Annotated in this window: 106 protein-coding genes, 2 tRNA genes and 1 other RNA gene (1 of these 109 running past the window's edge); 66 read left to right on the top strand and 43 right to left on the bottom strand. The window is 72.4% G+C overall.

Annotated features, from left to right (window positions below):
• Window positions 1-198 precede the first annotated feature (198 nt).
• Genes AC3EU2_RS05435 through AC3EU2_RS05425 form a run of 3 tightly spaced genes read left to right on the top strand, consistent with a single transcriptional unit; the run spans window position 199 to window position 6445 of the window.
• A complete protein-coding gene (locus tag AC3EU2_RS05435) occupies window positions 199-1830 on the top strand; it encodes an NAD(P)-binding protein (RefSeq protein ID WP_488178699.1) in 1632 nt (543 codons plus the stop codon).
• A gap of 2 nt (window positions 1831-1832) precedes the next feature.
• Window positions 1833-5420 carry a pyruvate:ferredoxin (flavodoxin) oxidoreductase gene (gene nifJ, locus AC3EU2_RS05430; protein ID WP_488178698.1) on the top strand — a complete coding sequence of 1196 codons (3588 nt, stop codon included), beginning with the start codon at window positions 1833-1835 and terminating at the stop codon, window positions 5418-5420.
• Window positions 5417-6445, top strand: a complete 1029-nt coding sequence (locus AC3EU2_RS05425; RefSeq protein WP_488178697.1) for a dihydroorotate dehydrogenase-like protein — start codon at window positions 5417-5419, stop codon at window positions 6443-6445. Before nifJ ends, AC3EU2_RS05425 begins: the two co-directional genes overlap by 4 nt.
• 3 nt (window positions 6446-6448) lie before the next feature.
• Here AC3EU2_RS05425 and AC3EU2_RS05420 read toward each other — a convergent pair whose 3' ends face one another.
• On the bottom strand, window positions 6449-8359 hold the full coding sequence (locus AC3EU2_RS05420) for a propionyl-CoA synthetase (RefSeq protein WP_488178696.1): 1911 nt from the start codon (window positions 8357-8359) through the stop codon (window positions 6449-6451).
• Window positions 8360-8482: 123 nt separating this feature from the next.
• Here AC3EU2_RS05420 and AC3EU2_RS05415 point away from each other — a divergent pair.
• From AC3EU2_RS05415 to ffs, 11 genes are all read left to right on the top strand, one after another.
• Window positions 8483-8570: transfer RNA gene (locus AC3EU2_RS05415), tRNA-Ser, on the top strand.
• 285 nt (window positions 8571-8855) lie between these two features.
• Window positions 8856-10661: a glycoside hydrolase family 3 protein gene (locus AC3EU2_RS05410; RefSeq protein ID WP_488178695.1), complete on the top strand. Its 1806-nt coding sequence runs from the start codon at window positions 8856-8858 to the stop codon at window positions 10659-10661.
• A gap of 85 nt (window positions 10662-10746) precedes the next feature.
• Window positions 10747-12072, top strand: coding sequence for an exo-beta-N-acetylmuramidase NamZ family protein (locus AC3EU2_RS05405; RefSeq protein WP_488178694.1), 1326 nt, complete (start codon window positions 10747-10749; stop codon window positions 12070-12072).
• Entirely contained in the window at window positions 12069-13793 is a 1725-nt protein-coding gene (locus AC3EU2_RS05400) for a serine hydrolase domain-containing protein (protein WP_488178693.1), read from the top strand. Before AC3EU2_RS05405 ends, AC3EU2_RS05400 begins: the two co-directional genes overlap by 4 nt.
• A 9-nt stretch (window positions 13794-13802) precedes the next feature.
• Window positions 13803-14687: a MurR/RpiR family transcriptional regulator gene (locus AC3EU2_RS05395; RefSeq protein WP_488178692.1), complete on the top strand. Its 885-nt coding sequence runs from the start codon at window positions 13803-13805 to the stop codon at window positions 14685-14687.
• Window positions 14688-14735: 48 nt separating this feature from the next.
• Entirely contained in the window at window positions 14736-15677 is a 942-nt protein-coding gene (locus AC3EU2_RS05390; protein ID WP_488178691.1) for an N-acetylmuramic acid 6-phosphate etherase, read from the top strand.
• Window positions 15674-16975 (top strand): extracellular solute-binding protein, encoded by a 1302-nt coding sequence (locus AC3EU2_RS05385; RefSeq protein ID WP_488178690.1) that lies wholly within the window; start codon window positions 15674-15676, stop codon window positions 16973-16975. The genes AC3EU2_RS05390 and AC3EU2_RS05385 overlap by 4 nt, the downstream gene beginning before the upstream one ends.
• 43 nt (window positions 16976-17018) lie before the next feature.
• The gene (locus tag AC3EU2_RS05380; protein WP_488178689.1) at window positions 17019-17918 is read left to right on the top strand and encodes a carbohydrate ABC transporter permease; all 900 of its coding nucleotides are present in this window, start codon (window positions 17019-17021) and stop codon (window positions 17916-17918) included.
• Window positions 17915-18832 carry a carbohydrate ABC transporter permease gene (locus tag AC3EU2_RS05375; protein ID WP_488178688.1) on the top strand — a complete coding sequence of 306 codons (918 nt, stop codon included), beginning with the start codon at window positions 17915-17917 and terminating at the stop codon, window positions 18830-18832. Before AC3EU2_RS05380 ends, AC3EU2_RS05375 begins: the two co-directional genes overlap by 4 nt.
• A 13-nt stretch (window positions 18833-18845) precedes the next feature.
• Window positions 18846-19784 carry a BadF/BadG/BcrA/BcrD ATPase family protein gene (locus AC3EU2_RS05370; protein ID WP_488178687.1) on the top strand — a complete coding sequence of 313 codons (939 nt, stop codon included), beginning with the start codon at window positions 18846-18848 and terminating at the stop codon, window positions 19782-19784.
• 205 nt (window positions 19785-19989) lie between these two features.
• Window positions 19990-20086, top strand: an RNA gene (gene ffs, locus AC3EU2_RS05365) — signal recognition particle sRNA small type.
• 34 nt (window positions 20087-20120) lie between these two features.
• On the opposite strand, the gene AC3EU2_RS05360 is transcribed toward ffs, so the two are convergent.
• On the bottom strand, window positions 20121-20831 hold the full coding sequence (locus tag AC3EU2_RS05360; protein WP_488178686.1) for a DsbA family oxidoreductase: 711 nt from the start codon (window positions 20829-20831) through the stop codon (window positions 20121-20123).
• 109 nt (window positions 20832-20940) lie between these two features.
• Window positions 20941-22026, bottom strand: coding sequence for a helix-turn-helix transcriptional regulator (locus AC3EU2_RS05355; protein ID WP_488178685.1), 1086 nt, complete (start codon window positions 22024-22026; stop codon window positions 20941-20943).
• A 211-nt stretch (window positions 22027-22237) separates the two neighbouring features.
• Here AC3EU2_RS05355 and AC3EU2_RS05350 point away from each other — a divergent pair, with 211 nt between their 5' ends.
• Complete coding sequence (locus AC3EU2_RS05350) at window positions 22238-23335, top strand: ScyD/ScyE family protein (protein WP_488178684.1); 1098 nt, start codon at window positions 22238-22240, stop codon at window positions 23333-23335.
• A 100-nt stretch (window positions 23336-23435) separates the two neighbouring features.
• Here AC3EU2_RS05350 and AC3EU2_RS05345 read toward each other — a convergent pair whose 3' ends face one another.
• Window positions 23436-24830, bottom strand: a complete 1395-nt coding sequence (locus tag AC3EU2_RS05345; protein ID WP_488178683.1) for a hypothetical protein — start codon at window positions 24828-24830, stop codon at window positions 23436-23438.
• 22 nt (window positions 24831-24852) lie between these two features.
• A complete protein-coding gene (locus AC3EU2_RS05340; protein ID WP_488178682.1) occupies window positions 24853-25488 on the bottom strand; it encodes an ABC transporter ATP-binding protein in 636 nt (211 codons plus the stop codon).
• Window positions 25489-25569: 81 nt separating this feature from the next.
• On the opposite strand from AC3EU2_RS05340, the gene AC3EU2_RS05335 reads away from it, so the two are divergent.
• From AC3EU2_RS05335 to AC3EU2_RS05320, 4 genes are read left to right on the top strand one after another with little or no spacing between them, the layout of a single operon-like run.
• Window positions 25570-28008 (top strand): DNA polymerase III subunit gamma and tau, encoded by a 2439-nt coding sequence (locus tag AC3EU2_RS05335; protein WP_488178681.1) that lies wholly within the window; start codon window positions 25570-25572, stop codon window positions 28006-28008.
• The gene (locus tag AC3EU2_RS05330) at window positions 28005-28688 is read left to right on the top strand and encodes a lysophospholipid acyltransferase family protein (RefSeq protein ID WP_488178680.1); all 684 of its coding nucleotides are present in this window, start codon (window positions 28005-28007) and stop codon (window positions 28686-28688) included. Before AC3EU2_RS05335 ends, AC3EU2_RS05330 begins: the two co-directional genes overlap by 4 nt.
• A 48-nt stretch (window positions 28689-28736) precedes the next feature.
• Complete coding sequence (gene recR, locus AC3EU2_RS05325) at window positions 28737-29336, top strand: recombination mediator RecR (protein WP_488178679.1); 600 nt, start codon at window positions 28737-28739, stop codon at window positions 29334-29336.
• Entirely contained in the window at window positions 29329-29907 is a 579-nt protein-coding gene (locus AC3EU2_RS05320) for a DUF5063 domain-containing protein (protein WP_488178678.1), read from the top strand. Before recR ends, AC3EU2_RS05320 begins: the two co-directional genes overlap by 8 nt.
• A gap of 24 nt (window positions 29908-29931) precedes the next feature.
• Here AC3EU2_RS05320 and AC3EU2_RS05315 read toward each other — a convergent pair whose 3' ends face one another.
• Both AC3EU2_RS05315 and AC3EU2_RS05310 read right to left on the bottom strand, forming a co-directional pair.
• Window positions 29932-31077, bottom strand: coding sequence for an ABC transporter permease (locus AC3EU2_RS05315; protein WP_488178677.1), 1146 nt, complete (start codon window positions 31075-31077; stop codon window positions 29932-29934).
• Window positions 31074-32045 (bottom strand): ABC transporter ATP-binding protein, encoded by a 972-nt coding sequence (locus tag AC3EU2_RS05310; RefSeq protein ID WP_488178676.1) that lies wholly within the window; start codon window positions 32043-32045, stop codon window positions 31074-31076. Before AC3EU2_RS05310 ends, AC3EU2_RS05315 begins: the two co-directional genes overlap by 4 nt.
• A 108-nt stretch (window positions 32046-32153) precedes the next feature.
• Here AC3EU2_RS05310 and AC3EU2_RS05305 point away from each other — a divergent pair, with 108 nt between their 5' ends.
• The 5 genes from AC3EU2_RS05305 (at window position 32154) to AC3EU2_RS05285 (ending at window position 38185) form a co-directional block, all read left to right on the top strand.
• A complete protein-coding gene (locus AC3EU2_RS05305) occupies window positions 32154-33428 on the top strand; it encodes an aspartate kinase (RefSeq protein ID WP_488178675.1) in 1275 nt (424 codons plus the stop codon).
• A gap of 19 nt (window positions 33429-33447) precedes the next feature.
• Window positions 33448-34515, top strand: a complete 1068-nt coding sequence (locus AC3EU2_RS05300; RefSeq protein WP_488178674.1) for an aspartate-semialdehyde dehydrogenase — start codon at window positions 33448-33450, stop codon at window positions 34513-34515.
• Between the two features lie 126 nt (window positions 34516-34641).
• Window positions 34642-35694 carry a LytR C-terminal domain-containing protein gene (locus AC3EU2_RS05295; protein WP_488178673.1) on the top strand — a complete coding sequence of 351 codons (1053 nt, stop codon included), beginning with the start codon at window positions 34642-34644 and terminating at the stop codon, window positions 35692-35694.
• Between the two features lie 118 nt (window positions 35695-35812).
• Window positions 35813-37012 carry a pyrophosphate--fructose-6-phosphate 1-phosphotransferase gene (locus tag AC3EU2_RS05290; RefSeq protein ID WP_488178672.1) on the top strand — a complete coding sequence of 400 codons (1200 nt, stop codon included), beginning with the start codon at window positions 35813-35815 and terminating at the stop codon, window positions 37010-37012.
• A gap of 156 nt (window positions 37013-37168) precedes the next feature.
• On the top strand, window positions 37169-38185 hold the full coding sequence (locus AC3EU2_RS05285) for a hypothetical protein (RefSeq protein ID WP_488178671.1): 1017 nt from the start codon (window positions 37169-37171) through the stop codon (window positions 38183-38185).
• 27 nt (window positions 38186-38212) lie between these two features.
• Here AC3EU2_RS05285 and AC3EU2_RS05280 read toward each other — a convergent pair whose 3' ends face one another.
• The 3 genes from AC3EU2_RS05280 to AC3EU2_RS05270 all read right to left on the bottom strand — a co-directional run bounded on the left by AC3EU2_RS05280 (window position 38213) and on the right by AC3EU2_RS05270 (window position 40600).
• Window positions 38213-39058: an SDR family NAD(P)-dependent oxidoreductase gene (locus AC3EU2_RS05280; protein ID WP_488178670.1), complete on the bottom strand. Its 846-nt coding sequence runs from the start codon at window positions 39056-39058 to the stop codon at window positions 38213-38215.
• A 71-nt stretch (window positions 39059-39129) separates the two neighbouring features.
• On the bottom strand, window positions 39130-39924 hold the full coding sequence (locus tag AC3EU2_RS05275; protein ID WP_488178669.1) for a sulfite exporter TauE/SafE family protein: 795 nt from the start codon (window positions 39922-39924) through the stop codon (window positions 39130-39132).
• A gap of 4 nt (window positions 39925-39928) precedes the next feature.
• Entirely contained in the window at window positions 39929-40600 is a 672-nt protein-coding gene (locus AC3EU2_RS05270; protein WP_488178668.1) for a FadR/GntR family transcriptional regulator, read from the bottom strand.
• Window positions 40601-40707: 107 nt separating this feature from the next.
• Between AC3EU2_RS05270 and AC3EU2_RS05265 the strand changes: the two genes are divergently transcribed.
• Genes AC3EU2_RS05265 through AC3EU2_RS05255 form a run of 3 tightly spaced genes read left to right on the top strand, consistent with a single transcriptional unit; the run spans window position 40708 to window position 44767 of the window.
• Window positions 40708-42069, top strand: coding sequence for an SLC13 family permease (locus tag AC3EU2_RS05265; RefSeq protein WP_488178667.1), 1362 nt, complete (start codon window positions 40708-40710; stop codon window positions 42067-42069).
• On the top strand, window positions 42060-43256 hold the full coding sequence (locus AC3EU2_RS05260) for a CaiB/BaiF CoA transferase family protein (protein WP_488179443.1): 1197 nt from the start codon (window positions 42060-42062) through the stop codon (window positions 43254-43256). The genes AC3EU2_RS05265 and AC3EU2_RS05260 overlap by 10 nt, the downstream gene beginning before the upstream one ends.
• Window positions 43253-44767, top strand: a complete 1515-nt coding sequence (locus tag AC3EU2_RS05255; protein WP_488178666.1) for a carboxyl transferase domain-containing protein — start codon at window positions 43253-43255, stop codon at window positions 44765-44767. Before AC3EU2_RS05260 ends, AC3EU2_RS05255 begins: the two co-directional genes overlap by 4 nt.
• Before the next feature lie 54 nt (window positions 44768-44821).
• Here AC3EU2_RS05255 and AC3EU2_RS05250 read toward each other — a convergent pair.
• A tRNA-Pro gene (locus tag AC3EU2_RS05250) sits at window positions 44822-44898 on the bottom strand.
• A 94-nt stretch (window positions 44899-44992) separates the two neighbouring features.
• Here AC3EU2_RS05250 and AC3EU2_RS05245 point away from each other — a divergent pair.
• Window positions 44993-45997 (top strand): hypothetical protein, encoded by a 1005-nt coding sequence (locus AC3EU2_RS05245; protein WP_488178665.1) that lies wholly within the window; start codon window positions 44993-44995, stop codon window positions 45995-45997.
• Here AC3EU2_RS05245 and AC3EU2_RS05240 read toward each other — a convergent pair.
• Complete coding sequence (locus AC3EU2_RS05240) at window positions 45978-46913, bottom strand: metallophosphoesterase (protein ID WP_488178664.1); 936 nt, start codon at window positions 46911-46913, stop codon at window positions 45978-45980. The genes AC3EU2_RS05245 and AC3EU2_RS05240 overlap by 20 nt on opposite strands.
• Window positions 46914-46955: 42 nt before the next feature.
• Between AC3EU2_RS05240 and AC3EU2_RS05235 the strand changes: the two genes are divergently transcribed.
• Window positions 46956-47417: a GatB/YqeY domain-containing protein gene (locus tag AC3EU2_RS05235; RefSeq protein ID WP_488178663.1), complete on the top strand. Its 462-nt coding sequence runs from the start codon at window positions 46956-46958 to the stop codon at window positions 47415-47417.
• Window positions 47418-47426: 9 nt separating this feature from the next.
• On the opposite strand, the gene AC3EU2_RS05230 is transcribed toward AC3EU2_RS05235, so the two are convergent.
• Window positions 47427-49880, bottom strand: a complete 2454-nt coding sequence (locus AC3EU2_RS05230) for a transglycosylase domain-containing protein (RefSeq protein WP_488178662.1) — start codon at window positions 49878-49880, stop codon at window positions 47427-47429.
• A gap of 209 nt (window positions 49881-50089) precedes the next feature.
• Between AC3EU2_RS05230 and AC3EU2_RS05225 the strand changes: the two genes are divergently transcribed.
• Window positions 50090-50404: a WhiB family transcriptional regulator gene (locus AC3EU2_RS05225; RefSeq protein ID WP_488178661.1), complete on the top strand. Its 315-nt coding sequence runs from the start codon at window positions 50090-50092 to the stop codon at window positions 50402-50404.
• Window positions 50405-50476: 72 nt separating this feature from the next.
• On the opposite strand, the gene bagB is transcribed toward AC3EU2_RS05225, so the two are convergent.
• Entirely contained in the window at window positions 50477-51637 is a 1161-nt protein-coding gene (gene bagB, locus AC3EU2_RS05220) for an ATPase BagB (RefSeq protein ID WP_488178660.1), read from the bottom strand.
• Window positions 51637-52650, bottom strand: coding sequence for an ATPase BagA (bagA, locus tag AC3EU2_RS05215; RefSeq protein WP_488178659.1), 1014 nt, complete (start codon window positions 52648-52650; stop codon window positions 51637-51639). Before bagA ends, bagB begins: the two co-directional genes overlap by 1 nt.
• Window positions 52651-52742: 92 nt before the next feature.
• Between bagA and AC3EU2_RS05210 the strand changes: the two genes are divergently transcribed.
• Genes AC3EU2_RS05210 through AC3EU2_RS05190 form a run of 5 tightly spaced genes read left to right on the top strand, consistent with a single transcriptional unit; the run spans window position 52743 to window position 54877 of the window.
• The gene (locus AC3EU2_RS05210) at window positions 52743-52952 is read left to right on the top strand and encodes a helix-turn-helix domain-containing protein (protein ID WP_488178658.1); all 210 of its coding nucleotides are present in this window, start codon (window positions 52743-52745) and stop codon (window positions 52950-52952) included.
• Between the two features lie 6 nt (window positions 52953-52958).
• The gene (locus AC3EU2_RS05205; protein WP_488178657.1) at window positions 52959-53507 is read left to right on the top strand and encodes a hypothetical protein; all 549 of its coding nucleotides are present in this window, start codon (window positions 52959-52961) and stop codon (window positions 53505-53507) included.
• Between the two features lie 27 nt (window positions 53508-53534).
• Entirely contained in the window at window positions 53535-53693 is a 159-nt protein-coding gene (gene sp36, locus AC3EU2_RS05200) for a Sp36 family protein (protein WP_156996655.1), read from the top strand.
• Window positions 53694-53695: 2 nt separating this feature from the next.
• On the top strand, window positions 53696-54169 hold the full coding sequence (locus tag AC3EU2_RS05195; protein ID WP_488178656.1) for a RidA family protein: 474 nt from the start codon (window positions 53696-53698) through the stop codon (window positions 54167-54169).
• Window positions 54170-54178: 9 nt separating this feature from the next.
• Complete coding sequence (locus AC3EU2_RS05190; RefSeq protein WP_488178655.1) at window positions 54179-54877, top strand: NUDIX hydrolase; 699 nt, start codon at window positions 54179-54181, stop codon at window positions 54875-54877.
• Window positions 54878-54986: 109 nt separating this feature from the next.
• On the opposite strand, the gene AC3EU2_RS05185 is transcribed toward AC3EU2_RS05190, so the two are convergent.
• Entirely contained in the window at window positions 54987-55877 is an 891-nt protein-coding gene (locus AC3EU2_RS05185) for a DUF559 domain-containing protein (RefSeq protein ID WP_488178654.1), read from the bottom strand.
• Between the two features lie 177 nt (window positions 55878-56054).
• Here AC3EU2_RS05185 and AC3EU2_RS05180 point away from each other — a divergent pair, with 177 nt between their 5' ends.
• Window positions 56055-56852: an MBL fold metallo-hydrolase gene (locus AC3EU2_RS05180; RefSeq protein ID WP_488178653.1), complete on the top strand. Its 798-nt coding sequence runs from the start codon at window positions 56055-56057 to the stop codon at window positions 56850-56852.
• 12 nt (window positions 56853-56864) lie between these two features.
• On the opposite strand, the gene AC3EU2_RS05175 is transcribed toward AC3EU2_RS05180, so the two are convergent.
• Window positions 56865-57542 (bottom strand): Crp/Fnr family transcriptional regulator, encoded by a 678-nt coding sequence (locus tag AC3EU2_RS05175; protein WP_488178652.1) that lies wholly within the window; start codon window positions 57540-57542, stop codon window positions 56865-56867.
• An 80-nt stretch (window positions 57543-57622) separates the two neighbouring features.
• On the opposite strand from AC3EU2_RS05175, the gene nth reads away from it, so the two are divergent.
• Entirely contained in the window at window positions 57623-58408 is a 786-nt protein-coding gene (gene nth, locus AC3EU2_RS05170; RefSeq protein ID WP_488178651.1) for an endonuclease III, read from the top strand.
• Window positions 58405-59070: an NUDIX hydrolase gene (locus AC3EU2_RS05165; protein WP_488178650.1), complete on the top strand. Its 666-nt coding sequence runs from the start codon at window positions 58405-58407 to the stop codon at window positions 59068-59070. The genes nth and AC3EU2_RS05165 overlap by 4 nt, the downstream gene beginning before the upstream one ends.
• Before the next feature lie 240 nt (window positions 59071-59310).
• On the opposite strand, the gene AC3EU2_RS05160 is transcribed toward AC3EU2_RS05165, so the two are convergent.
• The 5 genes from AC3EU2_RS05160 to AC3EU2_RS05140 all read right to left on the bottom strand — a co-directional run bounded on the left by AC3EU2_RS05160 (window position 59311) and on the right by AC3EU2_RS05140 (window position 65201).
• Complete coding sequence (locus AC3EU2_RS05160) at window positions 59311-59697, bottom strand: phage holin family protein (protein ID WP_488178649.1); 387 nt, start codon at window positions 59695-59697, stop codon at window positions 59311-59313.
• Window positions 59698-59746: 49 nt separating this feature from the next.
• Complete coding sequence (gene nhaA, locus AC3EU2_RS05155; RefSeq protein ID WP_488178648.1) at window positions 59747-61105, bottom strand: Na+/H+ antiporter NhaA; 1359 nt, start codon at window positions 61103-61105, stop codon at window positions 59747-59749.
• Window positions 61106-61300: 195 nt separating this feature from the next.
• Window positions 61301-63280, bottom strand: a complete 1980-nt coding sequence (gene acs, locus AC3EU2_RS05150; protein WP_488178647.1) for an acetate--CoA ligase — start codon at window positions 63278-63280, stop codon at window positions 61301-61303.
• 197 nt (window positions 63281-63477) lie between these two features.
• The gene (locus tag AC3EU2_RS05145) at window positions 63478-64221 is read right to left on the bottom strand and encodes an ABC transporter permease (protein WP_488178646.1); all 744 of its coding nucleotides are present in this window, start codon (window positions 64219-64221) and stop codon (window positions 63478-63480) included.
• Window positions 64218-65201 carry an ABC transporter ATP-binding protein gene (locus AC3EU2_RS05140; RefSeq protein WP_488178645.1) on the bottom strand — a complete coding sequence of 328 codons (984 nt, stop codon included), beginning with the start codon at window positions 65199-65201 and terminating at the stop codon, window positions 64218-64220. The genes AC3EU2_RS05145 and AC3EU2_RS05140 overlap by 4 nt, the downstream gene beginning before the upstream one ends.
• 157 nt (window positions 65202-65358) lie before the next feature.
• Here AC3EU2_RS05140 and AC3EU2_RS05135 point away from each other — a divergent pair, with 157 nt between their 5' ends.
• Window positions 65359-65853 (top strand): nuclear transport factor 2 family protein, encoded by a 495-nt coding sequence (locus tag AC3EU2_RS05135; protein WP_488178644.1) that lies wholly within the window; start codon window positions 65359-65361, stop codon window positions 65851-65853.
• A gap of 149 nt (window positions 65854-66002) precedes the next feature.
• On the top strand, window positions 66003-66893 hold the full coding sequence (locus AC3EU2_RS05130; RefSeq protein WP_488178643.1) for a phenylalanine 4-monooxygenase: 891 nt from the start codon (window positions 66003-66005) through the stop codon (window positions 66891-66893).
• Window positions 66894-66976: 83 nt separating this feature from the next.
• Here the strand turns inward: AC3EU2_RS05130 and AC3EU2_RS05125 are convergent, their stop codons facing one another.
• The 3 genes from AC3EU2_RS05125 to AC3EU2_RS05115 form a co-directional block, all read right to left on the bottom strand.
• The gene (locus AC3EU2_RS05125; protein ID WP_488178642.1) at window positions 66977-67513 is read right to left on the bottom strand and encodes an AMIN-like domain-containing (lipo)protein; all 537 of its coding nucleotides are present in this window, start codon (window positions 67511-67513) and stop codon (window positions 66977-66979) included.
• Window positions 67514-67708: 195 nt separating this feature from the next.
• The gene (locus AC3EU2_RS05120; protein ID WP_488178641.1) at window positions 67709-69352 is read right to left on the bottom strand and encodes a solute symporter family protein; all 1644 of its coding nucleotides are present in this window, start codon (window positions 69350-69352) and stop codon (window positions 67709-67711) included.
• Between the two features lie 3 nt (window positions 69353-69355).
• Window positions 69356-69697, bottom strand: coding sequence for a DUF485 domain-containing protein (locus AC3EU2_RS05115; RefSeq protein WP_488178640.1), 342 nt, complete (start codon window positions 69695-69697; stop codon window positions 69356-69358).
• Window positions 69698-69849: 152 nt separating this feature from the next.
• Between AC3EU2_RS05115 and AC3EU2_RS05110 the strand changes: the two genes are divergently transcribed.
• Window positions 69850-70425 (top strand): GNAT family N-acetyltransferase, encoded by a 576-nt coding sequence (locus tag AC3EU2_RS05110; protein WP_488178639.1) that lies wholly within the window; start codon window positions 69850-69852, stop codon window positions 70423-70425.
• Between the two features lie 21 nt (window positions 70426-70446).
• Here the strand turns inward: AC3EU2_RS05110 and AC3EU2_RS05105 are convergent, their stop codons facing one another.
• A complete protein-coding gene (locus AC3EU2_RS05105; protein ID WP_488178638.1) occupies window positions 70447-70971 on the bottom strand; it encodes a TetR/AcrR family transcriptional regulator in 525 nt (174 codons plus the stop codon).
• Complete coding sequence (locus tag AC3EU2_RS05100; protein WP_488178637.1) at window positions 70968-71486, bottom strand: SRPBCC family protein; 519 nt, start codon at window positions 71484-71486, stop codon at window positions 70968-70970. Before AC3EU2_RS05100 ends, AC3EU2_RS05105 begins: the two co-directional genes overlap by 4 nt.
• 131 nt (window positions 71487-71617) lie before the next feature.
• On the opposite strand from AC3EU2_RS05100, the gene tdh reads away from it, so the two are divergent.
• Window positions 71618-72658 carry an L-threonine 3-dehydrogenase gene (gene tdh, locus AC3EU2_RS05095; RefSeq protein WP_488178636.1) on the top strand — a complete coding sequence of 347 codons (1041 nt, stop codon included), beginning with the start codon at window positions 71618-71620 and terminating at the stop codon, window positions 72656-72658.
• A 27-nt stretch (window positions 72659-72685) separates the two neighbouring features.
• On the opposite strand, the gene AC3EU2_RS05090 is transcribed toward tdh, so the two are convergent.
• Complete coding sequence (locus tag AC3EU2_RS05090; RefSeq protein ID WP_488178635.1) at window positions 72686-73993, bottom strand: hypothetical protein; 1308 nt, start codon at window positions 73991-73993, stop codon at window positions 72686-72688.
• A complete protein-coding gene (locus AC3EU2_RS05085; RefSeq protein WP_488178634.1) occupies window positions 73990-74505 on the bottom strand; it encodes a SigE family RNA polymerase sigma factor in 516 nt (171 codons plus the stop codon). The genes AC3EU2_RS05090 and AC3EU2_RS05085 overlap by 4 nt, the downstream gene beginning before the upstream one ends.
• 157 nt (window positions 74506-74662) lie before the next feature.
• On the opposite strand from AC3EU2_RS05085, the gene AC3EU2_RS05080 reads away from it, so the two are divergent.
• Complete coding sequence (locus AC3EU2_RS05080; RefSeq protein ID WP_488178633.1) at window positions 74663-75865, top strand: glycine C-acetyltransferase; 1203 nt, start codon at window positions 74663-74665, stop codon at window positions 75863-75865.
• A 72-nt stretch (window positions 75866-75937) separates the two neighbouring features.
• Here the strand turns inward: AC3EU2_RS05080 and AC3EU2_RS05075 are convergent, their stop codons facing one another.
• From AC3EU2_RS05075 to AC3EU2_RS05050, 6 genes are all read right to left on the bottom strand, one after another.
• Window positions 75938-76426: a heme-degrading domain-containing protein gene (locus AC3EU2_RS05075; RefSeq protein WP_488178632.1), complete on the bottom strand. Its 489-nt coding sequence runs from the start codon at window positions 76424-76426 to the stop codon at window positions 75938-75940.
• Window positions 76427-76527: 101 nt separating this feature from the next.
• A complete protein-coding gene (locus tag AC3EU2_RS05070) occupies window positions 76528-77013 on the bottom strand; it encodes an Hcp family type VI secretion system effector (RefSeq protein ID WP_488178631.1) in 486 nt (161 codons plus the stop codon).
• A gap of 111 nt (window positions 77014-77124) precedes the next feature.
• On the bottom strand, window positions 77125-78657 hold the full coding sequence (locus AC3EU2_RS05065) for a sodium/solute symporter (RefSeq protein WP_488178630.1): 1533 nt from the start codon (window positions 78655-78657) through the stop codon (window positions 77125-77127).
• On the bottom strand, window positions 78654-79046 hold the full coding sequence (locus AC3EU2_RS05060) for a DUF485 domain-containing protein (protein WP_488178629.1): 393 nt from the start codon (window positions 79044-79046) through the stop codon (window positions 78654-78656). The genes AC3EU2_RS05065 and AC3EU2_RS05060 overlap by 4 nt, the downstream gene beginning before the upstream one ends.
• 2 nt (window positions 79047-79048) lie before the next feature.
• Entirely contained in the window at window positions 79049-79858 is an 810-nt protein-coding gene (locus tag AC3EU2_RS05055; RefSeq protein ID WP_488178628.1) for a LytR/AlgR family response regulator transcription factor, read from the bottom strand.
• Between the two features lie 33 nt (window positions 79859-79891).
• Complete coding sequence (locus AC3EU2_RS05050; protein ID WP_488178627.1) at window positions 79892-81085, bottom strand: sensor histidine kinase; 1194 nt, start codon at window positions 81083-81085, stop codon at window positions 79892-79894.
• A 92-nt stretch (window positions 81086-81177) separates the two neighbouring features.
• Between AC3EU2_RS05050 and AC3EU2_RS05045 the strand changes: the two genes are divergently transcribed.
• From AC3EU2_RS05045 to AC3EU2_RS05020, 6 genes are all read left to right on the top strand, one after another.
• Complete coding sequence (locus tag AC3EU2_RS05045; RefSeq protein ID WP_488178626.1) at window positions 81178-81987, top strand: thioesterase family protein; 810 nt, start codon at window positions 81178-81180, stop codon at window positions 81985-81987.
• A gap of 11 nt (window positions 81988-81998) precedes the next feature.
• Window positions 81999-82853 carry a Fic family protein gene (locus tag AC3EU2_RS05040; protein WP_488178625.1) on the top strand — a complete coding sequence of 285 codons (855 nt, stop codon included), beginning with the start codon at window positions 81999-82001 and terminating at the stop codon, window positions 82851-82853.
• Between the two features lie 541 nt (window positions 82854-83394).
• Window positions 83395-84105, top strand: coding sequence for a CpaE-like family protein (locus tag AC3EU2_RS05035; RefSeq protein ID WP_488178624.1), 711 nt, complete (start codon window positions 83395-83397; stop codon window positions 84103-84105).
• A complete protein-coding gene (locus tag AC3EU2_RS05030; RefSeq protein ID WP_488178623.1) occupies window positions 84102-85343 on the top strand; it encodes a TadA family conjugal transfer-associated ATPase in 1242 nt (413 codons plus the stop codon). The genes AC3EU2_RS05035 and AC3EU2_RS05030 overlap by 4 nt, the downstream gene beginning before the upstream one ends.
• Complete coding sequence (locus AC3EU2_RS05025; RefSeq protein ID WP_488178622.1) at window positions 85343-86086, top strand: hypothetical protein; 744 nt, start codon at window positions 85343-85345, stop codon at window positions 86084-86086. The genes AC3EU2_RS05030 and AC3EU2_RS05025 overlap by 1 nt, the downstream gene beginning before the upstream one ends.
• Entirely contained in the window at window positions 86086-86691 is a 606-nt protein-coding gene (locus tag AC3EU2_RS05020; protein WP_488179442.1) for a type II secretion system F family protein, read from the top strand. The genes AC3EU2_RS05025 and AC3EU2_RS05020 overlap by 1 nt, the downstream gene beginning before the upstream one ends.
• 210 nt (window positions 86692-86901) lie before the next feature.
• Here the strand turns inward: AC3EU2_RS05020 and AC3EU2_RS05015 are convergent, their stop codons facing one another.
• Entirely contained in the window at window positions 86902-87348 is a 447-nt protein-coding gene (locus tag AC3EU2_RS05015; protein ID WP_488178621.1) for a hypothetical protein, read from the bottom strand.
• Here AC3EU2_RS05015 and AC3EU2_RS05010 point away from each other — a divergent pair.
• The 4 genes from AC3EU2_RS05010 (at window position 87347) to AC3EU2_RS04995 (ending at window position 88936) form a co-directional block, all read left to right on the top strand.
• Window positions 87347-87781 carry a class F sortase gene (locus AC3EU2_RS05010; RefSeq protein WP_488178620.1) on the top strand — a complete coding sequence of 145 codons (435 nt, stop codon included), beginning with the start codon at window positions 87347-87349 and terminating at the stop codon, window positions 87779-87781. The two genes, AC3EU2_RS05015 and AC3EU2_RS05010, sit on opposite strands and share 2 nt — an antisense overlap.
• Window positions 87782-87918: 137 nt before the next feature.
• A complete protein-coding gene (locus AC3EU2_RS05005; protein ID WP_488178619.1) occupies window positions 87919-88113 on the top strand; it encodes a DUF4244 domain-containing protein in 195 nt (64 codons plus the stop codon).
• A 71-nt stretch (window positions 88114-88184) separates the two neighbouring features.
• Window positions 88185-88514, top strand: coding sequence for a TadE family type IV pilus minor pilin (locus tag AC3EU2_RS05000; protein WP_488178618.1), 330 nt, complete (start codon window positions 88185-88187; stop codon window positions 88512-88514).
• Complete coding sequence (locus AC3EU2_RS04995; RefSeq protein WP_488178617.1) at window positions 88511-88936, top strand: Rv3654c family TadE-like protein; 426 nt, start codon at window positions 88511-88513, stop codon at window positions 88934-88936. The genes AC3EU2_RS05000 and AC3EU2_RS04995 overlap by 4 nt, the downstream gene beginning before the upstream one ends.
• A 172-nt stretch (window positions 88937-89108) precedes the next feature.
• On the opposite strand, the gene AC3EU2_RS04990 is transcribed toward AC3EU2_RS04995, so the two are convergent.
• Both AC3EU2_RS04990 and AC3EU2_RS04985 read right to left on the bottom strand, forming a co-directional pair.
• Complete coding sequence (locus tag AC3EU2_RS04990; protein WP_488178616.1) at window positions 89109-89585, bottom strand: hypothetical protein; 477 nt, start codon at window positions 89583-89585, stop codon at window positions 89109-89111.
• Window positions 89586-89642: 57 nt separating this feature from the next.
• Complete coding sequence (locus AC3EU2_RS04985) at window positions 89643-91934, bottom strand: DEAD/DEAH box helicase (RefSeq protein ID WP_488178615.1); 2292 nt, start codon at window positions 91932-91934, stop codon at window positions 89643-89645.
• Between the two features lie 110 nt (window positions 91935-92044).
• Here AC3EU2_RS04985 and AC3EU2_RS04980 point away from each other — a divergent pair, with 110 nt between their 5' ends.
• From AC3EU2_RS04980 to AC3EU2_RS04925, 12 genes are all read left to right on the top strand, one after another.
• Window positions 92045-92416, top strand: a complete 372-nt coding sequence (locus AC3EU2_RS04980) for an STAS domain-containing protein (protein ID WP_488178614.1) — start codon at window positions 92045-92047, stop codon at window positions 92414-92416.
• Window positions 92417-92576: 160 nt separating this feature from the next.
• A complete protein-coding gene (locus tag AC3EU2_RS04975) occupies window positions 92577-95030 on the top strand; it encodes a sodium-translocating pyrophosphatase (RefSeq protein ID WP_488178613.1) in 2454 nt (817 codons plus the stop codon).
• A 131-nt stretch (window positions 95031-95161) separates the two neighbouring features.
• Window positions 95162-95872, top strand: coding sequence for an AIM24 family protein (locus AC3EU2_RS04970; protein ID WP_488178612.1), 711 nt, complete (start codon window positions 95162-95164; stop codon window positions 95870-95872).
• A gap of 3 nt (window positions 95873-95875) precedes the next feature.
• Window positions 95876-97471: a DUF7059 domain-containing protein gene (locus AC3EU2_RS04965; protein WP_488178611.1), complete on the top strand. Its 1596-nt coding sequence runs from the start codon at window positions 95876-95878 to the stop codon at window positions 97469-97471.
• 6 nt (window positions 97472-97477) lie between these two features.
• Window positions 97478-97996 (top strand): CHRD domain-containing protein, encoded by a 519-nt coding sequence (locus AC3EU2_RS04960; RefSeq protein WP_488178610.1) that lies wholly within the window; start codon window positions 97478-97480, stop codon window positions 97994-97996.
• 114 nt (window positions 97997-98110) lie between these two features.
• Window positions 98111-98317, top strand: a complete 207-nt coding sequence (locus AC3EU2_RS04955; protein WP_488178609.1) for a hypothetical protein — start codon at window positions 98111-98113, stop codon at window positions 98315-98317.
• Window positions 98318-98363: 46 nt separating this feature from the next.
• Window positions 98364-99041, top strand: coding sequence for a TetR/AcrR family transcriptional regulator (locus tag AC3EU2_RS04950; RefSeq protein WP_488178608.1), 678 nt, complete (start codon window positions 98364-98366; stop codon window positions 99039-99041).
• The gene (locus tag AC3EU2_RS04945) at window positions 99035-100771 is read left to right on the top strand and encodes an ABC transporter ATP-binding protein (RefSeq protein WP_488178607.1); all 1737 of its coding nucleotides are present in this window, start codon (window positions 99035-99037) and stop codon (window positions 100769-100771) included. Before AC3EU2_RS04950 ends, AC3EU2_RS04945 begins: the two co-directional genes overlap by 7 nt.
• Window positions 100768-102762, top strand: coding sequence for an ABC transporter ATP-binding protein (locus AC3EU2_RS04940; protein ID WP_488178606.1), 1995 nt, complete (start codon window positions 100768-100770; stop codon window positions 102760-102762). The genes AC3EU2_RS04945 and AC3EU2_RS04940 overlap by 4 nt, the downstream gene beginning before the upstream one ends.
• 333 nt (window positions 102763-103095) lie before the next feature.
• Window positions 103096-103578, top strand: a complete 483-nt coding sequence (locus AC3EU2_RS04935) for a MarR family winged helix-turn-helix transcriptional regulator (protein WP_488179441.1) — start codon at window positions 103096-103098, stop codon at window positions 103576-103578.
• A 104-nt stretch (window positions 103579-103682) separates the two neighbouring features.
• A complete protein-coding gene (locus AC3EU2_RS04930) occupies window positions 103683-105446 on the top strand; it encodes a sodium:solute symporter family protein (RefSeq protein WP_488178605.1) in 1764 nt (587 codons plus the stop codon).
• 12 nt (window positions 105447-105458) lie between these two features.
• On the top strand, window positions 105459-105749 hold the full coding sequence (locus AC3EU2_RS04925; protein WP_488178604.1) for a hypothetical protein: 291 nt from the start codon (window positions 105459-105461) through the stop codon (window positions 105747-105749).
• A gap of 73 nt (window positions 105750-105822) precedes the next feature.
• Here AC3EU2_RS04925 and AC3EU2_RS04920 read toward each other — a convergent pair whose 3' ends face one another.
• From AC3EU2_RS04920 to AC3EU2_RS04900, 5 genes are all read right to left on the bottom strand, one after another.
• A complete protein-coding gene (locus AC3EU2_RS04920) occupies window positions 105823-106611 on the bottom strand; it encodes a dioxygenase family protein (RefSeq protein ID WP_488178603.1) in 789 nt (262 codons plus the stop codon).
• Between the two features lie 40 nt (window positions 106612-106651).
• Window positions 106652-107638, bottom strand: coding sequence for an NHL repeat-containing protein (locus tag AC3EU2_RS04915; RefSeq protein WP_488178602.1), 987 nt, complete (start codon window positions 107636-107638; stop codon window positions 106652-106654).
• A 93-nt stretch (window positions 107639-107731) separates the two neighbouring features.
• Complete coding sequence (locus AC3EU2_RS04910; RefSeq protein ID WP_488178601.1) at window positions 107732-109717, bottom strand: diacylglycerol kinase family protein; 1986 nt, start codon at window positions 109715-109717, stop codon at window positions 107732-107734.
• On the bottom strand, window positions 109704-110390 hold the full coding sequence (locus AC3EU2_RS04905; protein WP_488178600.1) for a response regulator transcription factor: 687 nt from the start codon (window positions 110388-110390) through the stop codon (window positions 109704-109706). The genes AC3EU2_RS04910 and AC3EU2_RS04905 overlap by 14 nt, the downstream gene beginning before the upstream one ends.
• Window positions 110369-111550, bottom strand: coding sequence for a sensor histidine kinase (locus AC3EU2_RS04900; RefSeq protein WP_488178599.1), 1182 nt, complete (start codon window positions 111548-111550; stop codon window positions 110369-110371). Before AC3EU2_RS04900 ends, AC3EU2_RS04905 begins: the two co-directional genes overlap by 22 nt.
• Before the next feature lie 160 nt (window positions 111551-111710).
• Here AC3EU2_RS04900 and AC3EU2_RS04895 point away from each other — a divergent pair, with 160 nt between their 5' ends.
• A protein-coding gene (locus AC3EU2_RS04895) for an ABC transporter ATP-binding protein (protein ID WP_488178598.1) crosses the window boundary here: on the top strand, window positions 111711-112539 show its 5' portion. Its footprint extends 68 nt past the window's final position; the window shows 829 of its 897 coding nt (coding positions 1-829); the start codon lies at window positions 111711-111713; its stop codon lies beyond the right edge, outside the window.

The raw sequence follows: 112539 nt of genomic DNA, 5'->3' as shown, positions 1-112539 counted from the left end.
GACCGCGGGGTTCACCCCGCAGGTGCCGACTCCCAGGCTCGCCCACCCTGGTGCCGCACCTGCTCACCGCGAAGACGGCGGACCTCACCCGTGCGGGATTGCCCGGACACCCTCCGGCGTCGGTCGCGCGCAACTAGGATCGAGGTGTCGAACCGCAGCCCGTCCGGTCGCCACCGCACCGGGCACGAGGAGGCCTCCGTGGCCGGAGCAGAGCGTGACCTCACCCCCCCGGCGCCGCTGGGACTGGGTCGGACGCGGTCCGGGCCGGTCCGGCAGCAGCGTCCCGTCTATGTCGACCTGCTTCCGCCGTGCAACGTCGGCTGCCCCGCGGGCGAGAACATCCAGGCGTGGCTCGCCCTCGTCAAGGCCGGGCGCGAGGAGGAGGCCTGGCAACAGCTGACCGCCGACAACCCGCTGCCGGCGGTCCACGGCCGCGTCTGCTACCACCCCTGTGAGGCGGCCTGCAACCGGGTGGAGCTCGACGGCGCCGTCTCGATCCACGGCGTCGAACGACACCTCGGAGACCTCGCGATCGAGCGCGGCTGGACGTTCGTCCCGCCCGTCGTCCGCAGCGGGCGCCGGGTCCTCGTCGTCGGGTCGGGCCCGAGCGGGCTCTCCGCGGCGTACCACCTCGCCCGGCTCGGCCACACGGTCGTCGTGCGCGACAGCGGTGCGGAACCGGGCGGGATGATGCGCTACGGGATCCCCAGCTACCGGCTGCCGCGGGCCGTGCTCGACGCCGAGATCGACCGGATCCGCGCCCTCGGGGTGACCTTCGAGCAGGACCACCGGGTCGAGGACCTCGAGGCCGAGCGTCGTGGGGGCGCGTTCGACGCCGTCTTCGTCGCCATCGGTGCGCACCTCTCGACCCGGGTCGACATCCCGAACCAGGACGCCGCGCGGGTCCTCGACGCCGTGACCTTCCTGCGCGACGCGGCCGGCGGCACCGGCTCCCCGATGACCGGTCGGGTCGCCGTCTACGGGGGAGGGAACACGGCGATGGACGCCGCCCGCGTCGCCCGCCGGCTCGGCGCGGACGACACCGTCATCGTCTACCGCCGCACGCGCGAGCAGATGCCGGCCCACGAGTCCGAGGCGCAGGACGCCGAGGAGGAGGGCATCCGGATCAGCTGGCTGCGCACCATCGCCTCGATGGGCGAGGGGGACCTGACGGTCGAGGTCCAGGAGCTCGACGAGCACGGGAAGCCGCACGGGACAGGGGAGTTCGAGACCCTCGCTGCCGACACCGTGATCCTCGCACTCGGGCAGGAGAGCGACACCGGCTTCCTGCGCGGCGTCCCGGGCATCGAGTTCCAGCGCGACACCCTCAGGGTCGACAAGGGCACCCTCGAGACGGGCGCACCCGGGGTCTTCGCGGGTGGCGACGCCGTGCCCAGCCAGCGCACGGTGACCGTGGGAGTCGGACACGGCAAGCGGGCGGCGCGCTCCATCGACGCGTGGCTGCGCGGTGGCCGGCACGAGGACCCGCCCAAGCACCCGCACGCGACCTTCGACAAGCTCAACCTCTGGTACTTCGGCGCCCACGGCCGGCGTGAGGAGGTCGAGCTGGCCCCGCAGGCCCGCTCGCAGACCTTCGACGAGGTCGTCCACGGGCTGTCACCGGAGGAGGCCGCCTTCGAGGCGGGGCGGTGCCTGTCGTGCGGCAACTGCTTCGAGTGCGACGGCTGCCTCGCGGCCTGTCCCGAGGACGCGGTCATCAAGCTCGGCGAGGGACTGCGCTACGAGTTCGACCTCGGTCGGTGCACCGGGTGCAGTGCGTGCTACCGCCAGTGCCCGGTCCACGCCATCGAGATGATCCCGGAGAGCTGACCATGCGCGTGACGATCGACGGCAACCAGGCGGCGGTCGACGTCGCCTACCGGCTGGGCGAGCTGTGCGCGATCTACCCGATCACGCCCTCGTCGACCATGGCCGAGCTCGCCGACGAGTGGGCCAGCCACGGGCGCACCAACGTCTGGGGGTCGGTCCCCACCGTCATCGAGATGCAGAGCGAGGGCGGCGCGGCCGGCGCGATGCACGGCGCCCTCCAGGGCGGCGCGCTGAGCACGACGTTCACCGCCTCGCAGGGACTGCTCCTCATGATCCCCAACATGTACAAGATCGCGGGGGAGCTGACGTCCACGGTCTTTCACGTGGCGGCGAGGTCCCTCGCGGCGCAGGGGCTGTCGATCTTCGGTGACCACTCCGACGTCATGGCGGTGCGGCAGACGGGTTTCGCGCTCCTGTCGTCGGCGTCGGTCCAGGAGGCCCACGACTTCGCGCTCGTGGCGCAGGCCGCGACGCTGCGGACCAGGGTGCCGTTCATCCACTTCTTCGACGGCTTCCGCACCTCGCACGAGCTCAACACGGTCGAGCTCATCGACGACGAGGTGCTGCGCGCCGTCGTGCCCGAGCACCTCGTCCGCGAGCACCGTGCTCGGGCCCTCACGCCCGAGCACCCGTTCGTTCGCGGCACGGCACAGAACCCCGACGTGTACTTCCAGGCGCGCGAGACGGTCAACCCCTACTACGCCCGGACGGCCGGGGTCGTCCAGGACGTCATGGACGAGGTCGCGGCCCACACGGGTCGCGCCTACGGCGTCGTCGAGTACGCCGGCCACCCGGAGGCCGACCGGGTCGTCGTCGTCATGGGGTCCGCGGCAGAGACGGTGCGCGAGACCGTCGCGCACCTCGTCGCGGGCGGGGAGCGCGTCGGAGTCCTCGTGCTGCGGCTCTACCGGCCCTTCCCAGCGGCGGAGCTGCTGGCGGCCCTGCCCGGGAGCGTCCGCCAGGTCGCCGTCCTGGACCGCACCAAGGAGCCGGGCTCCAACGGGGAGCCGCTCTACCTCGACGTCGTGTCCTGCCTCGCCGAGGCCCACGAGCGCGGCGACCGGGCCACGGTCCCGCGGGTCATCGGGGGCCGCTACGGGCTCTCCTCGAAGGAGCTCACGCCGGGGATGGTGGCCGGGATCTTCGCCGAGCTCGCGCTCGCCGAGCCCCGCCGCCGGTTCACCCTCGGCATCACCGACGACGTCGGCGGCACGAGCCTGCCCTACGACCCCGACCTCGACATCGAGGACCCGCAGACGCTGCGCGCCGTCTTCTACGGGCTCGGCTCCGACGGCACGGTCGGTGCCAACAAGAACACGATCAAGATCCTCGGGGCCGACCCGGACGTGCACGCCCAGGCGTACTTCGTCTACGACTCCAAGAAGTCCGGTGGGCTCACCGTCTCCCACCTCCGGTTCGGGCCGCACCCCATCCACGCCCCCTACCTCGTGAGCCGGGCGGGGTTCGTCGGCTGCCACCACCTCGGCCTGCTCGACACCGTCGACGTGCTCGCCCGGGCGCGTGAGGGCGCCACCCTCCTGCTCAACGCGCCACAGCGACCCGAGGACGTCTGGGACGCGATCCCGGGCCCGGTCCAGCAGCAGATCCTCGACAAGCGGCTCCGTCTGTATGCCGTCGACGCCACCACGGTGGCCCGTCTCGCCGGGCTTCCCGGCCGGACCAACACCGTCCTCCAGACGTGCTTCTTCGCGATCTCCGGCGTGCTGCCGGCGGACGAGGCGGTCGCCCGGGTCAAGGCCGCCATCCGCACGACCTACGGGCGACGCGGCGCCGAGGTCGTGCGTCGCAACGAGGCCGCCGTCGACGCCACGCTCGCGGCCCTGCACGAGATCCCCGTGCCGTCCGCGCGGACGTCGACGCGGGACCTGCCCGACGTCGTCCCGCCCGACGCACCCGACTTCGTCCGCCGCGTGACCGCCGAGATGATGGCCGGGCGCGGTGACGCCCTCCCGGTGAGCGCGCTCCCGGTCGACGGTACGTTCCCGAGCGGCACCACGGCATACGAGAAGCGTCGGATCTCCGACGTCGTCGCCGAGTGGGACCCCGACACGTGCATCCAGTGCGGCACGTGCAGCTTCGTCTGCCCGCACAGCGTCATCCGCTCGCGGTTCTACGACGGCGCCGCGCTCGACGGGGCGCCGGACGGGTTCCGGTCGGCGCCGCTCACCGCCGTCGGCCTGCCGGAGTCCCGCTACACCCTCCAGGTCTACGTCGAGGACTGCACCGGCTGCGGCCTGTGCGTCGAGGCGTGCCCGGTGAGCCCGCTGTCGATCCCCGGCATGCCGGGTGAGCCCGAGCGCAAGGCGATCAACCTCGCCCCGCTCGAGCCCCTGCTCGCACCGGAGCGCGAGAACATCGCCTTCTTCGAGAGCCTCCCGGTCAACGACCGCGCGCGCGTCGACTTCGGCACGGTCCGGGGGACCCAGTTCCTCCAGCCGCTGTTCGAGTTCTCCGGGGCCTGCGCGGGATGCGGCGAGACGCCCTACCTCAAGGTGCTCACCCAGCTCTTCGGTGAGCGGCTCACCGTGGCCAACGCGACGGGGTGCTCGTCGATCTACGGCGGGAACCTCCCGACGACGCCGTGGACGAAGAACGCCCAGGGGCGGGGGCCGGCCTGGTCGAACTCGCTCTTCGAGGACAACGCCGAGTTCGGTCTCGGGCTGCGGCTCGCCGCCGACCTGCACACCCGGCTGGCCCGGGAGCGCCTCGCCCAGCTGAGGGACGAGGTCGGCGCCGAGCTCGCCGACGCGATCCTCGGTGCGGGTCAGGTGCGTGAGTTCGAGCTGACGGCCCAACGGGAGCGGGTGGCGGAGCTGCTGCACCGCCTCGACGGCCTCTCCGGCCCGCTCGTCGACGACCTGCGCAGCGTTGCGGACCACCTCCTGCGCCGGACCGTGTGGATCGTCGGGGGTGACGGCTGGGCCTACGACATCGGGTCCGGCGGGCTCGACCACGTGCTCGCGAGCGGCCGGAACGTCAACGTCCTCGTCCTCGACACCGAGGTCTACTCCAACACCGGTGGGCAGTCCTCCAAGGCGACGCCGATCGGCGCGGTGGCCAAGTTCGCGGCCGCCGGCAAGGCGGTCGCGAAGAAGGACCTCGCGCTCCAGGCCATCGCCTACGGCAACGTCTACGTCGCCCGGGTCGCGATGGGCGCAGACCCGCACCAGACGCTGACGGCGTTCCGGGAGGCGGAGGCCTATCAAGGGCCCTCGCTCGTCATCGCCTACAGCCACTGCATCGCCCACGGCATCGAGATGAGCAAGGGCCTCGACCAGCAGTACCGCGCCGTGGCCTCGGGGCACTGGCCGCTCGTGCGCTACGACCCGGCCGTGCGGGCGGTCGGGGGCAACCCGTTCCAGCTCGACTCGCCCCGCCCCCGCATCCCGCTCGAGGACTACGTCTACAACGAGCTGCGCTACCGGATGCTGCGCGACTCCGACCCCGCCGAGGCCGAGCGCCTGCTCCACCTGGCGCAGGAGGCGGTCGACCTGCGGTGGCAGACCTACGAGGAGATGGCGACGCGCGGCGCCGACCGCTTCGTCGCCGACCTGAGGAGGGCGCCGTGACGGACCTGTCGACGAGCTACCTCGGGCTGGCGCTGCGCAGCCCGCTCGTCGCGAGTGCGTCCCCGCTGTCGCAGCGGGTCGACGGGGTGCGGGCCCTGGCCGACTCGGGCGTGGGCGCCGTCGTCATGTACTCGCTCTTCGAGGAGGAGGTCCACCGGCAGCAGCTCCACGACCTCATGGTGAGCGAGACGCACGAGAACGTGTTCGGGGAGGCGCTCTCGTACTTCCCCTCCGCAGCGAACGCCGACACCGGCGGCGCGACGCGCTACCTGAGGCTCCTCGAGCAGTCGGCCGCGGCGGTCGAGGTTCCCGTCATCGCCAGCCTCAACGGCAGCACACCGGGCGGCTGGGAGGGCTTCGCGCGGTCGATGCAGGACGCGGGCGCCGCGGCCATCGAGCTCAACGTCTACCTCGTCCCCGGCGACCCGCACACGAGCGGGCGCGACGTGGAGGACCGGCACGTCGAGATCCTCCAGCAGGTGAGGGCGGCCGTGTCCGTGCCCGTGGCGGTCAAGCTCAGCCCGCACTTCAGCTCCACCGGCGAGATGGCGCTGCGGCTGGACCGGGCGGGGGCGGACGGGCTCGTGCTCTTCAACCGCTTCCTCCAGCCGGACGTCGACGCGGAGGCGCTCGTGGTCACGACCGGTGTCACCCTGTCGACGCCGGGCGAGGCCCGGTTGCCGCGCACGTGGATCGCCATCCTGCGCGGCCACGTCACCGCCTCGCTCGCAGCGACGACCGGCGTCGACCAGCCCGAGGACGTCGCTGCCTACCTCCTCGCCGGCGCCGACGTCGTCATGTCGGCCTCGGCCCTGCTGCGGCACGGGGTGGGGCACGCGGCGGTGCTCCTCGACGGTCTCGAGGACTGGATGCGCCGCAAGGGGTTCGACAGCCTCGACGAGGTCCGGGGGCGGCTGGCGGTCCCGGTGGGCGTGGACCAGGGCGCGTACGAGCGGGCGGGGTACGTCGCGGCCCTGGCGAAGGCGCGCCGGACCTACGGCGACCCGGTCGCGTCGCGGTCCTGAGGGTCAGCCGCCGGGGCGCAGCACCGAGGCCAGCCGGTCGAGCACCGACGCGTCCTCGATCGTCGCCGGCACGGTCGGCTCCTTGCCGTCGGCGATCTCGCGCATCGTGCGACGCAGGATCTTGCCGGAGCGCGTCTTCGGCAGCCCCGCGACGATGTCGACCTGTCGCAGTGCCGCGACCGCACCCACCTCGTCGCGGACCCGCTTGACGAGCTCGGCGCGGATCCGCTCGCCCGCCTCGCCCTCGGCGTCGACGCCGCCCTTGAGGACGACGAAGCCGCGGGGAAGCTGGCCCTTGAGCTCGTCGGCGACACCGATGACGGCGCACTCCGCGACGTCGGGGTGCCCGGCGAGCGCGGCCTCCATCGACCCCGTGGACAGGCGGTGCCCGGCGACGTTGAGGACGTCGTCGGTCCGGCCCATGACGTAGAGGTAGCCGTCCTCGTCCATGAAGCCGCCGTCGCCGGTGAGGTAGTAGCCGGGGAACGCCGACAGGTAGCCGGCGACGTAGCGCTCGTCGTCGCCCCAGAGGGTCGGCAGCGTCCCGGGCGGCATCGGCAGCCGGAGGCAGATCGCGCCCTCCTGGCCCGCCGCCACGGGCGACCCGGTCTCGTCGAGGATCTCGACGGCATACCCGGGGACCGGGACCGAGGGAGAGCCCGCCTTGATCGGCATCGGTTCGAGGCCGCGCAGGTTCGCCGCGATCGGCCACCCCGTCTCGGTCTGCCACCAGTTGTCGACGACGGGGACGCCGAGCATGGTCGAGGCCCACTCGTAGGTGTCCGGGTCGAGCCGCTCGCCCGCGAGGAAGACGGTCTCGAGCGAGGAGATGTCGTACTGGCGGAGCAGCTCACCGTCGGGGTCGTCCCGCTTGATCGCGCGGTAGGCCGTGGGGGCGGTGAACATGGCCCGCACCCCGTGCTCGGCGATGACCCGCCAGAAGGCGCCGGCGTCGGGGGTCCCGACCGGTTTGCCCTCGTAGAGGACGGTGGTGGCACCCGTGAGCAGGGGCGCATAGACGATGTAGGAGTGGCCGACGACCCAGCCGACGTCGCTCGCGGTGAACCACACGTCGCCGGGGTCGATCCCGTAGATGTGGTCCATCGACCACCGGAGCGCGACCGCGTGTCCGCCGTTGTCGCGGACGATGCCCTTGGGCCGGCCGGTGGTGCCGGAGGTGTAGAGGATGTAGAGCGGGTCGGTCGCGGCGACCTCGACGCAGTCGGCCGGCTCGGCGTCGGAGACGAGCTCCTCCCAGTCCATCTCCTCCCAGTCGGTGTCCCGCTCGCCCACCGCGGCACGGGCCTGCTCGCGCTGGAGGACGATCACCGACTCGGGCTTGTGGCTGCTGCGGTCGAGCGCCGCGTCGAGCATCGGCTTGTACTCGACGACCCGGTTGGGCTCGATCCCGCAGCTCGCGGCGAGGACGACCTTGGGCTGGGCGTCCTCGATCCGGGCCGCCAGCTCGGCCGGCGCGAACCCGCCGAACACGACGGAGTGGACGGCGCCGAGCCGCGCGCAGGCGAGCATCGCGACGACGGCCTCGGGCACCATCGGCATGTAGACGACGACCCGGTCGCCCTTCTCGACCCCGAGGCTCGCCAACGCACCGGCGAACGTGGAGACGCGAGCCAGCAGGTCGGCATACGTGAGGGTCTGCTTCGTGCCGGTCACGGGACTGTCGTGGATGAGCGCGGGCTGGTCGCCGCGGCCGTCGCGCACGTGCCGGTCGAGGGCGTTGAAGCAGGTGTTGAGCGTGGCTCCCGTGAACCAGCGGTAGAGCGGCGGGTTCGCGTCGTCGAGGATCGTGCTCGGTGGGGTGATCCACTCGATCCGCTCGGCCGCACGCCGCCAGAACGTGTCCGGGTGCTCGATCGACTCGCGGTACGCCGCCTCGTATCCCTGGGTCGTCATGACGCCATCGTGGCGCGGTTCGGGCAGCCGTGGGGCGGGTTGCGACGAACGGTCGGCCGAACGGCGGCGGTGGTGCGGCGAGCGGATTTCGTGGCGCATCGGCGCTCGGGTAGCCTCCGCGGTGGAGGATTCGCATAGTGGCCTAGTGCGCGCGCTTGGAAAGCGCGTTGGGTTAACACCCTCAGGGGTTCGAATCCCCTATCCTCCGCCACGCCGGATCGACAGGGCCCCGACCACGCGTCGGGGCCCTCTCGCGTGCTCGGGGCGCGCGTGACGGTCCATGTCGTTCCCGCAGCGTCATGCCGCCCCGGCGCCAGGCCCGGGCGGGAACGACGTGGACGAGCGGGAGCGACCCGACGCATCGGCGCATGCGGGTGCGCCCCGGTGACTCGTGCGTAGCGGTTGCGGACGCCCTCGACTGTGGCTAAGTTCCAACACAAAGCCCTGTTGCGTGAATTGTTCACATCGCCGTGAGCGCCGATGAATCGGAGATGCCATGCCCCGTCCGTCCGTCACCCGCCGCACCGCGATCGCCTCGGCCGTCGCCGCGACCCTCGCCGCAGGGGCCGTGCCCCTGACGACCGCCGACGCCGCGGCCCCGGCCGGCCCGAAGGGATGGGTCCAGTCGACCCTCGTCCGCATGACGACGGAGGAGAAGGTCGGCCAGCTGTTCGTCCAGCAGGTCTACGGACAGGATGCGACCACCCCCGACGCCCGCAACCTCCCGCTCTACGGCGTCGCGACGCCGGCCGAGGTCGTCCAGAAGTACCACCTCGGCGGTGTCATCTACTTCGCCTGGACCGACTCGGTGAAGAACCCGCAGCAGATCGCCGGCCTGTCGAACGGCCTCCAACGGGCGGCCCTCGCCCAGGACTCCAAGGTCGACATCCCGCTCGGCATCTCGATCGACCAGGAGCAGGGGGTCGTCACCCGCATCGGCCCGCCCGCCACCCAGTTCCCCGGTTCGATGGCGCTCGGCGCCGGCCGGTCCGCCGAGGACGCCCACACCGCGGCCGCGATCACCGGCAAGGAGCTGCGGGCCATGGGCGTCAACACGAACTTCGCGCCCGTCGCCGACGTCAACGTCAACCCGCTCAACCCCGTCATCGGCACCCGGTCCTTCTCGTCCGACCCGGCGCTCGCCGCGGACCTCGTGGCGGCGCAGGTCGCCGGCTACCAGGAGGACGGCCGGGTCTCGGCCAGCGCCAAGCACTTCCCCGGGCACGGCGACACCGCGACCGACAGCCACGTGGCGTTCCCGGTCATCACCCACACCCGCGAGCAGTGGGAGCAGCTGGACGCCCCGCCGTTCAAGGCCGCCATCGCGCGGGGCATCGACATGATCATGACCGCCCACCTCGCCTTCCCGGCCCTCGACGACTCCGGCAACCCGGCGACCCTGAGCAAGCCGATCCTCACGGACCTGCTGCGCGGCGAGCTCGGCTACCAGGGCGTCATCGTCACCGACGCCCTCGAGATGCAGGGCGTGCGCGAGCTCTACGGCGACGCCGAGGTCGCGGTGCGCGCCCTCGAGGCGGGCGTCGACCAGCTCCTCATGACGCCGGCCATGGACGAGGCGTACGCCGCGGTTCTCGCCGCGGTCGAGAGCGGCCGGATCAGCGCGGCCGACCTGGACGCCAAGGTCCGCCGCGTCCTCGAGCTCAAGATCCGGCGCGGCATCGTCGCCGACCACCTCGTCGACCCCGCCGCGACCGGCTCGCTCGTCGGCACCGCCGACCATCTCGCCACCGCCGACGCCGTCACCAACCGCACGAGCACCCTCGTGGCCAACGACGACGGTGTGCTCCCGATGGCCGTGGGCGGCAAGGAGGTCCTCGTCACCGGCTACGGCGTGACGACCACCCAGATCCTCGCCGACGGTCTCACCGCGTCGGGCGCGACGACGACGGTCCACCAGACCGGCACCTCGCCCACCGATGCTCAGGTCGCCTCGGCCGTCGCGGCCGCGCAGGGCAAGGACGCGGTCGTCGTCACGACGATGAAGGCCTGGGACACCACGACGACCGACAAGAGGGCAGGTCAGCAGAAGCTCGTCAAGGCGCTGCAGGACACCGGGATCCCCGTCGTCGTCGTCGCCACGCGTGACCCGTACGACATCGCCTCCCTGCCCGGCACGGCCACCTACCTCGCCACGTACTCCTACAGCCCGGTCGCCATCCGGGCTGCAGCCCGCGTCATCACCGGCGAGGTCGCCCCGACCGGGAAGCTCCCGGTCGACCTCCCCGTCCTGGGTGCGCCGGGCACCGTCCTCTTCCCGTTCGGCCACGGCCTGACCTTCTGACCCAGACCCCCCACGCCGGCCTCGTGTGCCCCAGCGCGACCCCTGGTTCGCGCTGGAGCACACAAGGCGAGATCGGAGACCAACGATGACCACCCCGAACCGTCGACAGCTCCTCACCGGGGGCGCCGGGCTCGCCGGCGCCGCGCTGGGGATGGGTGCGACGCCCGCGCAGGCCGGCCCGCCGGCACACGCCACGTCGTCGAACGACCCCGCGCGGAAGGTGACGCCCGGCGCCGACGTCGCCGCCGCGTCCGGCTGGGCGGTCCTCGCGAGCCGCAAGGTCGGCGTCATCACCAACCCGACCGGGATCCTGCTCAACCTGCGCACGATCGTCGACGAGATGCACGACTCCGGCGCCGTGGACATCCGTGGCGTCTTCGGCCCGGAGCACGGCTTCCGCGGCACTGCCCAGGCCGGCGAGGCCGAGGACACGAGCGTGGACCCCCGCACCGGCATCACCGTCTACGACGCCTACGGTGCCAACACCGCGAAGTTCGCGTCGATGATCCGCGCGGCGGGCGTCGACACCGTCGTCTTCGACATCCAGGACGTCGGTGCGCGGTTCTACACCTACATCTGGACGATGTACACGGCGATGAAGGCCTGCGTCGAGACCGGCGCCGCGCTCGTCGTGCTCGACCGCCCGAACCCCATCGGCGGCCGGGCGTACGGCCCGATGATGCGGCCGGAGTGGACCTCGGGTGTCGGCGCCGAGGCGATCGTCCAGGCACACGGCATGACGGTCGGCGAGCTCGCCCGCCACCTCGACGCCGAGATCCTGCCGACCGACACCGGCGGCACGCGCCTCTCGGAGCTCGTCGTCGTCGAGGTCAAGGGCTGGCGCCGCGACGTGACGTATGCCGGCACGGGCCTTCCATGGGTCATGCCCAGCCCGAACATGCCGACTCCCGACACCGCGCTCGTCTACCCGGGTACCGGGATGTTCGAGGGCACGAACCTCTCGGAGGGGCGTGGCACCACCCGGCCGTTCGAGCTCGTCGGCGCGCCCTACGTCGACCACCGGTGGGCCGAGCGGCTCGCCGACCGTGGCGTCAAGGGCGTGGGGTTCCGGGAGGCCTGCTTCACCCCGACCTTCAACAAGCACGTCGGCAAGGTCTGCGGCGGGGCGCAGGTCCACATCGTCGACCCGTCCGCGATCGACCCGCTGCGGGTCGGCGTCGAGATGCTCGTCGCCGCCCGGTCGATCTACCCCGACTTCCAGTGGCGCTACGACTCCTACGACCCGGCGCGCCCGTACTGGATCGACAAGCTCACCGGCTCGACCCGACTGCGCGAGCAGATCACCGCGGGCGCCGACGCCGACACGGTCCTCGGTGCGTGGCAGCAGGAGCTGGCGGCGTTCGAGGCCCAGCGCCAGCCCTACCTCATCTACCCGGGCCCGGCCCGATGAGCCTCAGCCGCCGGGCCGTCCTCGGGGGCGGGATCGCCGCCGGGGCGGCGTTCCTCCTCCCGGGTGCTGCGAGGGCGGACGGCACCGACCGGCCCTTCACCGGGTTCGCCCCACCGTCGACCCTGCTCCGCGAGGGGACCCCCATGTCCGTCGGGCTCGACGCCGCGCCGATCGAGGCCGCCAAGGAGCAGGTCCGCAGCCACCAGGTCGCCGCCCCCGGTGGGCGCCCGCTCTACCCGGGGCACGTCGGCCTCATGGCCCACGACGGCGTCGTCGTCGCGACCCAGGTCGACGGCTTCGCGCTGCGCTACCGGACCGCGACCGAGGAGCTGCCGCGCAGCGAGTGGGTCCCGATGCGTCGCGACACGATCTTCGACCTGGCCTCGGTCTCCAAGCTCTTCACCTCGATCGCCGTCGTCCAGCTCGTCGAGGAGGGGCGGGTCGAGCTGGAGGCGGCGGTCGCGGCCTACCTGCCCGAGTTCGCCGCGGCGGGCAAGGAGTCGGTGACGATCCGGCACCTGCTCACCCACACGAGCGGCTTCACCTCGTGGCTGCCCCTCTACAGCCGTTACCCGGACCGGGCCTCGCGCATCACCGCCGTGATGAACCAGCCGCTGACCAACCCGGTCGGCACCGTCTACCTCTACAGCGACCTCAACCTCATCACGCTCGGCGTCCTCGTCGAGCGGTTGCGAGGCCAGTCCCTGGACGAGGTCGTCGACGCGCGGCTCACCCGGCCGCTGGGGATGACGGACACCGGCTACAACCCCACCGCGACGACCCGCACGGCGGCCACCGAGTACCAGGTGGTCCCCGCCCGCGGGATGGTCCGCGGCGAGGTGCACGACGAGAACGCGTGGTCGCTCGGCGGGGTCGCCGGGCACGCCGGGGTCTTCTCCACCGTCGACGACCTGGCCGTCCTGGCCCAGGCGCTCCTCAACGGTGGCACCTACCGCGGGGTGCGAGTCCTCGACCGCAAGAGCGTCACGCTGCTCATCACCAACTTCACGCAGGCCCTCCCCGGTGACGACCACGGGCTCGGCTTCGAGCTGAACCAGACCTGGTACATGGACGCCCTCAGCGGGCCGAGGACGGCCGGCCACACCGGCTACACCGGGACCTCGATCGTCATCGACTTCGACTCCCACTCGTTCGCCATCCTGCTGACCAACCGCGTGCACCCCTCACGGTCGTGGGGCAGCATCAACGTCGCCCGGCAGGAGTGGGCCCGCGGGCTCGGTCTGGCCCTGCCGATCACCCCGCGCGGCAGCCACGTGGCGTGGGAGACCGCGCCGATGCACGCGAGCACCGCGGACCTCTCGGTGCCGCTGGCCGTCCCGTCGACGGGCGCCCGGCTCGGGTTCGACCTCGTCGCCGAGACCGAGGAGTCCGACGTCCTGCGGGTCGAGACCTCGACCGACGGCTCGACGTGGTCGCTCGTCCCGCTCGTCATCCGCCATCCCGGCGACACCCGGACGGGCGAGGAGGGCGGCACGGTCAGCGGGACACCCGGTGAGCGGCGCTGGGCCCAGGTGCGAGCCGACCTCCCCGCCGGGCAACAGGTGCTGCGCTGGCGCCTCACGACCGACGCCACCACCCTCGGTCGCGGCGTCTCGGTGAGCCGGGTCCGCGTCGTCGGCCAGGGCGGTGTCGTCCTCGACGGCGATGCGTCGCCCGACACATTCAGCGCTTCGGGCTGGACCCTGCGGCGAAGGTCGTAGTTTTGGTGCATGGCATCTCCGACCGACCTGACCGACGTGGCTGACGCACCCCTTCTCGTCCGGCTGCGGGGCATGAGGCCCTCGCTCACCCCGGCCGAGGAGCGGGTCGCCACCAAGGTCCTCGCGGACGCGCGGCGCGCCTCCGACCTCACGATCACCGAGCTCGCCCACGCGGCCGCGACGTCGGAGACGACGGTGCTGCGCTTCTGCAAGCGGCTCGGCCTCAAGGGCTACCCGCAGCTGCGGCTCGCGCTCGCGGCCGAGTCCGCGATGCCCCGTGAGCAGCGGATGGCCGGCAGCGACATCAGCGCCAACGACACCATCGACGACATCATCGACAAGGTCGCGGCCGTCGACTCGAGCGCCGTCGAGGAGACCGCGCAGCAGCTCGACCGGGCCGCGCTCAAGGCCGCAGCCGACGCCGTCGCGCGAGCGACCCGGGTCGACGTCTACGGGATCGGTGCCAGCGCGATCGTCGGGACCGATCTCCAGCAGAAGCTGCACCGGATCGGCGTCATCTCGTTCGCGTGGAACGACCCCCACATCGCCCTGACCAGCGCGACCCTGCTGACCCGGCACGACGTCGCCATCGGCATCTCCCACTCCGGCGCGACGTCGGAGACGATCGAGTCGCTGGCGGTCGCCCGCGGGCGCGGGGCCACGACGGTCGCCGTGACCAACTTCCCGCTGTCCCCGCTGGCGACCGCGGCGGACATCGTCCTCACGACGGCGGCCCGCGAGACCTCGCTGCGCTCGGGCGCCACGGCGAGCCGGATCGCGGCGCTGACGGTCGTCGACTGCCTCTACATCGCCGTCGCGCAGCGTGACCTGCCCCGGGCGCGCAAGGCCGTCGCGGACAGCCGCCGGGCCGTCGCGGGACACCACGTCTCGTGATTCATTCACATTGTTGACGGTTCGGACGTTAGAAACTAACCTCGACGGATGGCCAACGACGTCCGGGTGAGCGCGCCCACCGAAGACCGCCATCCCGGCACGGTCGGGATCGACACCGCGTCGACGCTCGAGATCCTCATGTTCATGAACGACGCCGACAGCACCGTCGCCGGCGCCGTCGCCGAGGTCCTGCCCGAGCTGGCGCGGCTCGTCGACCACAGCGTGAGCGCGATCCGCGCCGGGGGGCGCGTGCACTACTTCGGCGCCGGCACGTCCGGGCGCCTCGCCGTCCTCGACGCCGCCGAGCTCCTCCCCACGTTCAACGCGCCGGACGGCCTCTTCGTCGCCCACCACGCGGGTGGGGCGCCGGCGCTCCTGCGCGCGGTCGAGAACGTCGAGGACGACGTCGAGCAGGGGGCCCGGGACGCGAGCGGCGTGACCCGCCTCGACGTCGTCATCGGCCTCACGGCGTCCGGCCGCACCCCGTACGTCCGGGGCGCACTCGACTGCGCGCGGGAGATCGGCGCGCGCACCGCCCTCGTGACGGCCAACCCGGGAGCCGAGCTCGCGGCATACGCCGACCACCTCGTCGTCGCGGACACCGGCGCGGAGGTGCTCACCGGCTCGACCCGCCTCAAGGCCGGCACCGCCCAGAAGCTCATCCTCAACTCGTTCTCGACCGCCGTGATGATCCGGCTCGGTCGCACCTGGTCCAACCTCATGGTCGACGTCGTCGCGACCAACGCCAAGCTGCGCGGTCGCGTCGTCCGGATCCTGCAGGAGGCCAGCGGCGCCAGCGAGGGCGAGGCCCGGGCCACGCTCGACGCCGCCGGGGGCCAGCTCAAGCCGGCCCTGCTCTCCCTCCTCGGCGGCGTCGGCGTCGACGCCGCGGTCGCCGCCCTGCGCGCCCACGACGACTCCGTCGCGGCCGCGCTCCTCCAGCTCACCACCACCTCCAGCCAGCCCGTGTCGACAGGAGAGACGTCATGACCCCTCGAACCCTCCGCTCCACCCTCACCCTCATCGCCTTCACCGGTGTGCTCGCCGTCGGCGCGTGTGCGCCCTCGAACGACACCGACACGTCGGGATCCGGCGGAGGTGACGGGAAGAAGACCACCCTCACGGTCTGGTCGTGGCGCGTCGAGGACGAGGCGGCGTACAACAAGATCTTCGACGCCTACGAGGCCAAGCACGAGGGCGTCACCGTCGAGTTCAAGCCGTTCAAGGCGACCGAGTACAACAAGATCCTCGCGACCGGCCTCGCCGGCTCGGACGGCCCCGACGTCCCGCAGGTCCGCTCCTACGGCCAGGTCGAGCCGACCATCGCCTCCAAGTCGCTCGTGCCGCTCGACGGCAAGGTCGACCTCTCGGGCTGGGACGAGAACGTCGTCAACTCGGCGAAGTCCAAGGCCGACGGCAAGCTCTACTCGGTGCCGCTGGCCCGCCAGACGGTCCAGATGTTCTACAACAAGGCTCTGTTCGCCAAGAACGGCATCGACGAGGCGCCTGCCACCTGGGCCGACTTCACCGCTGCGGGCGACAAGTTGCTCGCCGGTGACGTCACGCCGATCGCCGTCGGCGCCAAGGACGACTGGACGCTGCCGATCGTGCACGAGGTCCTCGCGGCCCCGCGGTTCGGTGGTGCGGCCTTCCAGAAGGAGGTCCTGAGCGGCCAGACGTCGTTCACCGACCCGAACTTCGTCGCCTCGATCGACGTCTTCACGCAGCTGGCCAAGTACTTCCCCAAGAACGTCACGGGTGTCGCGGTCACCGACGCGCAGACCCTGTTCTCGGCCGAGAAGGCCGCGATGTTCCCCGGCGGCTCGTTCGACATGGCCGTCCTCAAGAAGGCCAACCCCGGCATCGACCTGGGCGTCTTCGAGGTCCCGGCCCCGACCGGCTCGCCCGAGGACAAGGCCACGACCCCCGGCTGGGCCGACGGCAACTTCGCGGTCAACGCCAAGTCGCCCCACCAGGAGGCCGCACTCGAGCTCGTCAAGTGGATGTCGACCAAGGAGTTCGGCCAGATGGTCGCCGACGAGGTCAAGCAGATCTCGGCCGTCCCCGGCGTCACCTACAACGACCCGCTGCTCAAGCAGATGGCCGACAGCTACGAGAAGTCGCCCTCGCCCTACCTGCTGCTCACCGACTTCCGCTACGGCTCCCCGTCGGGCACGGACCTCATGGGCAAGGGCGTGCAGCAGCTGCTCCTCGGTTCCAAGACGGCAGCCCAGGTGGCGGCCGACATCGACGCCGGGGTGAAGACCTGGTTCAAGCCCACCCCGTGACCGGGGTGGATTCCGGGCCGCAGGCCGTGGTGGACTCGCCGTCGTGAAGACCCGCACCGGACTGGCCTTCCTCGCGCCCGCCCTGATCCTCTTTGGCGTGTTCGTCCTCTACCCGATGTTGACGGCGTTCTCCTACGCCTTCTACGAGTGGCAGGGGACGAGCCGCCAGGGGTTCGCCGGGCTGTCGAACTTCTCGGCGCTCGTCAACCGCGCGCCGTTCAAGACCGACCTGCCCAAGGCGCTGCTCCACAACGTCCTGTTCTTCCTCGGCACGATGCTCGTCCAGAACACCATCGGGCTCACGGTGGCGACGCTGCTGCACCGCCGGGCCCGCACTCGGCGGATGCTGCAGACGCTCTACGCGATGCCCTACCTCGTGAGCCCGATCGTCATCGGCTACCTCTGGACGCTGCTGCTCTCGCCGACCTTCGGGCCGGTCAACCAGCTGCTCACGAAGGTCGGCCTCGAGCAGTTCGCGCTGCCGTGGCTGGGCGACCCCAAGACCGCGCTCTGGGTCGTCATCCTCGTCTCGGTCTGGCAGTGGGTCGGCTTCCCGGTGCTGCTCTACGGCGCGGCGCTCGGCGGCGTGCCCGAGGAGCTCACCGAGGCGGCCCGCGTCGACGGCGCCTCGCACGGCCAGGTGTTCCGCCGGATCACCTTCCCGCTCCTCGTCCCCGCCATCGGCACGGTGTCCGTGCTGACCTTCATCTTCGCGATGGAGGCGTTCGCCCTGCCGTTCGCGTTCGGTGGGTCGACGGGCAACCCCGCCGGGTCGACCGACTTCGTCTCGCTGCTCTTCTACCGCTCGGCCTTCGACTCCGGCGCGGTCGACGCGATCGGCACCTCGTCGGCCCTCGCGACGGTCCTCTTCCTCATCATCTTCGGTGGGGCGATGGCCGCGACCAAGGTCCTGCGCCGGCACGAGAGGCGGATGGCCTCATGACGACCACCCTCACCTCCGCCGACGCCGCACCCGCGGACGCCGCGTCGACCGGCACGAGCCACCGGCGCACGCGACGGCGGCGTGGCCAGGGCGCCAACGACCCCGTCGGTGGCGCGGGCGCGAGCATCCTGCTCTGGGGCTACGCCGTCCTCGCCCTGGCACCGCTCGTCATCATGGTGCTCAACTCGTTCCGCACCAACGCCGACTTCATCACCAACCCGCTGGGCCTGCCCACGTCACCGACCGTCGCGGCCTACCAGGAGGCGTGGACGGTCGGCAGCTTCGGGACCTACTTCGTCAACTCGCTCACGGTGACGGCCGGCGCGGTGGCGATCTCGACCGCGGTCTCGACGATGGCGGCATACGGTCTGGCGCGCGGCCGCGCGCGGATCTTCCGGTGGCTGGAGTCGCTGTTCCTCTCCGGCCTCATGCTGCCGATCCACCTCGCGATCCTGCCGGTGTTCTTCCTCTTCGACGGTTTCGGCCTCATCGACAGCCGGCTCGGCCTGGCGCTCATGTATGCCGCGGCGGGCGTGCCGTTCTCGATCTTCGTCCTCACGACGTTCTTCCGGCAGCTGCCCGAGGAGCTCGAGGAGGCCGCGGTGCTCGACGGCGCCAACGCGTGGCAGACGTTCTGGCGGATCATGGTGCCGATGGTGCGCCCGGCCCTGGCGACGGTGGCGGTGTTTCGGTTCGTCCCGATCTGGAACGACTTCCTCTACCCGCTCGTGCTGCTGCGCTCGGAGTCCAAGTACACGCTGCCCGTCGGCCTGACGAACTTCTTCGGCGAGAACGCAACGAACTACTCGGCGCTCTTCGCGGGGCTGGTCATCACGACCATCCCGCTCATCGTGCTCTTCCTGTTCGCGACCAAGCAGATCGTCGCGGGTTTGACCGCCGGCATGTCGAAGTGATCGGCTCGCGCCCATGAGCGCGGTCGTCGGTGTGGACGTGGGCGGGTCCGGCCTCCGCCTCCAGTGGTCGTATGCCGGCCAGCCCGGCCCCGTGCTCTCCGCACCCGGCGCTCGGATCGGGTCGGGCGGGATCGACGTGCCCGCGCTCGCCGCGGACGCGGCCCGGCTGCTCGACGAGGGCGGGGTCACCGAGGTGGCGGCCGTCTGCTGGTCGCAGCGGGGGCTGCTCTTCCTCTCAGACCCGCGTGAGGTGGTGCAGGTCGTCTCGACGACGCTGCACGCCGAGCGGACCGCCGTGGTGAGCGACGCCGTCGCCTCCCTCGTGGGTGCCGTCGGTGGGGTCCGGCCGGGTGCGGTGGTCGCGGCCGGCACGGGGGCGGTGGCGTTCGGGTCCGACTTCGGCTCGGCGGACACCTCGGTGTGGCGGCTCGTCGACGGGTGGGGGCACGTGCTCGGCGACCGCGGGTCGGCCGCGTGGGTGGGGCTGCTCGGGCTGCAGGCGGGGCTGCGACATCACGACGGGCTGCCGAACGGCTCGGAGCGCCTCCTCACCGCGGGGGTGTCGGCGTTCGGCGCCACGTCGCACTGGCCGCGTCGCGTCATGACCGGCGGGGACGCGCCGGAGCAGCTGTCCTCCTTCGCGCCGGCGGTCGTGGCGGCCGCCGAGGCCGGCGAGCCGGTGGCGGCGCGGATCTGCCGGGAGGCGGGGGAGGCGCTCGCCGAGTCCCTGCTGTCGGCCGCGGCGGGGATCGACTCGCCGACGCTCGTCGCGACCGGTGGACTGCTCAACGCGGAGCCGGTGCGCTCCGCCCTCGAGTCGGTGCTCGCGGCGACCGGCGTCGAGCTGACGGCGTCGCACGGAGGCGCCCTCGACGGGGCCCTGTACCTGGCCACGCTGCTTGCCGAGACGGGCACGGTCCCGCGCCACCCGGCATACGTCCACCTCGGCTGAGGGCGCGACGGCGGATTCCGCGCGCCCCACGTCCTCGCGCCGCGCTGTGCAGTGCTGCGCCCCGCCGCAGCACTGCACAGCGTGGGCGGCACATGTTCGGGTGAGGGGTGTGCGCTGCTGCGCTGTGCCGCAGCACTGCACAGCACCGGGCGGGGAGGAGCGCGGGACCGGATTGGCCTCGCCGCAGGGCCGGGTTAGACTTTGGACCGGCACCCCGCGTGGTGGTACCTCACCGAACTCCCCCAGGGCAGGAATGCAGCAAGGGCAGGCGAGCTCTTCCAGGTACGCGGGGTGTCTTCATGTTCGCGCAGTCCGGCTCACGAGCCGGTGTTCCGGTCAGGCCCCGCAGGCGCAGCCGCCCGCGCACCCGCCACAGCCGCCACCGCGGGCCTCGGGCGCGGTGCCCCGGTCCTCCCACGTGAGCTCGAGGGCGCGCAGCAGGCCGTCGACGGGCTGGGCGCCGGTGACGGCGAACTTCTGGTCGAGCACGAAGGTCGGCACGGCCGTGATGCCGATCTGGTTGGCGGTCGCCTCGTCCTCACGCACGTCGTAGCCGTAGGCGTCCGAGCCGAGCGTCTCGCGCACGTCCTTCTCGCCGAGGCCGCCCTCGACGGCGAGCCGGACGAGGGTGTCGGTGTCGCCGATCGCGGCGCCCTCGGAGTACCAGCCACGCATGACCCGGTCGGTCACGGGCTTCTCGAGCCCCCGGGCCCGGGCGAGGTGGATGACGCGGTGGGCGTCGAAGGAGTTGCCACCCACGACCTGGTCCCACCGGAAGTCGAGGCCGACCGCGGCGGCATCGGCGGCCATGGCCTCGTGCTGGGCCACCATCTCCTCGCGGGAGCGGCCGTACTTCTCGGCGATGCGGTCGACGTTGGAGCCGTCGACGACGGACGGCGCGGACCGGTCGAGCTGGTAGCTGTGCCAGGTCACCTCGACCTCACGCTCCTCGTCACCGGCCAGGAACTCCTCCACGGCGAGCTCGAGGCGTCGGCGCCCCACGTGGCAGAAGGGGCAGACCAGGTCGGACCAGACGTCGATACGCATGGCCTCGACGATACGTGGGAGGACCGACGACCCCAGTAGTCGGACTCCTTGGACGGGAGCCTCTGCAGCCCGAGGACCGCAGGGCCAGAGGACCAGGACTCGCGGCGCGTCAGTTCGGGACGGCTCCGAGCCGGTCACCGAGGGCGAGTGCGGTCAGCTCTCGCCGGCTGTGGACCCCGGCCTTCGCGAAGATGGCCTTGAGGTGACCCTGGACGGTGTGGCTGCTCATGTGCAGCTCCTCGGCCACGGCCTTGGTGTCGGCACCACGCACGACGAGCGCGAGGACATCGCGCTCCCGCCGCGTCATGTCGAGTGCGTCGATGAACATGGGCAGCAGCTCGCGCGGCCGTGACTCGGTCACGGTGACGCCGACGAGGTCGGTCTCGCCAGACCGCAGCAGGGTGGCGTGGATCGTGCACCACCGCCCGTCGGTGAGGCGCACTCGAGTCGTGGGGTGGTGCGACCCCCCCGTCGCCTGTGTCACCGCGGCCGCCGCGGTGAGCGAGACGAGCAGCCGGCCGGTCACCTCCTCCGAGCCGAAGCGGAGCGAGTCGAGACCTTCGGCAACATCAGGTGAGGCGAGGACCACGTTGCCGGACCCGTCGAGGACGAGCATGGTCGCGGGGGACTGGCCCCTGGGGGTGGCCCCCTCCGCCCACAGCTCCAGCACACCCAGCCGCACGGCGTGAGCGAAGGACGGGCAGAGGGTCCGGACAAGCTCGACCTCCCAGGGCTCGAAGTGACCGACGCGACGATGGAGGAAGACCGCGCCCCAGACGTTCTGACCGTCGGTCGCGAGTCCTCGCAGCTCGTCGGTGCAGCCGAGGATCGGGGACATCAGCTCGCGCATCCGCGGCGAGCGGGTGACGTCGCCACCGGTGAGGTCGTGCACGCCGATGGCGAGGCGTCCGGTGTCCACCATGGCAAGGATCGAGGTGGGGTCGTGATGCCCGTACTCAAGCTGCGCCCAGAGGCGGTCGTGCTCGGCCGACCCGATCGCCGTACCCCCCCGCAGGTAGACGCCGGTCGGCATGAGCGACGCAGGATCCACCGTGTTGAGCGTCCAACCGTCGTGCGGCACGGCACGCTGCAAGGAGCGCAGGGCCTCCTCGGCGAACGTCTGCAGGCCCATGTCGGCCCGTGCGAGGACGCTCACGTCAGCGACGACGCGATCGCGCAGGACCTCCCACTCCACCGGTCTGCACCTCCTCGACGGGCGTTGCACGGCCCCCCCACATTGTGGGGGGAGGGCGTATGCCGTATGGGCGGAATTGCAACAAACCGCAGTTCTGGGATGGGCAAGGTCGGCTCCGCTCCACCAGCCTTCAAGGGTCGGGTCCCTTCGCCGACGGTCCTCCGGTGTACGTGAGCCGGCCGCCGGCACAACCTCGAGGAGCGTCCATTTCATGAACTCCCTACGCGCTGCGCTCGCAGCCGCTGCCGCGGCTGCCTCGGTCGTCGCCCTGGCCCCCTCCACGGCCGCCACTCCCCACGACGGGCACCCGGGATGGGTCTCCACGATCGACGACACCGTGCTGGCACCGTTCCAGCTGGCTGTTGACGGCTCTGACGTCTACGCCTCCGACGGATTCCTCGGCACCCTGACGAAGTACTCCGGCAACGGGAGGAAGACGGTGCTCGCGACGGTCGAGGGCGGCGAGATCGCCGGCGTCGACGTCGTCCAGCGTGGCCGGACCTTCGCCTACACGAGCACGTCCGCAGACGGCCGCAGCCTGCTGACGATCCGGTCCGCCGGCAAGCAGGACGTCGTTGCCGACCTCGGCGAGTACGAGTCGCGTCGCAACCCCGACCAGCACGTGACCTACGGCGTCATCGCCGGCGGCAACCCGTGCGCGAACGCGTTCTTCGCCGAGATCTCAGGCGGCCCGGCCACCTACCAGGGCATCGTGGAGTCGCACCCGTATGCCGTCGCCGCACTGCCCAACGGGGCTTGGGCCGTCGCGGACGCGGCGGGCAACTCGATCCTGCGTGTCGACCAGAAGGGGCGGATCTCCACCATCGCCGTCGCACCGCGTCGCGAGCTCCGCATCACCGCGAACATCGCGTCGGCCGCCGGCCTCCCCCCATGCACGGTGGGCGTGACCTACGCCTTCGAGAACGTGCCCACCGACGTCGAGGTCGGACCCAGGGGTGCTCTCCTGTACAGCTCGCTGCCGGGAGGACCGGAGGACCCCAGCCTCGGTGCCCGGGGGTCGGTCTTCAGGATCGGCCACCACGGGACCTCGTCGCCAGTGGCGACGGGCTTCCTCGGGGCGACGAACCTCGCGGTGTCCGGTGACACCATCTATGTGACCGAGCTGTTCGCCGGCAAGGTGACGGCCGTTCGCGGACAGAAGCGGTGGACCGCACACTCGATCGAGCGTCCCCTCGCCGTCGAGACGAACGGCAAGGCGCTCTACATCGGGCAGATGGCCGACATCGACTTCGAGACCGGTGAGCCGCTGGCTCCTGGCTCGATCATCAAGGTCGGCCTGCGCCGCTGAACGTCGGCGCGAGCCGTGCCGGTGCCTCCCTCCCGTGGGGGCACCGGCACCTCGCGTTGACCATGGCGGTGCCGACGAGGGCCGGACCTGGTTTGCGGCCTCAGACCTCCCGGTGCGACATCGACTCCCGGTCCACCCGCCGCAGCCCGGCGTAGACGATGCTCGCGCCGGCCACCCACGTCGCGATGACGTGCAGCCCCGACGTGGGCCACTGGACGGCGCCCCAGACCATCCCGCCGACGAGGAGGGTGCACAGGATGAGCGGGGAGGAGTACCAGATCGCGACCGTCTGCGGTGACGGGACCGTGCTGAACGTGGTCGGGGGGCGACCGCGGTATGCCGCGAGGAGACTTCCGCCGCCGAGCACCACCGTGGTCATGACGCACCACGGCAGGACCTCGCCGACGGTCGACCCGACGGCGAGGGCGGTGACGGACCCGGCCAGCGTCGTGCCGACGAGGTGGGTGAGCCCCGGGACGACGAGGTGGGTGGCGGCGGCCCGCACCGGCGGCATCCCGAACAGGGCCGGCGTCCCGACGGTGTCGGCCTCGAGCCGCAGGCCCTCGGCCAGGGCGCCGAAGCCGACGTAGCCGATGATCGCGGCGACGAAGCCGACGAGCGGGGGGACGGCGCTGGAGCCGAGGGTGGCGCCGAGCGTCACGCCGCCCAGCACCGTGAGGACGAGCCCGACGACGGCCGCTCCGGGGGCGCGCCGCAGGCCGAGGACGTCGCGCGCCACGAGGGTCGCGACCGGTCCGCGTCGGCGCAGTCGCAGGGCACGACCCCGGGTGATGGGGCGTGCCGCCTCGAGCCGGACGGCGCGGAGGTCTCCCGCCTGGACCCCGCCGACGATCCGGTTCGACCGGGCCGCCTGCGTGCGCAGCTCGGGCAGGCCCATCCGTCGCACCTCGGCGGACGGGGCGCCGAACCGGGACGACGACCCGGGGCCGGGCGCGCGACGCAGTGGTGGGGAGAGCCTCGACTGGCCGAGCAGCCACGTCGCGCCTCCGACCAGGCCGACCGCGAGGCCGACGGCGACGGCGACGGGGACGAACCACCACGACGCCGCCCGCGCTCCGAGGAACGCGGCGCCGACGAGGAGGCCGGACAGCCCGCCGGCGAAGAGGACCGCGAAGAGCGAGTAGCCGAACCACGGCCGCAGCGCCACCCAGCGGTCCAACGACGACGCGACGACGTGGTCGACCCACGGCACCGGCGCCACGACCGGTCCGCGGACCCGCCCGGCCTCACGTCCCAGAAGGGCGACCGCGGCCGTGACCGCGACGACGCCGAGGACCGCCCACGGCGACCGTAGGGCCGAGCCCATCGCCTCCCGGTCGGCGGCGAGGACCAGGGCGCGAAGGACGGGGAAGCCGTAGAGCCCCACGAGGATCACGGCGACGTAGGCGGCATACGCGACCTCCTTGCGCGCCGGGTTGCCGGAGGGTCCGTGGAGGACGTGCCGGGTGTCGGCGAGGCGCTCCTGGTCGCTCACGGCGCTGACGCTCACACGGGCCTCAGTCGGTCGCGCCGACGAGGTCGACCACCCGGTCGGCGACGCGGTCGGTGACCACGGGGTCGTGGCAGGCCAGCACGACGGTCGTGCCGGCGTCGCGCCGGGCGGCGAGGATCTCCGCGACGAGCGCCCGCTTCGCGGTGTCGAGACGCTGCTCCGGCTCGTCGAGCACGAGGACCTCGGACGGGCGGAAGAAAGTGAGGGCCAGGCGGAACAGCTGGGTCTGGCCGGACGACAGCTCGTGCGGGAACCGCTCACCGAGGCCCCCCAGCCCGAGCTGGGTGAGGGCTGCGGCGACCCGGTCGTCGCAGCTGTCGGCGTCGCCGGCCCACGTGGCGTCGAGCAGCACGAGGTGGTCGCGCAGCGTCAGGTCGCGGTAGGTCGCCGGTGCGCCGACGAGCGCGGCGACGGCCGCGCGCACCGCCGGGTCGCGCTCGTCGGCGGTCGCGTCGCCGACGGTCGCGGTCCCGGTCGTGGGCGGGAGCGCGCCGATGAGGATGCGCAGCAGGGTCGTCTTGCCGGAGCCGTTCGGACCGCGCAGGACCAGGCAGGTGCCGCTCTCCGCCGCGACGGACACGGGGGCGAGCAGGGTCGCCGGCCCCACCACCTTCGACACGTCGTCCCCGCGCACGTCCATGGCGGTGAGGCTAGCGACCGCGTCCACAGGCCGGTGCAGGCGGCATGCCGGGTGTCCTCGCGGGCGACTAGGTTGGGCCCCGTGAGCACCGCCCTGTACCGCCGCTACCGCCCCGAGACGTTCGCCGACGTCATCGGCCAGGAGCACGTCACCGAGCCGCTCATGCAGGCGCTGCGCACCGGCCGGGTCAACCACGCCTACCTCTTCAGCGGTCCCCGCGGGTGCGGCAAGACGACGAGCGCCCGCATCCTCGCGCGCTGCCTCAACTGCGAGCAGGGCCCGACGGCGACGCCGTGCGGCGAGTGCGACTCGTGCGTGGCGCTGGCCCGCGGCGGCGCCGGCACGGTCGACGTCATCGAGATCGACGCGGCGAGCCACGGTGGTGTCGACGACGCCCGTGACCTGCGCGAACGCGCGTCCTACGGCCCGGCCCAGAGCCGCTACAAGATCTACATCATCGACGAGGCGCACATGGTGACGCCGCAGGGCTTCAACGCGCTGCTCAAGATCGTCGAGGAGCCGCCGGAGCACGTGAAGTTCGTCTTCGCGACGACCGAGCCCGAGAAGGTCATCGGGACGATCCGCTCGCGCACCCACCACTACCCGTTCCGGCTCGTCCCCCCCGGCCAGCTCACCGACTACATGGAGCGCCTCTGCGTCGCCGAGGAGGTGGCCGTCGCGCCGGGCGTGCTCTCCTTCGTCGTCCGCGCCGGCGGGGGGTCGGTGCGGGACTCGCTCTCCGTGCTCGACCAGCTCATCGCCGGTTCCGGTGACGAGGGCCTGACCTACGAGTCGGCGGCGTCGCTGCTCGGCTTCACCGACAGCGAGCTCCTCGACGCGACGATCGACGCCTTCGGTGCGGGCGACGGCGTCGGCGCGTTCTCGTCGATCGAGCGCGTCATCGAGACCGGGCTCGACCCCCGCCGCTTCATCGAGGACCTCCTCGAGCGCCTGCGTGACCTCATCGTCGTCGCCGCCGTCCCCGACGGCGCCTCGGCCGTGCTGCGGGCGCTCCCGCCCGATCAGCTCGAGCGGATGCGCCAGCAGGCGGCCGCGTTCGGCTCCGGCGCGCTCTCGCGGGCCGCCGACATCGTCAACGCCGGGCTGTCCGAGATGACCGGTGCGACCGCGCCCCGCCTCCAGCTCGAGCTCATCGCCGCGCGCCTGCTGCTTCCCGGCGCCGCGGGCGAGAGCGGGTATGCCGCCCGCCTCGACCGTCTCGAACGTCGCCTCGACGTCGGCGGGGTTCCCTCCGGGGCGGCTGCCGCAGCTTCTGTGGCGCCCTCGGCCCGGGCCGCTCCCCAGCTCCGGTCGGCGCCGGTCGCCCCTGCGGCCCCGGTGCCGTCGGCGTCCCAGGCGCCGCAGGTATCCCAGGCGCCGTCGGTGCCCGTGCAGCCGGTCGGGACCCGGGATCCGGCACCCGTCGTACGGGACCAGCCGGCCGCCCCGACCCCCCAGTCCCCCGAGACCGGCCCGCCGGCAGCCCCGGCCCCACGGCAGGAGCGTGCTCCCGACCCGTCGGAGCCGCCGCTCGACGAGCCGCCCGAGCTGGACGAGCCGTACGACCACGGGCCCCGGTTCGTCGAGCCGGAGCGGCCTCGCCCGACGCCGTCCCAGCCGCAGCCGCAGCCGCAGCCGCCGTCGGCGGCACCGGCGAGCCCCACCGAGGGCCGGCCGGCGCAGCAGCCGGCGGCGAGCGCCGCCCCCGCCGCGCCCGTCGCCTCCGTCGCCCCCGAGCCCGTTGCCCCCGCCGCTCCGGCTCCACGTCCGGGCGGCCTCGACACCGCGGCGATCCGCCGGTCCTGGCCCGACGTCCTCGCCAAGGTCTTCGAGCTGCGGCGCACGACGTGGACCTTCGTCTCGGAGCACGCGCAGGTGCTCGACTACGACGGCGAGCGGCTCCTTCTCGGCATCGCCACGACCGGATTGGCCAACACCTTCCGCCGCGGCCCGCACGCGACCTATGTCCAGCAGGCGCTCATCGACGTCCTCGGCATCGACGCCCGGGTCGAGGGGGTGCCCGCCGACGGCTCCTCGCTCGGCGGACCCGCCGGCGTCCAGACGATCGACCCCAACCGCCCCGCCCCGACCCGCGAGCCGGCCACCCCGCCCTCGAGCGCGCCGCCGAGCCAGCGACCCTCCGGCGCCGGCCAGGCCCCGCGCCCCCAGGGCGATCCGGACCGGGACGGCGAGCCGGGTCGCGGAGGCGAGCAGGCGGCATACGTCCCGAGCCAGCCGCCCACGACGCAGGCCGAGTGGGGCAGTAGCGGCGGCGGGCCCACCGCCCCTGCCTGGGCGACGGCCGAGACCACCGGGCCGACCGAGCCGACCGAGCCGACGAGCCCGTTCGCGCGCGCCAAGGTGGCCGTCGCGGCCGAGCGCGACCCGGATGAGACGCCGGTCGCCGACGACTCCGCGATCAGCGAGGATGATGAGGACATCGAGGGCTTGGGCGAGATCGGTGTCCCCGTCGTCGAACGTGTCCTCGGCGGGAAGGTCATCCACGAAGAGGACGCATGAGCACCTACTACTGGGTCGGGCGCACCCTCACGATGTCGCTCGCCCACGCGGTGTGGCGGCCGACGATCCTCGACAAGGGCAACGTCCCCAGGGAGGGTGGCGTCCTCCTCGCGAGCAACCACCTCTCGTTCATCGACAGCTTCGCCATCCCGGTGGCCGCCCCGCGCAAGGTCTCGTTCCTCGCCAAGCAGGAGTACTTCACCGGCACCGGCGTCCGGGGGCGCCTCGTCCGCGGCTTCATGGAGGCCGGCGACGCGATCCCGCTCGACCGTGACGACTCGCGCGGCGCCCACGAGTCGCTCGACCTCGCGCTCGAGGTGCTGCGCGCCGGCAAGGCCTTCGGCGTCTATCCCGAGGGCACCCGCTCGCGTGACGGCCGCCTCTACCGTGGCCGGACCGGGGTCGCGTTCCTCGCCCTCACCGCCGGGGTGCCCGTCGTGCCCGTGGGCCTCATCGGCACCGACAAGGTCCAGCCCGTCGGGGCGCGTGGCCTGCGGCTCGCGGACGTCACCGTCGCCTTCGGGACCCCGATCCAGCCGTCGGCGTATGCCGGCCTGCCCGCCGGCCGCGCCCGTCGCCAGCTCACCGACGACGTCATGGACGCGATCGCGGCGCTGACCGGTCAGGAGCGCGCCGACACCTACAACGAACGCCCGCCGAGCGCCGACCCCGACGACTGACCCCGGCCGTCACGCGCCACCATCCCTCCGGTGGCCTAGGCTCGGGGTGTGTACGAAGGCGCAGTGCAGGACCTCATCGACGAACTCGGCCGACTCCCGGGCGTCGGTCCCAAGAGCGCCCAGCGCATCGCCTTCCACCTGCTCCAGTCCGACGCCGTGGACGTGCAGCGCCTCACCGACGCGCTCACCCAGGTCAAGGTCAAGGTCCGCTTCTGCACGATCTGCTTCAACATCGCCGAGTCCGAGCTGTGCCGCATCTGTGCCGACAGCCGCCGCGACCTCAGCAGCATCTGCGTCGTCGAGGAGCCCAAGGACGTCGTCGCCATCGAGCGCACCCGGGAGTTCCGCGGGCGCTACCACGTGCTCGGCGGCGCGATCAGCCCCATCGACGGCATCGGACCGGACGACCTCACCTTCCGTGAGCTCATGGCCCGGCTCGCGAGCAGCGAGGTGACCGAGGTCATCATCGCGACCGACCCCAACCTCGAGGGCGAGGCGACCGCGAGCTACCTCGCCCGCTTCCTCAAGGGCATGAACATCCGCGTCACCCGGCTCGCGTCGGGCCTGCCCGTCGGCGGCGACCTCGAGTACGCCGACGAGGTCACGCTCGGCCGCGCGTTCGAGGGGAGGAGGCTGCTCGATGCCTGACCAGGAGACCGCCGACCGGCTCTCGGACCTGCGCGCGCTCGCGGACGACTCGGCCGACGAGTCGCGCACCTACCTCGCGACGGTCACCGACATCGCGTCCGGCGCCAACCCTTCCGCGGCCCTGCCGCTCAGCCTGCTGGCGCTCTCGCAGGTCCTCGTCATGGGAGCCCGGCTCGGTGCGATCGAGGACGTCGTCCCGGAGGACCGCTACGAGGTGGACCCCGGGCCGGACGTCGAGCTGGACCCGTTGCGCGAGAGCCTCACCAACCTCTTCGAGGGCCTCGACGACTACGCCGACGTCGTCGACCCCGTGACCGACCCCGAGCTCACGAGGGGCTCGCTCGCCAACGACCTCACCGTCGTCGCGTCGGCGCTTGCCCACGGCCTGCGCCACCATGAGGAGGGCCGGGTGCTCGAGGCGCTGTGGTGGTGGCAGTTCAGCTACCTCTCCGACTGGGGCGAGCGCGCGGCGAGCGCGCTGCGCGTCATCCAGGCGCTGCTGGCGCACATCCGGCTCGACGCCGACGCGGACGCCGTCGCCGAGGCCGAGTTCGACGCGCTCCACCCCTGACCCCTGAGGAGGGCGGGCGGCCGGTCAGGCGATGCGGGTGCCGCTCGGCAGCCGCCGCACCGGCGTCCGCACCCGGCGCTCGGCGACGAGGACCGAGCCCACGCCCAGGGCGACGAGGAAGCCGAGCCCCCACGGCCAGACGGCGTTCTCGTCCCGCCGCTCCCGGTCCGCCACGTCACGCTGCCGCTGCGTGTCCTCGGCCTCCGCCTCGGTGCGCGCGATGACGTCGCCGCACTCGTCGACCACCGCGTCGAGGTCGCCGGCGCCGTGGCGGGCGTCGCGGCTGCCGTCGCTGATCCAGCGCATCGGCGTGAAGCCGCCACCGAAGGTGCTGCTCTCGCTGGTCCGGGACGGCGCGGCGTCGGCGACGACGACGAACGGGTTGAGGGCGAGCAGGGGCCACAGCCGCTCGGTGTGCGCGACGGACTGCCGCCGGGTGAAGGTCGTGCAGTCGTCCTCGGTGGGCTCGGGGATGAACCCCTCGCTCGGCAGGCCCGGCTGGGGCTCGTCGAGCGGCGGCGTGACCTCCGAGTTCCAGTAGCTGTCCGGCACGCCGCGCACGGTCACCGTGACCTCCTCGGTCATGATCACCGCGGCGAGGAGGAAGGCGATGAGCGTCCCGACGACCAGCGTCGCGAGGCTGAGGTAGGTCAGGACGGCCGAGGCCACCGGTCGCGCCGTGAGGCTCGAGAACATCAGCCCCACCGCCGCGACGACCGCGAGCACGACCGTGAGGACGAGCAGCGAGAGCAGGATCCGCCCGAACCCGATGCCTCCAGCGGCCCAGGCCCACGCGAGGAAGGGCAGCGCGGTCGCGAGGAAGCACATCGCGACGAGCCAGGACGCGAGGAGCTTGCCGAGCACGAGCTCCCACGAGGTCACCAGCGTCGTCTGCATCGTCGCGAGGACGCCGTGCTCGCGGTCACCGTTGACGGTGGTCGCGGTGAGGCTCGGCACGATGAGCATCCCGAGCATGAGGACGAAGAACGTCGTCACGTCGTAGAGCGAGGGACCGGACGCGACGTCGGTGGTGCGCACCGCCCACCACGCGGCGAACGTCACGAGGCCGATGACGACGACCCAGGCCCCGAGCACGACCGGCCACCGCGAGGTCCGGACCCGCTGGACGAGCTCGAGCCGGGCGACCGTCCACAAGCGCTTCCGGCTCATCGTCGTTCCTCCGTCGCGGCGAGGTAGGCGGCTTCCATCGCCCCGTGCACGGGTGCGTATGCCGTGACCCGGGCGCCGCTCCCGGCGAGCCCGGCGAGCAGCTCGGCGGCCTCGTCGTCACCGGCGAGGTCGACGTCGACCGTCGTCCCGGCCGCCCGCCACGCCACTGCGGCCGCGTCGAGCGCCTCGACGAGCCGCGTCCGGTCCTGGGCGGTGATCCGCCACGTGCGCAGGGCGCGGGGCGCGCCGTCGACGGCCTGCGTCTCGATGGTGCGGCCGCCGGCGACGATGACGGCCCGGTCGGCCATCTCCTGGAGCTCGGTGAGGATGTGGCTGGAGACGAGCACCGTCGTCCCCGCGGCCGCGAGCGAGCGCAGCAGGTCCCGCAGCTCGATCCGGCTGCGCGGGTCGAGGCCGGACGCCGGCTCGTCGAGGATGAGCGTCGTGGGCCGGTGCAGGAGCGCCCGGGCCATCCCGAGCCGCTGCTTCTGTCCGCGCGAGAGGACCCGGGCACGCCGGTCCGCGAGGTCGCCGAGGTGGACCTGCGCCAGCACCTCCTCGGTGCGCGCCCTCGCCTGCGCCGCGGGGAGGTCGTATGCCGCGCCGATCGTGTGCAGCACCTCGCGCACCGTGAGCGCGTCCCAGGTCCCGAAGCCGTCGGGCATCCAGCCGATCCGGCGCCGGACCGCTCGCGGGTCGGTGACCGGGTCGATGCCGTCGATGGTGATCGTCCCCCCGTCCGGGACGAGCAGGGTGGCGAGCATGAGCATGAGCGTCGTCTTGCCGGCACCGTTGGGTCCGATGAGGGCCGTGACCTCACCTGGCCGGGCGAACAGGGAGATGTCGTCGACGGCGACGACGTCGCCGAAGGCCCGCCGCACCCCGCTGACGACGATGCCTGCCGCACCGGCGGCGGGTCCGCCCGCGGGTCCTTCGCCGGGGTGCACACCCGCGTCATCGGAGCTCATGACGTGAATGTAGGGCCCCGACCGGCATACGGGCGTGGGTTCGGGTGCGGGTCGCTCGTTAGACTCGGCGCCGTCCACCTGCTCGCGACCCACCGCATGGGAGTCCTCGTGCCGATCGTCGTCCAGAAGTACGGCGGCTCCTCGCTCGCCGATGCCGAGAGCATCAAGCGGGTGGCGCGCCGGATCGCCGAGACCCGCAAGGGCGGCAACGACGTCGTCGTCGCCGTGTCGGCGATGGGGGACACCACCGACGAGCTCCTCGACCTGGCCCAGGGCGTCAGCCCGCTCCCGCCGCCGCGTGAGCTCGACATGCTCCTCACCGCGGGTGAGCGGATCAGCATGGCGCTCGTCGCGATGGCCATCCACGACCTGGGGCTGACCGCGCGTTCGTTCACGGGCAGCCAGGCCGGCGTCATCACCGACGGCGTCCACGGGCGGGCCAAGATCATCGACGTCACCCCCGGCCGGATCACCGGCGCCCTCGACGACGGGCACGTCGTCATCGTCGCCGGGTTCCAGGGCGTGAGCCAGACGACCAAGGAGATCACCACCCTGGGTCGCGGCGGCACCGACACCACCGCCGTCGCCCTGGCCGCCGCGCTCGGCGCCGAGGTCTGCGAGATCTACACCGACGTCGACGGCGTCTTCACCGCCGACCCTCGCATCGTGCCGGCCGCCCGCAAGCTGTCCCGCATCTCCGCCGAGGAGATGCTCGAGCTCGCCGCGAGCGGCTCCAAGGTCCTGCACCTGCGCAGCGTCGAGTACGCGCGCCGCTACGACATCCCCATCCATGTCCGGTCCTCCTTCACGCCGAAGGAGGGCACGATCGTCTCGGACCACCCCGGTCCCGAAGGAGAAGCCGTGGAAGCCCCGATCATCGCCGGAGTCGCTCACGACCTCAGCGAGGCCAAGATCACCGTCGTCGGTGTGCCCGACCAGACGGGCAAGGCCGCGCAGATCTTCCATGCCGTCGCCGTCGCCGAGATCAACATCGACATGATCGTCCAGAACGTCTCCGCCACCGAGACCGGCCTGACCGACATCTCCTTCACCCTGCCCAAGACCGACGGGCAGCGCGGGATGCAGGCGCTGCAGGCGATCCAGGCGCAGGTCGGCTTCGCCGGGCTCCAGTACGACGACCAGATCGGCAAGCTCTCCCTCGTCGGCGCGGGCATGCGCTCGAACCCCGGCGTCTCCGCGACCTTCTTCCGGGCGCTCGCCGACGCCGGCGTCAACATCGAGATGATCTCGACGTCCGAGATCCGCATCTCCGTCGTCACCCGCAGCGAGCTGCTCGACGAGGCCGTCCGGGCGGTGCACACCGCCTTCGGTCTGGACTCGGAGGACGGCGAGGCCGTCGTCCACGCCGGCACGGGCCGCTGAGGGGCCGGGGCTGGCTCGGATGACCGTCTCCACGCTCGGACCCACCCTCGCCATCGTCGGGGCGACCGGTGCCGTCGGCACCGTCATGCGCGACGTCCTGCCCGTCAGCCGCCACCGCTGGGGGCAGGTGCGCCTCGCGGCCGGAGCCGAGGACGTCGGCTCCGTGTACCGGGTGGCCGACGAGGAGCTCACCATCGAGGCCCTGACCCCGGAGTTCTTCGACGGGGTCGACGTCGCCGTCGTCGACATCCCGCCGGAGATCTCGGCCGGCTGGGCCGGTGTCGCGGTCGAGCGCGGCGCCGTGGTCGTCGACAACAGCCCGACGTTCCGCCGGGACCCGCTCGTGCCGCTCGTCGTTCCGGAGATCAACCCGGAGGCGGTGAGCGACCGCCCCAAGGGCATCATCGCGAGCCCCGGGGCCACGGTCATGACGATGATCGACGTGCTCGCCGTCCTCCACGCGCAGTGGGAGCTCACCGAGCTCGTCGTCACGAGCTTCCAGGCGGCGTCCGGCATGGGCCGGGCGGGGATGGCCAGGCTGCACGACGAGATCGCGGTGGTCGGGGGCAAGCGCCACCTCGGCATGAGGCCCGGTGACGTGCGGCGCGCCATCGAGCACGAGCTCGGGCCGAGCCTCTTCGGTGGACCGCTCGCGCTCAACGTCCTGCCCTTCGCCGGAACCCACGTGGGTGACGGGTGGAGCTCCGAGGAGTCCAAGATCCGCCACGAGACGCGCAAGATCCTCGGTCTGCCCGACCTCAGGGTGTCCGCGACCTGCGTCCGCGTCCCCGTCGTCTCGACGCACTCGGTGTCCGTGCACGCCACGTTCGCCCGCTCGATCCCCGTGGACCGCGCCCGCCAGGCGCTCGTCGAGGCACCGGGGGTCGTCGTCATGGACGACCCCGAGCACGGCGACTTCCCGACTCCCGTCGACATCGTCGGTGCCGACCCGCGCTTCGTCGGACGGATGCGCCAGGCCATCGACTTCCCGCGCACGATCGACCTCTTCGTGTGCGGCGACAACCTGCGCAAGGGCGCCGCGCTCAACATGCTCCAGACCGCCGAGCTCGTCGCCGACACCCTGTGACCGGCCCCCGACGACCCGTGCGGTCTCGGTTCGATGACGGAATGCGCGTGTTGCGCGTGTGGCTTGTGTGACTCGTGGTGCAATTCGGCTCAGAGCCACCGTCGTCGACCTGGGTGAGGAGGAACGGTGTTCGGACGCATGCAGGGGTCGGAGCGACCCGAGGGTGGGGTCGACGACCTCATGGAGGGCCACGTCGTGAGCGAGGATCGGACCCGCCGCCGGGCCCTGCCCGTGCGCGCCGCGGTCGCCGCCCGCGACCTCGGCCGTCGAGGGCTCGGCCTGACCCGCGACACCGTGCACCAGGAGTTCCTCGTCCGGGCGCGGAACCAGGAGGAGCTCAGCGACGACCAGCTGTGGCGCCGCTACCAGTTCCGCCACCTCGCCGCCTTCGTCACCATCCCGGCCGTGCTGCTGGGCACCGCCAGCATCGCGACGGCATACGGCACGGGTCTCATGTCGAACACGTCGACGGCGGCCGCCTGCGAGCCCGTCGTCGTGCTTGCCCCCGCCCCGGCCTCCTTCAGGATCCGGGTCATGAACACCTCCGGCCAGAACGGCGCCGCGCACGTCGTCGCCCGTGACCTGACCCGTCGCGGCTTCACGGTCACCGACGCCTCGACCGCGCCGCGCACGCTCTACGTCAAGGCCCCGGTCCGGATCTACCACGGCACCGCGGGTCTCGACCACGCCCTCCTCGCCGCGCAGACCGTCGCCGGCGCCGAGCTCGAGAACGACGGGCGTTCCGGGACCTCCATCTCGTTCGTCCTCGGCGCGGACTTCACGAAGATGCTTCCGGCCCCGCCGCCGAAGCCCCCGTCGCTCAAGGAGTTCAGCGTCAACGTCTACAACACGACGTGGCGCTCGGGCCTGGCGAAGACGACGCTCACCGAGCTGACGAAGCGCGGCTTCACCCCCGGCAAGCAGGGCAACGACCCCGACGGATCGTTCCTGCCCGGCGAGGTGGCCGTGATCCGCCACGGCCCCGACGCCGACCTTGCCGCCGCGCTCGTCGCCAAGCACATCCCCGGCGCCACGCTGAGCGAGGTCCCGAGGGACAACCTCACCGTCGACGTCGTCCTCGGCAACAAGTTCGAGCAGGTCACGCCGCTCGCCGAGATGCCGCGACCCGCACCCGTCCGCAAGGACCCGCCACCCACCGTGTCGCGTCCCTGCGAGTGACCTCGGGCGCCGTGGGGCGTCCGGAGGCGTCCGAGGGGCGGGCAGCCGATGACCGTGGCCGCGGCCACACTGACAGACTGGCTGCTGCCCGTTCCCCTCGCTCGAGGAGCTGTCGTCCATGCCCGTCCAGACCGTTGCCCTGCTCACCGCCGGCGGCCTCGCTCCGTGCCTCTCGTCCGCCGTCGGCGGGCTCATCGAGCGCTACACCGAGATCGCGCCCGACGCCCGGATCATCGCCTACCAGAACGGGTATGCCGGCCTGCTCACCGGCCGCTCGGTCGAGGTGACCCCCGAGGTGCGGGAGGGCGCGGCCCTGCTGCACCGGTTCGGCGGCTCGCCGATCGGCAACAGCCGGGTGAAGCTCACCAACGTCGCCGACTGCGTCAGGCGCGGGCTCGTCAGGGAGGGCCAGGACCCGCTGCACGTCGCGGCCGAGCAGCTCACCGCGGACGGTGTCGACGTCCTGCACACCATCGGCGGGGACGACACGAACACCACGGCGGCCGACCTCGCGGCATACCTCGCCGAGAACGACTACCCGCTGACGGTCGTCGGCCTGCCCAAGACGATCGACAACGACGTCGTGCCGATCAAGCAGTCCCTCGGCGCGTGGACCGCGGCGGAGCAGGCGGCGATCTTCGCGCGCAACGTGCTCGCCGAGCACTCCTCGAACCCGCGGATGCTCGTCATCCACGAGGTCATGGGACGCCACTGCGGCTGGCTCACGGCCGAGACCGCGCGGCGCCACCACGCCTGGGTGGCCGGGCAGGAGTGGCTGCCGGGCATCGGGCTCGACGCGCGCCGCTGGGACGTCCACGCCGTCTTCGTGCCCGAGGCGCCGATCGACCTGGCGGGGGAGAGTGCCCGGCTCAAGGCCGTCATGGACGAGATCGGCTGCGTCAACATCTTCCTGTCCGAGGGCGCCGGCGTCGGTGAGGTCGTCGCCGAGCTCGAGGCAGCCGGTCTCGACGTCCCGGTCGACCCGTTCGGCCACGTGCAGCTCGACAAGGTCAACCCGGGGGCGTGGTTCGGCAAGCAGTTCGCCGAACGCCTCGGTGCCGAGAAGGTCATGGTGCAGAAGTCGGGCTACTTCTCCCGCTCGGCCGCGGCCGGGCCCGAGGACCTCGAGCTCATCCGGCGCTGCACCGACCACGCCGTCGACGCGGCCCTGCGCGGCGAGTCCGGGGTGGTGGGCGAGGACGAGGAGCGCGGCGACGAGCTGCGGACCATCGAGTTCCCCCGCATCGCCGGTGGCAAGAAGTTCGACGTCTCGGTGCCCTGGTTCGGCGAGCTCCGCGCCTCCATCGGCCAGGCCTGACCCGCCCCACCCGCCCCCCACCCCGGGTGCTTGCGTCTGCGTGGATGGTCAGAAACCTCACCAGCCACGCAGACGCAAGCACGTGGGGCGGGGGGATGTATCTGCGCGGGGTCTGGCGCCTCCTCTACGGTGACCACGTCACGAAGGGAGACCGTCATGTCCGAGACGACCGGCGCGGCAGGGGCGCCGTCCGCACCCGCCGCCCAGACGATCACGAGCCCGAGCGTGCGCGCCAGCGCCGCCGTGCGCACCTACCGCTACCTGCGCCTCAGCCTCGTCGGGCTGGTGCTGCTGCTCCTCCTCGCGGTGTGGCTCGAGCGGCTCACCGGTGAGGCGGCGAACCGGCGGCTCGGCTCGATCAGCGCCTACTACTACACGCCCGCGCGCAGCGTCTTCGTCGGGGCGCTCGTCGCCATCGGCATCAGCCTCGTTGCGATCGTCGGGCGCCGCGGCTTCGAGGACACCGCCCTCAACATCGCCGGGATGCTGGCGCCGGTCGTCGCCTTCGTCCCCACCCCTCGCGGTCCGGGCGGTGCGCCGTGCGACCCCGACGGACGCTGCTCGGTCCCGCCGGAGTTCGTCCCCGCGGTCGTCAACAACATCAAGAGCCTCATCGCGCTCGGCGTCGCCGGGGTCGCGCTCGGCGCCTACGTCGTGCTCAGGCGCCGCGAGTCGTCCCGTGCCACGAAGATCGGACTGGCGCTCGCCGCAGGCCTGTTCGTCGCGTTCGTCGCCTGGTTCGGGCTCGCGCGCGACTCGTTCCTCGACGTCGCCCACTTCGGCGCGGCGGTTCCGCTGTTCGCCCTCGTCACCGGCGTGGCCTACGTCAACGCCCGCAAGGCGCGAACCCGCCGGGACGACGTGGCGAACGCGACGGGGGCGAAGACCTACACCGCGGTCTACGGCGCCGTCGCCGGCGTCATGGCCGTGACCTTCGCGGTCGCCATCGTCCTCGCCGTCATGGACCAGCTCGGCTGGGGCGGCACGCCGGACGAGTGGGTGCTGTGGGTCGAGGTCGTCCTGCTGCTGTCGTTCGCGACGTTCTGGGTGACCCAGACCTTCGACTTCTGGGCCGACGGCCTGCCCGAGGACGCTTCTGTCACCCCGGCCCCGGCCGGCCCACCACAGACTCCGGCCGGGGGCGCAGGCGTGACGCCTGCGCCCCGGCCGTGAACCGAGAGCCACCCTCGCCGGGGCGACTCAGGCGGACTGCCGGGTCATGCCCTCCGAGGACTCCCACAGCGCCTCGGCGAGGGTGTCGTCGTGGGCCTCCGGGGAGGATCGACTGACCTGCTGCTTCTCGTAGTAGGCGCCGGGTTCCCAGTCGGTTCCGGGGGTCGACCGGGCCAGCCAGACGAGCTGGGACGCGCCCTTGTCGGGCGAGGTCATGACCAGCCTGTTGAGGACGGGCGTGTGGTAGAGCAGCCGCATGAGGTGGGTGGTCTCGCTGGCGAAGTTCGTCGCGACGACGCCCGGGTGGAAGGCGACGGCCGAGATGCCATCCGCGCCGTGGCGGCGGTGCAGCTCGCGGGTGAAGAGGATGTTCGCGAGCTTGCCGTTGCCGTACGCCTTCTGTGGCGAGTAGGCCCTCTCGTTCTGCAGGTCGTCGATGTCGAAGCGGCTGAAGTGCCTCGCCGCGGCACTGGCGGTCTGGATGACCGTCGCCCGGCTGGCCCTCAGCGTCGGCATGAGCAGCTCGGTGAGGAGGAAGCCCGCGAGGTGGTTCACCTGGAACGTCTTCTCGAACCCGTCGCGCGTGGTGGCCCGCCCGCCCATGATCCCTCCGGCGTTGTTGGCCAGCACGTCGATGCGCGGGTACGCCTGCTGCAGCTCGTCGGCGAGCCGTCGCACCTGGGCGAGGTCGGCGTAGTCGGCGACGTGGAACGGCACCCCGAGGTCCCCGGCCACCGCGGCGGTCTTCTCGGGCGACCTGCCGACGATGACCACCTGGTGCCCGGCAGCGCTGAGGGTGCGAGCGGCAGCTGCGCCGATGCCGTCGCTGGCGCCGGTGATGACGATCGTGCGCGAGGGGGTGTCGGGGTTCACGGTGCTCCTGGTGACGGGTGACGGGTGACGGGTGACGGGTGACGGGTGACGGGGACGGCCCCGCCACGATGTCACGTCCAGAGGTGGACGGCCGCCGCGACGCCGGCGACGACGACGAGGCCCCGCAGCACGGACTCGGGGAGGCGGCGACCGAGGTGCGAGCCTGCGTAGCCGCCGACGACCGACCCGGCCGCGAGCGCGAGCACCGCCGACCAGTCGACGGGGGCGATGGCGACGAAGACGAGCGTCGCGACGAGGTTGGCCACCATGACGGCGAAGGTCTTGAGCGCGTTGAGGATCCGGAACTCCAGCGACGTGCCGAGGCCGAGGACGGCGAGCATCATCACGCCGGACCCGGCCCCGAAGTACCCGCCGTAGACGCCGGTGACGGTCGCCATGACCCGCGTGAGCGGCGGGACGGCCGCCGGGTCGTCGGCACCGTCGGCACGGTCGGCACCGTCGGCAAGGTCGGCGCGCAGCTGGCGTGAGCGGGCCCACTCCTTGAGCCGGGGCTGGATGCCGACGAGGAGGCAGGTGCCGAGGATGAGCCACGGGACGACCACCTCGAAGACCGCGCTGGGAAGGCCGAGGAGCAGCGCTGACCCCACCACCGCACCGAGCGCCGACGTCACGAGGACGACGCGGGTCACCGACGGGTGCTCGCGCAGCTCGCGACGGTAGCCGAACGACCCGCTCACCCCGGCCGGCGCCATGCCGATCGTGTTCGAGGTGTTCGCGACGACCGGGGGCAGGCCCACCGCGAGAAGCACCGGGAAGCTCACGAGGGAGGCGACGCCGACGGTGGAGGTGAGGACGCCGGCCACGAACCCCGCCGCGAGGACGAGGAGGCCCTGCGAGGGATCCACGCGGTCAGGCGACCAGGACGGCGCGGACCGCTCCCGGCACCTCGTCGGGCCGGCCGCGCCGGACGGCCTCGGCCAGGCCGCGCACGTGCGACGGGTGCACTCGCGGCTCACCGAGCTGGCGCGCCCGCTCGGCGAGCGCGGCGTCGACCCGGGCGAGGAGCGACTCGGTGTCGGTGAGCCGCAGGACACACTCCCACACCTCGTCGAGCTCCCGGTGGCTGCCGTCGTCGGCCAAGAGGGCCGAGCGGAGCGCCCCGTCCGGGTGGAGGGCTGCCTCGATCGCGAGCTCGGTCATCGTCGCGAGCCGGGTCGCGAGCAGCTCGTGCAGCGGGACGTCGTCGAGCGGGGGGAGGCTCACACGGGCCTGCGGGTCGCGCACGACCGCGCCGTCCCCGTGGCGGACCTCGAGCCGGCCCCGGACCTCGAGCGCGACGAGGGCGCGGCTCAGGGTCGCCCGGCTCACGCCGAGGTCCTTCGCGAGGCGCCGCTCAGGAGGCAGACGATCACCGGGTGCGAGACCCTGAGCCTCGATGAAGTCGGCGATGTGGTCGGCCAGCTGCTCGTAGAGACGCGGACGCAACAGCTTCCGTGGGCCGCCGGCGCCCGTGCCGCCGTCTCCACTGCCGTCGCTCGGCCCCATCGGGGCCGCGCTGCTCACCGCGGGTCCGACCGGCACGTGTCTCGGGTCATGGACCCCAATCTATTGACAAGATGGCCTGTTGGCCAAGAGGCTAGGCCACTGAACCACCGGGGCGCCCGGCCTCGATGAGCAAAGGAGCTCACATGAACGACGTCATCGCCCTCGGGGTCCTCGTCCTCGTCTTCCTCGTCGCCACGGTGCGGTCGATCAACATGGGCGCCCTCGCGCTCGTCGCCGCGGCCGTCGTGGGCGTCACCGTCTTCGACGTCGGCCCCGCCGAGGTCGTCGGCGGATTCCCGGCCACCCTCTTCGTCATCCTCGTCGGGGTCACCTACCTCTTCGCCCTCGCCAAGAACAACGGCACGGTCGACTGGATGGTCCATGCGAGCGTGCGGGCCGTCCGCGGCCGCGTGGCGCTCGTGCCCTGGGCGATGTTCGGCATCTGTGCCGTCATCGCCGGCATCGGCGCCGCCACCCCCGCGACGGTCGCGATCGTCGCTCCCGTGGGCATGGGCTTCGCCGCCCGCTACCGGATCAGCCCGGTCCTCATGGGCATGGCCATCACGCTCGGCGCGACCGGTGGCTCGTTCTCGCCGATCGGGATCTTCGGTGCCATCACCAACGGGGTCGTCGACGACAACGACCTTCCCGGAAACCCGGGCCTGCTCTTCGCGCTCTCGGTCCTCTCGTGCTTCGTCATCACCGCGCTCGCCTTCGTCCTCTTCGGCGGTCGTGAGCTGGTCAGCCGTGGGCGCGACGCCGAGGCCGACAGCGAGATCAACGAGACCGCCATGGCCGCCAGCCGCACCGCCACCCGGTCCGCCGTGACGGGGACCGGCGAGGCGGCCGTCGACCGGGCGCGCGCCGGTGGCATCGAGCCCGAGCCGGTCGAGGACGACGACACCCGGCTCAACACCGAGCGCATCCTCACGCTCGTCGGCCTCACGTTCCTCGCGGTCTCGGCCCTGCTGCTCAAGTTCGACGTCGGCTTCACCGCCCTCGGCGTCGCAGTCGTCCTCACCCTCATCTACCCGGACTCGGCCAAGGGCGCCGTCGACAAGATCGCCTGGGGCACCGTTCTCCTCGTCGGTGGGATCGTCACCTACGTCACCCTCCTGCAGGACCAGGGCACCGTCGACTGGCTGGGCGAGCAGGTCGCCGGTGTCGGCGCGCCGCTTCTCGCGGCGCTGCTCATCTGCCTCATCGGGGCGGTCGTCTCGGCCTTCGCGTCGACGACGGGCATCCTCGGTGCGCTCATCCCGCTCGCGGTGCCGTTCCTCCTCACCGGGCAGATCGGTGCGGTCGGTGTCGTCATCGCCCTTGCCATCTCCTCCTCGGTCGTCGACATCAGCCCGTTCTCGACAAACGGCGCCCTCTGCGTCGCCAACGCCGAGCCCAAGGAGCGCGACCTCGTGTTCCGCCAACTGATGCGATGGGGCATGAGCCTGGTGGTCGTGGCGCCGCTCGTGACCTGGGGCCTGCTCGTCGCCCCGGGCTGGCTGTGAGCGGCGGGCCGCTCAGCGGCACCCTCGTCGTCGACCTCAGCCGCGCGCTCGCCGGACCCCACGCCGGGATGATGCTCGGGGACCTCGGTGCCCGCGTCATCAAGGTCGAGTCACCCGGCCACGGCGACGACACCCGGGGATGGGGACCGCCGTTCGTCGACCGCGACAAACGGCCGGCCACCCCCGCCGACGGCGTGTCGACCTACTTCCTGTCGTGCAACCGCAACAAGGAGTCGATCGCCCTCGACCTCAAGTCCGACGAGGGTCGCGAGGTGCTCACCGCCCTCGTCGAGCGCGCGGACGTCCTCGTCGAGAACTTCCGCACCGGGGTCCTCGACCGGCTCGGGTTCTCGGCGGAGCGCCTTCTCGAGCTCAACCCGCGGCTCGTCGTGCTCAGCATCACCGGCTTCGGCCACGACGGCCCCGAGGGGGGCCGCGCCGGCTACGACCAGATCGCGCAGGGCGAGGCCGGGCTCATGTCGGTCACCGGCTCCGGTCCCGACGACCCCCAGCGGGTCGGCGTCCCCATCGCCGACCTCCTCGCGGGGATGTGGGGAGGCTACGGCGTCCTCGCCGCGCTGCTCGAGCGGGAGCGCACGGGTCGCGGTCAGGTCGTGCGGACCTCGCTGCTCGCGGGTGTCGTCGGCATCCACGCGTTCCAGGGCACCCGCCAGACCGTCGCCGGCGAGACCGGGCGGGCGCAGGGCAACCACCACCCGTCGATCTCCCCGTACGGCCTGTTCCGGTGCCGCGACGGCGCCGTCCAGATCGCCGTCGGCAGCGAGGGGCTGTGGCGCCGCTTCTGCGACGCCTTCGACCTCGACGCGCAGAGGCCGGGCATGGCGACCAACCCCGAGCGGGCCGGCAACCGCGAGGCGGTGATCAAGCTCGTGGAGCGGGCGTTCGCGCCGTTCGACAGCGTCGACCTCCTCGAGAAGCTCTCTGCCGCAGGCATTCCTGCCGGCAAGGTCCGCACCCTCGACGAGGTCTACGCGTGGGACCAGGTGCGCTCGCAGGGGCTGCTCGTCGAGGTCGACCACGCCTCGCTCGGACCGGTCACCCTGCCCGGCCCACCCCTGCGCTTCTTCGACGGGGCCGGCGCGGAGACGACGATGACGTCACACTCCGCCCCGCCGCTCCTCGACGCCGACCGTGAGTCCGTCCTCGCGTGGCTGGACCGGTCGTGACGCGCCGCCTGTCCGCCCACGACCTCCTCGCCCTCGTCCTCGACACCGGTTCCTACCAGTCGTGGGACGAGGCGCCGGTCGACGTCGAACCCGATGCGGAGTATGCCGCGGCGCTCGCGGGTGCCCGCGCCAAGTCGGGGCTCGACGAGGCCATCGTCACCGGTGAGGGGCTGCTGCGCGGACGCCGGGTCGCCGTCGTCACCGGCGAGTTCTCGTTCCTCGCGGGCAGCATCGGTGTCGCCACGGCCGACCGCCTCACAGCTGCCGTCCGCCGGGCCACGGCGCAGGGGCTGCCGCTCCTCGCGGCGCCGGTCAGCGGCGGGACCCGGATGCAGGAGGGCACGGTCGCCTTCCTCCAGATGGTGCGGATCACGTCGGCCGTCACCGCTCACAAGGCCGCAGGACTGCCCTACCTCGTCTACCTCCGCAACCCCACCACCGGCGGCGTGCTCGCGTCCTGGGGGTCGCTCGGCCACGTCACCGTCGCGGAGCCCGGCGCCCTCATCGGCTTCCTCGGACCGCGCGTCTACGAGGCGTTGTACGGCAAGCCCTTCCCGGAGGGGGTCCAGCTCGCCGAGAACCTCTTCGCCCACGGCATCGTCGACGCGGTGCTCGAGCCCGAACGGGTCGCCGACGTCCTCGACCGTGCCCTCACCGTGCTCTCCGCGTCGCGGACCCCGGCCGTCCCGCCGCTCCCGGCCGGCCTCGACGACCTCGTCCGGGACGTCCCGGCGTGGGAGTCGGTGACGACCTCACGGCGCAAGGAACGGCCCGGCATACGCCGCCTGCTTCGGTACGCCGCACGGAACGTGGTGCCGCTCAACGGAACCGGGGCGGGGGAGTCCGACCCCGGCCTGCTGCTCGCGCTCGCCCGCTTCGGCGAGGTGCCGTGCGTCGTCCTCGGGCAGGACCGTCGTGGCCAGACCGCCCACCGGCCGATGGGGCCCGCCGCGCTGCGTGAGGCGCGGCGGGGGATGCGCCTGGCGCGCGAGCTGCGGCTGCCGCTCGTCACGGTCATCGACACCCCCGGCGCGGCCCTGTCGCGCGAGGCCGAGGAGGGAGGCATGGCCGGCGAGATCGCCCGGTGCCTCGCCGAGCTCGTCGACCTCGAGGCGCCGACCCTGTCAGTGCTGCTCGGCCAAGGGACCGGTGGGGGAGCGCTGGCCCTCGTGCCCGCCGACCGCACCGTGGCCGCCCAGCACGGCTGGCTCTCCCCGCTGCCACCCGAGGGCGCGTCCGCGATCGTCCACCGCGACACCGACCACGCGGCGGAGATGGCGCAGGCCCAAGGAGTCCGGTCGCTCGACCTGCTCGCCCACGGCCTCGTCGACCGCATCGTCCCCGAGCTCCCGGACGCCGCCGTCGAGGCCGAGGCGTTCTGCCTGCGCCTCGGCGCGGTCCTCCAGCACGAGCTCGCGACCCTGCTGGCGACCGAGCCCTCGGCTCGCCACGAGGCGCGGCTCGAGCGCTTCGCCCGCCTCGGACGGCTCCCGGTGTCGGCGACGACCTGAGCGGACGAGAAAGCCCCCGACCCGCATCTCTGCTGGTCAGGGGCTTTCCACTGCTGGTCGGGGTGACAGGATTTGAACCTGCGACCTCTTCGTCCCGAACGAAGCGCGCTACCAAGCTGCGCCACACCCCGGCAGTTCGCGGCACCTTCCGGCACAGCGACACCCGAGGATAACCGACGCCTGCCCCCCTCCTGAAATCCGATCACCACCGGGCATGCTGTGCCTATGGGGTCCAGCAGGGGGGTCGGCCGAGCCGCGCTGCGCGCGGCGGCAGGAGCGGTGGCAGGAGCGGTCTCGTTCGGGGCCGTCGCGTCGCTCTCCGGGTGCAGCCAGCCCACGCCCGACGAGGCCGCCGTCAGCGCGGCGGTGTCGCGCCTTCCCGGCGTGCGTGCGGTCGACGCGTCGTTCACCGCGCGCAGCCTCGGCAACTCGGGGGACCAGCGCCTCCAGGTGACGCTGGCCCCCGGCACCGCGCCGAGCCGGGTCGAGGACCTCGTCGACGACATCCGTCGCGAGGTGGACGAGGTCGACCACGGCACCGAGTACGACGACTTCGTCCTCGTCGACGAGAGTGAGCGCCGGGACGAGGACGATCCCGTCACGTCGTCGTTCGGCTACGGTCGCGCAGCGGTGACGAAGGGCCTCGCCGAGCGCTGGGCGACGGCGGTCTCGAGGACGCCACCGGGCGGCATACGGCTGCAGTCCTGGCCGGTCGCGCGGCCGGTGAGCGCATCGATCTCGTCGCACCAGCCGGTCTCCGCCTCCCTCACCTGGGTGCTCGCCAGCGGTCTGGGCGACCTGTCCTGGGGCCTCGTCGAGTACCAGACGAGCACCAGCCCCTATGCCCGCTTCGCCCCCGACGGACCGCTGACGCCGGCGATGGTCCGGGACTGGGTGGCGATCGAGGAGACGTATGCCGGTGAGGAGGGCGGCGCCGTCGTCTCCCGGGTGGTCGTCGTCGAGGACCACGACGGTGTGCGCAAGGTGCGCGTGTCCGTCGCGGTCCCCGGCGTGGTCGGCGCGCTGGCTCCCGCCGCGGACGGCGCTCTCGTGTGGCCGACGGTCGACGCGACCTACCGGACGCGGCCGCCGGGGCACGGGTTCGAGCTCCAGCTCCACAGGGACGACCACCCGCAGGGCGAGCTCGTCGATGCCGGCAGGGGCGACGCGGGCTGGGAGGCCGCCCACCGGCAGCGCTTCCCGGCTGCGGTCAGCGCCCCACCAAGGTGAGCAGTGTGGCCTCCGGGCGACAGGCGAACCGGGCGGGCGCGTAGGGCGAGGTCCCGAGCCCGGCCGAGACGTGAAGGTATGCCGCGCCCTCGGGCGCCGCTGACGACGGCGCCGAGCCGGCCCCGGGCCACCAGCGCGAGAGCCCCTTCGCGCGGCGGCGGTCGAGGTCGCAGTTGGTGACGATCGCGCCGAACGCCGGGAGCGCGAGCTGCCCCCCATGGGTGTGCCCGGCGAGGACGAGGCCGGCGCCGTCGGCCGCCATCGCGTCGAGGACGCGCTGGTAGGGCGCGTGCACGAGACCCATCGTCAGCGCCACGTCGGTGGCAGCGGGGCGGGACACGGCGGCATACCGGTCCCGCTCGATGTGCGGGTCGTCCACGCCGACGAGCTCGACGCGGTGCTGGCCCATCGTCACCGTGGCGCGCGCGTTGTCGAGGTCGAACCAGCCGCCCGCGCGCATCCCGCCGACGAGCTCGTCGACGGGCAGGTCCCCGCGCGGCCCCTTGGGGGGACGGGCGTGCCGGCGGGTGAGGTAGAGGGCCGGGTTCTTCGGGACCGGGGCGAAGCGGTCGTTGGACCCGAGGACGAAGGCGCCGGGGAAGTCCATGAGCGGTTCCATGGCCCGCAGCAGCGCCGGCACGGCGTCGACGTGCGAGAGGTTGTCGCCCGAGTTGACGACGAAGTCCGGCGCCAGGCCCGCCAGTCGCCGCACCCACTGGATCTTGCGCTCCTGGCCCGGGAGGAGGTGGAGGTCGCTCACCTGCAGGACGCGCACCGGCGCCGATCCCGGGGGCAGGACGGGGACGGTCGCGGCGCGCAGGGCGAACCAGTTGCGCTCGACCAGCCCGGCGTACGCGACGCCCGTGCCGACCACTGCGGCGAGGGAGCGGAGCACGGTCCCGGTCGTCGACGTCATCGGCCCAGTATCCCGGTTGACGCTGGGTGCGAGACTGGGGCCATGACCGACTCGACCCTCAAGTCCACTCTCCGGAGTGACCTCCACGACGCCATCCGCAGCCAGGACAAGGTCCGCTCGGGCACGCTGCGGATGACGCTGACCGCGATCACCAATGCCGAGGTCGCGGGCACCGAGGCCAAGGAGCTGACCGACGACGAGGTCCTCAAGGTCATCGCCAAGGAGGCGAAGAAGCGCAAGGAGGCGTCGGCGGCGTATGTCGGGGCGGGCCGGGCCGAGCTCGCCGCCACCGAGGACGCCGAGCTTGCGGTGCTCGAGGCCTACCTCCCCCAGCAGCTGGGCGACGACGACCTGGAGCGCATCGTCCGCGCGGCCGTCGCGTCGACCGGGGCGGAGGGGATGGCGCAGATGGGTCAGGTGATGAAGGCGTCCCAGGGCGAGATCGCCGGGCGCGCCGACGGTGGACGCGTCGCCGCGATCGTCAGGAAGGTCCTCGCCGGCTGACCGCCCCGGTCAGGGGCGCTTGGGCGGCTTGACCGGTTTCGTCGGCTTGACCTTGGGCGTCGGAGCCGGAGCCGGAGCGACCGGCGTCGTCGCCTGCGGGGTGGGCTGGGTGAACGTCTGGCGCGGTTGCGTCCGGGCCGGCGCGGTCGGGGTGCTCTCGTAGCCCCGGGAGATGAGCAGCGTCACGGTTCCGCCCTTGGGGGCACGTGCACCCGGGCTGGTCCGGGCGACCCGGCCCTCTTCGATCTGGCTGTCGACCGAGGCGCCGACCCTCGCCGTGAAGCCCAGGGCCTCGAGCTTGGCCCGAGCGGTGCCCACGCTGTTGCCGACCACGTCCGGCAGGAGGACGTAGTTGCCGTTGCGGACCGCCGCCGACGGGGCCGTGAACTGCTGGACGGGCAACCCGGTGGTCGCGGCCTTCATGATCTCTCCCCAGACCGGGCCGGCGATGGTCCCACCGAAGACGCTCCGCTTGCAGCCGTAGGTGCCGAAGCACTTGCCGTTGAGGGTGGTGAGGTCGCCCCGCTTGTTCTTGGCCACGATGACGTTGCCGACCCAGACCGACGCGGCGCGCTGCGGGGTGTAGCCGACGAACCAGGACTGGTTGTGGTTGTTGGTCGTGCCCGTCTTGCCGGCCGCGGGCCGGCTCTCGTCCCACGCGCCCTCAGCGGTGCCGCGGGGGTCCCGCAGCGGCCCCTGGAGAAGGGCGTTGACGCCGTCGGCGATGTCGGCGCGGACGACCTGCTTGCACGACGTCGGCGGGACCGTGACGGGCTTGCCGCCGGCGGAGGTGATCGAGGCGATGGGGGTCGGCTCGCAGTACTTGCCCCGCGCGGCGAGGGTGGCGTAGGACGCGGCGATGGTCATCGGCGTCATCGTGCCGGCGCCGAGGGTGATCGAGGCGACCGAGTCGTAGATCGGCTTGCCGTCGCCCTGGTGGACGCCCATCCGACCCATGGTTTCGTGGACCTTCTTGCACCCGACGTCGATGACGAGCTGACCGAACGCGGTGTTGATCGACTCCGCGGTCGCCCGGGCCAGCGACATCTCCCCACCGCTGCGGTAGTCGTTCTCGACGGACCAGTCCTTGTCGGAGTTGCAGCGGCCCTTCATCTCGGCGCGGGTGAACGAGTGCGGGTCCTCGGGGGAGGCCGAGGGCGCGTTGATCGTCCCGTCGAGCGGCATCCCCGACTCGAGGGCAGCGACGAGGGCGTAGGTCTTGGCCGTCGACCCGAACTGGTAGCCGTACTGGCTGCCGCCGTAGCGCTGGTCCACGTTGAGGTTGAGCTGGCTCTTGGCGAAGTCGGTGGACTGGGCCATCGCGAGGATCTTGCCGGTGCCGGGCTCGATGACCGTCGACGCGGCGCCGAGGTTGCTCCGGTTGCCGATCGGCACGGCCTTGGTCAGCTCGCGCAGCGTCGCCTTCTGGAGCGTGGGGTTCAGGGTCGTCGTGATCGTCAGGCCGCCCTGGTTGATGTTCTTGAGCCGCTCGGCCGGGGTCTTGCCCAGCACGGCCATCTGCGGCGACTTCTGGAGGTACTCCATCATGTAGGCGCAGAAGAACGGCTCGGCCGAGCGCTGGCAGACGCCCTTGGGTGGCTTGCGGTTGCCGAGCATCTTCGCGACCGGAATCTTCTTCGCGGCGGCCACGTCCTTCGCGGTGGCCATGCCGAGGACCTGCATGCGGTCGAGGACGGCGTTGCGTCGGGTCTGCGACTGCTTGGGGTTCTGCACCGGGTTGTAGGTCGTCGGCTGCTGGACGATGCCGGCGAGCAGCGCGGACTGGACCAGGGTGAGCTTGCCGGCGCTGATGCCGAAGTAGTTCTGCGCTGCGGCCTCGACGCCGTAGGCCTGGTCGCCGTAGTAGACGAGGTTGAGGTAGCCGGTGAGGATCTGCTCCTTCGTGTAGTTGCGCTCGACGTCGAGGGCGTACTTGAGCTCCTGCAGCTTGCGGGTGTAGGTCTTGGCGACGGCGGCCTTGGCGGCGTCCTTGTCGTCGCGGCGAAGAGCGTTCTCCTGCAGCGTGATCTTGACGTACTGCTGGGTGAGGGTCGAGGCGCCCTGCACGTCGCCACTCTGGAAGTTCGACACCATCGCCCGGGTGAAGCCGCGCACGTCGAGCCCGCCGTGCTCGTAGAAGCGCGAGTCCTCGATGGCGATCTGTGCCTTCTGCATCCACGGGGAGATGTTCTTCAGCGGGACGATGATGCGGTTCTCGTCGTAGGGGTTGGCGATGAGCTTGCCGCTGGCGTCGAGGATGCGGGACTGCTGCGCGAGGGGCGACACCGAGAACTCGCTGGGGAGGTCGTTGAACGCCTTGACACCGCTCTTCGTGGCGGTGCCACCGGCCCCGATCGCGGGAATGGCGAGGCCGGCCATGAGCAGGCCCATGAGGACGCTCAGGACGACGAGCCCGGTCAGCAGACGGAGCACGTGGGCGAGGTTGTGGACACGGCCAGGCATGCCAGCAGGGTAACGCCCGAAGATGTGGCCCCGGCCGAGGCGCACCCGGGTGCCGGTCTGCCGTCCGCCCTTGCCATGGCCAGGCAGTAACTAGTACTTTATAGCCATGTAACTAGTCCCATTTTCGTCATGGTGACGCGTTCAGCCACTGCCTAGTTTTCCCTTAGCGCCATTCGGGAGGGAATGGCCTCAGCCAAGGGACACAACGCATGACGATCGTGACAGCATCATCCAGCTCCACCGCCGCATTTAGCACGTCCGACTGGTCCACCCGGGGAACCTGCGTGGGCACCGACCCCGACGCGCTGTTCGTCCAGGGCAAGGAGCAGCGCGCGGCCAAGGTCGTCTGCCGGGGATGCCCGGTCGCCCTCGACTGCCTCTCCGACGCCCTCGACAACCGCACCGAGTTCGGTGTCTGGGGCGGCATGACCGAGCGGGAGCGCCGGGCGCTGCTGCGCCGCCACCCCGAGGTCCGCTCGTGGCGGGGAGTGCTCAGCAAGTCCATGGGTCGCCCGCAGGCCTGACCGCCTCGATCCGGTCCCGTCCCGCTTTCGGACGGACCGGGTCGGCGTGTGCCGGGTTCGGCGTGTGCCGGTTCAGCCGGCGAGCAGCCGGCCCACCTCGCGCAGGCCGTCGAGGTCGTGGACGTCGGTGGCCGCGGCGGCCACCGAGGCCATCGGCACGTCGGGGTGGTTCGCGGCGAACCTCGACACGACGCCGTGCTGGCGCGCGGCCGTCGACGCGAGGTCCGCGTGCAGCCCCAACAGCCCGGCCGCGAGGGTCTCGCCCTCACCGGCTTCGAGCAGCTGCTCCACGCCGTCCTCGGCGCGTGACGCCGAGAGGGCGCTGGCCCCGAGCGCCTGGAGACGGTTGACGACGACCCCGGCGAGCGGCATACGTTCCGCGCCGAGCCGGTCGACGAAGAAGGCGGCCTCGCGGAGCGCGTCGCGGTCGGGGGAGGCGACGACGACGAAGGCCGTCGTGTCCTCCTTGAGCAGGGCATAGGTGACGTCGGCCCGCTCGCGGAAGCCGCCGAACATCGTGTCCAGCGCCGCGACGAACGTCTGGACGTCCATGAGGAGCTGGCCGCCGAGGACGCGGCTCACGGTGCGTTGGGCCAGGTCGACGCCGACGCTGAAGACCTTGAGGTAGGCGCGGCCGCCGGCCTTGGCCGGGGCCATGAGCAGGCGCACGAAGCGCCCGTCGAGGAAGGAGCCGAGCCGCTTGGGGGCGTCGAGGAAGTCGAGGGCGGACCGGGACGGCGGGGTGTCGACGACGATGAGGTCCCACCTGCCGTCGGCGTCGGCCTGGGAGCGCAGCTGGCCGAGCTTCTCCATCGCCATGTACTCCTGCGTGCCCGCGAACGAGCTGGAGACCGCCTGGTAGAAGGGGTTGGCGAGGATCTGCTCGGCCTTGTCGGGCGTCGCGTGCGTCTCGACGACCTCGTCGAAGGTCCGCTTCATGTCGAGCATCATCGCGTCGAGCGAGCCACCGGCCGCGAGGTCGACCCCGGCGACCGGGCGGGGGGTGTTGTCGAGCTCGGTGAGCCCGAGGGCCTGCGCGAGGCGGCGGGCCGGGTCGATCGTCAGGACGACGACCTTGCGCCCGGCCTCGGCGGCGCGGATCCCCAGGGCGGCTGCGGTGGTCGTCTTGCCGACCCCGCCGGAGCCGCAGCACACGATGATGCCGACGCCCAGGTCGGCGAGGAGGGTGTCGACCTCGAGGCGGGGGTGCTCGGTGTCCTTGCGGGCCGCCATCAGCGCACTCCCTGTTCGAGCAGCTCGTCCGCGAGGACGGCGATGCCGCCGTCCTCGACGCCGTCGGTGAGGGCCGCGAGCTCGATGACCGGCCGCCCGGCGGCTGCGATCTCCGCGGCCATGTCGTCCTGGAGGGTGAGGCGCAGGGCGTGGTCGCGACCCTCGCTCACCAGGCCCTTGACCATGGGGCCGGTGGGGCGCAGCCCCGCGCTCGTCAGCTCTGCGCGCAGCGTCTCGTCGAGGTCGTCGTCGCTGCCGGCGAGCGCGGTGAGGTGCGCGGGGGAGAGGTGGGGCTCGCGGATCTGGTTGACGATGATCGCGCCGAGGTGGAGCCCGGCGGCGGCGAGGTCGCGCAGCCCGTCGAGGCTCTCCTGGACCGGCATCTCCTCGAGCAGCGTGACCATGTGCACGAGGGTCCGCGCGTCGCGGAGCATGCCGGTGATCGAGTCGGCCTGCGAGCGGATCGGCCCGACCTTGGCGACGTCGGCCAGCCCGGCGTTGACGTTGAGGAAGCGCACGGCGCGCCCGGTCGGTGGCGCGTCGAGCACGAGCGCGTCGTAGTGCAGTCCGCGCTGCTTGGAGCCGCGGCCGCCCCGGGGGCGACCGGCGGCCTCGTAGACCTTGCCGGTGAGGAGGACGTCGCGCACGCCGGGTGCGATGGTCGTGGCGAAGTCGATGGCACCGACCTTCTCCAGGGCCGAGCCGGCGCGGCCGAGCTTGTAGAAGAGCTGGAGGTACTCCAGGAGGGCGGCCTTGGCGTCGATCGACAGGCCCCACAGCTCGCCGCCGCTGTGGTGCGCGACGAGCCGCACCTCCTCGACGCCCAGAGGCGCGACGTCGAACGTCTGGGACAGGCCCTGGCGGCCCTCGACCTCGATGAGGAGAACGCGCTTCCCGGTGCTGGCCAGCGCGAGGGCGAGCGACGCGGCGACCGTGGTCTTGCCGACTCCCCCCTTGCCGGTGACGACGTGGAGTCGGGCCGCCGCGAGGTCGGCGAGGGCGTCAGTGGGCACGCACCCAGAGTAGGAGGACGGTCGACCCTTCGGTCCCGGGGGGTCGTCAGCATGTGTTGACGCCCTCGCTTCCGTCAGCATATGCTGACACCATGACCCGTCCAGGCCACCTCGTCGACCAGCTCGACAGCGACGACCCGTCCACCGGGCTTCGGGCCGTGGCTGCGCTCCGGCGCCTCCTCGAGCAGCTCGAGGTCCTCCACGTCGACCGCGCCCGCCAGCAGGGGTGGTCGTGGCAGGACATCGCCGCAGCCCTCGGGGTCACCAAGCAGACCGTCCACCGCAAGCACTCGCGAAGGTGAGAAGAGATGTTCGAGAGGTTCAGCCAAGGCGCTCGCCGGGTCGTGGTCGACGCACAACGACTGGCGCGTTCGGAGCAGGCGGCGGAGGTCACGGCGACGCACCTGCTCCGGGCGGTCGTCGCTGGTGACGATGCCGCGGCCGACGTCTTCGTCCAGCGAGGGCTCGACGCGGGCGCCCTCGCCGGCGAGCGCCCGCTGGGCCCTCGGGACGCGGAGGCGCTGCAGAGCATCGGGGTGGACCTCGGGTCCATCCGCGAGGCGGTCGAGTCGACGTTCGGCTCGGGTTCGCTCGAGAGTGGAGCCGCCCGCACCAGAGGGCTGTTCCGGCGCCGGAACGCGGGACACGTGGGGTTCTCACGGGGCGCCAGGACGACTCTCGAGCTGTCCCTGCGCGAGTGCCTCCGACTTCAGGACTCCGGCATCGAGACCACCCATGTCGCGCTGGGCCTGCTCCGGGTTGCCGACCGCGACCTCACCGCCACGCTGACCCGCCACCGCGTCGACGTCGCCGAGCTGCGCAGCGCTCTCGAACGCTCACGGCGGCGAACTGCCTGACAGGTGGGCAGCACTAGGGTGGTCGGCATGCAGAAGTGGGAGTACGCAACGGTGCCGCTCATGATCCACGCGACCAAGCAGATCCTCGACCAGTGGGGCGAGGACGGCTGGGAGCTCGTCCAGGTCCTCACGGGTCCGGACGGCAACGGTCTCGTGGCCTATTTCAAGCGCCCGAGGGGAGCCTGACGATGAGCGCCGTCGAGGACCGCCTGGCCGAGCTCGGTCTCACGGTGCCCGACGTCGCGCCGCCCGTCGCGGCCTACGTCCCGGCCGTCCGGGACGGGTCGCGGGTCTTCACCTCCGGCCAGCTGCCCATGGTGTCCGGCGCGCTCGCCGACACCGGCAAGGTCGGCACGGGCGAGGGCCACGTCTCGCCCGAGCGTGCCAAGGAGCTCGCCCAGCTCTGTGCCCTCAACGCCATCGCCGCGGTGAAGTCGGTCGTCGGTGACCTCGACAAGGTCGAGCGGGTCGTCAAGGTCGTCGGGTTCGTCGCCTCCGACCCGGCGTTCACCGGCCAGCCCGGCGTCATCAACGGAGCCAGCGAGCTGTTCGGCCACGCCTTCGGCGACAAGGGCGTCCACGCCCGGTCCGCCGTCGGGGTCGCGGTCCTCCCCCTCGACGCACCCGTCGAGGTCGAGGTCATCGTCCACGTCGCCGACTGACGACTCCGTATGCCGTCCCGCGAGTTCGCTGCCCCGCGCTCGGCCTCGTGGGAGGAGACGGCGCGCGCCTGGCTGGCCGAGCCCCACGACGGGCTCGTGCCGCGAGGTGCGGCGACCGTGCTCGTCGTCCGCGACACCCCTGAGGGTCCGTCGGTCTTCGTGCAGCGCCGCGTGCCGACGATGGCCTTCGCTCCGTCGATGCACGTCTTCCCCGGTGGCGGGGTCGACGACGAGGACGCCGCCGCCGAGCTCGACCCGGCCGCCGTCACGGCCCTGGCGGCGTCGATGGGGGTCGACCCCGAGGCCGCTCGACCCCTGGTCGCGGCCGCGGTGCGCGAGGTCCAGGAGGAGTGCGGCCTGCGGCTGGACGTTCGCGACCTCGTCGTTCGCGCGCACTGGGTCACCCCGCCGTTCGAGAAGCGGCGCTACGACACGTGGTTCTTCGCGGCCCGTCTCCCGCAGGGACAGGAGGCGCTCGGCACGACGACCGAGACCGACCACGACGCCTGGGTCCTCCCGCACCGTCTCCTCGCGGCATACGAGGAGGGTCGGGCGGTGATGCTGCCGCCGACGGTGGTGGCGCTCGAGCAGCTGGCGGCGTTCGGTTCGGTCGCGGACTTCCTCGCCGACCGGCCGGCGATCACGCGGATCGAACCCGTCCTCGTCGACCTCGGCGACCGTCTCGTGATGCGCTCCGACCTTCCTTGACGCCCGAGCCTGCGGGCACGGTGCGCGGCGATGGCGTCCAGCACAGCCGGGGGCGTGCTGACGAGAGACCTCCGGAGGCACCTCGGATGGTGGTTGCCGCGCGGGGTGCTCAGCCGGCGCGTCGTGGCGGCCCTGCCGGGACGCGGCCGGACAGGGTGTCCTGCCACGACCGCAGGCTCCACCGCACCCAGTCCTGCTCGTACATCACGTCCTCGTAGGCGTAGCGCAGCGACGTCCAGCCGAAGACGGCGAACTCGGTGTGGCGTCGGCAGTCGCGGCGCAGCCCCTTGCGGGTCCCGTGGGTCTCGTAGCCCTCGGCCTCGATGATCAGCCGCAGCTCCTCGTTGCCCAGATCGACCTTGGCGTACATCCCGGACTCGGCGACCTCGAGCTGCGGCGTCATCACCAGCCCCACGTCGAGGGTCAGGGCCCTCAGCACCGACTCGAGGGGGTTGGCCGCCCCGTGATTAGCGTGAGCCGCCACCCGGCGGATTCCTGCCGACCCCGGTCCGCGTGCTCGGGCGGCGGCCTCCCTCAGCTCGCTCCGGTGGACCTTGCGCGAGCTCAGCGCCGAGTCGGCGACGGCGAGCGCCTCGTCGAACGGCAAGGTGCGCGCGCAGTCGAGGACCGTACGCAGCGCGGTGGTGACCCGGTGCTCGCGTTCGTCGCGGGTCAGGTCACCGTGGTGGAGGTGCACCGGGCCCACCTCGACGCGCAGCGCTCCACGCCGCCGGGGGACGGTGACCCAGGTCCGGTCGGGGACGGTCTTGACGGGCCAGCCGTGGAGCAGGGCAGCGCTGAGGTGGCTCACCGTGCCCCCGACCCGGATCGCCTCGAGGGTGGCGGAGACCGTGGTCGGGAGCGTGTAGCGGTCGCGGGCGACCCTGATGATCGTGGCCTCACGCAGGGCCTTCTCGATGGATCGGCGCGAGTGCGCGGCGCGGAGGTCCCGCCAGGCGCACCACCCGCCGTGCGTCGAGATCGTCTCCGCCACCGTCACCCTCGCAGCGTGCCCGCACCGGGCGCCGCGGCCGTCGGGTCATCCACAGGCGCGGGCACGGCGCGCGGCAGACGACGGGGCGCCGCGGTGTCGGCCGCACCGTGGTGCGCCCAGCCTGCGGCGACACTCGTGATTGCCGCGCGGCGTGCCCGAGCCGGGAGTGGCAAGGTGGGGCGCATGGCCGAGGCGGCATGGAGCAGTGGGAAGGTCACGACGCGGGCGCACTGCGTCCTCGCGCCGAACCCCGGTCCGATGACGCTCGACGGCACCAACACGTGGGTCCTCCTCGAGCCGGGGTCGACGGAGGCGCTCGTCATCGACCCCGGGCCGCTGGACGAGGGCCACCTGCAGCGGGTGCGCCGCGTGGTCGCCGACGCGGGGGCGCGCGTCACGGAGACGATCCTCACGCACGGTCACCACGACCACGCCGAGGCGGCGCCGCGGTTCGCCGAGCTCACCGGCTCACGCATCCGCGCGGTCGGTCGCGGGCACGACGACCTCGCCGACGGTGACGTCCTGCGAGCCGGGTCGCTGGAGCTGCGGGTCGTCGCGACCCCCGGCCACACGTCCGACTCCGTCTCGTTCGCCCTCGCCGCCGACCATGCGCTGCTCACCGGCGACACCGTGCTCGGCCGGGGCACCACGGTGGTCGCGCACCCGGACGGTGAGCTCGCGGCATACCTCGCGTCGTTGGAGCGCATCGCCGACCTCACCGGCAACGGCGAGGTGAGCGCGATCCTGCCGGGTCACGGTCCCGTGGTGCCGGACGCCTCGGCGATGGTGGCGTACTACCGCACGCACCGGCAGGAGCGTCTCGAGCAGGTCCGCCAGGCCCTCGCCGACGGTGCGGCCACCGAGGCCGACCCGGTCGAGGGCGTGCTCACCCGGGTCTACGCGGAGGTGCCGCGCGAGGTGTGGCCGGCGGCGCGGATGAGCATCCGCGCGCAGCTCGACCACCTCGGCGCGCGCCACTGACGCACCGGCGGGTCAGCGGGCTCGGCGCTGCAGCCGCTCCATGTCCTGGACGAGGACGGCGCGCGCCTCGAGCCGCAGCCACCCCCGGGTCGCGAAGTCGGCGAGCGCCTTGTTGACCGTCTCACGGGAGGCGCCGACGAGCTGGGCGAGCTCCTCCTGGGTGAGGTCGTGGCTCACCATGACACCGCCGTCGACCGGCCGGCCGAAGCGTCCGGCGAGGTCGATGAGCGCCTTGGCGACGCGGCCGGGGACGTCGGTGAAGACGAGGTCGGCGAGTGACTCGTTGGTGCGCCGCAGCCGGCGCGCGAGCGCGGCGAGCAGCGTCGAGGCGGCGTCGGGGCGGTCGGCGAGGAACGCCTTGAGCTGGTCGTGGGTCAGCCCGACGACCTGGGTCTCGGCGACGGCGGTCGCGGTCGCCGTGCGGGCGCCCGGGTCGAAGAGGCTGAGCTCGCCGAACATCTCACCCGGGCCGAGGATCGCGAGGAGGTTCTCGCGGCCGTCCGCGGACGAGCGGCCGAGCTTGATCTTGCCCTCGCCGATGACGTAGAGCCGGTCGCCGGCGTCGCCCTCGTGGAACAGGACGTCACCGCGCTCCATGTGCTGCAGCGTCATCGAGGCGATGAGGCTGTCGGCCGTCTCGTCATCGAGGGCGGCGAAGAGCGGGGCTTTGCGCACGACGTCGTGGTCCACGCGCACAGTGTGCCATGCCCCCTGACGACGACGACGGTGCCGACGGCGGCCCGTCGGTGCGGCGTCGTAGTCTGGAGTGCGTGCCTGTCACCACCGCCGCGTATGCCGCAGAGTCACCGGTCGCGCGCACGCGCCGGGCCCGCCGGATCTACCGCGCGCTGGTGGAGCGCTACCCCTACGCACACGCCGAGCTCGACTTCACGTCCCCGCTGCAGCTGCTCGTCGCCACGGTGCTCTCGGCGCAGACGACCGACGTCACCGTCAACAGGGTGACGCCAGAGGTGTTTTCACGGTGGCCGTCGGCGGCGGCGCTCGCGGCCGCCGACCGGACGCAGATGGAGGAGGTCCTCAAGCCCACTGGCTTCTTCCGGGCCAAGACGAACTCCGTCATCACGCTGGGCCAGGCCCTCGTCGACCGCTTCGGCGGTGAGGTCCCGGGGCGGCTCAAGGACCTCGTCACCCTGCCCGGGGTCGGGCGCAAGACGGCCAATGTCGTCCTCGGCAACGCGTTCGGGGTTCCGGGGATCACCGTCGACACCCACTTCGGCCGGCTGGCGCGACGCTTCGGCTGGACCGAGGAGACCGACCCGGTCAAGGTCGAGCACGAGGTCGGTGCGCTCTTCCCGCGCAAGGACTGGGTCATGCTCAGCCACGTCCTCATCTTCCACGGGCGTCGGACCTGCCACGCCCGACGGCCGGCGTGCGGGGCCTGCCCGGTGGCGCGTCTCTGCCCGTCCTACGGCGAGGGCGAGACCGACCCCCGGGTCGCGTTGACTCTGCTCAAGTACGAGCTGGCCCCCGGCGCCGAGCTGCCCGACCCGCCCCCGGGGCCGCTGCCCGGCGAGCAGCGTGGGGCGTCGGCGTGAGCGCTGCCCGCCCGGCCTGGCTCGAGCGGGTGATGTCGGAGGTCGAACGCGAACAGCCGGAGGCCTTCGAGATCTTCGCCCCCCCGGTCGACCCGGAGCGCCGCTCCGCGGTGCTCATGCTCTTCGGCCCCACCGACGACGGCGGGACCGACGTGGTGCTCACGGCCCGCTCGCGCGACCTACGTGCCCATCCCGGCCAGGTCTCGTTCCCGGGCGGGCGGGTCGACCCGACCGACGCCGGGCCCGTGGATGCGGCCCTGCGCGAGGCGCACGAGGAGGTCGGCATCGAACCCGCGAGCGTCGACGTCGTCGGGTCGATGCCGCCGCTGTTCCTCACGCCGAGCGGCAACGCGGTCACCCCGGTCCTCGGCTGGTGGCCGACGCCGGGGACCGTGCGGGTCGTCGACCCCGCCGAGGTGGCGCAGGTCGAGCGGGTTCCGCTGACCGAGCTCGTCGACCCGGCGCGACGCTTCACCGTGGTCCACCCGTCGGGCTACAGCGGGCCCGGCTTCGAGGCCAGTGGCCTCTTCGTCTGGGGCTTCACCGCGATGCTGCTCGGCGCGGTGCTCGACCTCGCCGGCCTCAGCCGGGCGTGGGACCCGCGCGTCGAGCGACCGATCCCCGAGCACATCCTGTCGGACTGGCTCCGCAACAGCCGCTGACCGGCATACGCCTCGCGTCGCGCCCCGCGCTGTCAGCGTCCGCAAACGTGGTCGAGAACCTGACCAAGGTTGCGGACGCTGCGGAAGTCCGCGCTGTCAGCGTCCGCAAACGTGGTCGGGAAGGCGACCAAGGTTGCGGACGCTGCGCAAGTCCGCGCTGTCAGCGTCCGCAAAGGTGGTCGAGAACCCGACCAAGGTTGCGGACGCTGCGGAAGGGGACGCTGCGCGCGCGGGTGGAGGTCAGGACTTGAGCGTGGCCATCGTCTGCTTGGCCTCGGCGATGGCGCGCGACGGGGCGGGCTTGGCCTGCTCGAGGGCCTTCTTGCCGAGGAGGCCGAGCACGCCGGCGACGACGAAGAGGATGAGCGTGACGATGCCGTAGCTCGCCGAGATCGGCAGCCAGATGTCGAGGACCCGCGCGAGGGTGTGGAACAGGAAGATGAGGCCGAGCAGGCCCAGGAACGCCGCCCCACCGAGCAGCCCGGCACCCTTGCCCATGACCTTGGCGCCCGAGGACACCTCGGCCTTGGCCAGCGCGATCTCGCTGCGGACGATGCCCTGCACGTCGTGGGTGGCGTCCGCGACGAGCTGGCCGACGGTCCGCTCGGGTCCGGTCTGGGTTGTCATGCTGTTCACCTTCGCAGGTCAAGAGGGGGCAAAGCGACTTGGCCCGACCTTACCCAGTGGGGCCGGGCTCTATGTGGTCCGTCCGGGTGCCACGCTCCCCGAAGGCGTCGGGAACCCCGTCGGCGTCGTGGTCGACCTCGTCCTCGAGCTGGATCCGGCGGTACACGGCGTTGCGGCGCCGCAGGACCGCCGCGGCGAACAGCGCGGCGAGGAGGGAGCCGGCGATGACGGCGATCTTGGCGTGCTCGTCGCGCTCGCTCCCGCTGCCGAAGGCGAGCTCGCCGACGAGCAGCGAGACCGTGAAGCCGACGCCGGTGAGCAGGGACAGGCCGACGACGTCGCTCCAGGCGAGGTCGTCGTCGAGCTCGGCGCGGGTGAACCGGGCCAGGAGCCAGGTGCTGCCGAGGACTCCGACGACCTTGCCGACGACGAGCCCCAGGACGACGCCGATGGCGACCGGGTCCCGCAGCGCGTCCGTGAACCCGCCGCCGACGACCGTGACCCCCGAGGCGAAGAAGGCGAAGACGGGGACGGCGAAGCCGGCCGACAGCGGCCGCAGCCGGTGCTCGAGGCGGTGGGCGACGTCGGTTCGCGCCGGCAACGTCGAGATGGCAGGGACCGAGGCGCGCGGCCGCACCGGGACGACGAGACCCAGGAGCACACCCGCGACGGTGGCGTGGATCCCCGACGCGTGGACCAGGGCCCACGTCGCGAACGCCAGCGGGACGAGCAGCCACCAGACGACGACCCGTCGCTGGACGAGGAACGCGAAGACGGCCAGCGGCACCAGCGCCGACAGCAGGGCCACGAGTCCGAACCCCTGGGTGTAGAAGATCGCGATGATCGTGATCGCGATGAGGTCGTCGACGACCGCGAGGGTGAGGAGGAACGAGCGCAGGCCCGAGGGCAGGTGCGACCCGATCACCGCCAGCACCGCGAGGGCGAAGGCGATGTCGGTCGCCGTCGGGATGGCCCAGCCGCGCAGCGCCTCCCCGTCGTCCCCGGCCAGCAGGACCGTCGCGGTGAAGACCAGGGCCGGTACCGCGACCCCGGCGGCGGCCGCGACCACGGGGACGGCGGCCCGGGCGGGGGAGCGCAGGTCGCCGACGAGGAACTCGCGCTTGAGCTCGAGCCCGGCGACGAAGAAGAACACGGCGAGCAGGCCGTCGGCGGCCCACTGCCCCAGCGACAGCTCGAGGTGCCAGGGCTCGTACCCCACCCGGGTGTCGCGCAGGCCGGCATACGCCTCACGCCACGGCGAGTTGGCCCAGACGAGGGCGACGAGCGCGGCCACGAGGAGGATCGCGCCACCGACCGTCTCGGTGCGCAGGGCCCGGGTGACCGTCTGGGCCTCGGGCCACGACGGCCGTCGGAAGAGCCGGTCACGCGAGGGGGTGGGGGTGCTCATGGGGCCTTCCGGGGTCGACGGCGTCGTTGCCGACCAGACTTCCCGGCGCACCTGCGGGCCACTCTACCGACCGCGCGGCGACAGCGAGCCGGGCCAGCGCGACGAGGCGAGGCGAGCAGGACGTGACGAGGCGAGCACCCGCAGGTGCTCGCCTCGTCGACGGCTGCTCGTCCCGGCACCGGGCCGAGCGAGGGCTCAGTCGGACGGAGCCTTCATGCCCTGGGAGATGAGGTTCATCACCGAGGAGTCGGCCAGCGTCGTCACGTCGCCGACCTCACGGTTCTCGGCGACGTCCTTGAGCAGGCGGCGCATGATCTTGCCGGACCGCGTCTTGGGCAGCTCGGCGACGATCATGATCGAGCGGGGCTTGGCGATCGGGCCGATCTCCTTGGCGACGTGGTCGCGCAGCTCCTTGACGAGGTCGGCGCCCTCGCCCTCCTCGTCCGCGCGCTCGACGTACTCCGAGCGCAGGATCGCGAAGGCGACGACGGCCTGGCCGGTCGTCTCGTCGGACGCGCCCACGACGGCAGCCTCGGCGACCGCCGGGTGCGACACGAGGGCCGACTCGATCTCGGCCGTGGAGAGGCGGTGGCCCGAGACGTTCATGACGTCGTCGACGCGACCGAGGAGCCAGATGTTGCCCTTCTGGTCGTACTTCGCGCCGTCACCGGCGAAGTAGTACTTCTCGCCGAACCGGCTCCAGTAGGTCTCCTTGTAGCGCTCGGGGTCGCCCCAGATGCCGCGGAGCATGCCGGGCCACGGTTTGGTGAGCACGAGGTAGCCGACCTTGTCGGCCTCCGTGAACGGCTTGCCGTCGTCGTCGAGGATCTCGGCGCTGATGCCGGGGATCGGCCGCTGCGCCGAGCCGGGCTCGAGGGTGGTCACGCCGGGCAGGGGGCTGATCATGATCCCGCCGGTCTCGGTCTGCCACCACGTGTCGACGATCGGGGCCTTCTCGCCGCCGATGTTCTTGCGGTACCAGAGCCAGGCCTCGGGGTTGATCGGCTCGCCGACCGACCCGAGCACGCGGACCGAGGACAGGTCGAACTTCGCGGGGATGTCGTCGCCCCACTTCATGAACGTGCGGATCGCCGTGGGCGCGGTGTAGAGGATCGAGACCTTGTACTTCTCGACGAGCTCCCACCACCGGCCCTGGTGCGGGGTGTCGGGCGTGCCCTCGTAGAGCACCTGCGTCGCGCCGTTGGCGAGCGGACCGTAGACGATGTAGGAGTGGCCGGTGACCCAGCCGATGTCCGCGGTGCACCAGTAGACGTCGCTCTCCGGGTGGACGTCGTGGACGACGGAGTTCGTGTATGCCGCCTGGGCCAGGTAGCCGGCCGTCGTGTGGAAGATGCCCTTCGGCTTCCCCGTGGTGCCGGACGTGTAGAGGATGAAGAGCGGGTGCTCGGACTCCATCGGCTGGGCCGTGTGCTCGGTGCTCTGGCCGTCGACGAGGTCGTGCCACCAGATGTCGCGGCCCTCGGTCCACGCGATGTCGGACTCGGTCCGCTTGACGACGAGGACCTTCTCGACGGACGTGCTGCCACCCTCGAGGGCGGCGTCCACCGCGGGCTTGAGCGGGGCGGCCTTGCCGCGGCGCCACTGGCCGTCGGCCGTGACGACGACCTTGGCCTCGGCGTCGTCGATGCGGGTGCGCAGGGCCTCGGCCGAGAAGCCGCCGAAGATCACCGAGTGCGGGGCGCCGAGGCGAGCGCACGCCAGCAGCGTCGCGATGGCCTCGGGAATCATCGGGAGGTACACGGCGACACGGTCGCCCTTGGTGACGCCGAGCTCGGTGAGGGCGTTGGCCGTGCGGCAGACGTCGTCCTGGAGCTGGGCGTAGGTGATGGTGCGGGTGTCCCCGCCCTCACCCTCGAAGTGGATCGCCACGCGGTCACCGTTGCCGGCCTCGACGTGGCGGTCGACGCAGTTGTACGCGACGTTGAGCTCGCCGCCGACGAACCACTTCGCGAACGGGGCCTCGCTCCAGTCGAGCGTGGTGTCGAAGTCCGTGCTCCACGTGAGGCGCTCGCGGGCCTGCCTGGCCCAGAAGGCCTCGTAGTCGGCGTCGGCCTCGGCGTAGAGGTCCTCGGTGCCGTTGGCCCTCGAGGCGATCTCCTCGCTGGGGGACAGGTCGAGCTCGGCCAGGTGGCTGGAGAGGTTCTCGTCGGTCACAGCAGGCTCCTCGTCGTTGGGGATGGCGGCGCTGCACCCAGCCAACCGCGTCTGCCCTCGCGCATCAACACCGGGCCGGTCCGCCGTCGACAGGAGGTGGGTGCCCTGCGGCCAGCGGCGTCACGACGTGCGACGAGCGGACGGCGGACCGGACCCGGGGCGGACGGCACACCCCCGGACGGCGTATGCCGTCCGGCTCACTCCCAGCGGAACAGGCGGAGCGCGAGCCCCCAGAGGGCGACGAGCCAGGTGCTGATCACCGCGAGGTGCTGCCACGAGGGCGCGAAACCGCGAGCCGCCTCCTGCAGCGCGAGGACGGCCGCGCCGAGCGGGGTCAGGGAGACGATGTCACCGAGGAGGCCGGGCATCGCCTGGACGGGCAGCCACACCCCGGCCGTGAACATGAGGGGGAAGACGAGGATCGTGCCGAGGGTCGTGGCGACCTTCGCCGTGCCCGCGACTCCCGCGATGAGCGCGCCGATGGCCAGGCAGACGGCGAGGACGAGAAGCAGGACGAGGAGGTAGGCGACGGCATCCCCGGGCAGCGGGACGTCGTGGACCACCCGGGCGAGCACCAGCGCGAGGGCGCCGCCCACGATCGCCGCCCCGCCATGGATCGCGAACTGCGCGAGGAGCACGCCGCTGGCGCGGGCGGGAGTGGTCGCGATCCGGCGCAGGATGCGGTGCTCCCGATAGGTCGCCAGCACGACGGGCATCGTCGAGACCCCGGCGAAGAGCATCGCCAGGAGGATGCAGATGGGGACGTACAGCGCGATGAGCCGGACGCCGTCGAGCTCCTCGATGGGCTCCTGCATCGCCGGGACGAGGCCGAGCAGGACGAGGAGCAGGCTCGGGAACGCGAGGATCCAGAAGAGGGCGCCGGGTTCGCGGAGGAAGAGCGTGAGCTCGGTGCGGATGAGCGCGGAGGTCGGCGAGCTCATGACGTGCCCTCGGCGTCGTGGGCAGGGTCGTGGGCAGGGTCGGGTGCGGGTGCGGGTGCGGGTGCGGGTGCGGGTGCGGGTGCGGGTGCGGTGAGGTCGAGGAAGGCGTCGTCGAGCGTGGAGTCGACGACGCGCAGCCGCCCGGGGCGGACCTCCTGGGCGGCGAGCCAGCCGAGGACGTCGAGGATCGCGTCGTCGTCGAGAGCGAGCTCGACGCGGCCGCCCTCGCGCCGCCGAGCGGTGGCCACGCCCGCGAGGGTGGCCAGGGCTGCGAGGTCGAGTCCGTCGGGTGCGGCGAAGCTCATCATCGTCGGGGCGGTGGTGCGACCGATGAGTCCGTCGGGGGTGTCGAGGGCCGTGATCCGGCCGTGATCGACCAGCGCGACGCGGTCACAGAGGTGGCGCGCCTCCTCCATGAAGTGCGTGACGAGGACGATCGTCATGCCGTGGGCACGGGCGCTCTCGACCACGCCCCACACCGTGTGCCGAGACCTCGGGTCGAGCCCGGTGGTCAGCTCGTCGAGGAGGGCGATGCGCGGCCGCCCCACGAGTGCGAGGGCGATGGCGAGGCGTTGCTGTTGACCGCCCGAGAGCTTCCCGTAGCGGGCGTCGAGCTTCTCGCCGAGGCCGAGGCGGGTGGCCAGGGCGATCCCGTCGACGGGGTGGCGGTAGAACGACGCGTAGAGCCCGAGGGCCTCGCGGACCGTGAGCTTCGGCTGCAGCCCGGCCTCCTGCAGCTGGACGCCCAGGACCGGCGTGATGCTGCCCCGGTCCCGTGCGGGGTCGAGCCCGGCGACCCGCACGGTCCCCGAGTCGGGTCGGCGGAGGCCGGCGATGCACTCGACCGTCGTCGTCTTGCCGGAGCCGTTGGGTCCGAGGACGCCGAGGATCTCGCCCTCGGCCACGTCGAGGTCGATGCCGTCGACGGCCACGACGTCGCCGTAGCGCTTGCGCAGACCGCGTACCTCGATCACGCCCATGGACCTTGAGCATGCCGCATGTCGCGGGCCCGCCTCGGACGATCCGGCCCTCGCGGTCCGCCTCCGGTGGGCGGACGGCATACGGCACGTGACAGGTCGACGACAGGTGCACCGTCGAGGCTGAGCGGCACACCACCTGCCGAAAGGGTCACGAACCATGACCGCCGACGCCGCTGCCACCACGGGCCGCCCGACCCGCCCCGCGTCCCCACGGGCTCGCGCCGACCTGCGCGAGCTCAACGCCCGCTTCATCCACCACTTCGTCACCAACGACGTCGCCGCCCACGACGCCCTGCTCCACCCGGACTTCCTCACCATCCAGAGCGACGGCTCGACCCTGGACCGCGCGGCCTACCTGCGGGGGTGGGCGACCGGGTTCGATCCGGACGTCATCCCCTACTGGGAGACCCGCGACGAGCAGATCACCGTGGTCGGCGACGTGGCCCTCGTGAGCGCGACGAACTGCTTCGTCGTCGTCGTCGACGGCGTGGAGGTTCCGCGAGCGTCCCGCTACACCGACACCTATCTCCGCACCGAGGTCGGCTGGCGCTGCCTCCGGGCGCAGATCACCCCGGTGCACCCCGAGCACTGGACCCGGCCGGACACGGTCGTCAGCATCTACGTGCGCGGCGTGAGGCAGGACGGCGCCTGAACGCCGCGGAACCCGGTGGACAAATTGCGCCGTATGCCGTCCCTTCCGCTGGTCGGAACGTGCACTCGGTGCCCAGCGTGTTCGGCATCGGTTCCGTTCTGCCCGGTCGGGTGGTTCCCTGAGGTCACACGACCACAAGGAGGTGGGCCATGTTCGAAGAAGGCCAGCTGTACTCGCCGGTGACCCGTCACGACGACGGGACCGTCGAGGTCCACCTGAGTGACAACCACCCGGGGCGCGACGACGCCGCCTACCTGGAGCGCCGCGGCGAGATCGCCGCCGCGGCCCTGGCCTGGACGCGCGGCGAGCCGATCCCGCAGATCGCCTACACCGAGGCCGAGCACGAGATCTGGCGCACCGTCAGCCACGAGCTCGCGCCCAAGCACGACAAGTACGCGCACAGCGAGTACCTCCGGGCCAAGCACGCGCTGACGCTGCCGACCGAGCAGGTCCCGCAGCTCGACGAGGTCACCGCCCTGCTCGAGCCCATCACCGGCTGGTCCTACATCGCCGCCCCCGGCCTCGTGCCGCTGCGCGAGTTCTACGGCGACCTCGGGTCGCGCACGTTCAACTCGACCCAGTACCTCCGGCACGGCAGCCAGCCGCTCTACACCCCCGAGCCGGACATCATCCATGAGGTCATCGGGCACGGGAACCAGCTCGCGTCACCGCGGTTCGCCCGGATCACCGAGGCCGCCGGACAGGCGTCGCTGCGGCTCGAGACCGACGAGGCGATGAAGTTCGTCGCCGACGTCTTCTGGTTCTCGATGGAGTTCGGCATCATGCGCGAGCACGGTGAGGTCAAGGCCTACGGGGCCGGCATCCTCAGCAGCTACGGCGAGATGGACGAGTTCACCCACATGGAGCACCGGCCGCTCGACCTGGCCGCCATGGGCACGCTCAACTACGACATCACGGCGTACCAGCCGGTGCTGTTCTGCGCCGAGAGCCTCGAGCAGCTCGAGGACGTCGTGGGGTCCTTCTTCGAGACCGTCGACGACGACCTCGCGGCCCGCCTCCGCGCCGAGGCCGCGCGCTAGACGCGACTGATTGCGCATTGCGGACGCTCGTCGCTGCGCTCCTCACGTCCGCATGGCGCAATCAGTCGGTGGCGGTCAGTCGGTCACCAGCGGTGGGTTACGTCGATGACGAGCCGGCTGGTGCGGGTCGCGGTGTCGTTGAGCGTGAAGACGCGGAACGGCAGACGGGCCCGGACGCCCAGACCGACGGTGCTCTGGCCCTCGAACGACCCGGCCCACACGACCTGTCGGAACGTCGTGAAGCCCGCGACGTTGGGCATCGCCGGCGGGGTGGTGTAGCGGGTGCCGAGCGTGATGATCTGCAGCTTGGCGCCACCCGCGGTGGGGATGACGTTGCCCGACCCGTCCGCCGTGATCTGCGAGACGTAGCGGACGTAGTACCCGGTCGCCGGCCCCTTGTGGTCGATGACGAGGCGGTCGTAGCAGGTGTGGCGGCCGGCGCGCAGCCCGGTGACCGTCGGGGCCGTGCTGGCCGTCGACGTCTTGGCGAGCGAACCCCAGTGGATGCCGCAGTACGGAGCGGCGGTGGCGCTCGACGCGCCGACGGCGGCGGGAGCGGTGGCCGCGGCGACGCCCAGGGCGAGGGCGGCGGCGGTGCGGCGAAGGGTCGTGCGGTTCATGGTGTCCTCCTGGTGGGTGTGGCTACCGGGAAGACGCGCGAGCGGTCACCCCGGTTGACCCGTCAGGAGACACGAGCGCCGCCCCAGATACGTCGGGAGCGGCGCGGACGGCATACGACGCGGTTGCGTCCGCAACCCTGGTCGGGAAGGTGACCAGGGTTGCGGACGCAGGAACCGCGGAGGTGGAGCTGCCGATCAGTGGTCGAGCGCCTTGCCGACACCGTGACCGGTGAGGCTGCGCACCTCCATCTCGGCATACTTCTGCCCGTTGTACTCCTTGCTCGAGATGGTGCCGAGCCAGCCGAGGAAGAACGCGAGCGGGATCGTCACCAGCCCCGGGTTGTCCAGGGGGAACCACGAGAAGTCGACCGTCGGGTCGGTGATCATCGACGGGGACGGGCCGCCCTCGACGAGCGGGGGCTTGCCCGAGACGACCGGGCTGAAGATGATCAGGCCGATGGTCGAGAGGAGCCCGCCGTAGATGGACCAGAGCGCGCCGCGGGTGTTGAAGCGCTTCCAGAACAGCGAGTACAGGATCGTCGGCAGGTTCGCGGACGCCGCGACGGCGAACGCGAGGGCGACGAGGAACGCGATGTTCTGGCTCTTGGCGAACATGCCACCGAGGATGGCGATGACGCCGATCGCGACCGCGGAGATGCGGGCGACCCTGACCTCCTGGTCGGAGGTCGACCTGCCGCGCGTGATGACCTCCTTGTAGATGTCGTGCGCGAAGGTCGCACTCGCCGTGATCGTCAGGCCGGCGACGACCGCGAGGATCGTCGCGAACGCGATCCCCGAGACGATGCCGAGGAACGGGCTGCCACCGAGCTCGAAGGCGAGCAGGGGAGCGGCCGCGTTGGCCTTGCCCGGAGCCGCGTTGATGGTCTCGGCTCCGACGAGGGCGCCGGCGCCGTAGCCGACGACGAGGGTGAGCAGGTAGAACCCACCGATGAGCCAGATGGCCCACTCGACCGACTTGCGGGCCTGCTTGCTCGTCGGGACCGTGTAGAACCGCTGGAGGACGTGCGGGAGACCGGCGGTGCCGAGGACGAGCGCGAGCGACAGCGAGATGAAGTCGATCTTCGTCGTCGTGTTGACGCCGTACTTGAGGCCGGGCTCGAGCAGCTTCTCGCCCGCCTTGGGGTTGTTGTCGACCGCCGCCTGCATGAGGCCCGAAAGGTTGAAGCCGTACTTGCCGAGCACCCAGACCGTCATGATCGCCGTGGCGGCGATGAGGAGGACGGCCTTGATGATCTGCACCCAGGTCGTGCCACGCATGCCGCCGATGAGCACGTAGGCGATCATGACGAAACCCACGACGGCGATGACGAGGTTCTGCGCGCCCTCGCCCTCGATGCCGAGCAGGAGCGAGACGAGGCCTCCGGCGCCGGCCATCTGGGCGAGCAGGTAGAAGAACGACACCGCCAGCACCGACGTGGCGGTCGCGATGCGGACCGGGCGCTGCTTGAGGCGGTAGGACAGCACGTCGGCCATGGTGAGCCGGCCGGTGTTGCGCATGAGCTCGGCGACGAGCAGGAGCGCGACGAGCCAGGCGACGAGGAAGCCGATCGAGTACAGGAAGCCGTCGTAGCCCTGCAGGGCGATGGCCCCGGCGATGCCGAGGAACGACGCCGCCGACAGGTAGTCACCGGCGATGGCGACACCGTTCTGTCGGCCGGAGAAGCCACCGCTCGCGGTGTAGAACTCGCCGGCGCTCTTCTTGCCGCTGGCCACCTTGATGATGACGACGAGCGTGACGAGGACGAAGCCGATGAAGATGGCGATGTTGAGCGTGGGGGAGCCGACCTGGGTCGCCTCGGTGGGGATGAGTGAGGTCATGTCTCAGTGCTCCTTCACGCCGTCGAGGCGCGCACCGATGGCGTCCGCCAGCGGGTCGAGCTCACTGTTGGCCCAGCGGGCGTAGATGATCGTGATGGCGAACGTCGTGACGAACTGTCCGAGGCCGAACAGCAGGCCGATGTTGACGTTGCCGAAGACCTTCGTGCCCATGAAACCGGGCGCGAAGATCGAGAGCAGGACGTAGACGAAGTACCAGACGAGGAAGAAGCCCGTCATGGGGAAGACGAAGCCGCGGAACTTCCTGCGCAGCGCCTGGAACTCGTCGGTGGTCTGCATGGCCACGTAGGGGTCCTCGTCGCCACGGGTGCGAGCGTCGTTGCTCACGGGTGCACCTCCAGTTGTCGGTCCCGGCCGGGATCCGGGTCACCCCACACTGTCGGTGCTCGGGTATGCCGTCCGCACGCCAGCGCGGCCCCCTCGCGCCGGGCGGACGGGCACCTTCGCCCGGTGGCGCGCCGACGGGCGACGAGCGGCAGGTGAGGTGCGACGAGCGGTCGGGGACGGCGGACGGAGGTCGCTCGGTCGTCGGCGGCGGCATGGGGTTGGATGGCGGCGTGGAGATGGACCGGACCGGGGTGGAGATCGTCGACGTGCCGTTCGTGGACGAGCGCGTGCAGCGGCTCGTCGACGAGGTGCAGTCGCACTACGTCGTCATCTACGGGACCCCCGACGAGTCGCCGGTGGACCCGCTGGAGTTCACCCCGCCGAGCGGGCGCTTCGTGCTTGCCCTCCTCGACGGCGAGCCGGTCGGGATGGGCGGGTGGCGGTGGCGCCAGGACCTCGCCGGGCGCTTCGAGGGGGCAGCGGTCGCGGAGATCAAGCGGATGTTCGTGTCGCCGTTGGCCCGGGGCCGTGGGGTGGCACGGCGGGTGCTTGCCCACCTCGAGGACTCGGCGCGCGCCGAAGGCGTGGAGCGGTTCGTCCTCGAGACGGGAACCATGCAGCCCGACGCGATGGCGCTGTACGAGACGGCGGGCTATGAGCGCGTCGTGCCGTTCGGCCACTACGCCAGGTCGCCGTTCGTCCGCTGCTACGGCAAGGTCCTGCGCTGACGCCGGACGGGAGCGCGTCGCTCAGCTGAAGTGCCGCACCAGCTCGCTCCAGGTGGTCTCGGGCGCGGCGCCCGTGGGGAAGCGTCCGTCGAGCTCGAGGAGGACCATGCCGTGCACGGCGGCCCAGAGCGCCTGCGCACGGTGGGGGTCGCCGGTGGCCTCGAAGAAGGGGCTACCCGACCAGTCCTCGAGCCCCGGGGGCAGTGCGGTGCGGTCGAGCGGCCCGCTCGTGGAGAGCCGGTAGAGCTGGGGGTGGGCCGTCGCCACGTCGCGGTAGCGACGGACCAGGGCGGCCACCGTGGTGACCGGCCGCACCGCCTCCCCGAACTCCTTGAGTGCGAGGGCGGCGAGCTGGCCCCGGAGGGCCTCCTTGCTCGAGAAGTGCTTGTAGAGAGAGGGCGCCGCGATGTCCAGCTCGTCCGCGAGGGTGCGCATGGTCAGCGACTCCCAGCCCTGTCGCTCGAGGACGACACGCGCCGCCGCGAGGACCGCGCGGGCCCGCGGGGTGAGGAGCCGCGTGGGGTCGAGCTCCTCGGGACAGGTCACCGGGCGATGCTAGCGGTGGCCTCGACGCGGTCCCGGAGCGCGGCGTTCATCGACTCGAAGTCGTCTCCCACGTCGATCGCCGACCCGACCAGCGGTACGAGGACGCCGGAGAACGTCTCCGCCTGGGTGAGCCGGGTGCCGCCGGGGACCGGCTCCAGGGTGAAGGAGTGCTCGCCGTCGAGGAGGCCGGGCACGAGGACCCTCCCGAGCCAGCGCAGCTCGGTGCCCGGCTCCGCGGCGAGCACGGTCGGCGTGAAGGTCATGGCGCGGCCCCCGTCCGGGTGGATCTCGACGACGAGCCGGTCGCCCGTGCGCGCCGTCCCCTCCAGCTCGCGGATGAACGGGTTCCACGAGGGGTATGCCGCGAAGTCCGTCAGCGTGGCCCACACCTGCGCGGGCGGGGCGGAGATGTCGACGGAGCGCTCCACCCGCCTCTCGCGGTGGAGGAGGGCGGCGGTCAGGGCGAGGGTCGCGACGACGGCGGTGGTGACGAGGGCGATGCGCTGGGCGGTCATGTCGGGCTCCCGGGTGCTCGGGGGGTGACTAGGGGCTACGAATGGCTAACGCTGTTAGCCCATCGTAGGCTAACAGCGTTAGCCGCGCAAGCCTCCGACCGCCGTGCTGCGGGGGCGGCATGATGGTCGACGTGCGCGCCCTCGTGAAGACCGAAGCCGGCCCGGGACTCCAGCTCGTCGACGTCCCGGAGCCGTCGTGCGGTGATGCCGACGTCAAGATCCGCGTCCTGCGAGCGGGCCTGTGCGGCACCGACCTCCACCTCGAGCAGTGGGACGACTGGGCGGCGTCCGTGGTGAGGGCGCCGATGACGATCGGTCACGAGTTCTACGGCGAGGTCGTCGAGGTGGGCTCGCTCGTCGACCACATCTCCGTCGGTGACCGCGTCTCGGGGGAGGGCCACCTCGTCTGCGGGAACTGCCGCAACTGCCGCGCCGGCCGGCGTCACCTGTGCATCAAGACCGTCGGGGTCGGCGTCAACCGCGACGGCGCGTTCGCGGACCACGTCGTCATCCCGGCCATGAACGCCTGGGTGCAGCCGGCCGACCTCGACCCGGACCTCGGGGCGATCTTCGACCCGCTCGGCAACGCCACCCACACGGCCCTGCAGTGGCCGGTGGTCGGTGAGGACGTCGTCGTCACCGGCGCCGGGCCGATCGGCGTCATGGCCGTGGCGATCGCCCGTCACGCGGGCGCGCGTCGCATCGCCGTCACCGACATGAGCGACGAACGGCTCGCGCTCGCGAAGGGGGCGGGAGCCGATCTCTGCGTCAACGTGGCCCGGGGCGAGACGCTGGCCCGGGCGCAGGAGCAGCTCGGGATGCTCGAGGGCTTCGACATCGGGCTCGAGATGTCCGGCGCGCCGCGGGCCGTCGAGGACATGCTCGCCAACCTCAACCACGGCGCGCGGGTGGCGATGCTCGGCCTGCCCAAGGACCCGTACCCGATCGACTGGGGGCGGGTCATCACGCACATGATCACGATCCGCGGGATCTACGGTCGCGAGATGTTCGAGACCTGGTACCTCATGGGCTCGATGCTCGCGACGAGCCCGGCGCTGCGCGATGCGGTCCAGTCGGTCATCACGCACCGGTTCCGCGCGGAGGAGTGGGAGCGCGGGTTCGAGGTGGCTCGGTCCGGCAAGTGCGGCAAGGTCGTTCTCGACTGGAGCTGAGCGCCGGGCACGGAGCAAGGGTCGACGTCAGGACTGCCGGCCCCACATCTGGACCAACGTCCAGCCACTGCTGTAGGTGTCCGAGAGGGCGACTTGGTCGTCGTCGAGCACCGTGGCCGAGCCGGGGTCGTCGACCGGCACAGCAAGCAGAGCCCTCGCCGTGTCGCTGCCCGACCAGGCGACGTAGACGAGCGTTTCGCCGTCCGGGGACCACGCGACGGAGTACGGGTACCACGTTCGTCCACCCACCTCCGGCGGACCGATGACGGTCTCGCTTCCGTCCACGGCGTCGACGAGGACGACCTCGTGCCTCTCGCCGGAGGTGCCGAGGATGAGGCGTTGGTAGGCGATGCGCTCGCCCGTGGGCGACCAGACCGGCCCGATGCCGTGGCTCGCGTTCCCGATGGCAGAGCGGAGGACACGCTGGCCGCCCCCGTCGGCGTCGATGGTCCCGAGCTGGGGCACCTGGTCCTCGCCACCGACATAGGCGAGGGTTGCGCCGTCCGGTGACCAGCTGACGTGGGCCGCGTCGACGGTGTCGATCTCGCGGAACCGACCCGTTGACACCGAGTAGATGGTGATCGGGGTGCTCGTCCTGGGCGCATCGCGGTTCGCGCCCTGGTCGCCGGCGATCGCGAGCTCGTCCGTCCCGGGCCGCCACTCGAGGTCGTTGGGCCGGAAGCCGGGCAGCTTTCGAATGGTCTGTGTCTCGGTGTCGACGACCCACACCTCGTTGGTTGCGGCCAAGGCCACCCAGCGCCCATCCTGCGCCCACACCGCACATGGGTGCGGGTCGAAGCCGGGGAGCCTGGTGAACCCGTTGAGCCGGATGAGCTTGCCGTCCTGCGAGTCCTCCAGTGGTGCGATGGCCAGCTCGGCCACGCGCGAGCCGGGGCCCTCGCCCGCGCGAACCAGGCCGTACATCAGGCGACGTCCGTCCGGCGACCAGGCCGGGCACGAGGCACTGACCCCGTCAACACCACTTCGTTGGATGTCGAGGGCCTGCCCGCCAGGTCGTGCGACACGGATCGACCCACCGTCCGCGGCCGACTGGTAGGCGACCCAGCCCAGCGCGCCGTTCACCTCTGCCGGGACGCGGGGGACATGGGGAGCGGCTGGGAGCGCGTCCCCCTGGCGCGGGCCCAGGACAGCCCACATGGCGATCGCCGCCACGAGTGCGGCTGCGGCGACGGACGCGGTCGCGGCGACCCGCCGGTGGCGGCGGGCACGTCGACCCGTGTCGACGTAGGACCACGCGTCGAAGTCCACTGCCCGCGGGTCGGCGTCGATGGCGGCGTGCAGCCGAGCGGCCCAGGTCTCCTCTGGGGTGCTCATGCCAGATCCTCGCTTCGGTAGTGAGGAGCGAGGGCGTGCTCGAGCTTGTGCAGCCCAGCAGCGCACTGGCTCTTGACGGTGCCCTCGCTGATGCCGAGGTCGGCCGAGGTCTCGGCGACGGACAGTCCCCAGTAGTGCCGGAGGACGACGATCCGTCGCTGTCCGATCGGCAGGGCCCTGAGTGCCCGGAGGAGGGCCGTGTGGTCGTCCCCGGCAGACTCCACAGCCTCGCGGGCCGGCGGCTCGTGCCCCTCGAGCGACTCGGTCTCTCGGCGCCACGGCCGCCGGGTCTCGTCGATGTGGACGTTGACGATGATCCGGCGGGTGTACGCGTTGAGACGGTCGCCGCGCCCCAGGCGCGGCCAGGCGAGGTAGAGCTTGAGCAGGGCGCTCTGGACGAGGTCGTCGGCCTGGGCCGCGTTGCCGCAGAGCAGGTACGCCGTGCGCCACAGCGTCGGTCGGGACGTCGCGACGAACTCCGCGAACTCGTCATCCCGTACGTCCGCCTTCATGGCGACCTCCGTTCCCTTCAAGTGTCAAACGGAACGGCGCCGCGATCGGTTGTATCGAGGGATCTCGGGAGTCGACCCCGAGGTCCGGTCGACCTCCGCCCGGGGGCGGACGGCATACGCTGGCTGACGTCTGCCACCAGCGAACGAGAGGTATGCCGTGTACGGATCCGTGAAGGACGAGCTCGCCGCGACGCTGGCCGAGATCGAGGCGGCCGGCCTCTACAAGCGGGAGCGCGAGCTGATCACGCCGCAGTCCTCGCACGTCGGCACGAGCGGCGGTGAGGCGCTGAACTTCTGCGCCAACAACTACCTCGGCTTCGCGGACCACCCGGAGGTCGTGGAGGCCTCTAAGGCGGCGCTGGACGAGTGGGGCTTCGGGATGGCGTCGGTGCGGTTCATCTGCGGGACGCAGACGCAGCACTCGCTTCTCGAGCGACGGCTCAGCGAGTTCCTCGACCTGGAGGCGACGATCCTCTACTCCTCGTGCTTCGACGCCAACGGCGGGGTCTTCGAGGTGCTGTTCGGGGCCGAGGACGCGATCATCAGCGACGAGCTCAACCACGCGTCGATCATCGACGGCATCCGGCTGAGCAAGGCGCAGCGGTACCGCTACAAGAACGCGGACATGGTGGGCTTGCGTGCGCAGCTCGAGTCCGCCGTCGCGGCGGGTGCACGTCGGAAGGTCGTCGTCACCGACGGCGTCTTCTCGATGGACGGGTTCTACGCCCCGCTCGACGAGATCTGCGACCTCGCGGACGAGTTCGAGGCGATGGTCCTCGTCGACGACTCGCACGCCGTGGGGTTCGTGGGGGCGAACGGGCGCGGCACGCCGGAGCTGTTCGGGGTGCAGGACCGCGTCGACATCGTCACGGGCACCCTCGGCAAGGCGCTGGGCGGGGCGTCCGGCGGCTACGTCTCGTCGCACCAGGAGGTCGTCGACCTGCTGCGTCAGCGCTCCCGTCCCTACCTGTTCTCGAACTCGGTGGCACCCGGCGTGGTGGCGGGTTCGCTCAAGGCCATCGAGCTGGTCGACTCGTCCAGCGAGGAGCGAGAGACGTTGCAGCGCAACACCTCGCTGTTCCGCGAGCTCATGACCGAGGCGGGCTTCGAGCTGCTCCCGGGGTCGCACCCGATCACGCCGGTGATGTTCCCCGGCGAGGACGGTGCGCGCGTCGCCGCCGAGGTCGCGGACCGGATGCTGGCCGACGGGGTCTACGTCATCCCGTTCTCGTTCCCGGTCGTGCCGCGAGGGAAGGCGAGGATCCGGGTGCAGCTGTCGGCGGCCCACTCCGAGGAGGACGTCCGACGCTGCGTCGACGCCTTCGTCAGGGCACGCGAGGTCGACGCCCGGGCGACCTGAGCCGGTCGCTCGCTGGCCCCCCGGGCGACGCTGCGACGGCGTGGTTCGGGACGGCCGGCCGGGGCGCGTCGGTCACCCGACGGTGCCGGCGAGGTGCTGCCTGAGGATGCGCACGACGAACGCGTGGTCCTCCCGCTGCGGCAGCCCCGACACGCCCATCCACCCCACGACGCCCGCGTCGCGCGTGCGCAGGGGAACGGCCCCGCCGGATGCGGCGTACTCCGCGGGCTGGAGGAGGAACTTCTCCTCCAGGGTGGTGTCCAGGTCGCGGCACATCTGCCCCACGTGGAGGGAGGAGTGCTCGAAGCGCATGACGACACGTCCCTTGCGGCGCAGCCACTCGTCGTTGTCCTGCGTGGACCCGGGCAGTGCGACGTGGAACAGCTGGTGCTCGCCCCGCCAGAGGCCGACGACGATGGGCATGCCCTCGGCCCAGGCGGCATCGACCGCGAGCCGGCCGAGGTCGTAGGCGACCTTCTCGTCCAGGGACGGCAGGACGGTCTCGTCCTCGTCCTGCTGCAGCTGCTGCAGCGTGGGCCAGGCGTCGTCGGCGAGCAGCACTGTCGGTCTCCTCTTGTCGGGCGCGCGCGGTCGGGCGCGGGATGTGGATGTCGGGGAGCGTATCGGCGTGGCCGCCGGGAGGGCGGCGGCCTCCAGCCCTCCTAGTGCGTCGACAGGTTGTGGGTGAAGTGGATGCCGGGCTCCAGCGTGCCGTCCGGCTTCTGCGCGCGGTACTCGAGGTCGACCTTCGCGAACGCGAGGACGACCTCCTCGCGGGAGGCGTCGCCCTCGGCAGTGACGGTGAGGGAGACCCGGGTCACGAGGAGGTCGGTCATCGTGATGACGAGGTGCTCCTGCGGGTGGGCGCCCCCGGTGCGGACCGTGACCGTGCCGTCCCGGAGGTGCTCACCCCTGGCGCACGCCTTCAGGAGCAGGGGCGACGCCTTGTCGATGTGGTGGGTGAAGGTGAAGGCGTGGAAGCTCGCCCGGCCGGCGCCGGCACCACCGCCGACACCGCCTCCGTGCCCGGTCGCGCCCGAGCTGGACACCCCCCACGACCACGACAGGACGTCGATCTCGTCCTGGTGCCGGGCGTCGCGCGACTCCCCCTTGATGGAGCCGAGGCGGGCGAAGATCGACAGGGCCATGGCGCTCCTTTTGGCCGCGTGGTCGGACCACCCCAAGGTCGTCCTGTCGGTGGCCCGTGTCAACCCTCGTCGACCGCGTCGGGCCGCACCGCCCGCCGGACCGCGTGCCCGTCAGTCGCTGAGGCGGCTGTGGTCGAGGTGGATGCGCTCGGGCGTGTGGAGCCTGACCATGACCCGTGTCGTGTCGCGCGGCACGGAGCCCGGCGTCGCGAGCGACACCACGACCGCGACGCTGAACGCGAGCGGGGTGCACCAGGCGGCAGGGTTCGCGAGCAGGGCCCCGGCCCACCCGGACAGGGGAGCGGCCACCACCGTGGCCGTGGCCGCCGCCGTCGCCGCCACCGCACCGACGATGAGTCCGGCGGCCGCGCCCGCGCGGCTGAGCCGGCGCCACCACACCCCGAGCATGAGCAGCGGCGCGAAGGTCGCCGCCGCCAGCGAGAAGGCGAACCCGACGGTCGTCGCGATCCCGATGGGTTCCATCGAGCGCGACAGGACGAACGGGATGACGACGGCGACGGCGGCCGCGACGCGGAAGCCGCCGAACCCCATCGCGTCCCCGCCGGTGAGGCGGGCCAGCCGGGGCCGGATGAACTCCTGGTGCAGCACCCCGGTCACCGACATCGCCAGGCCCGACGCCGTCGACAGCAGCGCGGCGAACGCCCCGCCGGCCAGCATCGCGGTGAGCACGTCCCCGCCGATCCCCTCGACCACCCGCCCCGGCAGCTGCAGCACGATCGTGTCGGACCGGACCCCCGGCGGCAGGGACGGCAGGTGCACGCGGCCCAGCGCGGCATACACAGGGGGGAGAAGGTAGAAGACACCGAGCAGCGCGACCACGGTGACGGTCGTGCGCCGCGCCGCGACCCCGTCGGGGTTGGTGTAGTAGCGCACGAGGACGTGCGGCAGCCCCATCGTGCCGAGGCACAGCGCCACCATCATCGACGTCGAGCGGTAGACGGGGTGGTCGTCACCGGAGGCCGCGACGAACGGCTCCGACCACGACACCGGGACCTCCGGAACCGCTGCGCCGGAACGCATCCAGAGCGCGAGCAGCACAAATGCCGGAACGGCCAGCGCGGTGAGCTTGATCCAGTACTGCACCGCCTGGACGAACGTGATCGAGCGCATCCCGCCGGCCCCGACGGCCAGCGCGACGACGACCGCGACGACGAGCGCCCCGACCCACTGTGGCGCACCGGTCACCAGCTGCAGCGCCAGCCCGGCACCCTGGAACTGGGGCACGAGGTACAGCCAGCCGATGGCGACGACGAGCAGCGCCGCGAGGCGCCGGATCCCGATCGACCGCAGCCGAGCCTCGGCGAAGTCCGGCAGCGTGTACGCCCCCGAGCGCCGCATCGGCGCCGCGACCATGACGAGCAGGACGAGGTAGCCCACGGTGTAGCCGACGGGCAGCCACAGCAGGTCCACACCCTCGTCGTAGATCAGCCCCGCGACGCCGAGGAACGAGGCGGCAGAGAGGTACTCACCGGAGATCGCACTCGCGTTGAGCCGCGGAGACACGGTCCGCCCGGCGACGTAGAAGTCCGACGTCCGCCGCGACAGGCGCAGCCCGAGGCCGCCGACGGCGACCGTGGTGAGGCACACGAGCGTGACGGCGATGATCGAGAAGGTCTGGGTCACGACGGGTCCGACCGTGGCGACACGACGTCGGCGAACTCCGCCTCGATCCGCTCGGCCTGTCGCACATAGGTTCTCGCGGTCAGCCACGTCGCCGGGTAGACCGCCACCCCGAGCACGAGCCACGGCAGCGGCAGCCCGAACAGCACGGTCGTCCGCGCCGCCGGCACGGCGATGAGCAGGACGGAGAAGCCCGCGACGGAGAGGACGAGGACACCCAGGACGCTGAGGCTGAGCCGCAGCTGGGCCCGCATCAGGCCGGCGAGGTAGACGTCACCGAGCTCGGTCTGCTCGTCGAGGTCGGTCGCGAGCGGCCGGCTGCCCCCCGTGACCGCGCTCCGCCGGGAGCTGGTGACCCGCACGCGGGCGGGGACCCCGCCACGGTCGACCATGCTCAGTCGCCGCCGGGGGAGGAACGCCGTTCACCCAGGGGTCGCCGCAGCAGGAGGTCGCGAAGAGCCCGTGTGTGCCGTCTGCTCACCTGGAGCTCGATGTCACCGATGAGGACCGAGCACCGTCCGTGGTCCATCCGGACCTCGGTGACGTGGGCCAGCGCGACGAGGGTGGAGCGGTGGATCCGGACGAAGCCGTGCGTCCCCCACCTGTCCTCGAGGACCGCGAGGGGGACGCGGATGAGGTGGCTGCCCTCGCCGGTGTGCAGCCTCGCGTAGTCACCCGAGGCCTGCGCGTAGCGGATCTGCGAGCGGGAGATGAAGCGCGTGACGCCGCCGAGCTCGACGGGGATGGTCTCGTCCTCCTCGACCGGGCCGGGCTCGGGGACGGGAGCGCGGGTCCCACGCTCTGCGTGGGCCGGCATACCCGCCTCGTCATGCTTGGCCACGACGCGACGGACGGCCTCTGCGAGCCGCTCGCCGCGGACCGGCTTCATCACGTAGTCGGTGACGGCCAGCGCGAAGGCGTCGACGGCGTGCTGCTCGTGCGCGGTCACGAAGACGAGCTGCGGCGGTGAGGCGAAGCGGGCGAGCACCCGGCCCAGCGCCATGCCGTCGAGGCCGGGCATCGAGATGTCGCTGAAGATGACGTCGATGTCGTGGACCTCGAGCATCTGGAGGGCCTCGGTCCCGTTCGTCGCCGTGAGGACCTCGCCCACCCGGTCGTCCTGGGTCAGCAGGAACCGGACCTCGGAGAGGGCGGGGAGCTCGTCGTCGACGACGAGGGCTCGCAGGGAGCCGTCGGGGGCCATGCGGCCGAGACTACCGAGCGGTCGGCCGACTGATCAGTCCGCGTGCACTCCCGGCGCGTACTTCGGCACCCGGAAGCTCACCCGCGTCCCGGCGCCGACGGCCGTCTCGACGACGAGCCCGAACTCGTCCCCGTAGACCTGGCGCAGCCGGGCGTCGACGTTGCCGAGACCCACGGAGTCGGCCCGCGACTGACCGTCGAGGATGCGCTGCACCAGCTCGGGCGAGGTCCCCACGCCGTCGTCCTCGATCGAGATCTCGGTCTCCGACCCCTGGTCGGACGCCGTGATGGTCACGTGCCCGATGCCCTCCTTCGTCGCGAGGCCGTGGCGCACGGCGTTCTCCACGAGCGGTTGCACCGCGAGGTAGGGGACCCGCACCGGGAGGACCTCCGGCGCGATGAGGAGGGAGACCTGGAGGCGCTCGCCGAACCGGGCCTGCTCGAGGACGAGGTAGCGCTCGACGTTGCGCAGCTCCTCGGCGAGGGTCGTGAAGGCGCCGCCCTCACGCAGGGCATAGCGGGTGAAGTCGGCGAACTCGAGCAGCAGCTCGCGCGCCCGCTCGGGGTCGGTCCGCACGAACGACGCGATGGCGCCGAGGGAGTTGAAGATGAAGTGCGGGCTGATCTGGGCCCGCAGCGCCCGCAGCTCGGCCTCCATCGCGCGGGTGCGGGTGCGGCCGAGCTCGGCGACGTCGAGCTCGGCCGAGACCCAGCGGGCCAGCTCACCGGTGGCCCGGGCCAGGCCCGCTGACGCGGTCGGGGCGTATGCCGTGAGCGTCCCGACGACCTTTCCCTCCGCGAGCAGGGGGGCGATGACGGCCGACCGGACGGGGCAGTCGGGGTCGCTGCAGGTGAGGACGTCGGACCCGAGCACGGTCAGCGTGCCCGAGAGGCGGGTGGCCGACGCGTGGGCGTGGGCGTCGGGTCCGTGGTGCTCGCCCGGCCCGGTCCACCCGAGCAGGCCGGCGGCGTCGCAGATGGCGACGGCCCGGGCCCCGAGGATGGAGAGCAGGTGCCGACCCGCCTTCTCTGCCGCGTCGGGGGTGAGCCCGTCACTGAGATGGCGCGAGGCCAGCGACGCCGTGTGCAGGGTCTGGTAGGTCACCCGGTCGACCGTCGAGAGGAAGCCGCGCCGCCGACCCCGGCGCGCGACCCAGAGGAGGAGCCCCACGAGCAGCACCGCGGCGAGCACGACGACCGCCGTCGGCCAGTGCAGGGAGGACGCCATGGCCGCCACCCTAGGGCGGTGTTGCCAGGCACCGCGCGACGCCGCCCGACACCGCTCGACTCTGGCGGAACCACCCGGCATACGCTCGCCGCATGACGGAGTTCGACGACCTGGTGCGCATCGAGGACGGCCGGGCGGACATCTCGCCCGGCTGGGTCGTGGGGGCGGCCGTCAACGGTGGGGCCCTCATGTCGCTCGCGACCCGGGCCGCCGTCGAGGCGACCGGCGCCCTCGACGCGCACACGGACCCGGTGGCCTTCAGCACGACGTTCCTCGCGGCGGTCCAACCGGGCGCCGTGGACGTCACGACCGAGGTGCTGCGCGCCGGGCGGTCCTTCTCGACGTCCGAGGTGACGCTGTCGCAGGGTGGGGTCGTCTGCGTCCGGCACACCGCGACCTTCGCCGACCTCGACGTGCACAGCGAGCCCGTCCACCGCGCGGAGACGCCGCCCGAGATGCCCGAGCCGGAGTCGTGTGCCCCGGCCGTGCGCGCCGGCTTCGCCGAGCAGATCACCATCCTCGACCGGCTCGACCTGCGGATCGACCCCGCCACGGTCGGCTGGGCGGTCGGCCAGCCGGCCCGCGACGGTGAGATGCGCGCCTGGATCCGGTTCGCCGACGGACGCGAGCCCGACACGACGGCGCTGCCGTTCTTCCTCGACGCGATGCCGCCGGTCACCTTCACCTTCGGCGCGCTCGGCTGGGCGCCGACCATCGCGTTCTCCGGTCATGTGCGCTCCCGCCCCGCGCCGGGCTGGCTGCGGATGCGGATCACGACCCGCAACGTCGTCGGCGGCCTCTTCGAGGAGGACGCCGTGATCTGGGACTCCCGCGACCGGGTCGTCGCCCAGTCCCGCCAGCTCGCGGGTGTTCGTATGCCGGCCGCTCCCGTCGCGTCGTAGGGCTCGCCACCGTGACCGACACGTCCGCGGACCTCACGTCCGCCGTCACCGCCCTCGCCGGACTGCCCGGAGTCGCCGACCGGATCGACGCCGCCCGGGCGGCGTGCACCCAGCTGCGGTGGCACAACGCCCTCCGCCGACGCATCCCCGAGGCCGCCGCCGAGTCCCGGGTGCGTGGCGCGTGGGCCAGCGGAGAGCTCGACGGCGCCCGGCTGTCGGTCGACATCGTCCGCGACCTCATGCGCGGCGCGGTGACGTGGCACGACGACCCGGATCCGGTCGAACAGGTCATGCGGGGCGTCATCGCCGCGACCGCCGAGACCGAGCGGCTGGGCCACGTCGTCCTCACCGCCCCGATGCAGGCCCTCGCCCGGCTCCACACCGCGGCCGCGGCCGGCCTCGTGCCCGACTCCGAGCTGGGCCGACCCCGCTTGGACGGGGAGGACTGCCGGGAGTTCGTCGAGATCGGGGAGGCGCCGTCCGCGGCGGCCGCTCGCGCCCGGCTGCAGCGGGTCGTCGCCGTTCTCGCGCACACCCGCTCGCTGCCCGTGCCCGTCGTCGCGGCGCTGGTCCACGCCGAGATCGTCACGGCTCGTCCCTTCACCCGCGGCAACGGGGTCGTCGCCCGGGCCGCGGAGCGGGCCGTCGTCCAGGCGGGCGGGCTCGACCCGACGGGCGTCGCGGTCACCGAGGCGGGGCACGGGACGGGCGGTGGGCCGGCCTACCTCGGTGGGCTCACGGCATACACCCGCGGTGACGCGGCGGGGGTCGGCCTGTGGGTGACGCACTGCTGCGACGCCATCGTCTCGGGCGCCGCGGAGGGCGAGCGGATCGCCGACGCGGTGCTCGCCGGCCGCCTCTCCTGACCGTTTGTCAAGTCTTGTTCTCCCCTCCCGAGGGGAGTACACATGAGCCATCGGTCAGGCCCCCCGGGGAACCGACCGACCGATGAACAACCGCGAGACGCAACGGGTACCCACGCGCGGGCAGTCCACTGATGGACCGGTCTGTTCGGGCTTGACCCGGTACGACGGCAATGAATGTGCACGCTTGGTCGCCCTGCACGCTCGCGGCGGATGACGCCCCTCCCTCCGAGGGGCGTCATCGTCGGGTCTGCCGTTGTGACCATTTCCCGGCTGGTTATGGGCGTTTGGTTGCACGCACCGCAGCGATGGGCAACGATGGTGCCATCGCTCCCCTTCGGGGTCGTAGCGAAGGGCGGTCCGGCTCCTCCCCCCCGGAGCCAGGCCCGCTCGACGGCCCCGGTCATCCCCCCGACCGGGGCCGTCGCCTGTCCCCGGGCGGATCGCGGTCGCCGTCGTCCACAGCCGGGCCAGGTCCACCCCGCCGTCCACAGGCGGCGGACCCGGGCTGGTGCCCGGGACCGAGGGGCGCCACCGTCGGTGGATGACCCCACCTCCGACACCTCTCGTGGTCGTCCTCGGCGCCAGCGGCGGACTCGGTGCGTCGACGTGGTCGGCCGCCCTGGCCCGCCGGCTGTCCCTCCACCTCGGTGAGTGCGTGCTCGTCGACGCCGACCTGCGCGGCGGCGGGCTCGACATGACCTGCGGCATCGAGCACGTCCCCGGTCTGCGCTGGCCCGACCTCGTGCGGCTGCGCGGGACGACGTCGTGCGAGAGGCTCGTGGCGGCTCTGCCCACGGGTGAGGTCCCCGTGCTGTCGGCGGGTGGGCGAGGTGGCGCCGTCCCCGCGTCCGTCGTGGCCGACGTCCTGGCCTCGCTGCGGGGGATCGTCCCGGTGGTCCTGGACGTCCCGGCCCGAGGCGGCGTGGGACCCGACCTGTGGGCGGACGCGTCGGCGGTGCACGTCGTCGCGGGGGTGTCGGCGCGCCAGCTCGCCGACGTCGGCGTGGTGCTGAGCGAGCTCGAGGGGTCCGGGGTCGGGCTGGTGACCCGATCGGACGGTGCCCCGCCGACCCGCTTCGACGAGGTCCTCGAGGAGCTGGGTGCCCCGCACCTGGCGCACGTCCGCACCGACCCGCGGGTGCGCCGTGACGGCGAGCAGGGCGAGTGGCCGGGGGTGCGAGGGCCGTTGCGGGACAGCGCGGACCGGGTGGCACTCGACCTCGTCGAGTTCCTCGCGGAGGGGGCGGCGTGACCTCCCGGGACGATGCGCGCCCCGACGGGGTGGACGCGGTCATCCGATCCGGCCGACCCCCGGACGAGAGGGTCATCGCCGACCTCACGGGAGCGGTCGAGCTCGGAGTCGACGGTGCCGCCGAGGAGGGCGAGCGGCTGCGCGAGCAGGTCCTCGGGCTGGGCCCCCTGGCCATGTGGGTCGCCTGCGACGACGTGACCGACGTCCTCGTCAACGGCGACGGCCGGGTGTGGGTGGACAGGGGCGGGGGACTGGAGGACACCGGGGTGGCGCTCGACGCCGGTGCGGCGCGGGCGCTCGCGGTGAGGCTCGCCGGCCTGGCTCGGCGCCGCCTCGACGACGCACAGCCGTGGGTCGACGGCGTGCTCCCCGGCGGGGTGCGGCTGCACGCGGTCCTCCCGCCGCTCGTCGAGGCGGCGACGCACCTCAGCCTGCGCGTGCCACGCCGCCAGCCGGTGGGGCTGGCCGGGCTCCGGTCGCTGGGATCGGTGGGCGACGAGATGGCCGCCCTGTTGCGGCGGGTGGTCGAGGCCCGGCTGTCGTTCCTCGTCGTCGGGGGGACGGGGGCCGGCAAGACGACGGTGCTCGGGGCCCTGCTGGCCGAGTGCGGTCCCCGGGAGAGGCTCGTCGTCGTCGAGGACGTCCGCGAGCTCGCGCCACACCATCCCCACGTCGTGCGGCTCCAGGGACGGACTCCCAACGTCGAGGGCGCCGGGGCCGTGACGATGGTCGACCTCGTGCGCCAGGCGCTGCGGATGAGACCGGACCGGCTCGTCGTGGGCGAGGTGCGTGGCGCCGAGGTTCGCGAGCTGCTGGCCGCCCTCAACACCGGCCACGAGGGTGGCGCCGGGACGGTGCACGCCAACGGGATCGACGAGACCCCGGCGCGGCTCGAGGCGCTGGGCGCCCTCGCAGGGCTCGGTCGGGAGGCGGTGCACGCGCAGCTCCGCGGGGCGGTCCAGGTCGTCGTCGACGTCGCCCGGGCCGGCCCGTCGCGCTACGTGCGTGCAGTCGGCGTGACCCGCTGGGACGGCGCCGAGGTCGTCGTCGACGAGGCCCTCGTCGTGGGCGCCGATCCGGACGAGGCGCACGGTGGGCCGGGTGGTGGTCGTGCGCGGGCGGGCGACGCGAGCCGTGGCGACGCGCGGGCTGGTGGCGTCGACGTCGACGCGGTGCGTACCGGACCGGGGGCGGAGCGGCTTCGCGAGCTCCTCCGGGCGCGAGGGCGGACGCGGTGATGACGGCCCTGCTCGTCGCGCTCAGCGCCCTCGCGGTCCTCCTCCGGCCCCGCGGGCGACCGTCACCGTCGGCGTGGGCGCCGACGGTGGGGGAGTCGGCTCCGGCATCCGGACCGCACGCCGCCGAGAGCGCCACAGGTCTGCGCGTGCGGCTCCGGCGGCTGGCGTCCACGACGGAGCGCCCCGGCCGGTCGGCCCCCGGGTGGGTGGCCGAGTTCGCGGAGCTCTCCGCCGTCGGGCTCGAGGCCGGTCTCCCCGGGGTCGAGGCGGCCCGCCTGGCGTGTGCCGTCGGCGCCGGGACGTCGGTGCGGATGCGCGACGTCGGTGAGCTCGTCGCCGCCACCGAGGCGGACGGCGGCCGGCTGGGCGACGCGCTGCGTCAGGCCGCGGAGGACGACCACGACCTCGCCCTCCTCGCCGCCGCCTGGCGACTCTCGGAGGAGCTCGGCCTGGCCACGGCGCCGGCGGCGCGGCTGACCGCGGAGGTCCTGAGGGAGCGCAGCGCGGGCGCGGAGCGACGGACGGTGCTGGCCGCGGGGCCCCGGGCGTCGATGTGGCTGCTCACGATGATGCCCTTGAGCGGCCCGGTCGTCGCGCTGCTTCTCGGCCTTCCCGTCGCCGAGGTCTACGGCCACGGCGTGGCCGGAGCGGCTGCCCTCGCCGGCCTCTGCCTCACCGCTCTGGGCTGGGCGTGGTCGCGGCGCCTGCTCAGCAGGGCGCTGCGACCGGCGGTGGTGTCGTGATGCTGGCCGGGGCGCTCCTCCTCGTGCTCGCCGCGGTGCTCGTGTGGCCCTCACCGGCGCGGGCACCGGCGGCGGTCGCGGCCGTGCCACGGAACCGGGCAGCCGCTCGACCGCGTTGGCTCGACCACGGCGAAGAGGTGCCACCCCGCCCGCACACCGCCTCATCCGTCACCGTGGACTCCGCCGCCGACGCGCTGGTGCTCACCGCCCTCGCCCTGCGGGCCGGGCTGGCGCCGGTCGAGGCACTCGAGGCGGTCGCCGACGAGATCCCGGCTGCGACCGGTCACCAGCTGCGCGTCGTGGCGAGCGCCCACCGGTGGGGCCAGGACGCGGCGCAGGCGTGGACCCACGTCGGCGCCGCGTGGCGGCCAGCCGCCGTGGCGTGGCAGGCGGCCGAGCGGTCGGGTGCCGCACCCGCCGGGGTGGTCCTCGCGGCGGCCGAACGGATGCGACGTCAGGAGTCGGCCCGGGTCGAGGCAGCCGTCCAACGGGCCGGGGTGCTGCTCGTCCTTCCGCTTGGGCTGTGTTTCCTCCCGGGGTTCGTCGCCACGACCGTGGTGCCGGTCGTCCTGCACCTCGCGCGCTCCGCCCTCGTCACCGGCTGACCACGCGACGACTGCCAAGAGGACTAGGCAGCACTGGGCACTTTGCATGATCAACGGTGGCAACGGTTCGCACGGGATCACCGACGGTTACGGTCGCTCGAGGAAGGCGATGGGGGTCCCCTGCCGCACGTGACCTCGGCCCCACCGGGTCGGAGCCGCACACCGTTGGTCGCACCCCGACCGGGACGACGAGGGAGAGACGTATGCCGATCACGAGGACGCGCACGCGTCGGACGGCTGCTGTCGGCGTGGGGGGGCGACGCTGAACGCTCGGTCGTGGGTGAGGAACGCCACGATGATGGGTCGACACGCGTCGCAACGGGACGTGCCCGAGGGCACGTCCCGTGTCCCCGCGTCCCGACGTGCGCTCGGCATCGCGGGGATGGTCCTGGCCGCGACCGGCGTCGCGCTCCTCTCCCAGGGCTGCGGAGGCCCGGTGGGGGAGGCGCGCAGCGTTGCTTCCACCCCGTCGCCGCCCGTCGGGTCGCAGTCCCCCTCGACACCGGCCACACCCAGCGCCTCCACGTCGAGCACGCCCACGACGACTCCGCCCTCGTTGCCGTCCGCGACGAGCGCCGGGCCGGTCGCGTCACGCAGCGCTACACCCGTAGCGCCGAAGACCATGAGCCCTCCGAAGGCGAGGACCGGGGGACCCATGTCGCTCCAGGCGCCGTCCATCGACGTCGCGGGTTCCCTGCGGCGCACGTCCGCCGTCAACGGAGTCGTCAACCCGGACCCGGGGACGATGGCGTGGATCTCCGGCTACGGGCGCGTCCGTCCCGGTGAGGTCGGGACCGCCGTCGTCGCCGGCCACGTCGTGAACGGCCGCCGCGCGGACGTCTTCCACGACCTGCAGTCGATCCGGCGCGGCGACCAGGTGACGGTCTTCGACGCCGCGGGCCGGGGCATCGTCTACACCGTCACGGCCACCCGGGTCGCGACGAAGAAGGCGGTGAGCCGCGACGCCGCCGTCTGGGGCGCCAACCGCTCGGTGAAGCGGATCGCCCTGATCACGTGTGACGACGACGACGGCTTCCGCGCCGACGGCCACCGAGTGTCCAACTTCGTCGCCATCGCCGAGGCCCGCTGACCCTCTCGCCGTCCACAGACGCCCCGGGCGCCTCCGCCCGTCCACAGATGCGCGATCTCGGGGTGGTCCGGCCCGGCACCCTCCGCTGGACTCGTCCCAAGCAGGGAGAAGCCCTGCACTGATCGAGGAGCTCAGCCGTGACATCACGTCTCTCGCGCCGCCTGGCGCACCTCCGGAAGTCCGTCGAGGCGGGGATGACCACGGCGGAGTACGCCGTCGGCACCCTCGCCGCCTGCGCCTTCGCCGCCGTGCTGATGGCCGTCGTGCGCTCGGGCCCGGTGAAGTCCGCGCTCGCCAAGGTCATCACCGCGGCGCTGGGCACCGGTTCGTGACGCTCGAGGAGCCGGTCCCCTGTCGGGTCCGCGAGCCGCGCCGTCGAGGAGGTCGGCGCGGGGAGGGCGGCATGGTGACGGCCGAGATCGCCGTGGCCCTGCCCGCCCTCCTGCTCGTCCTCACGCTCGCCCTGAGCGCGCTGTCGATGGTCTCGGACGAGGTCCGCTGCGTCGACGCCGCCCGCGTCGGTGCTCGGTTGCTGGCCCGGGGCGAGGGCCCCGGCGGAGTTCGCCTCGCGGTGTCCCGTCAGGCCCCGACCGGTGCCGACATCGTCATGGACGTGACCGGGGAGGCGATCCGGGTCGAGGTCTCGAGCGACGCTCCACGACTGGTGCGCCTCCTCGGGCTGGCAGCGCGGCCGCGAGGGGTGTCGCACGCGGTGGTGGAGTCCGCCCCGTGAGGCCGCACGGACAGCGGTCCGGCCACGGCAGGCGTGGACGGTGGTCCGGCCATGGCAGGCGGGAACGAGGATCGGGGACCGTGCTCGTCGTGGGAGCCATCGGCCTGGTCGTCGTCCTCACGACGGCCGGCCTGCACCTCGGGTCCGCCGCCGCTGCCGCCCATCGGGCCCGAGCGGCCGCCGACCTCTCCGCGCTGGCCGCGGCGGCGGCGATCCAGTCCGGGGCCCGTGAGCCCTGCGCGCGAGCGGCGGCTCTCGCCCACCGCAACGCCGCCCGACTGGAGAGCTGCTCCATCGTCGGCGCCGAGGCCGTGGACATCCGGGTCAGCGCACGGACCGCGCTCTCGTGGCCCGGCGTGCCAGCCAGGGCGACGGCTTCCGCCCGCGCCGGACCGGCGGACGCGAGGGCGGGCGGCCCGTGACGAGACGCGTGAGGGGCCGCGACGCGACACGCGACAGGCCACGCCGCCGGTCGCGACCACCCGACGGGCCATGCCGCCGAGCGCGACGACTGGTGGCGCCGAGCGCGACTGATGGCGCGGCCGCGCCATCCCAGGCCCAACAGGACCTTGGGGTGGGGGTGGCTCCGCGGGGTCAGGGGCGGCGGTCGGGGCGGTCGCGCAGGTCGTTCTCGGCGATCTCCGCGCGGCGGCGGGCCTCCTCGGTCGAGAGGTGCTGCTCCTCGACGCGCTCGTCACCGTCGCGGCGCAGCGCGGAGGTCTCCTCCTCGTGGCGGCGGCGCTCCTCGGCCAGCTGGCGCTCGCGCTGGGCGAACTCCTCCTGCATCTTGCGCTCCCCGTCGACCCGGCGCTGCTCGGCGAGCGTGGCTTCCTCCTTGGCCCGGCGGCGGCGTCGGCTGCCGCGCTTGATGCCGTGGCGCATGAGGGCCCAGCCGAGCCAGAAAACGCTGATGACGGCGGCACCGGTGAGCAGCAGCGCCAGCGGCGGGAGGCTGACCGTGCCGTTGAGGATGTCGATGTCGACCCCGTCGGTGAGGGCGGAGGTGCCTTCGAAGAGCAGGATGCCCGCGGCGACGGCGAGCAGGACGAGGATGAGGCCGAGGATGATCACGTGTTGGAGGCTAGCCTGAAAATCCGGCGTCGTGCCCGTCAGGGGAGCCGTGTTGGTTCACGAGGGACGCGACATGAGGACGACGTCGAGCAGCCGGATCGCCCGGGCCTTGTCGAGTGGCTCGTTGCCGTTGCCGCACTTCGGCGACTGCACGCACGACGGGCACCCCCGCTCGCAGCGGCACCGCGCGATCGCGTCCCGCGTCGCCTCGATCCACTCGCCGAACGACCCGTGGGCCCGCTCGGCGAAGCCCGCGCCGCCCGGGTAGCCGTCGTAGACGAGGATCGTCGGCAGGCCGGTGTCGGGGTGCTGGTCGGTGGAGACCCCACCGACGTCCCAGCGGTCCGACGTCGCCACGAGGGGGAGCATGCCGATGGCCGCGTGCTCGGCCGCATGCGCGGCCCCGGGCACTTGGGCCTCGTCGATGCCGGCCTCCTCGAGGAGGTCCAGCGGCATGGTCCACCAGACCCCACGGGTGACGAGTGAACGTTCGGGCAGGTCCAACGGATGGGTGCCGAGCACCTCTCCGGACGGAAGACGGCGCAGGAACGAGACCACCTGGGTGGTCACCCGCACCGAGCCGAAACAGACGTCGATCTCGCCCCACTGGTGCCGGCGCTGGGCGCCGAGGATCTCGAACGACCCCCGGGACTGCGAGTGCGTGCTCCACCCCGGGTCGCCACGGACGACGGTCGCGACCGACTGCTCGAGGTCGAGGTCGGTGACGACGAACGGGTCCCCCTGGTGCACGTGCACCGCCCCCGTGTGGACCTGGGAGTGCGCCGAGGCCTCGTCGATGGTCCCGAGGACCCGCCCGCTCCGTCGCTCGACGATGGAGACCACCTCGGTCGTCCCGCGCAGGTTGAGGTGGTCGCCCGGTCGGTCGTCACGGGCCCAGAACCACCCCGTCGGCCGGCGCCGCAGGATGCCCCGGGCGACGAGCAGGTCCACGACGCCGCGCGCACTCGTCCCGAACATCGGCAGGTCGTCCTCGGTGAGGGGCAGCTCGTGGGCGGCTGCGGCGAGGTGGGGGGCGAGCACGTGCGGGTTGGTCGGGTCCATCACCGTCGACTCGATCGGGGCGCCGAAGATCGCCTCCGGGTGGTCGAGCAGGTAGGTGTCGAGCGGGTCGTCGGCTGCGATGAACACCGCGAGCGACTCCCGCCCGGACCGGCCGGCGCGACCCGCCTGCTGCCAGAGGTTGGCCCGCCGTCCGGGCCATCCGGCGAGCAGGACCGCGTCCAGGCCGGTGATGTCGACGCCGAGCTCGAGGGCGTTGGTGGCCGCCAGCCCGCGCAACTCACCGTCGCGCAGCGCGCGCTCGAGCTCGCGCCGCTCCTGGGGGAGGTAACCGCCCCGGTAGGCCGCGACCGTCGCCCCGGCCGTGCCCCCGACCTGCCCGAGCCGCCGCCGCGCCGAGGAGGCCAGGGCCTCGACGCCGGCGCGGCTGCGGGCGAAGGCGAGGGTCTGGACGTCCGCCTCGACGAGGTCGGCGAGCAGCTCGGCGGCCTCCGTCGTCGCGGAGCGCCGGGTGTCGTCCACCATCGGCGGTTCCCACAGGGCGAAGGTGAGCGCCTCCCGAGGCGAGCCGTCGGTCTCGACGGCCGTGACCGGCATACCCACAAGGCGGCTCGCGTGGGACGCGGGCTGGCTGACGGTCGCGGAGGCGAGCACGAAGGTCGGCTGCGAGCGGTAGCGGCCCGCGACGCGGCGCAGTCGGCGCAGCACCGACGAGACGTGCGAGCCGAAGACCCCCCGGTAGATGTGGCACTCGTCGACGACGACGTAGCGCAGCGACCGCAGGAAGGGTGCCCAGTGCTGGTGGCCCGGCAGGAGGGAGTGGTGCAGCAGGTCGGGGTTGGTGAGCACGACGTTGGCGTGCTCGCGGATCCAGCGACGCTCCTCCACGGGGGTGTCACCGTCATAGGTCGCCGCCCGCACCCCGGGGAGGGCGAGGGCCTCGATCCGGGCGAGCTGGTCGGCCGCCAGGGCCTTCGTCGGGGCGAGGTAGAGCACGGTCGCGCCGCGCCCGGTGGGGGAGTCGAGCCCGTCGAGCACGTCGGACAGCGCCGGCACGAGGTAGCCCAGGCTCTTGCCCGAGGCGGTGCCGGTCGAGAGGACGACGTGCGACCCCCGGTGCGCGAGGTCCATCGCCTCGCGCTGGTGCGACCACGGGTGCTCGATCCCGCTGCCGGTGAGGCTGGCGAGCAGGGGCGGGGCCACCCACTCCGGCCACGGCGCGACCCGGGCCGGGCGGGCGGGGAGCCGCTCGACGTGCCGCAGCCGGGCCGCGCGGTCACCGGCCGCAAGAGCGGCCAGTATCTCGGTCGGCTCGGCGGAGGATGACACGCGCGTTACGGTAGTCCGGTGCTGCGACAGTGGTCGTGGCGTCCACGCCCGCGGTCCATCGCCACGCGCGTGCCGAGCGCGGATGAGATGCGAGCAAGGAGCCGACTGCGGTGAAGCTGTCAGTGTCGACCAGCGAGCGAGGCGACGTCGTGGTCGTGACCGTCTCCGGTGAGGTGGACGTCTACACCGCGCCCCAGCTGCGGTCCGCCCTCGAGGACCGGATCGCCGCTGGCCAGACCTCTCTCGTCGTGGACCTCGAGGACGTCGGTTTCATCGACTCGACGGGTCTGGGCGTCCTCGTCGGCCGGCTCAAGGTCGTGCGCAAGACCGACGGCTGGCTCAGCGTCGTGTGCACCAACGAGCGGATCCTGCGGCTGTTCGCGATCACCGGGCTCGACCAGGTCCTGCCCGTGCACGACAGCGTCGACGCCGCGGTCGTGGCTGCGGGCTCCGGGCTGTCCGAGCCCGACGTCCACGCCTGACCGACCCCTCCTGATCGGCCCACCGGCGGCGTGAGAGCAGTCACACCGGCCGGCCGTGGCTGCATGTGATGTGAGTCACCGGGTAAGGTCCACCCCGCGTCTGCCTGCGGGAAATTCGATCTCCGGGCCCTGACGACGCACACCCGTCAAGGAGGATGGAATGGCTGCACTCGCGCTCGCACCGGCCGAGGCGAGTTCCACGCTGGACCTCACCGGATCGAACGTCACGCTGGTCGTGGGGGTCGCGGTCATCGCCGTGATCGCCCTCGCCATGGGTTTCGTCTTCCGGCAGCAGGTCCTGCGTGCGGACACCGGTACAGACAAGATGCGCGAGATCGGCGCTGCCGTCGAAGAAGGAGCACAGGCGTACCTCGCGCGCCAGTTCAAGACACTCAGCATCTTCGTCGTGCTCGTCTTCGGCCTGCTGCTCCTCCTGCCCGCGCCCGACTGGAACATCAAGCTCGGTCGCTCGGGCTTCTTCGTCGTCGGAGCCGTCTTCTCGGCCACGATCGGCTACCTCGGGATGCAGATCGCGACCAAGGCCAACGTCCGCGTCGCCGCGGCGTCGCGCGGACCCAACGGTCGTGACGAGGGCATGCGGATCGCCTTCCGCACCGGCGGCGTCGTCGGCATGGCGACCGTGGGCCTCGGCCTGCTCGGCGCCTCGATCGTCGTCCTGCTCTACAAGGCCGAGGCCCCCAAGGTGCTCGAGGGCTTCGGCTTCGGCGCCGCCCTGCTCGCGATGTTCATGCGTGTCGGCGGTGGCATCTTCACCAAGGCCGCCGACGTCGGCGCCGACCTCGTCGGCAAGGTCGAAGCCGGCATCCCCGAGGACGACCCGCGCAACGCCGCGACGATCGCCGACAACGTCGGCGACAACGTCGGCGACTGCGCCGGCATGGCCGCGGACCTCTTCGAGTCGTATGCCGTGATGCTCGTGGCCGCTCTCATCCTCGGATCCGTCGCGTTCGGCTCCTACGGCCTGGTCTTCCCGCTGCTCGTCCCGGCGATCGGTGCGGTCACCGCGCTCATCGGTGTCTTCATCACGAAGGCGCGCGGCAACCAGAGCGCCCTCGACGCCATCAACCAGGGCTTCTACGTGTCGGCGGCCATCGCGGCCGTCCTCTCCGGAATCGCTGCCTGGCTCTACCTCCCCGCCACGTTCGCCGAGCTCGGTGCGCGCGACGAGGCGGTCAGCGCCCTCGACGGCAACCCCCGGATCACGGCGATCCTCGCGGTCGTCATCGGCATCGTCCTCGCGGCGGTCATCCTCTGGCTCACCGGCTACTTCACCGGCACCGACAAGCGCCCGACCAAGGACGTCGCGCGCACGTCGCTCACCGGTGCGGCCACCGTCGTCCTCTCGGGCATCGGTGTCGGCCTCGAGTCGGCCGTCTACACGGCAGCCATCATCGGCAGCGCCGTCTACCTCGCGTTCCTCCTCGGCGGCGGCTCGGTCGCGCTGTCGCTCTTCCTCATCGCGCTCGCCGGCTGTGGGCTGCTCACCACCGTGGGCGTCATCGTCGCCATGGACACGTTCGGCCCGGTCTCGGACAACGCGCAGGGCATCGCCGAGATGTCCGGTGACGTCGACGCAGAGGCCGCGCAGATCCTCACCGAGCTCGACGCGGTCGGCAACACGACCAAGGCCATCACCAAGGGCATCGCCATCGCGACGGCCGTCCTCGCGGCGACCGCCCTGTTCGGGTCGTACACCGACGCCTGGCAGACCGCGATCGGCGAGATCGACGCGAGCGCCCTCAACGAGGACCAGATCGCCGCGGGCAACAAGGTCATCCAGGACGCCCAGGCGCTCGTGACCAACCCGTCGACGCTGGTCGGCCTCTTGCTCGGTGCGGCTGTCGTCTTCCTCTTCTCGGGCCTGGCCATCAACGCGGTGACCCGCGCGGCCGGTGCCATCGTGTTCGAGGTGCGTCGCCAGTTCCGCGAGATCCCCGGGATCATGGAGGGAACGACCAAGCCCGAGTACGGCAAGGTCGTCGACATCTGCACCAAGGACTCGCTGCGCGAGCTCACCACTCCCGGCCTGCTCGCGGCCCTCAGCCCGGTCATCATCGGGTTCGGCCTCGGCATCGGAGCCCTCGCCGGCTTCCTCGCCGGCGCGATCGGCACCGGCTGCCTCATGGCCGTCTTCCTCGCGAACTCGGGCGGCGCCTGGGACAACGCGAAGAAGATCGTCGAGGACGGCAACCACGGTGGCAAGGGCAGCGCGGCCCACGAGGCGACCGTCATCGGTGACACCGTCGGTGACCCGTTCAAGGACACCGCCGGTCCGGCGATCAACCCGCTCATCAAGGTCATGAACCTCGTCGCGGTGCTCATCGCCCCGGCGATCGTCATCCTGTCGGTCGGTGACGGCGCCAGCGCGCCCATCCGCTACGGCATCGCGGCCGTCTCGCTCATCATCGTCGTCACGGCCGTGGCGATCTCCAAGCGTCGCGACCTCGCCATCGGCGGCGGTGACGACGAGGGTGAGCCCGTCTCGCAGTTCGACGCGTCGGCACCGGACTCGGGGGCGATCACCGGACCCGGCGAGGCCGTCGAGGTGTCGCTGGAGAAGGACGACCACGTCGAGGCGACCGCACCGCGCTGAGGCGCGCACACGGCATACGCCAGCAGTGACGGCGGCCGGCCCACCCGACAGGGTGAGCCGGCCGCCGTTCAGCTTTCCCGGCTCCCGAGCCGGGCCCCCCGAGGGTGCGGGCCCGGCCCTAGGCTGGCGCCATGCGCTCCTCGCTCTTCGACCAGACCAACCTCGAGCTCCAGTCGGAGCAGACCTTCGCCCTGCAGAACCCGCAGCTGCTCCGGGTGCATCTCGGCGGCGACGTGCTCGCGGTCAAGGGCGCGATGGTCGCCTACCAGGGGCACATGCGCTTCGACCACGAGAAGGCCGGCAGCATGGGCCGGATGCTCAAGAAGGTCGTCACAGGTGAGGACGTCTCGCTCATGCGCGTCTCCGGCGACGGCGAGGTGTTCTTCGCGAGCGAAGCCGGCTTCGTCCACCTCATCGAGCTCACCGGCGACGGCATGAGCATCAATGCCCGCAACCTCCTGGCCTTCGACTCCTCGATCGCCTGGGACATCAAGCGGGTCCAGGGTGCCGGGATGATGAGCGGCGGCCTCTTCAACACCACCCTGCAGGGCACTGGCACGGTCGCCATCCACACCGTCGGCCAGCCGGTCATCCTCGAGTGTTCGCAGCAGCCGACCCACGTCGACGTCCAGTCGTGCGTCGGCTGGTCGCTCGGCCTCACCCCGCAGATCGTGTCGAGCATGAACGTGCGCTCCATGCTCCGCGGCGGCAGCGGCGAGGCCTTCCAGTACGCCTTCCACGGCCCGGGCTTCGTCATCGTCCAGCCGAGCGAGTGGGTCGCACCGCCCTCGACCGGCGGGGGTGGCGGCGGAGGAATGCTCGGCGGCCTCCTCGACGGCTGACCGGTGTCCGCCCCCCTCCCTCGGCTCGACGAGGACCTCATCGCCCGGCTGCGCGCCGACCTCCTCTCCGCCGACTTCACCGTGACCGGCGTCCTCGACGTGCTCGGCCCGATGGCCAGCGGAGCCCTGTCGCGTGAGCAGCCGCTGCCCGCCCGCCGGGTGGCGAGCGGTTCTGCCTCGCCGGCGGCGACGCTGATCCGGCTCCTCACCCTCGGCGACCCGGTCGACGCGGCCGAGGTCGAGGCAGCGCTCCCGACCCTGCGAGTGCGCGGAGCCCGCGCCCTCGGTCTCGTCGCCGAGGAGGGCGACGCCGTGGTCGCGCGCGTCGACGTGCGCCCGTATGCCGCCGACGACGCGCAGTGGTGGGTCGTCTCCGACCTCGCCGAGGTCGCCACCGGCGCGCCGGTGCGGGAGGACCACGTCCTGGGGATCGGCGGCGCGTCGACGACGTTGGCGGCGTGGACGATCCGCCGCCCCGTCCGCCGGGCGCTCGACCTCGGCACCGGCTCCGGCGTGCAGGCCCTGCACCTCACCCGGCACGCCGACAGCGTCGTCGCCACCGACCTCTCCGAACGTGCCCTCGCCTTCGCGCGCTTCACCGCCGCCCTCAACGGGTGCGACTGGGACGTCCGCTCCGGGTCGATGCTCGATCCGGTCGCGGGGGAGCGCTTCGACCTCGTCGTGAGCAACCCGCCCTTCGTCATCACCCCGCGTTCGGGCGCCGTGCCCCTCTTCGAGTACCGCGACGGCGGCACCGCAGGTGACGCCGTCGTCGCCGACCTCGTCCGCTCGGTGGGGGCGCACCTCGAGCCCGGGGGCGTCGCCCAGATGCTCGGCAACTGGGAGGTGCCGCGTGGCTCGACCTGGACCGACCGCGTCGGGGCCTGGCTCGACGGCACCGGCCTCGACGCGTGGGTGGTGCAGCGCGAGGTCCAGGACCCGGCGGAGTACGCCGAGACGTGGTCCCGGGACGGCGGTCACCACGCGGGGACGGCCGACGTCGACGCGATGTATGCCGCGTGGCTCGACGACTTCGCGTCCCGCGACGTCGACTCGATCGGCTTCGGCGTGGTCACCCTGCACCGACCGGCACGCGACCGTGCGCCGTTCGTCGACCTCATGGACGAGCGCGGTCCGGTGCCTCGGGCGATGGGGGACTCCGTCCGCGTCGGACTCGAGGCGAGGGTCTGGCTCGCCGAGCACTCCGACGACGAGCTGCTCGGCACGGCGTGGAGGGCCGCGCCCGACGTCACCGAGGAGCGCCACACGGCGCCGGGGGCGTCCGACCCGTCGGTCATCGTCGCCCGCCAGGGGGGCGGGCTGGGACGGGTCATCCGGCTCACGACGGTGACCGCGGCATACCTCTCCGTCGCCGACGGCGCCCTCACGCCCCGGCAGGCGATCGGTGCGATCGCGGGCATCCTCGACCTCGACCCGGAGGAGACGACGCTCGAGGTGCTCGCCTTCGTCAGGGACGCCGCCAAGGACGGGTTGCTGCTCCGTCCGGCGGACTCACCCGCGAGCGAGGCATCCGGAGGGCCCGTCGCAACGAATGACGCACAGGGCCGGCCCTTCGGCCCTCCTGCGAAAGTGAGTTGATCCGCAATGAAGCGCATTCTCCTCGGCGCCGCCACCGGTGCGGCCGGGCTCGCCATCGGCCTCGTGCTGGCCCCGATCCCGGCCCAGGCGGGCCACACCAACACCCTCGTCGGTGCCCACCTCACCGGCCGTGCGGAGGTCGCAGCCAGCGGAGCCAAGGGTGTCGTCGGTGACCCCAACGGTCGGGGTGAGGCGTACGTCTTCGGCATCGACGGCGACCCCACGACGCTCTGCTACATCCTCGAGGTGAGCAGGGTCGCCGAGCTCGACCAGGCGCCGGGTGGCGGACGCATGGCGCACCTCCACCGTGGTGCCGCCGGCACCAACGGTCCGGTCGAGGTCAACCTCGCCTTCCCGCAGGACGGCCAGGCCGCGGACTGCCTCACCGAGGGCGAGGCCGGCAAGGGCCTCGACCCGGGTGAGGTCCAGCTCATCCTCGGCAACCCGTCGGCGTACTACGTCAACGTGCACAACAGCGAGTACCCCTCCGGCGCCGTCCGGGGCCAGCTCCACGTCGACGACTGAACACGGCCCGACCGGCGCGGCTGGTCGTCCGACCGCGGTCGTGACCACCCCGGTGGCCGCGACCGCGGTCGGTGCCGTCGCGCCGCGGTGACCGCCCCCGCCTATGTTGGGGACATGAGCCACCACCACGAGGACACCACCGGCAGCGACCACCACGACGACGGGGGCGGCACCGTCTCGGAGGCGGGGTCGGGCGCCCTCAACCCGGAGACCACCCTCGGTGGGGCCGACAGCGTGCCCGACACCCCGGACGTCAACGACTCGGGGGAGCACGGCGCGCCCGACGTCAACGTCGCCGAGGACTCCTCAACGACGGAGTGACCCCGACGTCTTGTGAGTGAGCGCTCACTCACTCATACTGGAGCGCATGTCCCCTCGCGCTCCCGCCATGACGCCCGACGACCGTCGAGCCGCGATCATCGCGGCCACCGTCCCCCTCCTCCGTGAGAAGGGCCGGGCGGCGAGCACCCGTGAGATCGCCACGGCCGCCGGGATCGCCGAGGGGACGATCTTCCGCGTCTTCGACAACAAGGACGCGCTCATCGACGCCTGCGTCCACGACGCGTTCGACAACTCGGCCCTGGTGGCCGAGCTCGCCGTCGTCGACCGCGGACTGCCGGTGCCAGAGCGCCTGGCCGCCGCGGTCGCGGTGATGCAACGGCACCTGCGCGAGATCTTCGCGCTCATGTCGGTGCTGCAGTCGACGGGCCAGCAGGTCCGCCACCCGTCGGGCAGTGAGGCGTTCCGGCGCCGCCACGAGGCCACCGCCGAGCTCGACGCGGCCTTCGTCGACCTCCTCGGGGCCGATGCGGCGCGGCTGCGGGTGCCGGCGAGCACCTTCATCGGCTACCTGAGGATGCTCACCCTCTCGAGCGTGCACCCCATGCTCGACGGGGACGCCTCCACGCCGGAGCAGCTCGTCGACGTGCTCCTCGAGGGGGCGCTCACCCGCGAGGGCGCCGCCTCGACCTCCCCGGTCTCCGCCGCCGCCGCCACCGCAGCCACCGCCACCGCCACCTCGAAAGGACGGGCCGCGTCGTGCTGATCCGCCTCATGCGTGACTACCTGCGGCCCTACCGCGGACCCCTGGTCGTCCTCGTCCTCCTCCAGCTCGTGGGGACCATCGCGTCCCTCTACCTGCCCAGCCTCAACGGCAGGATCATCGACGAGGGCGTGGCCACGGGGGACACCGGGTTCATCGTCTCCGCCGGCATGTGGATGCTCGCCGTCTCGCTCGTCCAGATCGCGGTGACCGTGGCGGCGACCTACCTCGGGGCGCGGACCGCGGCCGGGATGGGGCGCGACCTGCGCGCCGGTGTCTTCGCCAGGGTCGGCGACTTCTCGGCGCAGGAGGTGTCGCGCTTCGGGGCGCCCACGCTCATCTCCCGCAACACCAACGACGTCACGCAGGTGCAGCAGGTCGTCTTCATGGGCGCCGCGATGATGGTGTCGGCGCCGATCATGATGGTCGGCGGGATCGTCATGGCGCTGCGCGAGGACGTGGGCCTGTCCTGGCTCGTGGCGGTTGCCGTGCCGCTGCTCGCCCTCTGCGTCGCCCTCGTCATCCGCCGGATGATCCCCAACTTCCGTCTCATGCAGGAGTCGGTCGACTGGGTGAACCGCGTCCTGCGCGAGCAGATCACCGGCATCCGGGTCGTGCGCGCCTTCGTCCGCGAGGACCACGAGCGGGCCCGCTTCGGCGAGGCCAACACCCAGTACACGGGCACCGCCCTCGCGGTCGGCCGCCTCATGGCGCTCGTCTTCCCCATCGTCATGCTCATCTTCAACGCCTCGACCGTCGCCGTCCTCTGGTTCGGCGCGCAGCGCGTCGACAGCGGCGCGATGCAGATCGGCGCCCTCACGGCGTTCATGGCCTACCTCATGCAGATCCTCATGTCGGTGATGATGGCGACCTTCATGTCGATGATGATCCCCAGGGCCACGGTCTCGGCGGGGCGCATCACGGAGGTCCTCGACACGGACTCCACCGTCGTACAGCCCAGCACGCCGGTGCTGCTCCCGACCGGCGGCACCTCGGTCGAGCTGCGCGGGGTGGAGTTCGCCTATCCCGGCGCCGACGTGCCCGTGCTTCAGGGCGTCTCGCTCACCGCCCTGCCGGGCCGGACCACCGCGATCATCGGCAGCACGGGCTCGGGCAAGTCGACGCTCATCTCCCTCATCCCGCGCCTCTACGACGTCACCGGCGGCGCCGTCCTGCTCGGCGGGGTGGACATCCGTGAGGCGACCCTCGAGGACGTGTGGTCGCGCATCGGCCTCGTCCCGCAGAAGCCCTACCTCTTCACCGGGACCGTCGCGTCCAACCTGCGCTACGGCGACTCCGCGGCCACCGACGACGAGCTGTGGGAGGCGCTGCGCATCGCCCAGGCCGAGGACTTCGTCCGCGCCATGCCCGACGGTCTCGAGTCGTCGATCGCGCAGGGCGGCACCAACGTCTCCGGTGGCCAGCGCCAGCGGCTCGCCATCGCCCGCGCGCTCGTCGCCAAGCCGGACGTCTACCTCTTCGACGACAGCTTCTCCGCGCTCGACCTGTCGACCGACGCACGGCTGCGCGCGGCACTGAGGCCCGTGACCCGGCATACGACCGTCGTCGTCGTCGCCCAACGGGTCTCGACGATCATCGACGCCGACCACATCGTCGTCCTCGACGACGGGCTCGTCGTCGGTGCCGGCACCCACGACGAGCTGCTCGAGACCTGCCCGACCTACGTCGAGATCGTCGAGAGCCAGCGCAGCGTCGAGGAGGCAGTGGCATGAGCGAAGGTGTGAAGACGGCCGAGGAGAAGGCCGCCGAGGCGCGTCGTGGCCCCGGATCCCGTGCCACGAACCGGCACGGCCCGATGGCGATCGGGATCCCGGCCGAGAAGCCAGCGAGCTTCCGTCCCTCGGCCAAGCGACTGCTCGGCCTCCTGCGACCCGAGCGGACGGCCTTGTACGCCGTGCTGGCCTTCGCCGTGTCGAGCGTCGCCCTCAACGCCGTCGGCCCCAAGATCCTCGGGCGCGCGACCGACCTCATCTTCGCGGGCGTCGTGGGGCGGCAGCTCCCGGCGGGGGTGAGCCGTGACCAGGCGGTCGCGGACCTGCGGCTGAACGGGAACGGGACGTTCGCCGACCTCGTCGAGGGCATGCCGTTCCTCGTGCCCGGCGCGGGGATCGACTTCGGCGCGGTCGGGCGCGTGCTCCTCGTGGTCCTCGCGATCTACGTCGGCGCGAGCCTGCTCCAGTGGGCGATGAGCTGGATCCTCACGGGAGCCGTCAACCGGACGATCTTCGAGCTGCGGTCCTCGGTCGAGGACAAGCTCAACCGGCTCCCGCTGCCGTACTTCGACAGCCAGCCCCGTGGTGAGCTGCTCAGCCGGGTCACCAACGACATCGACAACGTCGCGCAGAGCCTTCAGCAGACGCTGAGCCAGCTGCTCACGTCGCTCCTCACCGTGGTCGCCATGGTGGCGATGATGCTCTACATCTCACCGCTGCTCGCCGTCATCGCGCTCGTGACCATCCCGGTCTCGATGCTCGTCACCGCGGCGATCGGCAAGCGCTCCCAGAAGCACTTCGTGCAGCAGTGGAAGTCCACGGGAGAGCTCAACGGCATCGTCGAGGAGACCTTCACCGGGCACCAGCTCGTCAAGGTGTTCGGCCGCCAGGAGGAGGCCCGCGAGGCCTTCCGCGCGAAGAACGACGACCTCTTCGACGCGGGCTTCGGTGCGCAGTTCATCAGCGGGATCATCATGCCGACGATGATGTTCATCGGGAACCTCAACTACGTCGTCATCGCCGTCGTCGGCGGGCTCCGGGTGGCCAGCGGGTCGATGACGTTGGGTGACGTCCAGGCGTTCATCCAGTACTCGCGCCAGTTCACCCAACCGCTGACCCAGGTGGCCTCGATGGCGAACCTCCTGCAGTCCGGGGTCGCCTCCGCCGAGCGGGTCTTCGACGTCCTCGACGCCCCGGAGCAGCAGGCGGAGAGCACGTCGCCGACGGTGCTGGACGACCCGCACGGCCGGGTCGAGTTCGAGGACGTCTCGTTCGCCTACACGCCCCAGACGCCGTTGATCGAGCACCTCGACCTCACCGTCGAGCCGGGCCAGATGGTCGCGATCGTCGGGCCCACGGGCGCCGGCAAGACGACCCTGGTCAACCTCATCATGCGGTTCTACGAGCTCGACTCCGGGCGCATCACGCTCGACGGCGTCGACATCACCGACCTCAGCAGGCGAGGGCTGCGCGGCCAGATCGGCATGGTGCTGCAGGACACGTGGCTCTTCGGCGGGACCATCCGCGACAACATCGCCTACGGCCGGCCCGACGCCTCCGACGAGGACGTCCTCGCGGCGGCGCGGGCGACCTACGTCGACCGGTTCGTCCACTCGCTGCCCGACGGCTACGACACCGTGCTCGACGCGGAGGGCGGCAACATCAGCGCCGGCGAGAAGCAGCTCATCACCATCGCACGGGCGTTCCTGTCCGACCCGGCGCTGCTCATCCTCGACGAGGCGACGAGCTCGGTCGACACCCGCACCGAGCTCCTCGTGCAGCACGCGATGTCGGCGCTGCGCCAGGACCGGACGAGCTTCGTCATCGCGCACCGCCTCTCGACGATCCGTGACGCTGACCTCATCCTCGTCATGGAGGACGGCCGGATCGTCGAGCAGGGTTCGCACGCGGACCTGCTCGCGCGCGGTGGCGCCTTCGCCGACCTGTACGCCGCCCAGTTCCGTTCCGCCGTGGCCGAGCCAGCCGGGTAGCGTCCGCAACCTTGGTCGGAAACCCGACCACCTTTGCGGACGCGAGCGGGACGGCATACGTCAGCGTCCGCAACCTTGGTCGGAAACCCGACCACCTTTGCGGACGCGAGCGGGACGGCATACGTCAGCGTCCGCAACCTTGGTCGGAAACCGGACCACCTTTGCGGACGCGAGCGGGACGGCATACGTCAGCGTCCGCAACCTTGGTCGGAAACCCGACCACCTTTGCGGACGCGAGCGGGACGGGCCAACGCGGACGTCGGCCGGGGGGATCCCGCCTACGATCGGGGCGTGACCGGGACCGATGACGTGCGCTGGCTCGACCAGTCCGAGATGACGGCGTGGCTGCGGCTCATCGCCGTGGCCGAGCGGCTGCCTGGCATCCTCGACTCCCAGCTGCGCAGGGACTCGGGCCTCACCCACTACGAGTACCAGGTCCTCGCGATGCTGTCCGACGCCCCGGAGCGGACCCTGCGCATGACGCACCTGGGGCTGCGGACCAACGCAACCCTCCCGCGCCTGTCGCACGTCGTGCGCCGGTTGGAGGAGCGCGGCCTCGTCCAGCGGGCCGAGGTGGCGGAGGACCGGCGGGCCAGCAACGCCCACCTCACCGACGCGGGGTACGCCGCCCTGGTCGACGCGGCCCCGGGGCATGTCGCCACCGTCCGCGAGTTCGTCCTCGACCCGCTCTCGCGTGGGCAGGTCGACGCCCTGTCCGACGCGCTCGAGGCCATCCTCGGCAAGGTCGACCCGACGGGGGACGCGCCCCGGGACACCCGTGAGCTCCCACCGCCCACGGCGGCGACCGCGGAGTAGCGCCTTCTCCAAGCAGGCTGCGCTCGTCGGGCGCTCGGGTTGGTTGCGGCTGTACGTTGGTCGAGTTCGGGCCTGCGGGCCGACCGACCAGGAGGATGCCGCTGATGTCATCGACCCTCGCACCGGTAGCCCTGGCGGCTGCCGAGCCCCTCATCGACGCGAACGCCGTCGACTACCTCATCGTCGGCCTGTACTTCGTCTTCGTCATGGGGATCGGGCTGGCCGCCCGGCGCGCCGTCTCGGACTCCATCGACTTCTTCCTGTCCGGGCGCTCACTGCCGGCCTGGGTCACCGGCCTGGCCTTCATCTCCGCCAACCTCGGCGCCGTCGAGATCATGGGCATGTCGGCCAACGGCGCTCAGTACGGCCTGCCGACGGTCCACTACTTCTGGGTCGGCGCCATCCCGGCGATGCTCTTCCTCGGCATCGTCATGATGCCGTTCTACTACGGCTCGAAGGTCCGTTCGGTCCCCGAGTTCATGTTCCGCCGCTTCGGCACCGGTGCCCACCTCGTCAACGCCATCAGCTTCGCGGTGGCCCAGCTGCTCATCGCCGGTGTCAACCTCTTTCTCCTCGGGTCCATCGTCCAGGCGCTGCTCGGCTGGCCCCTCTGGGTGGCGCTCGTCGTCGCCGCCATCATCGTGCTCTCGTACATCACGCTCGGTGGGCTCTCGGCCGCGATCTACAACGAGGTCCTCCAGTTCTTCGTCATCGTCGCCTCCCTGCTGCCGCTGACCCTCATCGGGCTCAACCGCGTCGGTGGCTGGAGCGGCCTCCAGGAGAAGATCACCGCGGCCGCTGAGCGCGCGCCCGCCGAGGCCGAGGTGACCTCGGCCGACCAGCAGCTCAACGCCTGGCCGGGCCAGGCGCTCACCGGCTTCGACTCCGGGATCCTCTCCGTCATCGGCATCGTCTTCGGTCTCGGCTTCGTGCTCTCGTTCGGTTACTGGACGACGAACTTCGTCGAGGTCCAGCGGGCCATGGCCTCGAACTCGATCTCGTCGGCGCGCAAGACGCCGATCATCGGGGCCTTCCCCAAGATGTTCGTGCCGTTCATCGTCATCCTCCCCGGCATGGTCGCCGCCGTCCTCGTCAAGGAGATGATCGACCTCAAGGGGGGCGGCACACCGACCGGCGGCGCGAGCGGTGAGGTCAAGTACAACGACGCCCTCCTCCTCCTCATGCGTGACGTGCTCCCCAACGGCCTCCTCGGGCTGGCCATCGCCGGACTCCTCGCCGCGTTCATGGCGGGCATGGCGGCCAACATCTCGGCGTTCAACACCGTGTTCAGCTACGACCTGTGGGAGCGCTACATCCGCAAGGACCGCAGCGACGACTACTACCTGCGCATCGGCCGTCTCGCGACGGTGGCGGCGACGGTCATCGCGATCTTCACGGCGTCGATCGCCGGCGGGTTCTCCAACATCATGGACTACCTCCAGACGCTGTTCGGCTTCTTCAACGCCCCGCTCTTCGCGACCTTCATCCTCGGTATGTTCTGGAAGCGGATGACGCCGACCGCCGGTTGGGCCGGCCTCGTCGCGGGGACCCTGTCGGCCGTCGCGGTGGCGTTCCTGTCCGAGGACGCGTTCGGCACGGCGAGCCTGGGCGTGATCCCGCTGGCCGGGCAGGGCGCGAGCTTCGTCGCGGCGTCGACGGCCTTCGTCGTCGACATCATCGTGTCGGTCGCCGTGTCGATGGTGACGACGCCCAAGCCGGCCTCCGAGCTCAAGGGTCTCGTCTACTCGGAGACGCCCAAGGAGGACCTCGTCGACCCGGACGAGGCGGCCCGCCCCTGGTACCAGCGCACGATCCCGCTCGCGATCCTTGCGGGTGTCATGGTCCTCATCCTCAACTTCGCCTTCTAGGAGGTGCGCGACATGGCTGACAAGAAGACCGCCGGAGCGTTCGACATCCGCAACTTCATCGGGATGCTGCTCGGGCTCTACGGGATCATCCTCACCCTCATGGGGCTCTTCGGCGACAAGGAGCTCGAGAAGACCGGCGGCGTCAACGCCAACCTGTGGACGGGCCTGGTCCTGCTCGTCGTCTCCGCGGGTTTCATGACCTGGGCCCGCGTGCGCCCGACTGTGGTCCCCGACCACGTCGAGCCCGTCACCGACGACGCGACCCGGCCGGCGCCCCGCAAGAAGCCGCGCTCGTCCCACTGAGCGGAGCACGAACGCCTCGTATGCCGTCCGGCCGGCGCACGGGGCGTTCGTGCGTTCGGGCGTTCGTGCGTTGTCAGGCGAACTGCCAGGACCGCTTCGACAGGCCGAACCAGAACCCGTCGATGACGCTGCTGGCGTCGATGCCGCCACCGCCGTGCGCCGCGCCGAGGCTGACGAACAGCGGCGCCCAGTGCTCCGTGCGCGGGTGCGCCTCGGCCGCGGCCGGGGCCTTGTCCATGAAGTCGAGGATGGCGTCGACGTCGCCGGCCTGGACCGCCTCGGCCGCCCAGTGGTCGAACTCCGACGACGCCGCCGGGGGCGCGCTGTCGGCGCCGGCCCGCGGGTTGAACCAGCGCAGGTTGTGGGTCGTGAAGCCCGACCCGACGATGAGGGTGCCCGCGTCGCGCAGGGGCGCGAGCCGCGTGCCGATGGCGAAGAGATCCTGCGGGTCCAGGGTCGGCATCGACAGCTGGAGCACCGGAACGTCGGCCTCGGGGAACATCTCGACGAGCGGCACATAGGCGCCGTGGTCGAGCCCGCGGGTCGGGTCCTGGTGCAGGCCGCCGCCGGTGTCGCCGAGGTGCGCGGCCACGGAGCGAGCCAGCTGCGGGGCGGGCGGAGCGGCATACGTCACGTCGTAGTACTTCTGCGGGAAGCCCCAGAAGTCGTAGAGCAGGGGGGTGCCGGACTCGGTGGAGCTCACCGAGACGGGCGCCTGCTCCCAGTGGGCCGACACGACGAGGATGCTCGACGGCCGGGGGAGCTCGGCGGACCAGGCGGACAGCTCACCGGTCCAGCGGTCGTCGTCGGCGAGCGGTGGGGCGCCGTGGCTGAGGTAGATGACGGGCGTTCGGGTGTCCACGACCCGACTCTAGGCCCGGAGCCGGGTCGTGGACCCCGCGTCAGCGGGCCGGGAGGCGGGTGACCCAGTAGGAGGCGGTGCCCGGCGAGGCGACGCCGAAGCGAGCGTTGACCGCCCAGAGCCACCCACCGGCGAGCGTGGCCGTCGAGGGGACGTCGAGCGTCTCGTCGGAGCGAGCACCGCGCCATGCTGCCGTCCACGTCGAGCCGGCCCGGGTGAGCCGGAGGACGGAGACCTCGTTCTGGCCGGAACCCCGCACGTTGTACAGCGTGGATCCGTCGAGCACCAGGCCGTCCCCCCCGGTGATGCCGGGACCGCCCCTGACCGCGATCTCGGTGGCGACGCCGGAGCCGGGATCGACCTGCCACAGGCCTCCGGCCGAGGAGTTGTTGAGGATGAGGGAGCCGTTGGGCAGCGCCCGGATCCCGTTGGCGCTGATGGCCTCCCCGTCACCCTGGGGCCAGGCTCCCACGAGCGGGCGGGTGATCACCGCGGCGCCGGTCGGTGTGCCGGTGGAGGTGAGTGGCACCCGAACCAGCCGGTCCGGGGTGAACCGCGAGTCGGTGACCCACACGGAGTCGCCGACGACGACGAGGTCGTTGAGGAACTTCGCGCCCTCGACGAGCGTCGTCTGGACGACCGCGCCGGTCGTGCCGTCGACCGCCCAGACGTACCCGACCTCGCCGACGTTGCCGGCGGCCCAGACGAGGTTGGTCCGGGAGTCCCAGTAGAGGCCGCGGAGCTGGCGTCCGGCGCTGCCGGCGAGCAGGGTGCTCGAGGCACCGGTGAGCAGGTCGCCGGCGACGATGCGGCCGTCCGCGAGGGAACCGACGTAGAAGCGGGTGCCCGGTCCGGACGTGATGCCCTCGGGTCGGATCCCGTCGGGGAGTGCGACGGTCTCGGGGGCCGGGACGGTTCGCCGGGGACGGGCGGAGGCGGGGGAGGCGAGCGAGAGCGAGGACGCGACGATCGACGCGGCCGCGCCGGTGAGGAGGAGGCGGCGGGTGGGAGCGGAAGAAGTGTCCATTCCCCATTCTGTGCAGGTCGTTGAATGTTTGTCGAGGGCTCGGGCGGGCGGGTCCGGGCCTGGTCATCCGGCCGTGATGGCGTCAGCCGCCGGTCACCGAGCCGGTCGGCGCCGCTCGTCGTCCGGCGAGGTCGGGCCCGGACCGACCGCGGCCGCGCGCTCGAGGTCCCGCTCCACGAGGGCCCGGGTCGCCGCCTCCTGCTCGGGGCTCTCCCACGCGATCCCGGCCAGCTCGTCCCTCGCCGACGCGGCGACGGCCGCCAGGCCGGACGCCGACACGAGGTCGGCGGCATACGCCTCCAGGGCGCCGCCGACGGGGGTGTCGACGAGGACGATCCCCTCCTCGCGCCGGGCGTCCCGCTCCGAGGGCGGGGTGGCGACGACGTCGTGGATGAGGACCAGCCGCACCGCGGCGGGGTCCGCCGCGAGCATCCGCCGGCCCACCTCGACGTCTCCCTGGCCGCTGTCGCCGATGAACACGACGTGCGTCTCCGGCATGAGCGCGCGGAAGCGCAGGAAGTTCTCGAGCTTGGCGCCGGCCATGGAGTCGTGGTTGCGCAGCCCGACGAACGTCCCCGACAGGACGGCATGGGGCGGGAGCCCGAGCGTGCCGAGGCCGCGCCGCGTGTGCTGCTCGATGAGGCCCGCCACGTCCATCGGCCGGGCGGTGACGAAGGTGAGGTCGCCCGGCGCCTCGGGGTCGGCGGCGTGGCCCGCGTCGAGCGCGCGGTAGAGCGCGATGACGCCCGGATAGACGGTGCCGCGGGGGTACCTCGTGTCGTGCAGGGCGCACCTGAGCGTGTCGTCGATGTCGCTGAGGACGTGGAGGTCGGGCACCTCGACGCCCGCGGCCTGCACCCGGATGTGGTCGAGGATGTCGCGCCGCACGCCCTCGTCGTCGACGACGTCGAACACGAGGTGCTCGAGGTCCCGGTGGTCCCGGCCGGAGTTGAGCAGGCTCTTGAAGCGGGTGAGGGCCGACCCCTCGAGGGCGAGGAACGCCTCGCGCACGACGACCTCGTGGGCGTGGCCGAGCCGCCAGAGCCCGGGGTGGCGCAGGGCCTGCGCCAGCGCCTCCGGGGTGGGGTCGTCGAGGATCCGGTTGATGCTCGGCGGGCCGCCCGCGGACGACGCCACCGCCGGCGCCCGGACGAGGACCGCTCCGGGGACGACACCCAGCTCGAGCCGCACCGCCTCGCCCACCGGGTCCCCGTCGACGTGGACGGCGGTCGGTGCCTCGAGGTCGAGGACGACGTGCCGGGCGCGGTGGCTGCGCAGGCCCGTCCAGCGTCCGCGCTGGCGGGTGAGGATCCCCGTGGCGACGCCGGCCCAGCCGAGGACCGACCGCGGGGCGACGACGAGCACGTCGAGACGGCCGTCGGTCATCGACGCCGACGGCATCAGCGGCAGGCCCAGGGGCAGCACGCGACAGTTGCCGACGAGCACGGTCCGCACGTCCTCCGGACCGGAGTCGCGACCGTCGAGCCGGGCGGTCAGCCGCGTCGGCCGACCGGTCGCCCGACGCGCGAGCGCGGCGAAGTACGCCGTCCACCCGAGCCGGTGCTTCTCGCCGTCCTCGACCGAGGCGAAGGCCTCCGCGTCCATGCCCACCCCCGCCACGACCGCGACGTCGTGCGTGCGGGTGCTGCCGTCCGCGTGCGTCGTCGTCAGCCAGGCGAGGTCGCAGTCCCGGGTGGGCCCGTCGAGCGCGACGTCCGCCGTCTCGTCGACGCCGCGGCCGTGGATGCCGATGGTCCGCGCCCAGAGGTTCGCTGTGCCGGTGGGGACGACGCCGAGGGCGACCCGGTCCGCCGCAGGTCCCGAGCGCGACAGTGCCGCCGCGACCTCCCGGACGGTCCCGTCACCGCCGACGACCACGAGGCGGTCGACCCCCGCCTCGAGCAGCTCGCCCACCTGGGCCGCGCCGGGGGAGTCGACCGTCGTCTCGCGGACGACCGGGTCGGGCCAGCCCCGGCGACGGGTGGCGCGCCGCACCGCGGCGAGTGCCTCGCTGCTGCGGGCCTTGCCGGGATGCACGACCACCCCGCACCGGTCCTCCACGACCTCAACCGGCGGCATCGTGGACCAGGATCGCGAGCTGGACGCGGTTGTCGACCTCGAGCTTGGTGAAGAGCCGCCCGACGTGGGTCTTGACCGTAGGCACGCTCATGAACAGCTCGGCCGAGATCTCGGCGTTGCTGAGGCCGCGACCCACCGCCACAGCCACCTCGCGCTCGCGGTCGGTGAGCGAGTCCAGGGCCGCCAGGGCCGCCCGGCTCCGGTCACTCTCGACCGTCGGCGGCTGCGAGACCGCCGCGATGAGCTGAGCGGTCACGCTCGGCGAGAGCATCGGCTGTCCGGCGGCCACCGTCCGGACGGCCTCGACGAGCCGGGCCGGTGGGGTGTCCTTGAGCATGAACCCGGCGGCACCCAGACGCAGCGCCGACAGCACCATGTCGTCGGTGTCGAACGTCGTCAGCACGATGATCTTGAGGCGCGGATGGCGTTGCAGGAGAAGCTCGGTGGCGCTGAGACCGTCACGCACCGGCATACGGATGTCCATGAGGACCACCTCGGCACCGGAGCTGGGAACGACGGTGAGGGCCTCCTCGCCGTTCGTCGCCTCACCGACGACCTCGATGCCCGAGTCGCCACCGAGCATCATGCGCAGGGCGGCGCGCACCATCGGGTCGTCGTCGACCAGCGCCAGCCGGATCGGGGAGAGGTCGCTCACGCCCGCCACGGTATCCATGCCGTGAGCGACCAGCCGCCGGTGGTGTCGGGCCCGTGCTCGATCCGCCCTCCGGCGAGGGCCACCCGCTCGTGGAGGCCGACCAGCCCCAGACCCGAGTCGGGCAATCCCGACCGGCGCGACCCGGTCGGTGCCGCGTTGCGGACCCGGACCGTCAACCCGTCGTCGGCGTTGCCGGCCAGGGTGACCGTCACCGCCGTGCCCACCGCGTGCTTGCGCGCGTTGGTGAGTGCCTCCTGGACGACCCGGTATGCCGTCCGCCCCCGGACGTCGGGCGGCTCGCCGACCAGCGTGTTCTCGAGCGTGACCCGCATCCCGCCGGCCCGCTCCTCGTCGACGAGACGGGTGATGTCGCCGATGACCGGCTGGGGGAGCTCGGGCGGGGCGTCGGCCGGTGCGGTCGGGTCGCGCAGGACCCCGAGGACGTCGCGCAGGTCCCGGAGCGCCTGGTGCGCGTTCTCCTCGATCGTCCTCGCGGCGGTCCCCTGCTCCTCCGCGGTGAGGTCGGTCCGGTAGCCGAGGGCACCCGCGTGCATCGCGACGAGCGAGATCCGGTGCGCGAGGACGTCGTGCATCTCGCGGGCGATCCGGGCGCGCTCGGCGGTCTGCGCCCGGGCGACCCGAGCCTGCTGCTCGCGCTCGGCGGTGTCGGCGCGCTCTCGCAGTGACGTCATGAGGTCGCGCTGCGACCCCATCGCGTAGCCGACCGCGACGACGACGGCGATGACGAGGATGCCGAAGAGGATGGCGGCCCAGACCGGCAGGTCGTCCTCGCCGGGGTAGATGCGCTCCTGCACCACGCCGGCCGCGACGTTGAGGGGCACGACGAGCCAGAGCAGCTGCCACCGGTGTCGCGAGGTCAGCGAGCCGACCATCCAGGTCGCCGGCCCCGCACTGCTCACCGACACGGACGAGAACGCGGCGGTGAGGACGGCGACGAGCGCCGGTGCGCGGTGCCGGTAGTGGACGAGGACGAACGACGCCACGCCCAGCAGGGTGTCGCCGACGAGGAACCAGCCGACGATCGGCTGCTCGTTGATCTCGGCCTCGGCGAAACCGAACGCGGTCACCGCCCACGCGACGAGGCTGATCGTCCCGGCGAGGGCGTAGCGCCACAGCGAGCCGAGACGACCGTGGGCGCGCACCGGGGAGTCGGACATGGGGCGAGCCTAGGCACGAGACCGTGCGGGGCGCGTCAGCCCTGCGGCTGCGGGAGGCGGGCGCGGGTCCACGCTCTGCGTGGGCCGGCATACCAAAGTCGTATGCCGTCCGGACCGACGACCGATGTGGTCCGGGACGTGGGCGGGCAGGCTGGCCAGCATGATCACCGTCGAGAACCTCACGAAACGCTACGGGAGCTTCACCGCCGTGGACGACATCTCCTTCGAGGTGCGGCCGGGCAGCGTGGTCGGCTTCCTCGGGCCCAACGGCGCCGGGAAGTCCACCGCCATGCGGATGATGACCGGGCTCACGCCGGCGACGAGCGGCCGGTCCACGGTCCTCGGGAAGGCGTACCGCGACCTGCACACCCCGGGGCGGCAGGTGGGCGTCATGCTGGACGCGTCCGCCCAGCACCCGGGTCGCACCGGCCGCGAGGTGCTGCGGCTCGCCGCCATCCAGATCGGGGTGCCGCGCTCACGCGTCGACGAGGCGCTCGCGCTCGTCGGCCTCACCGACGAGGAGACCGGCCGTCGGGTCCGCAACTACTCGCTCGGCATGCGCCAGCGGCTCGGCCTCGCGTCGGCGCTGCTGGGGCAGCCCGAGGTGCTCATCCTCGACGAGCCCGCCAACGGGCTCGACCCGCAGGGCATCCACTGGATGCGTGGACTGCTGCGCGGCTTCGCCGACGGCGGCGGCACCGTCCTGCTCTCGAGCCACCTGCTCCACGAGGTCCAGGTCATCGCCGACGACCTCGTCATGATCGGCCGGGGGCGCATCGTCGCCCGGGGCACCAAGGACGAGCTTCTCAGCCGGGGCGGCACGACGGTCCGCTCCTCCGACGACCGGGGCCTGCACGCCGCCCTCGACCGGGCCGGCGTCACCGTGACCCAGACGCCCGCCGGCCTCGTCGTCGACGCCGAGTCCGGCGTCGTCGGGCAGGTCGCCCTCGACGAGCGCATCGTCCTGCTCGAGCTGCGCTCGGGAGGCT

The organism is Knoellia sp. B-D-2, from assembly GCF_057714695.1.
Note: the sequence above shows the minus strand (reverse complement) of the source record. Positions and strands in the feature narration are given on the sequence as shown.

Coding starts and splice junctions, on each gene's coding strand:
- AC3EU2_RS05060 (WP_488178629.1), bottom strand. CDS start 79,046: ATGGTCGACCGTGGCGGGGTCCCCGCCCGCGTGCGGGTCACCAGCTCC.
- sp36 (WP_156996655.1), top strand. CDS start 53,535: ATGCAGAAGTGGGAGTACGCAACGGTGCCGCTCATGATCCACGCGACC.
- AC3EU2_RS05245 (WP_488178665.1), top strand. CDS start 44,993: ATGGGGTCCAGCAGGGGGGTCGGCCGAGCCGCGCTGCGCGCGGCGGCA.
- AC3EU2_RS05025 (WP_488178622.1), top strand. CDS start 85,343: ATGACGGCCCTGCTCGTCGCGCTCAGCGCCCTCGCGGTCCTCCTCCGG.
- AC3EU2_RS04915 (WP_488178602.1), bottom strand. CDS start 107,638: ATGGACACTTCTTCCGCTCCCACCCGCCGCCTCCTCCTCACCGGCGCG.
- AC3EU2_RS05370 (WP_488178687.1), top strand. CDS start 18,846: ATGAGCGCGGTCGTCGGTGTGGACGTGGGCGGGTCCGGCCTCCGCCTC.
- AC3EU2_RS05160 (WP_488178649.1), bottom strand. CDS start 59,697: ATGACAACCCAGACCGGACCCGAGCGGACCGTCGGCCAGCTCGTCGCG.
- AC3EU2_RS05135 (WP_488178644.1), top strand. CDS start 65,359: ATGACCGCCGACGCCGCTGCCACCACGGGCCGCCCGACCCGCCCCGCG.
- AC3EU2_RS05055 (WP_488178628.1), bottom strand. CDS start 79,858: ATGGCCCCCGACGGCTCCCTGCGAGCCCTCGTCGTCGACGACGAGCTC.
- AC3EU2_RS05400 (WP_488178693.1), top strand. CDS start 12,069: ATGAGCCTCAGCCGCCGGGCCGTCCTCGGGGGCGGGATCGCCGCCGGG.
- nifJ (WP_488178698.1), top strand. CDS start 1,833: ATGCGCGTGACGATCGACGGCAACCAGGCGGCGGTCGACGTCGCCTAC.
- AC3EU2_RS05195 (WP_488178656.1), top strand. CDS start 53,696: ATGAGCGCCGTCGAGGACCGCCTGGCCGAGCTCGGTCTCACGGTGCCC.
- AC3EU2_RS05360 (WP_488178686.1), bottom strand. CDS start 20,831: ATGCGTATCGACGTCTGGTCCGACCTGGTCTGCCCCTTCTGCCACGTG.
- AC3EU2_RS05350 (WP_488178684.1), top strand. CDS start 22,238: ATGAACTCCCTACGCGCTGCGCTCGCAGCCGCTGCCGCGGCTGCCTCG.
- AC3EU2_RS05420 (WP_488178696.1), bottom strand. CDS start 8,359: ATGACGACCCAGGGATACGAGGCGGCGTACCGCGAGTCGATCGAGCAC.
- AC3EU2_RS05230 (WP_488178662.1), bottom strand. CDS start 49,880: ATGCCTGGCCGTGTCCACAACCTCGCCCACGTGCTCCGTCTGCTGACC.
- AC3EU2_RS05045 (WP_488178626.1), top strand. CDS start 81,178: ATGACGGAGTTCGACGACCTGGTGCGCATCGAGGACGGCCGGGCGGAC.
- AC3EU2_RS05310 (WP_488178676.1), bottom strand. CDS start 32,045: ATGAGCTCCGATGACGCGGGTGTGCACCCCGGCGAAGGACCCGCGGGC.
- AC3EU2_RS05130 (WP_488178643.1), top strand. CDS start 66,003: ATGTTCGAAGAAGGCCAGCTGTACTCGCCGGTGACCCGTCACGACGAC.
- AC3EU2_RS05020 (WP_488179442.1), top strand. CDS start 86,086: ATGCTGGCCGGGGCGCTCCTCCTCGTGCTCGCCGCGGTGCTCGTGTGG.
- AC3EU2_RS04955 (WP_488178609.1), top strand. CDS start 98,111: ATGAGCCACCACCACGAGGACACCACCGGCAGCGACCACCACGACGAC.
- AC3EU2_RS05315 (WP_488178677.1), bottom strand. CDS start 31,077: ATGAGCCGGAAGCGCTTGTGGACGGTCGCCCGGCTCGAGCTCGTCCAG.
- AC3EU2_RS05070 (WP_488178631.1), bottom strand. CDS start 77,013: ATGGCCCTGTCGATCTTCGCCCGCCTCGGCTCCATCAAGGGGGAGTCG.
- AC3EU2_RS05190 (WP_488178655.1), top strand. CDS start 54,179: ATGCCGTCCCGCGAGTTCGCTGCCCCGCGCTCGGCCTCGTGGGAGGAG.
- AC3EU2_RS05410 (WP_488178695.1), top strand. CDS start 8,856: ATGCCCCGTCCGTCCGTCACCCGCCGCACCGCGATCGCCTCGGCCGTC.
- AC3EU2_RS05340 (WP_488178682.1), bottom strand. CDS start 25,488: ATGGACGTGCGCGGGGACGACGTGTCGAAGGTGGTGGGGCCGGCGACC.
- AC3EU2_RS05125 (WP_488178642.1), bottom strand. CDS start 67,513: ATGAACCGCACGACCCTTCGCCGCACCGCCGCCGCCCTCGCCCTGGGC.
- AC3EU2_RS05205 (WP_488178657.1), top strand. CDS start 52,959: ATGTTCGAGAGGTTCAGCCAAGGCGCTCGCCGGGTCGTGGTCGACGCA.
- AC3EU2_RS05140 (WP_488178645.1), bottom strand. CDS start 65,201: ATGGGCGTGATCGAGGTACGCGGTCTGCGCAAGCGCTACGGCGACGTC.
- AC3EU2_RS05145 (WP_488178646.1), bottom strand. CDS start 64,221: ATGAGCTCGCCGACCTCCGCGCTCATCCGCACCGAGCTCACGCTCTTC.
- AC3EU2_RS04925 (WP_488178604.1), top strand. CDS start 105,459: ATGGCTGACAAGAAGACCGCCGGAGCGTTCGACATCCGCAACTTCATC.
- AC3EU2_RS05180 (WP_488178653.1), top strand. CDS start 56,055: ATGGCCGAGGCGGCATGGAGCAGTGGGAAGGTCACGACGCGGGCGCAC.
- nhaA (WP_488178648.1), bottom strand. CDS start 61,105: ATGAGCACCCCCACCCCCTCGCGTGACCGGCTCTTCCGACGGCCGTCG.
- AC3EU2_RS05320 (WP_488178678.1), top strand. CDS start 29,329: ATGCCTGACCAGGAGACCGCCGACCGGCTCTCGGACCTGCGCGCGCTC.
- AC3EU2_RS05285 (WP_488178671.1), top strand. CDS start 37,169: ATGTCCGAGACGACCGGCGCGGCAGGGGCGCCGTCCGCACCCGCCGCC.
- AC3EU2_RS05300 (WP_488178674.1), top strand. CDS start 33,448: ATGACCGTCTCCACGCTCGGACCCACCCTCGCCATCGTCGGGGCGACC.
- AC3EU2_RS05015 (WP_488178621.1), bottom strand. CDS start 87,348: ATGGGTCCCCCGGTCCTCGCCTTCGGAGGGCTCATGGTCTTCGGCGCT.
- AC3EU2_RS05375 (WP_488178688.1), top strand. CDS start 17,915: ATGACGACCACCCTCACCTCCGCCGACGCCGCACCCGCGGACGCCGCG.
- AC3EU2_RS05330 (WP_488178680.1), top strand. CDS start 28,005: ATGAGCACCTACTACTGGGTCGGGCGCACCCTCACGATGTCGCTCGCC.
- AC3EU2_RS04930 (WP_488178605.1), top strand. CDS start 103,683: ATGTCATCGACCCTCGCACCGGTAGCCCTGGCGGCTGCCGAGCCCCTC.
- AC3EU2_RS04935 (WP_488179441.1), top strand. CDS start 103,096: ATGACGGCGTGGCTGCGGCTCATCGCCGTGGCCGAGCGGCTGCCTGGC.
- AC3EU2_RS05100 (WP_488178637.1), bottom strand. CDS start 71,486: ATGACCGCCCAGCGCATCGCCCTCGTCACCACCGCCGTCGTCGCGACC.
- AC3EU2_RS05390 (WP_488178691.1), top strand. CDS start 14,736: ATGGCCAACGACGTCCGGGTGAGCGCGCCCACCGAAGACCGCCATCCC.
- AC3EU2_RS05090 (WP_488178635.1), bottom strand. CDS start 73,993: ATGAGCACCCCAGAGGAGACCTGGGCCGCTCGGCTGCACGCCGCCATC.
- AC3EU2_RS05395 (WP_488178692.1), top strand. CDS start 13,803: ATGGCATCTCCGACCGACCTGACCGACGTGGCTGACGCACCCCTTCTC.
- AC3EU2_RS05120 (WP_488178641.1), bottom strand. CDS start 69,352: ATGACCTCACTCATCCCCACCGAGGCGACCCAGGTCGGCTCCCCCACG.
- AC3EU2_RS04905 (WP_488178600.1), bottom strand. CDS start 110,390: ATGGATACCGTGGCGGGCGTGAGCGACCTCTCCCCGATCCGGCTGGCG.
- AC3EU2_RS05225 (WP_488178661.1), top strand. CDS start 50,090: ATGACGATCGTGACAGCATCATCCAGCTCCACCGCCGCATTTAGCACG.
- AC3EU2_RS04975 (WP_488178613.1), top strand. CDS start 92,577: ATGGCTGCACTCGCGCTCGCACCGGCCGAGGCGAGTTCCACGCTGGAC.
- AC3EU2_RS05085 (WP_488178634.1), bottom strand. CDS start 74,505: ATGAAGGCGGACGTACGGGATGACGAGTTCGCGGAGTTCGTCGCGACG.
- AC3EU2_RS05235 (WP_488178663.1), top strand. CDS start 46,956: ATGACCGACTCGACCCTCAAGTCCACTCTCCGGAGTGACCTCCACGAC.
- AC3EU2_RS04900 (WP_488178599.1), bottom strand. CDS start 111,550: ATGTCCGACTCCCCGGTGCGCGCCCACGGTCGTCTCGGCTCGCTGTGG.
- AC3EU2_RS05050 (WP_488178627.1), bottom strand. CDS start 81,085: ATGGCGTCCTCCCTGCACTGGCCGACGGCGGTCGTCGTGCTCGCCGCG.
- AC3EU2_RS04950 (WP_488178608.1), top strand. CDS start 98,364: ATGTCCCCTCGCGCTCCCGCCATGACGCCCGACGACCGTCGAGCCGCG.
- AC3EU2_RS04960 (WP_488178610.1), top strand. CDS start 97,478: ATGAAGCGCATTCTCCTCGGCGCCGCCACCGGTGCGGCCGGGCTCGCC.
- bagB (WP_488178660.1), bottom strand. CDS start 51,637: ATGGCGGCCCGCAAGGACACCGAGCACCCCCGCCTCGAGGTCGACACC.
- AC3EU2_RS05265 (WP_488178667.1), top strand. CDS start 40,708: ATGAACGACGTCATCGCCCTCGGGGTCCTCGTCCTCGTCTTCCTCGTC.
- AC3EU2_RS05035 (WP_488178624.1), top strand. CDS start 83,395: ATGACCCCACCTCCGACACCTCTCGTGGTCGTCCTCGGCGCCAGCGGC.
- AC3EU2_RS04910 (WP_488178601.1), bottom strand. CDS start 109,717: ATGCCGCCGGTTGAGGTCGTGGAGGACCGGTGCGGGGTGGTCGTGCAT.
- AC3EU2_RS04970 (WP_488178612.1), top strand. CDS start 95,162: ATGCGCTCCTCGCTCTTCGACCAGACCAACCTCGAGCTCCAGTCGGAG.
- AC3EU2_RS05405 (WP_488178694.1), top strand. CDS start 10,747: ATGACCACCCCGAACCGTCGACAGCTCCTCACCGGGGGCGCCGGGCTC.
- AC3EU2_RS05000 (WP_488178618.1), top strand. CDS start 88,185: ATGGTGACGGCCGAGATCGCCGTGGCCCTGCCCGCCCTCCTGCTCGTC.
- AC3EU2_RS05290 (WP_488178672.1), top strand. CDS start 35,813: ATGCCCGTCCAGACCGTTGCCCTGCTCACCGCCGGCGGCCTCGCTCCG.
- AC3EU2_RS05010 (WP_488178620.1), top strand. CDS start 87,347: ATGTCGCTCCAGGCGCCGTCCATCGACGTCGCGGGTTCCCTGCGGCGC.
- AC3EU2_RS05210 (WP_488178658.1), top strand. CDS start 52,743: ATGACCCGTCCAGGCCACCTCGTCGACCAGCTCGACAGCGACGACCCG.
- AC3EU2_RS05240 (WP_488178664.1), bottom strand. CDS start 46,913: ATGACGTCGACGACCGGGACCGTGCTCCGCTCCCTCGCCGCAGTGGTC.
- AC3EU2_RS05385 (WP_488178690.1), top strand. CDS start 15,674: ATGACCCCTCGAACCCTCCGCTCCACCCTCACCCTCATCGCCTTCACC.
- AC3EU2_RS04940 (WP_488178606.1), top strand. CDS start 100,768: ATGAGCGAAGGTGTGAAGACGGCCGAGGAGAAGGCCGCCGAGGCGCGT.